This is a genomic window from Shewanella sp. cp20, from assembly GCF_000832025.1.
Classification (GTDB): domain Bacteria; phylum Pseudomonadota; class Gammaproteobacteria; order Enterobacterales; family Shewanellaceae; genus Shewanella.
Genome location: NZ_JPII01000029.1, coordinates 1 through 115,343, shown reverse-complemented (window position 1 = coordinate 115,343; position 115,343 = coordinate 1). Strand labels below are relative to the sequence as shown.

Sequence of the window (115,343 nt, the reverse complement as noted above, 5' to 3'; positions counted from 1 at the left end):
AAGGTGGAGGGATCGATCTCAAACAGCAGCGCACCCGCCTCGATATCGTCACCCTCGACAAAATTACGCTTTAACAGCTGGCCCTGGATCTGCGACTTGATCACCACATCTTCCGATGCCCGGGTACGGCCGACGATCTCCGTCTTGGCGCGGATCTCCTTTACCTGAGCGGTATTAACCACGACGCTGGGCATTATGGCTGGCCCGGGAGCCGGCGCCTTGCCACAGGCCAGCAGCATCAAGGCCGCGCTAAATAGGGTGAGTCGAGAGAGAATTGAGGTGTTTCTACCAAGCATTTGGGCCTCCATAGCGCCAAGCGACAATTCATGGATAACTTTGATCAGACGGCAGACAGATGTGAATGACGGCAGCGTCATTTACAACTGCTTATCATGTTAGTAACAAGCTAATACTTTCACCAGGAATAGCAAGGGCAATTATCTGACTCATTTGGCATTTTCTATATTTTTCAACTTGCGTTATCGCCAGGGTGCAGTGAGATTTGCTCAGGGTAAATGTTAACTAGCCCCACCTGAACGTCCGCAACTTGTCTATTAGCTGATGCTTTATTAAGCAGATGGCAAAATGGGCGTAAAAATGAGACACAGCACAAGGTTATGGCCGTTCTTATCGTGCTACAACAGGTCAAGGGTCTTCTCCCATGGCCGGCTAAATCGGTACAAACTAGGCGAATAGTTGTTGACCCTAAAGAAATGCAGTGCCTATGATGGCCCTTGTATCCATAATCAGGAAGGTAATTTATGACAGCCATTTCTCATGTCTATAACTATACAGTCAGATGCCCGCATATTAAGGATCCCGCCCACCCAACCACCTGGCAAAACCATATCGAATTCAATCAGTCATGCGAAATTGGCCTGAATCGCATCACCAAGTGGCACGACAGATCCGGCCACCGCATCTTCGAACATGACGGCTTTATCGTCAGGGAAGCCGATGGCGAGAGCGCCTACTTCTCGATGCAGAGTGACCGACTGAAAAATGATGGCCATATCTTGGTCACCTTTAAGATCTTTATGGACGATGCCACCAAAGACAGCTCGGTGCAGGAGATCATGACGCACCTGATCGATGACTATCGTCAGCGACTCGCCAAACTCGCCTAGTCGCCGACTCAACCAAAGCTAAAGGAGCCAGATCGCCACCCGATCTGGCTCACACTTTTCTGCTCACAAAACAATCCAGATCACATTTACGACGCGCAAAAATGTGATGCACGCCGACTTAAACCGCAAAAAGCAAAATCACAATAAACTACAAAACAAATAGTTAAAGGCAAAAACTACCTATTTCACCCACTTAATCTCGCCAACTTAGGCTAATTGTCAAAATATCGGCTCAAGCTTACACTTTTCTCCAACCGAGACAATTCTGCTGGCAGAACAATGCCAGCCAATCATCAACTTAAGCAGAATATAGGAGCAATAGCCTCATGGGTGCAGTGGCCAATATCGTCATCGTCGGCGGTGGTGCGGGTGGAATGGAGATAGCGACTAAGTTAGGTCGTAAACTGGGACGTAAGGGCAAGGCCAAGATCACCCTTATCGACTGCGCCGACAGCCACATCTGGAAACCCCTGCTCCATGAGGTCGCCACCGGGGCACTGGATATCGGCATAGACGCCATCAGCTACCGCAGCCATGCCGCCGCCCACGGCTACCATTTTCAGCAGGGGGCGATGACAGATATCGACCGAGAACATAAGCAGGTGATCCTGGCGCCCATCTTAGACGACAAGGACAACGAACTCCTGCCCGCCCGCCGCATAGACTACGACTATCTGGTGCTGGCCATCGGCAGTATCGCCAACGACTTTAACATCCCCGGCGTCAGGGAGCACTGCGTGTTTCTCGATAACACCCAGCAGGCGATGCAGATCCGTACCATGCTGCTGAACAAGTTCATGCGCTATGCCAGCCACCACCAGCTGGACGACAAGATCAAGATAGCCGTCGTTGGCGCGGGCGCGACCGGCGTCGAGATGTCGGCCGAGATGCACCACGCGGTCGAGCAGCTCAGTGGCTTCGGCTACAAGATAGACACCAGCCTGCTGGAGGTGACCCTGATCGAGGCCGACTCACGCATTTTACCTAAGGTGGAGAAGCAGGAGATCTCCCAGGCGGTGACGACCCAGCTCAATCAGATAGGCGTCAGGGTGATGACAGGCACCCGCATCGATAGGGTCGATGAGAATGCCCTGCACACCACAGATGGGCAGATCATCGCCAGCGACATGACCATCTGGTCGACCGGCGTAAAAGCCCCCGACTTTATGCGTGAGATTGGCGGGTTAGAGAGCAATCAGATCAACCAAGTGATGGTTAAGCCCAACATGCAGACCACCCGGGATCCCCACATCTTCGCCATCGGCGACTGCGCCGCCTGCCCGCAACCCGATGGTTCCTGGGTGCCGCCCAGGGGGCAGTCGGCGCGGCAGATGGCACTGATGACGGCCGACAACATAGGTCTGATGTTAGCCGGCCAGGCGCCCAGCAAGGAGTATCTCTACAAAGATCTCGGCTCCCTGGTGAACCTGTCCAAGTTCCATACCGTGGGTAACCTGATGTCCTTCATCGGTGGCGGCGTCCTGGTCGAGGGCAAGATAGCCAGGTTCGTCTATACCTCACTCTACCGGCGCCATCTGATTGAACTTCATGGGATCTTTAAGGGCAGCCTACTGATGTTCGCCAAGGGGATCAGCCGTATCATCCACCCTCACCTCAAGCTGCACTAGAGGCTAGAAGGCCTCCAAGGGTGGAGGCTTTCGCTTACCGGGCTAACGGGTTAAAATGTGACAACTTTCGTCAACATGAGATCATTATGAAAAAAATTATTAGCGCGGTTATGATCCTTGGCGCCCTCAGCGCCTGCGCCGATCTTAAAGAAGCCGGTCGCACCATAGGTAGCACCACCAAGGAAGTGACCACAGATATCGGCCACGCCACCCGAGACACCACCAAGGCAATTGGTCACGCATCGCGCGACGCGGTTAAATCGGTTAAAGAAGATCTCAGCAAAGAAAATTAAATCGGCATGGGCCTTAGTGGCCCCTTTAGCTAAAGATAAAGAGGGCATGTCCGCCCTCTTTTTTATTCTCTAGCTCAGCCAGCAGCACTATTAAGCAGCATTAGCCCTCATCCCATGGGGCTTAGGCAGACCGTTTTCATCCACGTTAACGAAGATCATCTTGTCTATGGTCACCACGGGTAGCCGGGTCACCTTGTTGCGCACCTCACAGCAGACTGTGATGGAACTGACCCCGGCGCTGATCAGCGCTAGGCCAAATTCGATCACATCCCCCTGACGCGCCGGCGTCATGAAGTTGATTTCCGAGATGATCTTGGTGACTATGCTTTGGCTGTTCATCTGACAGGCCGCGAAGATGGCCGCCTCCTCATCTATCCAACTTAAAAGCTGTCCGCCAAACAATGCATTAGCCGGATTTAAATGTTCGGGTTTAATAAAGCGTCGACTGTAATATTTCATTTGTGCTCTCCCTGATAGACTCAGACGAAAGCGTTACAAGAAACAGACCAACAAACTAAATCTATATAAAACAGACAATTAAAAACAAGCCATCGACACAAGACTCACTAATTTAGTGCCCCGTGCACCAAGTTAACTCAGACATAAAAAGGGTTTCGACTTCTTAGCTTCATATAACTGCAATCTTAATTCACCAATTCTGTCATCTGGATACCTGACAATCAGGCCGCTTTATCTCAAATAGCGAACAATTTACTTCAACCCAATACGGATGATGAAAGTGATGATGATAAAAAGATTAGCTGCGTTGATCTCTTGCAGCCTAGTAACCATGGCCGCCAACAGCGCCGTGTTACCCAGCGTTCAGACAGACAGCCATTGGTATAAGGAAAGTGCCGAGCGGGTGTCAAACAAGGCCACACTAGAAACCAAAGCAAAGGCCAAAAACGTCATTCTATTTGTGGGCGATGGCATGGGGATCTCTACCCTGACCGCCGCGCGTATCTACCAGGGCCAGCAGCTGGCCGGTAACCAGGGTGGTGAAGAGAACTTCCTAAGCTTCGAGAAGTTCGATCATACCGCCCTAGTCAAGACCTACAACACTAACCAACAGACCCCAGATAGCGCCGGCACCATGACAGCCATCGCCACAGGTGTTAAGTCTAAGGCCGGTGTACTCTCAGTCTCTGAGCAATCACTGCGTGGCAACTGCCTGTCATCTAAAGGCAATGAGCTGGTCACCCTAGTGGATCTGGCCAATGCCAAAGGCCTGTCTACCGGTGTGGTCTCTACCGCCCGTATCACCCACGCCACGCCGGCGGCTACCTATGCCAACAGCCCTGAGCGTAACTGGGAAGCAGACAGCAACCTGCCAGCCGAGGCGGTTGCCAACGAGTGTAAAGATATCGCCTATCAGATGGTGATGCGTGACAAGGACAACGCCCTAACGGTCGCCCTGGGTGGCGGTCGCCGCGCCTTCATCCCTGAAACCGTGACCGATGGTGAGAACAAGAAGGGTAAGCGTAAGGATGGCCTGGATCTGACCAAGGCCTGGGTCGAGAACTTCGACAACGCCGCCTATGTGTGGAACAGCGAAGAGTTCGACGCTATCGATGTTGCCGCCACAGACCACCTGCTGGGCCTGTTTAACTCATCTCACATGGAATATGAGGCCGATCGCGCCGATGATGTGGGCGGCGAGCCTTCGCTGACCGAGATGACAGCGAAATCTATCGAGATGTTGAAGAAGAACGACAATGGCTACCTGCTGATCGTCGAGTCGGGTCGTATCGACCACGGTCACCACGCGGGCAACGCCAAGCGCGCCCTGGCTGATGCCGTCGAGCTGTCTAACGCCGTCAAGGCCGCGGTAGAAAACACCGACCCGGAAGAGACACTTATCCTGGTTACCGCCGACCACAGCCACGTGTTCACCATCGCGGGTTATCCAAAGCGTGGTAACCCAATCCTTGGTCTGGTACATGGCGTAGACGGCAGCGTTTCGACCGCATTGGATGGTAAGCCATACACCACCCTAGGTTACACCAATGGTCCTGGCGCCGTTGTGGGTAATCGTGACGACCTATCTTCAGTCGATACCCAAGACAAAGACTTCATGCAGCAGTCTCTTATCCCTATGGGTAGCGAGACACACGCAGGTGAAGATATCAGCCTGCACGCCACGGGCCCAGGCGCAAACCTGGTACAGGGCGTGATGGAACAGAACGTCATTTTCCACATCATCAACCAAGCCCAAGCGCTTGGCGGTACTAAGTATTAATTGGGAGCAGCAAAATGAATAAGAAACTACTTGTACTGTCAGTAGCAGCCATTCTCGGCCTAGCGGCTTGTGGTAGCGACGGTGACAACGGCAAAGATGGCGCAGCCGGCACGCCAGGTACCGACGGTAGCAACGGCACTAACGGTAAAGACTGGACTGGCGTCAACCAGTGGTATATCGACGGTCAGAACCGCGTCACTAAGGCCGCGGGCATGAGCAAGAACAACGAGGCGGGCGCCGCCAAGAACATCATACTGTTCGTCGGCGACGGCATGGGCGTATCCACGGTAACGGCGGCGCGCATCTTAGACGGTCAGCTCAAGGGCCAAACTGGTGAAGAGAACTCACTCGCTTTCGAGACCCTGCCGCATCTTGGCCTGGCTAAGACCTATAACGTCGATGGTCAAACCCCAGACTCTGCCGGCACCATGACCGCCATGGTCACAGGTGTGAAGACAGACGTTGGCGTGATCTCACAGGCCGAGGGCGTCGAGCGCGGCGTGTGTTCATCGACCACAGGCCAGGATCTGGTGACATCATTGGAACTGGCCGCGATGGCGGGCATGTCTACCGGCGTAGTCTCGACCGCCCGTATTACCCACGCCACACCTGCGGCAACCTATGCCCATGTGCCAGAGCGTAACTGGGAAGCAGACAGCAACCTGCCGGCCGAAGCCGTTGCCAACGGCTGTAAAGATATCGCCGCTCAGATGCTGGACTTCAACGACGGTAAGGGGATCAACGTGGTCATGGGTGGCGGTCGCCGCGCCTTCATCCCTAACACCACAGTGGATCCTGAGGGTAAATCGGGTAAGCGTGCAGATGGTCGCGACCTGACCGCCGAATGGATGGCGCAGTATCCTAACGCCGCCTATGTCACCGACCGTGACGGCTTCCTGGCCATGGACACCAACACCACAGAGCACGCTCTGGGTCTATTCAACTCGTCTCACATGGAATATGACTATGACAGAGTCGAAGATGGCGTCGAAGGCGAGCCTTCACTGGCCGAGATGACGGCTAAGAGTATCGACATCCTGAGCAAGAACGACAAAGGCTTCGTGCTGATCGTCGAAGCGGGTCGTATCGACCACGCTCACCATGCCGGTAACGCGGCCCGTGCCCTGCACGACACTATCGCCCTGTCTGAGGCGGTGCGTGTGGCCATGGAGAAGACCTCGGCTAACGATACCCTGCTCATGGTCACGGCCGATCACAGCCATGTGTTCACCATCGCAGGCTATCCAACCCGTGGTAACCCAATCCTGGGGCTAGTGAAGAGCAACGACTCAAACGGTCAGCCCTCAGTGACCAACTCTACCGATGCCAACGGCATGCCATACACCACTGTTGGCTATGCCAACGGTCTGGGCTTTGGCTCGCTGGAAACCGGCGGCGATGAGCGTTACAACTACGCCGCCGAGCCTGGCCGTGTCGACCTGAACTACATCGACACCCAGAGCGCCGGTTTCCACCAGGAAGCCCTGGTACCACTGGGAAGCGAAACCCACGCCGGTGAAGACGTTGCCATCTTCGCCCGTGGCCCGGGTGCCAGCCTGATTGAAGGTACGGTCGAGCAGAATCACATCTTCCATGTGATGAACTTTGCCGGTGACCTAGTCAGCAAGGCAGAAGCGGCCGCGGCGCAATAAGGCGCAGCGACCCGCAGCCTGATACCCTTGTCTGCCTCCTAGCTTCAGGCAGGGTGTCAGGCTGCTTATTTAGTTTTAAGAGAAATATCGGTAGGTCTATTATGTCTCGCTCAACACTCAAGTCAGTCTCACTCCTTCTCGGCGTCACCGGCACCCTGCTTGGCTCCCTGTTGCAGGGAAATTTAGCCATGGCCAACGCCCAGGCAAACGTCCAGGCAAACGCCCTGTCAGGCAGCAAGGGCCATCAGCATGCTGCCAAAGGCACACTGGTCTGCGATAGCACCGCTCAGCCGAGTCGTTTTCAAGCCAGCTACCAGGTAACGGCTGGCACAGAGGATAAGACTCAAGCCCACCAGCTCATCCTTACCCGCTTCGATGACACCATCATCTACCAGCGCGGCCCGGTCAGCTATGAGGCCTGGCAGAAAAATGGCGAGTATATCCGTTACTTCCCCGAGCAGAAGCGCTCGATAAGCTATCGCCGCAGCGATCTGCTGGCGCTCAATATCCATACGGATATCGACAAACAGTTTCACCTGATCTCTCCAGCCGCCTTGAGCCAATTCGACAAGGGCGAGCAACATCAGGAGGCCTGTTTTACCCAGCAGCAATACTCACATACGAGTAAGAGCCAGCAGCAATCTTTGGCACTCGACTGGATAAGCGAGCTAGCGCTACCCGCCTGCCTGACCATTACCCAGGGCGGCCAGCAGCTTAACTACCGACTCACTAAGCTCACCCCTGTCAGTCAGCAAGAGTTCAACCTGCTAACCTCAGGCTATCAGGACCTCGACTTTGCCGACGTGGGCGACAGCGAGTCAGACCCTTTTATCGCCAAGATGATCACCCAGGGCTTTATTCAACACGGCAGCTCGGGCTTCTACTCGGCAGACGGTAAGCAGCTTGAAGGCGGCCATGACCACCATCACTAGGCCGTTTACCTGATAACAAAAAAGCCATCCTGAGGATGGCTTTTTGCTTTCACTGTGTTGCTTTCACTGTGGCTGTCTCGCCAGGCTAATCGCTCAGAGCAGCGCCTTGAGCTTATCAATGAAGAGGTCGATATCTTCGCGGCTGATATCCGCATGGGTCACCAGCCTCAGCGTCTTACCCGGACTGATGAGGATACCAGAGGCCTTTAACTCCCTGGCAAGCTTGTCTATCGCCACACCGTCGGCCACGCGAGCAAATAACATGTTGGTCTGCACCTCGCCAAGGTCTACCTCAAACTCATCCAGGCTGCTTAACTGCTCGGCCAGATAACGGGCGTTTTCATGGTCGATTTCCAGGCGGGCAACTTGATCGTTCAGGGCTATTTCACCGGCCACGGCTAATATCCCGGCCTGACGCATGCCGCCGCCTAGCATCTTACGCCAGCGACGCGCCTTGTTGATCAGCCGCTCATCACCGAGCAGCAGCGAGCCCACGGGCGCACACAGGCCCTTTGAGAGGCAGATGGAGACCGAGTCGAAGTATTGGGTGATATCGGCTATGTCCAGATTCTGCGCCACCGCCGCATTGGCAACCCTGGCGCCATCGAGGTGGATCTTGAGCCGCTTGTTGAAGGCGAGCGCCTGTGCCTCGGCCAGATAGGACTGAGGCAACACCTTGCCACCTATGGTGTTTTCCAGACTCAGGAGGCGGGTACGGGCGAAATGAAAATCGTCCGGCTTGATGGCCGCCTCGATATCTGACAGCAAGATGCTACCGTCAGCCTGATTGGTCAGCGGCTGAGGCTGAATGCTGCCCAGCACGGCTGCCCCGCCCCCCTCGAACTTATAGTTGTGAGCCTGTTGACCACAGAGATACTCATCGCCACGGTCACAATGAGACATGAGCGCCAGCAGGTTGGCTTGGGTGCCCGACGAGGTAAACAGGGCACTGTCGAAGCCAAAACGCTCTGCCGCCATCGCCTCCAGCCGGTTAACACTGGGATCGTCTCCATACACATCATCGCCAACCTGGGCATCAGCCATGGCACGGCGCATCGCCGCCGTGGGCTGGGTCACTGTGTCACTGCGAAAATCAATCATCTTCCCCGTCCTACTCATCTTAAAATGGTACACCGAGCGCAAATATTACTCCTCGCCGCCCGCCCTCGCTAGCACCCGCCGATAAAATTATCATTCGGCGCCACTCGCAACCCAGCTTAACCTGAAGAAACTAATGCCATGCAAAACTAGGAACACCATGCTAAAGGCAACAAACTGCTAACAAGCCTGATTTCGACCCGCTGATCAATTAAAAAATCTAATCCGAATTTTTCAAAAAATCTCGCTGTCATTTATTGCTTTAGGCTGGCAATATGCGCTCTCTTTTTTCCCGACTGAATCGACAATGCAAGAAGCTGAATTTATCACCCTCCTCTGGCTCATCGGCATACTGGCCGAGGCCATGACAGGCGCGCTGTGCGCCGGCAGAAAACAGATGGATCTGTTCGGCGTGGTCATCATAGGTTGTGCCACCGCCATCGGTGGCGGCACCCTGCGCGATATTCTCCTGGGCAACTATCCCCTTATCTGGGTCGAGAACATCCACTACCTGTTGGCCATCGCCTTCGCCTCCCTGCTGACCGTTCTCATCTCCCCTGTGATGCGCTATCTCTCCAAGCTGTTTCTGACCATAGACGCGCTTGGGCTGGCGGTATTCTCCATTGTCGGCGCCCAGAAGACCTTGCTCTTGGGTTTTAGCCCGGCTCTGGCCATCGTCATGGGCGTGGTAACCGGCGTCTTCGGCGGGGTGATCCGCGACATCCTCTGTAATCAGGTGCCGCTGATCTTCAAGAAGGAGCTCTACGCCCTGGTCTCTCTGACCACCGCCAGCCTCTACATGCTGCTGCGCAGTTATGAGATCACCGAGTGGGTCAACCTAGCCATCAGCCTGAGCGTCGGCTTTAGCTTCCGCATGCTGGCTATTCGCTACCACTGGGGCATGCCCAAGTTTGACTATCAACACGGGGATCAGGGTAATCAGGACAGTCAGGTACACTAGGACAACCCCAGCTCTTTGAAAACATCGCCTTCATCCAGGCACAAAAAAGGTCGGCAATTGCCGACCTTTTTGCTGTCAATCAACCTAAGGCTTAAGCCGCCGGGGTCTCTTTGACATAGATATCCATCTGTGGATATGGAATACCGATATTGTTCTCATCCAGCGCCAGCTTGATCTGCTCTAGGATCTCGAAACGGGCTGGCCAGTAGTCGCTCCCCTTGACCCATGGACGTACCACGAAGTTAACCGAAGAATCCCCCAGCTCGGTCAACGCCACTGTGTAGCCTGGATCTTTCAGGATATGGGCGTTGTTGTCCAATACCTGCTTAAGCACGTCTTTAGTCTGCTTAAGGTCGGCATCGTAAGAGACACCGATCACCAGGTCGATACGACGGGTTTCCATGGCCGAGTAGTTGGTGATGGTGCCGTTCATGATTGACGAGTTAGGCGCCACAATCACCTTGTTGTCCGGGGTGCGAAGCTTAGTCGAGAAGATGGTGATCTCATCGACCGTACCCGCGATACCGGCGGCCTCGATATAGTCACCCACGCGGCATGGACGGAACAGTACCATCAAGACACCAGAAGCGAAGTTAGACAGCGAGCCCTGCAGAGCCAGACCCACGGCCAAACCGGCGGCACCGATAACGGCAACCAGAGAAGCGGTCTGCACACCGATCTGACCTAGGGTCGCGATAACGGTGAAGACAAACACCAGGGCCCAGGCCATGTTGGCCACAAAAGAGACCACAGTCTTGTCGATCTTGCGTTTATTCATCAACTTAGTGGTAAGGTTCTTAGCCACCTTGGCAAAGTACTTACCGATAAAGAAGATGACGATGGCAAAGATCACCTGAAGACCATAGGTCACGATCAGCTCAGGTGCTTGCTCGATATATTTATCCAAATTTTCCATGTAACGCTCCCTAATAAAATGGACCAGGACTATCTGGCCTCAACTATAAACTCGACTCTGCGGTTTAAGGCTCGCCCGTCAGGACCATCATTGCTGGTCACGGGCTGGCTGGCACCCTTGGCGACTATCGATAGCCTCTGTGCCTTAACGCCATAATCTTGTACAAAAATCTGTTTTACTCGCTCGGCGCGCTGGCGCGACAGGTTCATATTGACCGCCTCGCTGCCGATGTTATCCGTGTGCCCGACTAGCGTTAACTTGGCATCGCTCGCCTTTAGAAAGCCATGCACCTTTGCCAGCGGCGGCCATTGGTCGATACCCACCTCGGCGCTGCCGAAGGCGAAATAGACGCTAAGGACATCAGGCTCACTCGCACCTTGCTTAGCCGTGCTAGTCTGCTTAGCCGGCTCGACGCTTTTACCGGGCTCAGCCCCCTCACAAGCGATCAGTTGCGACGCCGCCCCCTTAGGGGCAATGCATGCCATCTCTTCTGATCTTATCTCACAGCCCATAGCATCGACGGCGACATTGGGGCGCGAGTGTGGGCAGGCATCTTTACTGTCTGGCACCCCGTCTCGATCCCTATCGACCCAGCCCTGCGCCAGCACGGCGCCGGCAAGCCAGACGCTACAAAGCGCGCCTAACAGGCCCTGACTCACCTTTAACACAAAGGCGCTGCCCATTTCACGGCAAGTGGGCTTTACGCGACCACCCGCCATTAGCTTGCTTAGTTCAGTCATAGGAGTCACTCATGCCAATCACTCAAACAGAGCTGTCTCAAAACGCATGAAAAACAATCAAATATAAAGATGCAGACAGGGATACATTTTATATCCTTCTGCCTGCATCTCCAATATAAGAATATCTATCTAGTGAAATTAATTCTCATTCTGGCCTTCACCTGGCCGCCGAGCCCAGTCTAGCCATTAAGAGCCCACACGCTGCCCATAAAACTTAGATCTTGCCCAGTCAAAAAGCCAGTTAAAGATAATGGCATAGAAGAAAAACACCACCAGGAAAACCGCTTCCAGCATCAGCGCCTGCCAGATGGAAATGGCTAAAAACCAGGCCACCACGGGCACGGTTACAAACACTAGCCCCCCTTCGAAGCCCAGGGCATGAAGCACACGCAGCTTAAGCGTGCGCCTGGTGCGATCTTCACCGAAATACTTATCGAACTGCAGGTTGTAGAAGTAATTCCAGGTGACTGTGTAGAGACTAAGACCGATGCCCACGGCGGCCATCTCCGCCACCCCATGGCCGGTAAACCAGATGGCGATGGGCACCACCAGCACCAGGGCAAATATTTCAAACAGCACAGAGTGCAGGATTCTCTCTGCTGTAGACATGCTGGCTGTAGGCACATTCTTTGTAGGCACAATCTTGGTAGACACAATCTTGGTAGACATGAGCGTCGCTCCGCAAAATTAACTTGCGGCCATTTTCATCCACAAATATGATACTTAAAAGTTAGATACCATCTCATTTTACGATATGCCGACACTCGAACAGCTACAACTCTTTCTGGCAACGGTGGAAACCGGCTCCTTCTCGGCGGCGGCCAGGCGCCTCAACAAGGTGCAGTCTGCGGTAAGTCAGCAGATCATCAACATGGAGATAGATTGCGATACGCAGCTGTTCGACCGTAGCGGTCGCTACCCAGTGCTGACCCAGGCAGGCCAGACCCTATTACCCCAAGCCAGGGCCGTGATTGCTCAGCACCTGAGGCTGCAATCTCTCATCGACTCGCTGGACGCCGGACTGCCGCAGCAGTTTCGTGTGGCCGTAGACGAAGGGGTTCCCTTCGCCGAGTTCAGCCAGCACCTGAGCCTGTTTGCCGACCGCTATCCCCTGATGCAGCTCGAACTGCGTACCCTGCCCAGCAAGGAGATTATCGAGCAGGTCAGGCAACAGAGCGTGGACATGGGGGTGGTCTTTAGCGAGGAGATCTATCCCCAGCAGATAGACTTTGAATCCCTGGGTTCGGTGAAGTTTGAACCTGTGGTCAGCCCCAAGCATCCGCTGGCCAAGGCGCCCATGAACAATCTCGATCAATTGAAACTCCATCGCCAACTCACCATAGGCAGCAAACAGGGACCGCAGTGGAGTTTTCAGGCGGAGCACTCGCCCCAGCTCTGGCTCGCCGACAACTACTATGCCCTGCTGGATCTGGCTAAGTCTGGCTTTGGCTGGGCCCTGCTGCCCGAGCATCTGGTACAGGACGCCTTAGAGCAGGGGCAGCTATGCCATATTCCACTCACCATGGAGCAGATGGGCTGGATTGCCAATGTGGATCTGATCCAGCACAGCAGCGTCAATCAAGAGGTAAGCGGGGTATTCCGTCAGATCTTAACCGCAGCCATCGCGTAAGGAACGCCACCTAAATAGTTAGTGGCCGACGACAGGATAGATGATGAGCGCGGCAAGCCAGCAGGCTCGCCGCAAATAGACTCGGTTTGGTCTAATTACTGAGGGAGGCCTGCTGATACCAATGGCTCCAGGCGGGTCTGGCGGTGGTGGCCATGTGGGACTGCATCCCTTCCAGCAAGCGAACCAGCAATGCCCTGTCTTCACTCTTGCTGGAATAGAACAAGGGATCGTAGAAGCAGCGACGCTGCAGGGGTTCAAGCTGGGTATCGAAGCCGCGATCGACCCCCGATACACAGAGATCCCGCGCCTTGAGCTGCAGGGTCAAGGCCGCCTCGTCTTCCAGCAGATGTGCCACAGGCCCCATGAGAAGAATAAGTGCCAGACGTCCCGGCGGATTCTTCTGCCAGTGCTCCAGCTCACCCGACTTGGCACCCACCAGCAGTTGCTGCCAATGACTCAAGGTCTCCTGGCTCAGCTCCTTGGCCTCGACACCTTCGCCCTTCTCATAGTGGTGAAACCACTGCTGTAAAAACTGTTCCACGCTGCCCCCTAGATACGATTAAAGATACGATTAAATCATGAGTTTAAAAAATCTTGGTCGAGGCAGGATAACACCAGGCCTGCGGTCGGATAACTTGGACTTTGGTCGAAGGAAGTCGTAAATAGGGGTGACGCGGCGTCGAGCGGCTCACACTTTTGCTTAAACACTAAAATAACAGAGGCAAATAGCAAAGGTACTAAATAGGGGAAACAAAATAGGGAAAACAAAACGACAGGCATAAAAAAGCGGCCAAGGGGCCGCTTTAATGACAAACTGAAAGGCTATTTCGCCGCTTTCTGTGGTGGGTAGTTAAGCATCATGGCCGCTACCGCCTTATTAACCACCTCGACGCGCTCCTCTGGCGTACTCTTATCTCGGATGGTATCGGCAACCGAGCCGCGCCAGATGAGGTTACCCGTCTCTCTGTTGATCATATCCAGCACTAAGGTTCCCACCTCATACTCGCGCACCGTGGTTTGAGTATGCACACTGCCGCTCCACCCCCAGCCCGGACGATAGTAGTAGGGGTCATAACCAAAGTTGGTATTAAAAGTATCGACATTGATCTTCTTGTCGACCTTAGTGAAGTAGTTCACCAGCACGTCGGCACTGTCTGCCTCGACCTTACTGATTCCCTTCATCTGCAGTTCACGGTCTACCGCCTCGCGAACACGCTGATCCATCAAGCCGTCTAAGTTATAGGTAGTATCCTCTGTCTTCTTAACCACCCAGGCATAGGTCTTCACCTCATCGAAGTTGACCTTGGGATCATAATCGGAGCTGGTTTTCAGTGTGCTACAGGCCGAAAGGGCAAGTGCAGCGGCCAAGATAATCACCTTTTTCATAGACTCTCCAACATGTTTCAGACATGGCTTAAACAGGAATTTATCCTAAAGCTTACCTAGCAAACCTCTGTTCTACAACTCTTCTTTATTGTAAATGGCGTTTCATTCAGCTTGACTTCAGTAAAAACCTAAATGATAATGATTATCAATTAAGGTTAATTGAGATTCGTATCATGACTTGGTTTATCACAGCATTTGTTATCGCCAGCGCCATCTTTATGTTTGCCCCAAAATCCCTGGCCACGCCCATGGCGGACAGCACTAAGATCAAGGCCTCCCAGTGGGTGCTCTTTACCCTGCCTATGCTGGCACTGCTTGTCATGATGTTCGCCCTGGCAAAGGGTTATAGCTCGAGCCACGCCAGCATAGCCATCGGCTTCGCCCTCACCGCCTGTAGCGTGGCCATCAGCCGCTTTCATCGTTTCATCCTTCCCTGCGCCGCCTACACAGGCCTGTCACTGCTGATGTTGGCGCTGCAGTACCTTTAATTTTTGCAAGAGGAGTTTTGCACAACCAGTTTTGCTCACTGATTGCGACAGCTCACCTGTCGCCTTGGGATACTACAAGACCGATATCTCCCTGCATTTGGTATCGGTCCTTATCCATGACCACCCTAGGGTGGTCTTTTTTTTGTATCTAGGGATTACTCCTCCCACAAGGGAGTTTCAATTTGATAGACTCAGGGTATCTTAGTTAAGTGTGTGACAGATGATGAGAATCGATCCCAATATTGCCCTGGTGTACAGCACAGATGGCGGCAAAATCGACCAACCCAAGGAAACCAAGGCTATCCCGGAAGGCGATGGCATAGTACGCATTCATAAAGACAGCAAGGGCCGTAAAGGCAAAGGCGTCTCGGTGATCAAGGGACTGGGCCTGGACGAGAAAGCACTCAAAGCCTTGGCGCAGAAACTCAAAAAACAGTGTGGTTGCGGCGGTACGGTAAAAGAGTTCAACATAGAGATCCAAACCGACAACCGTGAACAACTGAAAACCCTGTTGGAAAAGCTTAATTATCAGGTGAAACTGGCGGGTGGTTAACCCATTGGAGCGCTAGATGGAAAGTTTGCAAAATCATTTACTCATTGCCATGCCCTCGCTCAAGGATACCTTTTTCGAGCGCAGCGTGATCTACCTGTGCGAGCACAACGAACAAGGTGCCATGGGGCTGATGATCAACCGCCCCATAGGGGTCGATGTCAATGAGCTGCTCAGACAGATGGAGCTGGATGATTTTCATACCATAGAGAGCATCAACAGCAAGGTCCTGGTGGGCGGCCCGGTTGGGCAGGAGAAGGGCTTCGTGCTGCATACGCCGCAGTCACAGTGGAGCAACAGCCAGCAGATCAGTGATGATCTCATGCTCACCACCTCCCGCGACGTACTCACCTCCCTGGGCGGCAAAGAGGCGCCCGAACAGTTTATCGTCGCCCTCGGCTATGCAGGCTGGGGGCGTCACCAGCTAGAACAGGAGCTGGCCGACAACACCTGGCTCTCCATCCCCGCCAATATGGAGCTGATGTTCAACACAGCTCATGAGCAGCGCTGGCAGAAGGCCACAGAGTCATTAGGTTTCGACATCTGGCAGCTCTCCTCCCAGGCCGGTCACGCCTAACAGTAAAGGATAAAATTCACTATGAGTTCAGCAAGTGTCTTGGGCTTCGACTTCGGCACCAAGAGCATAGGCGTCGCCATCGGCCAGCAGATCACAGGTAGCGCCACCCCCCTCACCTCCCTCAAGGCCAACGACGGCATCCCTAGGTGGGAAGAGATAGAGGCGCTCATCAAGGAGTGGAAACCCGACCTTATCGTCGTCGGCCTGCCCCTCAACATGGATGGCACAGAGCAGGAGATGACCCAGCGAGCCCGCAAGTTTGCTAACCGCATCAGCGGCCGCTTCGGCGTCAAGACCGCCACCCAGGATGAACGCCTCACCACAGCAGACGCCAAGGCCAGGCTGTTCGAGATGGGGGGCTACAAGGCCCTCTCCAAGGGCCAAGTCGACTCCATGTCGGCGGTACTCATCATCGAGAGTTATTTCGAGAATCTCTATTAAAATTTGAACGTTAGATGGCGGCCAAACAAGGCCGCTTTTTTTTGCGCGGAAACTCGCTCTCTGAGTTTTTCTCTGATTGTAGCCCGTACCTTCCTGACAGTTTCGATGTCATTTGATGACCAACCGTTACTGTTTTGAATTGCTTGGCAGCAGGCTTTATGTGCAGGTACAGCTGCGGCACGCTGTAAACCCTTCCCTGGGCGCTCTACGATTTCATCCCTGAAATCGAAGGCCTCAGCCGTACCTACACCCTGTTATCCATCTCTTCGATTTAGCGTTATAGGAAAGTTCTAGACAAAAAGCCGTTAGGCTTACAGATCTAAAATTTGGCTTTCGAGCAAAACTTCTATGGGATAACGCCATGTTAAGGTGTAAGCAACGCAATACCGATGCTTCCGCATACCACCTAACCACTAAACACAACGCATAGTAAAAATGCCACGCGTTGCGAATCACTCTTAAACAGTTTGTTAGAATTATCTTTCACCGTTATATGATACTTCAGACTTGTCGATACCAATGTCTTTGCGCATTGCGTTGGTCAGATTGAGAGCCTTAGACCTAATAACTTCCCAACTAACAGACTTACCGTCAAATACAACGGCTAATAACTGATCTATGAACACATCATTTGCATCCATCACCTCTTGTGGTGCTATCATTGCTAGATACCCATAAATCTTTAAGCGCTCTGTCTCGAATTGCTCCGCTTCCTGTGCTGTTAGTTGCTGCTTGTTTCTAAGAACGATCATTTCCACTTTTGCCAGCATTGTAGCCACCAAATCAATCGTAGCTCTATAGATCAATAACTTATCATTGTGCTCTCTGAGTTGGGTTTGCTTATAAACTTCAATCTCACTATTGAGTTTGGCTAAATTTTGCTGGCTCTCCTGATGTAACTCAGTTCTCAGCTTCTCCAGCTCTCGATCATGTTCGGCTTTTTCTTTTACCATTAATCGGTTTGCCCAAATTTTTCCTAAGTAATTTGCCAACCCAAGAATAATGGCGCCACTTCCGCCAAGAGCAGCAATGATAGTTGCCCCAATTTTTAGATATTCGTCCATAGTCACCCGATAATTTCTAACGCTTTAAACAGCGGAAAGTCCGAGCGCTTAGGCTGTTGTTTGGCCTGCGAGGGATTTTCCGATGGTTTAACTTGTTATATGTGAATTTCAAAGCTTAATACTCCACCAGTGATCATTACCTCACCAAAGTCACCGACAACATTGAAACCATTTTCAGTTATGTCTAATGAATCAATATTTCCGTAGTCAATTGAACCGTCTGGGTCACTAGAATAACGGGATGATTCAATAGAAATTAAGCCAACAACACTTTTGATTTCCGAAAATGACAGGGTAGCTTTCCGGTAGCAAGTATATTCGTTTGCTTTCGGGGCTTCATAAAATATTGATTCTGGCCAAATGCTCGCTTCAAGCTCAAACGACAGCTCATTAAGCGATTGCTTCCAACCAAGAACAAATGAGTCGTTTAGGTCGATGCCTTTGAATTCTTCCAGTTGACGCCAATCCATTTCATTCACATATAACAGCTTATTAATGCTCATGCGCGTTTATCATGTTAGACCAGTGAAAACGCGCATTGTTAACTGATTGTATTGTAAAGAAGTTATCACCTTTACTTCAAATAAACCATCCGGAAAAACGCGCATGCGCGTTTTCCAAACCTATTATCTACTCAACCAAAAAACATAAGAGTTTAATTTTAAAGACTTTTATTTTGATAGCAATGGAAAAGCGCTCACGGATTTCGACCTGAAATCACCCAAAAGTCACACAATTTAAATACGACTGTATGCCAGTCCAGTTTCAACTACTCGTTATGAGTTGCTTCAAATAAGCAAAGATGCGCTAAGTCTTTCCCCTTTATCGGCAACAAATGAAGTCAAGTCGAAGAGATAAATAACCCGGTGTAGATGCATCTGCGGACGTCGATGGCAGGGATGCCATCGTCGAGCCTCCACGGACGGATGCACGGCGTGTAGCAGATGTATCTGCACATAAGCCTGCGGCAAGCATTAATTAAAGTGAAGGTACGACCTTCAATACACTCAGCAAATGAGCAGGCAACCAAACGCTACTCAAGCAAACTTTATGGCAAAACATCCCAACCATTGCTTCTCAACTCATACCGAGTCCACCAAATCAAAAAGTCTAAAACTAGCCTCCCCCAGAACAAGAAGAAACCTTGAAGATTCAATCTTCAAAAACAAAAATGCCGAGCCCTTCTAAAGACTCGGCATTTTCACCAATGGCCACCTTGAAGCAACCAAGAATCCCCCCTTTAACCTAACTCAGCTAAAGATACGGCTTCACCAAATTCGCCATCATCTCGATATGATCATCCCTGTCATTGAGGCAGGCAATATAACGATACTTCTTACCACCAGCCTGGGTAAAGACGGCGCGGTTTTCATGCTCTATCTCCTCTAGAGTCTCCAGACAATCGGCACTAAAGGCGGGGCAGACGATGGCGACATCATCGACGCCCTGTTTCCCCAGGGCTTCCAGGGTGGCATCCGTGTAGGGGCCGAGCCACTTGGCCTTACCGAAGCGCGACTGGAAGGTGGTGACATACTCCTCTTCAGCGAGCCCTAGGCGTTCCACCACCAGGCGGGTGGTCTTCTGACACAGGCAGTAGTAGGGATCGCCAAGATGCAGGTTACGCTCGGGCATGCCGTGGTAAGAAAGCACTAACTTCTTAGGCTTGCCATGCTTTGCAAAATCCTCGGCGATAGACTCGGCCAGCGCGGCAATATAGTCAGGGTGGTCGTGGTAGCTATTGATAAAATGCAGCGACGGCAGGTAGCGCCAGTTGGTCAGCTCTTTAGCCATAGCATCGAATGCCGAAGCCGTGGTAGGCGCGGCGTACTGAGGATAAAGAGGCAAGACGATAAGCTTGTCGCTGCCCTCTGCATGCAGCTTTTTCAGCGTCTCCTTAACACTCGGCTGACCGTAACGCATGCAAAAATCCACATTGACCGCCATGCCCGCGTCACTCAGGCTTTGCTGCAGCTTGTCGCGCTGGGCCTTAGTGATGGCCATCAGGGGTGAGCCCTGCTCGGTCCAGATAGACTGATACAGGGCCGCCGACTTGGCCGGGCGGACTCTCAGTATTATGCCATGGAGGATCAGCATCCACAGCAACTTAGGGATCTCGACCACGCGAGGGTCAGACAGAAACTCCGCCAGATAACGCCGCACGGCGCCCGTGGTTGGCGCGTCCGGTGTGCCCAGATTCATCAGCAGCACTGTGGTCTTGCCACGACCACCATGGCCCTGCTGTTTATTTAATCCAAAGTATTTTGCCAAAGTGATTCCTTGTTTTATCTGTGTTGCCCAAGGCGCTTGCTTTTTCTTTGCGCCTGGGTGCCTAGGTGCCTGGCTAGCCGAGGCTAATGATGCATGGGCTTCAGTACGCGGCTGGGCCCCTTAGAGATCAATCGCCACACATAAAAAAACCGATAACGGCATTATCGGTTTTTCAAAGTGCTTTAAGAAGCTAGTCAAGATCCAGCGTCACGCCTTCCATGAAGCCTGAACTGGCCGACTCTGAGCTTTGCAGCTTGATCATCAGACGCAGATCGTTTGGCGAGTCGGCGTGGTGCAGCGCATCCGAGTAGCTGATCTCACCTTCCACATAGAGCTTAAGCAGCGCCTGGTCGAAGGTCTGCATCCCCTGCTCGTTGGATTTCGCCATGGTTTCCTTAAGCAGGTGCAGCTCGTTCTTCTGGATAATACTGGCAACCCTTGGGGTGTTGATCAACACCTCGATGGCCGCCCGGCGCCCCGTACCGTCGCTCTTAGGCACAAGTTGCTGCGCCACGATGCCGCGAAGGTTAAGCGACAAATCGAACAACAGCTGTTGGTGTTTACTCTCGGGCACCAGGTGCATGATGCGGTCCAGCGCCTGGTTAGCGTTGTTGGCGTGCAGGGTAGCCATACAGAGGTGACCGGTTTCGGCGAACGACAGGGCAAACTCCATGGTCTCCTGGGTACGGATCTCACCGATGAGAATCACGTCTGGCGCCTGACGCAGCGAGCTCTTGAGCGCGGCATCGAAAGAGTCGGTATCTATGCCCACCTCACGCTGGGTGATGATGCTCTTGCGATGGTCGTGCACGAATTCCACCGGATCTTCGATGGTCAGAATATGGCCACGGGCGTTGGCGTTACGATAACCCACCAGGGCCGCCAGCGAGGTCGACTTACCCGTACCCGTACCACCCACCATGATAATAAGGCCACGCTTACTCATCACCAGGTCTTTCAAGATAGGCGGCAGTTTCAGATCTTCAACCAGCGGGATCTTGGTCTCGATGCGACGCATCACACAGCCCGGCGACTCACGCTGCCAGAAGGCACTGACACGAAAACGCCCCAGGCCTTTCTCGCCATAGGCGAAGTTGCACTCGCGGGTCTCGTGAAACTCTTTACGCTGGGCCTCAGTCATCAAGGATTCGACAAACTCCAGCGCCTGAGCCGGGGTAAAGGGGTTCTCGGCAAGGGGACGCACCTCACCATCGACCTTAGCACTGGGGGGAAAGCCGGCGGTGATAAACAGATCCGACGCCTTACGCTCTACCATCACCTTTAAAAATGGACGAACTTCCATACTCAAACCTTATTAGAAACTAGCGTTTTTATTAGAACTCTTGGCCATCGCATCTTCACGGGTGATCAGGCCACGACTGACCAGATTCTGCAGACACTGATCTAGGGTCTGCATGCCGTGAGCCATACCCGTCTGAATAGCCGAGTACATCTGCGCCACCTTATCTTCACGGATAAGGTTACGAATCGCCGGGGTACCCATCATTATCTCATGCGCCGCCACACGGCCACCGCCCACCTTCTTAATAAGGGTCTGGGAGATAACCGCCTGTAGCGACTCTGACAACATGGTTCGCACCATACTCTTCTCACCCTCAGGGAATACGTCGACCACACGGTCGATAGTCTTCGCCGCCGAGGTGGTGTGCAGGGTGCCAAATACTAGGTGACCGGTTTCCGCCGCCGTCATGGCCAGGCGAATGGTTTCGAGGTCACGCATCTCACCCACCAGGATCACGTCCGGGTCTTCACGCAGTGCACTTCGAAGCGCGGCGTTGAAGCTGTGGGTGTGTCTGTGCACTTCACGCTGGTTGATTAGACATTGCTTGTTCTGGTGCACGAATTCGATAGGGTCTTCGATGGTCAGGATATGGTCGTGACGGTTTTCGTTCACATAATCTATCATGCCGGCCAGGGTGGTACTCTTACCCGAACCGGTCGGGCCTGTGACCAACACCAGACCACGGGGAAAGCTGGCAATCTTCTTGAAAATCTCAGGGGCGCCCAGTTTCTCCAGGCTTAAGATCTCGCTGGGAATGGTACGGAACACGGCCGCGGCGCCGCGCGACTGGTTAAAGGCGTTCACACGGAAACGGGCTAAGTTGGGCACTTCGAACGAGAAATCTATCTCTAAATGCTCTTCATAATCTTTACGCTGTTTGTCGTTCATGATGTCATAAACGAGGCTGTGTACGCCTTGATGATCCAGGGCAGGCAGATTGATCTTTCTGACCTCACCATCAACACGTATCATGGGAGATACTCCCGCAGAAAGGTGTAGATCCGACGCGTTGTGTTTTACACTAAAGGCAAGTAACTCTGTGATTTCCATAGTATGGGATATCCATTCAACCAAAAACTTACAACATGACAACAATAGCAGACAGACTGGCCCACGCCCACCAAAGAATCGCTCAAGCGGCGCAAAATTCATCACGTGATAGCAAGGAGATTCAGCTGCTGGCGGTCAGTAAAACTAAGCCCATAGATCAGATAGTAGCGGCATATGATGCCGGGCAGCGACTTTTTGGTGAAAACTATGTCCAGGAGGGTGAAGAGAAGATAAATGCCCTGCGCGAAAGCCATGACGACATCGAATGGCACTTCATCGGCCCGCTGCAGTCAAACAAGACACGCACCATCGCCGAGCACTTCGACTGGATGCACACACTGAGCCGGGAGAAGATTGCCAGACGCCTAAGCGAGCAGCGCCCCGATCACCTTGCGCCGCTGCAGGTCTGCATCCAGGTGAATGTCAGCCAGGAGGAGAGCAAGTCGGGCGTCAAGCTCGACGAAGTAGCGCCCCTGGCTGAGGTCATCGCTTCCCTGCCCAATCTGACCCTGAGAGGCCTGATGGCGATTCCCACCGCCACAGACGACCAGGCCGTGCAGCGCGCCGAGTTTAGTCAGATGCAGACCTTATTTAACACGCTGAAACAGCGGCACCCAGAGCTTGATACCCTCTCCATGGGGATGAGCCAGGACCTGGAGCAGGCGATTGCCGCAGGCTCCACCATGGTGCGGATCGGCAGCGCCATCTTCGGCGCCCGGGATTATGCCAAAGCCTAGAATATCGCGCCTAAGGCTGAGCCCTTGTAATTAGCCTAAGCGCCCAAATATAGATAGTTAGACGAATAAATAGAGACCCTTATGACACAGAAGAAGATTTGCTTTATCGGCGCGGGCAACATGACCCGCAGCATCACCAGCGGCTTGGTCAAGGGCGGCTATGCACCGCAGCTTATTCATGCCACCAACCCAAGCGAAGGCAAACTCATCGCCCTGAAACAGGATTTAGGCATCCAGGTCTCCCACGACAACCTGAAGGCCGCCGATGAGGCCGACGTTATCGTGCTGGCGGTCAAGCCACAGCTGATGCAGCAGGTGTGCGAGGCGATGAGCGAGTTAAACCTTAAAGACAAGCTTATCGTCACCATCGCCGCGGGGGTCAGTGCCGAGCGTTACCACGCCTTCTTCAAGCAGCCCATTCAGCTTATCCGCACCATGCCAAATACTCCGACTCAGATAGGCCTCGGCATGACAGGCCTCTACGCCGAGCCAGGCGTGGGCGAGCAGGACCGTCAGCTGTGTGAGCAGCTGATGCAGACGGGCGGCGAAACCGTTTGGGTCGACAAGGAAGAAGATCTCAATCAGGTGATCGCCCTGGCGGGCAGCTCGCCGGCCTATTTTTTCCTTATGATGGAGGCTATGATTGACAGTGCCAAACGCGATGGCGTCGACGAGCAACTCGCCAGAAAGATGGTGCAGCAGGCCGCCCTAGGCGCCGCCTCTATGGTGAAGCAGAATCCACAGCTTTCACCGGCGCAACTAAGGGAGAATGTTACCTCTAAGGGAGGCACCACGGCGCAGGCGCTGGCGGCGTTCGAGCGCGCAGGCCTGAGGGAGATAGTGCGCACCGCCATGCATGACTGCATGGACAGGGCCCAGGAGATGGCGAAGCAGTTTTAGGGCTGGCCTTATATAGGCTTAACCCTAGTTTTATTCGATACAAACAAGTAGAGAAACACAATGGATGCATTAAGTTTTTTAGTGAACACCCTGTTTGACCTGTACCTCATGGTGGTCATCATTCGTATCTGGTTACAGCTGGCCCGCGCCGATTTTTACAACCCCTTCAGCCAGTTTGTGGTCAAGGCGACTCATCCTATCGTCGGCCCTATGCGCCGCTTCCTGCCACCACTGGGCGGCCTGGATACCGCCTCGGTGGTGCTAGCCCTGGCGGTCGTTGTGATTAAGTTTGTGATCCTTAGCCTGATGGCGGGCGCCGCCATCAACCTGCCTATCATACTCCTGGTCGCCCTGGTCTCAGTGCTGAAACAGGCGGGCGTGCTGCTATTCTGGATGCTGATCCTACGAGCCATCCTCAGCTGGGTCAGCCAGGGACATAACCCGATTGAGATGGTGATGGCGCAGCTGACCGAGCCGCTCGTGGCGCCTATCCGCCGGATAATCCCGCCAATGGGCGGCCTGGATTTTTCGGTGATGATCTTTATGTTCGGCCTGATCTTCATCAACAAGCTGTTGTCGCAATACGTTCCCTTCTGGGCCAACGTCTAGATGGCGCTAGTGACACGAGAGCAGGATGACCTCGTCATCAGGCTCTATATTCAGCCTAAGGCCAGCCGGGACCAGATTGTTGGTCCCCATGGCGACGAGCTTAAGGTGGCCATTACCGCCCCACCTATCGACGGCAAGGCCAATGCCCACCTGTGTAAGTTTCTGTCGAAACAGTTTAAGACGGCTAAGGGCAATATCCTTATCGAGAAGGGAGAACTTGGGCGCCACAAGCAGATCCGCGTGGTGATGCCCAAGGAGATCCCCGCAGAGATCTTGGCCTTAATCCCATGAAATGTGTAAGCAAATAAGCCAGGGCACCGCAGCCTAAGACTTTAATAGCTATACTAGAATCAATTATCCCGTGACAGGAGTTCACCATGATACGTACCCTTTTTTGTGCCCTGGCGCTGACACTGCTTAGCATGGGCAATGCCGCGGCGGAGCAGAAACAGAGCGTCGGCACTTTTGATATCCACTATGTTGCCCTGGGCAGCACCTTCATCACCCCCTCCATCGCCAAGACCTACGGCATCAAACGCAGTAGCTATACCGGCCTAATCAACATCTCGGTGCTAGATACCAGCGCCGAGGGGAATCCGGCGATACCGGTTGAGATCTCGGGGATCGCCAACAACCTGCTCGATGCCAGGGTGGAGCTGACCTTCAAGGAGATCCGCGAGGGTGAGGCTATCTACTACATCGCCGAGGTGCCCTACCGGGACGATCAGGAGATCAACTTTCAGATTGCCATCAAATATGGCAACAAGCTCAACACCCAGCTGAAGTTTAAGCAGAAGTTTTACGTCGACTAGGCTCACCAGTCTCTACACTTCGAGCCGCGCCTAGCGCGGCTTGTTGCTATTTGCCCCTGTGACTCTATCGTTTCCCCGCCAGCTTGGGTATCATGGCGGCCATCGAGAAAGCAGTCACAACGAGTCACATCACATGAATCAAATCGTATTAGCCAGCGGCAACAAGGGTAAGCTGAAAGAGTTTGCTGAGATCCTTGCCGAGTTTGGCATCGAGGTCCTGCCACAGAGCCAATTTAAGGTCGAAGAAGTCCCGGAAACCGGCACCACCTTCGTCGAGAACGCCATCATCAAGGCGCGTCATGCCGCCCAGGTAACGGGCCTTGCAGCCATCGCCGACGACTCCGGCCTGGAGGTTGACGCCTTAGAGGGGGCGCCAGGGATCTACTCGGCCCGCTACGGCGGCGAAGGCGCCAGTGACAGCGATAACTACAACAAGTTACTGGGCGCGCTGGCTAACAGCGACAAGCGCAGCGCCCGCTTCCAGTGCATCCTGGTCTATATGCGCCACGCCAAAGACCCGACGCCCATCATCTGCCAGGCATCCTGGGAAGGGACTATCGGCTTCGAGCCAAGGGGCGACAACGGCCATGGCTATGACCCTATCTTTATTCCCGCCGAGCATGAGTGCAGCGCCGCCGAGCTAAGCAGCGACGAGAAGAATGCCCTCAGCCACAGAGGCAAGGCGATGCAGCTGCTACTGGCCGAGCTCAAGGCCAAGGGTGTTCTCGGCTAATGCTTAAGCTTCCTCCGCTCAGCCTCTATATCCATATCCCCTGGTGCGTGCAGAAATGCCCCTACTGCGACTTCAACTCCCATGGTCAACATGGTGAGCTGCCGCAACAGGCCTATGTGGACGACCTGCTCGCCGATCTGGCAAACGATGCCGCCTATGTTCAGGGGCGCAGCCTGCACTCCATCTTTATCGGTGGCGGCACGCCGTCGCTGTTCGATGCCGCTCAGATAAGGCGTCTGCTCGAAGGCGTCGAGGCGCAGATCCCCTTTGCAGAGGATATAGAGATCACCATGGAGGCCAACCCGGGCACCCTGGAGCACGATGACTTTAGCGCCTATCGCGCCGCTGGGGTGACTCGCCTCTCTATCGGGGTGCAGAGTTTTTCCAGCGACAAGCTGAATCTGCTCGGCAGAATTCACGACAAGCATGAGGCTGAGGTCGCGGCCACCAAGGCCGCCCAGGCCGGTTACCAGAGCTTTAACCTGGATCTCATGCATGGCCTGCCCAATCAGAGCTTCGAGGAGGCGATGCACGATATCGATAAGGCGGCGGGCCTCAATCCGCCTCACCTCTCCTGGTATCAACTCACCATAGAGCCCAATACCCTGTTCCACTCTAAGCCACCACAGTTGCCTGACGACGAGGCGCTTTGGCAGATCTATGAGCAGGGCCAGCAACGCCTCGCCGCGCTCGGCTATGAACAGTATGAGATCTCCGCCTACGCCAAACCCGGTTATCGTTGTCGTCACAACCTTAACTACTGGCAGTTTGGTGACTACTTAGGGATAGGCTGCGGTGCCCACGGCAAGATAACCCTAGTGAATGAGCAGCGCATCTACCGCACGGTGAAGATAAAACATCCCAAGGGCTATCTGGGCGCCAGTGATTATCTATTCGATAGGAGCGAGGTGTTAGCAGAAGACAGGGCGCTGGAATACCTGATGAACCGCCTCAGGTTGATGTCGCCTATCCCTAGGCGCGAGTTTGAGGAACGCACCGGCCTCTGTGCAGATGTACTGGATGACGGCATGGCGCGGGCGGCGGCAAAGGGTCTGGTGATCATAGAAACCGAGCACTGGCAGCTTACGCCCAAGGGACAGATGTTTGTCAACGAGCTACTGGGACTATTTTGCGAATAATCTTTCCCCTCAGACGAGGGGAACAGAAACATTTTCTAACACTTAGTTTGCATATTTAATCGTCAGCTTTATTAGGATAACAGGCACTAGTCAATCTAAGCCAAGTTAAACTGATAAAGTTATGCCAATAAAAACAAAAACAACTCTGCTCGCCATCACCTTGGCGACACTCCTTTCAGGCGCTGTACACGCCGCGCCAGTTTCACTCCCCTTACTTAGCGCCAGCGAACCCGCACAAAAGATTAGCGCGCAGGAATCGGAAAAGGCCAACCAACTCTTCGAAACCATTTTCATGGAAAATGTGATGGCCAGCCCCATGAGTCAGACCCAGCTTGGGATCAAGACAGATTACGGCAAATGGGATGAGCGAGGCGAAGCCGCCGATAAGGAGAGCCTGGCTAGAGATAAGCGACATCTCGCGCAGCTCAAACAGATAGATAAGAGTAAGTTAGATGCCCAGACGCTGCTGAGTTATGACCTGCTGACCCAGAAACTTGAAGAGAGCATCAAGGACTATAAGTGGCGCCTTTACAACTACCCGGTTAACCAGATGTATGGCGGCCATGCGATGGTGCCCTCTTTCCTGATTAACCAACATCAGATAGACAGCGTCGCCGACGCCGAGGCCTATATCAGCCGTCTCAACGGCGTGCCTCACTATATGCACCAACTGGAAGATGCCCTAGAGGAGCGCGCCAAGGCCGGCATCATAGCGCCTAAGTTTGTGTTTGCCTATGTGCTGTCCGACAGCCGCAACATCATCAGCGGCGCCCCCTTCGACCAGGCGGATGACAGCGCCATCTGGGCCGATTTTCAGCGCAAGGTGGCCAAGCTTGCGATAGCGGATAATCAACGCAATAAGCTGCTCGATGAGGCCAAGCAGGCGCTGACCACCAAGGTCAAGCCCGCCTATGACAAGCTTATCGCCTACATAGAAACCCTAGAGAAGCGCGCCGATACCAAAGATGGCGTGTGGAAGTTTAGAGATGGTGAGGCGTTTTACAACAACGCCCTGGCACGCACCACGACCACCCAGATGACTGCCGATGAGATCCACCAGCTGGGCCTCGCCGAGGTCGACCGCATCCATCAGGAGATGCGCGCCATCATGAAGAAGGTCGGCTTCAAGGGTGATCTCAAGGCCTTCTTCAAGTTTATGCGTGAAGACAAGCAGTTCTACTATCCAGACACGGAAGAGGGCCGCACCGCCTATCTCAAAGATGCCAAGGCGCTGATAGATAACATCTCCTCGCGTCTCGATGAGGTGTTCTATGTCAAACCCAAGGCCCCAATGATAGTCAAACGGGTCGAGGCGTTTAGAGAAAAGTCTGCCGGTAAGGCGTTTTATAATCAGCCGACGCCCGATGGCAGTCGCCCTGGCACCTACTACGCCAACCTGTATGATATGGACGCCATGCCTAAATACCAGATGGAGGCGCTCGCCTACCATGAGGGCACACCGGGCCATCACATGCAGATAGCCATCGCCCAGGAACTAGAGGGGATCCCTAAATTCAGGAAGTTCGGTGGCTATACCGCCTATATCGAAGGCTGGGGACTGTACAGTGAGTTCTTCCCTAAGGAGATGGGCCTGTATAAAGACCCCTACTCTGACTTTGGCCGCCTCTCCATGGAGCTATGGCGCTCATGCCGCCTAGTGGTGGATACCGGGATCCATGCTAAGCATTGGACCCGCGAGCAGGGGATCCAATACTATGTCAACAACACTCCGAATGCCGAGTCAGATGCGATCAAGATGGTTGAACGTCATATCGTGATGCCATCTCAGGCGACCGCCTACAAGATAGGCATGCTCAAGATTGTCGATATTCGCGAGAAGGCCAAGGCCATCATGGGGGATAAGTTCGATATTCGTGAGTTCCACACCCTGGTACTCAAGAACGGGCCGCTGCCGCTGGATGTGTTGGAATCTAAGGTGATGAACTGGGCCCACAAGGCCTAACCGCTGACCTTATATTCAAGATTGTCCATAAGAAAGGCCGCTCTTAAACGAGAGCGGCCTTTTTACATTTACCAGCCAATAGCCATTAACTCAGGCTCATGCGCATTAGTGCTGCTCGCTAAAGCCCGATGGCGTCACCTTAATAAGCTTAGTCACCTGCTTAGCAGGCGCCTCGGCCATACTCTGCTCGTCGCCATGGGTGAGGTAACTCAGCAACACACTCGAGGTCTCATCGAGTGGCTCTTCAACCTGTAAGCCACGGATCTCGACTCTGTCTCCAATAAAAACACTGCCTAACTGCGCGATATCGCCGCGTTTATGATTGAGATTAAACAGGCCCAGGTAGGCGAACACGCCACTGCCCTGATTGGAGACAAAGAAAGGCGCCACAAACAGCATCTGGTCAGCGTCACCGGCATAGTTGAGGGTCAACATCTTCATATAGTCGAGGCGCACGCTGCCACGCTCTGGGCCATCCTGATAATCGCCACTGGCAAAGCGTCTGTCGCCACTGAGATCGACACGGGTCAGTCTCGCCTCGGCCTGGGGCTGCGACTGGGATTCAGGCAGCTTGATAGACCAGCCCTCATGAGTCTTTATGCTAAAGAGGGTCAGCATGACCCTGTCGATATCTTCATCTAATGGGACGACACTGCCATCCTCCTGCACCACATAGAGGTCATCATGGGTAAAGTTAAAACGGTAGATGCCCGCCAAGATGACTAAGCTAACCAGGGCGAGAATTGAAAACAGTAGTTTACGAGCCATAAATATCCCTTTACTCATTAGAGGCCGATTCGATTGAACTGTGCAGCACAATAACCTGCTCTGCATATAGGTGCCATCGACAACAGATTAAATTCTCTTTATCGAGCGGTCAAAAAAGGCTAGGGCCTGTTGACCTTTTGAGAACGATTTTTGTTCTAATGAAGCACGTTCAAATCGCCGCAGGAGGCTAGGAGTATAGTTATTCTATATAAAAGCCGAGTAACAAAGAGTTGAACGTGCTCAAGACGAACCCTACGGGCAGCGTCTGTATCATTTTTCTACTGCGTTATCGCTCATTGCTGTAGCACACTAGATTACAATCGCTCTACCTTGTATAAAATCGATACAGAATGCTGCAAAAATGAACGCGAAAGATAAACAGGCCCTAGGGGGATTGAAGGATAAAAGCAAGGTGATGAAAAGATAAGGGGCTAAAAGAAAAATACCCCAGCAGTCTTTGCTGGGGTAAACCAAAACTAGGATGATGGTTTTAAGGCTAGCATTGTTTTAGTTCTTAAACCGCTGCCAGCATTGATTCAAGATTGCAGTAACGCCGACCTGTGTAACCAAACGAGAGAGGGGTCATTCTCTGGCTCGGTTAACTGAATCAGGTCATCCCGATATCAACTGCCACCATTGTATTAAATTAAGAACGGACTGCAACGCGAATTACATTCAAGCTTTAGTTTAAGCTAAATAAGCCATCACGAAACAGAGTGGTAATACCAGTACAACTATATGATTATAAAAGAATAACCCCCGACACAAAAAATACCGGGGGTTATCGTCTTGTTATCAGAACAATGTTTTTAAGTTATTGATAACTGAAAGTAGCAAAAACCTTAACAACAACATGGATAAAATGCTGTTTTTTCAGCCACATCCTGCTATTTACGCTGCGCATACAGGGCGGCGTATGGCTCATCCCAATAGGGTGGCGAACCGATATGATCCTTAATGAAGTCGATAAAGGCGCTAACCTTAGGTGCTAGGTGTTTACGTCTTGGATAAACGGCCTGCAGTGGCAGATGGTGAGTCAACTGCCATTCTGGCAATAGTGGCACCAGTGTGCCCTTCTCTATCTCATCTTCCAGCAGGTAACTGGCAAGATAGACGACCCCCAGGCCACTTACCGCGGCAGACTTGAGCGCAGGGGCGTTATCGACCCTGAAATTACCCGATACACCTATCTCGCAGTAATCATCACCCTTCTTAAACTGCCAGACGCTATGCTCGTGCCACTCACCGTGGTACACCAGACAGTTATGATCCACCAGCTGCTCGGGACGCTCAGGGTAGCCGTGCTTGGCAACATACTCAGGCGATGCCGCCAGCAGGAACTGACACTTCATCAGCGGCCTGGCCACCATGCCGAGTGGCAACTGCTCAGACATGGTCAATAGCAGATCCAAACCTTCGCTGACCACATCGACCTTATGATCCAACAGGCTTACCTGTAGCTCCAGCTCGGGATGTCTGGCCATAAAATCGGGCAAGGCAGGAATGATGTGCATGGTACCGAAAGATTGGGAGATCCCCACCTTGAGCACACCGCGTGTGGCATCGTTAAGATTGTGCACGCTGGCAACCGCCTGGTCAGCATCGCGCAGCAACTCTTCACCCTGGGCATAAAGTAGCTGTCCGGCTTCGGTTAAACTCAGACTCCGAGTGGTACGCTGTATCAGCTGAACACCTAATTTATGCTCAAGATCGGCAACTTGAGTACTGACCTTTGATTTAGAAATCCCCAATTTTCGCGCAGCAGAGCTAAAACTCCCGGCACGAGCAACATGAGTAAAAATTGCAATAGGTTCTAAAAGTTCTAACATTTAAATAGCCTTAAGGTGTATGCGACCCTATAAATACCAATTATAAATCATAGAGATACCTCCTGACTTCGAAGTTATCCCCTTGACTATGCAGATTATTTTAAGAGTAGAGTCAGACTGTTAGCCATTTCGTTATCGAAATTTCGCCAGCATTGTTATTATTTTTTACAAGTATACCAAAGATTTGCTCTTTGATTCTAATACCTATTTTCTAGCCACTATACACCCAGTTAGGAGTGGAGGAAAAGTCATAAGAATAGCGGGCCCAGAATAAAAAAAGCCCTGCACCCAAGGTAAGTGCAGGGAAATGTGGATGTTGCTTTGCCAGAGGAAATTGTTTGCGACTTATTCGCGCAGGGTTTGCTGCTTAGCACTAACCAGTGGATAGTCGCGCAGCGCCGGGACTTCACTACGCATCTGAGACTCTAAGGCAACCAGTTGCTGGAAGTTGTCACACAGCTTGTCGGCGCGCGCTTCAAGATCCGTTGCCTGCTGTTCAATCTGGGCTTCGATATCGTCGCCCACCTTGTCCATCTTGGCCGAGAAGGCGTTCATCTTCTCTTCGAAGCTCTCACCGTCACCCTTCATCATCTCGCTACCCAGGGTCATCATCATGCTACCGATAGAGCTCTGCACCAACTGCTCCATCTCCTGCTCAAACTCTTTACCGAAGGTATCTTCGATAGAAGATTCGGTCGCACCCAGGTAAAACTTGTCGCCATTCTGATAGGCAACCGTGTCGATACGCTGAGACAGGCCGTCCATCATCTCGTCAATTTTAGCGCCAGCGGCGTCGCCTAACAGAGGGGTGAGCGCCATGCTGACCGCGGTAGAGGCGATATCGACGGCGTCATGCACCACGTCGATCACCTCGGGCAGCTGCTTAGACACCTCACCTGCATATTGGTTAACTAAGGCCTGCTGCTTATCGTTAAGCTCAACCTTGTCACCGTTAACGTAAAGACGACCAAGTTCGATGCGATACACCTCTTTCTTGGCTTCACTGACCACCAGCTTGCTCGGCTCTACCGAGACATCATAGTTAAGGCTGACCTCGCACTGCTTGTCATCTCTGCCGAACGAGATGTGGTTGTCCTTATCCTCACCGGCCCAGGCGGCACTGGTGGTGGCAAGTACGAAAGCGGTCAGTCCAAGAGATGCAGTCAATTTCTTCATATTCTTAATCCTTAAGTCATTGAAAATCACATGATGTGAAGCTTAAGGTGCACCATGTGTCATTGAGAGCAAACAATACAGGTATCGTGCCAATTTTAACTAATTAAATATAATCAATAGATTAGGTAAACTTTGCGTTATAAGATAAAACCTGCCAGTCGGCAAGGAACTCAGAAAAGTAAAGCCTTCTGCCAGTTTTTAGTAAATTTCACCATCGATGGAATGGCGGCTAATAGAAGACGGGAAAGGGAAAAAAGAAAAGGGAAAAAAAGAACCTGCCGAAGAGTGAAAAGCTTGAATCAAAAGAGCGCCTCGGATAGGCGCTCTATTAGAAGATAGAGCGGCCCAGGGCTTGGGAGAGTCGCTCCAGCGCGGCAGTGCCCGCCAGGGAGTTACCGTTCTTATCGAGTTCGGGCGACCAGACACAGATGCTCATGTCCCCAGGAATCACGGCGATGATACCGCCGCCCACACCACTCTTGCCCGGCATGCCCACACGATAGGCAAATTCACCTGCACCATCGTACAGCCCAGATGTCGCCAGCAGCGCGTTAAGCTTACGTGTCTGTGTCGGGGAGACCACCTGCTGCCCAGAAAGGCTCTGGCCCCGATTGGCCAGATAGAGCATGGCCCTTGAGAGATCGGCGCAGCTCATCTTAAGCGCGCAGTAGTGAAAGTAGTTTTTCAGTACCTTATCGACATCGTTGTTAAAGTTGCCGAACGACTTCATCAAATAGGCTATCGCCGCATTGCGGGCACTATGCTCATATTCCGAGGCCGCGACACGCTTGTCATAAATCACATGGGGATCGGCGCTCAGCTTTCTGACCACCTCGAGCATATGATGCTTGGGCGCACCGAGACGACTCTGCAGCAGGTCGGCGATGATCAGGGCACCGGCGTTGATAAAGGGGTTTCTCGGCACCCCGCGCTCGAGCTCAATCTGCACCAGGGAGTTAAATGACTGCCCCGATGGCTCCTTGCCGACACGCGACCAGATCTCAGCCTCCTCATACAGAGTCAGGGCGACTGTGAGGCTAAAGACCTTGGAGATACTCTGGATCGAAAAGGGCTCGAGATAGTCTCCAGCCCCTATGGTTTGACCGTCTACTGTGGTCACGGCGATCCCAAGCTTAGTGGAATCGACCTCCGCCAGGGCAGGAATATAGTCGGCGACCTTGCCCTTTCCCAGCAGAGGACGCACCTGCTCGATAATGGTCTCGAGCAGGTCCTTATGTGGCTTTAGTTCCACCAGATGTCGTACAGCTCGCTAACCACAACATCTTTAGCCGGCTGCTTCTTCCAGAAGTCACTCACGGCTTGTCGGTCTTCTTCGGTGCACTTGCCAATGGTTTGAGTGGCAATGATGCCCTCCCACTCTTTATGACCGCCACCGTGGAAGCCCAGCTTTCGCTCTTCGATCACCTGGTCGATAAACTGGTCGACGATAGCATCGATCTGCTCTTCGGTTACCGAATCATCGAAGGTCCAATTCACATCGAAGCCGAACTCTTGAAACTCATCAATGCGTAACTTTTTACGTAAACGACGACTACGTGTTGCCATGTGTATTCCCTCTTTTATATAGAAATAAAGCTTACTCGGTACGCTCGAACATCAGATCCCAGACGCCATGTCCCAGACGATGACCCCTGGCCTCAAACTTGGTCAGTGGGCGATGATCCGGACGGGGCACAAAATCCCCCTCTTGTGCCTGGTTCTTATAACCGGGCGCGGCGCTCATCACCTCTAACATATGCTCGCTATAGTTTTCCCAATCTGTCGCCAGATGGAATACACCACCAACCTTCAGGCAACGACGGATAAGCTGGGCAAACTCGGGCTGCACGATACGGCGCTTATGATGACGCTTCTTATGCCAAGGATCAGGAAAGAATAGCTGTACTCTGGCTAGGCTGCCGCTTTGAATGCTGTTTTCCAATACCTCGATGGCGTCATGGTGAAATACGCGCAGGTTAGTGACACCGGCCTCTGCCGCATCCGCCAGGCAGGCACCGACACCTGGCTTGTGCACTTCGATACCAATGAAGTTAAGCTCCGGCGCGGCCTTGGCCATCTCGACGAGTGAAGCGCCCATACCAAAACCAATTTCCAATACGGTATCGGCCTCGCGGCCAAACACCTTGACCAGATCCAGTGGCTCGGGCGAATAGTCCAGCCCCATGATAGGCCATTGTTGCTCCATGGCCTGTGCCTGGCCCTTGGTCAAACGTCCTTCACGTAAAACAAAGCTTCTCACTTTGCGAAGGTATTTACCCTCTTCGTTAAACTCTGCGGTGGTCACTTCGCTCATTATCTTTCAGCCTCAGATCTGCCTGTGGTTGGCCATATAGCGCCGAGAAAAAGTCAGCGTCAAGCGGCTCAAGGCTCGACTGACCAACTCATATGATCCCATGGGATCCTGACACTTATATGATTGGAAAATTATAAAAAGAAGGGCATTATCCAAAGTTACTGCGCTAAGGCAAGCCCTATGTTGCCAAAGTATACCAATTATCCCATGGCGCGCGAGTCATGCCGGCTTAGCAATGCCATTTGCCTTGAGAAAAACCTTGCCCCTCTATAGACTGAGCGCCATGAAAACAGAGCAATTTCACCAGCGCATAGTCTCCTGGTACGATAAACACGGACGCAAGCATCTCCCCTGGCAACAAGATAAGACCCCCTATAAGGTTTGGGTGTCCGAGATCATGCTGCAGCAGACGCAGGTGGCGACCGTTATCCCCTACTTCGAAGCCTTTATGGCACGTTTCCCCACTATATTAGATCTGGCAAACGCCGATCAGGATGAGGTGCTGCACCACTGGACGGGTCTAGGCTATTACGCCCGGGCGCGTAACCTACATAAATGCGCGCAGATAATTGCCAGCGAATATGATGGAGCCTTCCCCACAGAGTTCGAGCAGGTACTCGCCCTGCCCGGCATAGGCCGCTCGACCGCGGGGGCTGTACTCTCACTGTCACTTGGGCAGCATCACCCTATCTTAGATGGTAACGTCAAGCGGGTGCTCGCCAGACATGGCGCCATCGCCGGCTGGCCGGGTAAGCGGGAGGTGGAGGAGCAGCTGTGGCAACTCACTCAAACCCTGACCCCAAAAGCGGGCATCACCCAATATAACCAGGCGATGATGGACATCGGTGCCAGCATCTGTACCCGCTCTAAGCCTAAGTGTGAACTCTGCCCCGTCGCCATCGACTGCAAGGCGCAGCTGATGGGGCGTCAGACAGAGTTTCCCGGCAAGAAGCCCAAGAAAAAGATCCCCGAAAAGCTTGCATTTATGCTGGTGATTAGAGAGGAAGATCGCGTGCTGATGAGCAAACGCCCACCGGCTGGGATCTGGGGCGGGCTCTGGTGCTTCCCTCAGTTTGACAGCCAGCAAGCACTCGAGACCTTTGCCGAAGATAAAGGCCTGACACTGGCCAGCAAGGAGCCAATTGATAGCTTTCGTCATACCTTCAGCCATTTCCATCTGGATATCAGCGCATTTGTCGCCCGCAAGGCCACAAGCGCACATGAGATCATGGAAGAGAGCGGCTCTCTCTGGTATAACATAGCCAAGCCACCCAAGGTTGGACTTGCCGCCGCCACCGAGCGGATCCTCTCCAGCTTAGGTTCAGTATCAAATAAGGAGTAATCATGGCGCGTACAGTGAACTGCCAGTATCTGAAGAAAGAGGCAGACGGCCTAGCCTTCCAGCTCTACCCGGGTGAACTCGGTAAGCGAATTTTTGACAACATCAGCCAGGAAGCCTGGTCGCTCTGGCAGGCCAAGCAGACCATGCTGATCAATGAGAAGAAACTCAACATGATGAATGTTGACGATCGCAAGTTCCTCGAAGAGCAGATGGTAAACTTCCTGTTTGAGGGCAAAGAGGTCGAGATCGAAGGCTATGTGCCGCAAAAAGACGACGAATAGTTTTTGAGTTGTTCTTAAAAAATAAAAAGCGCCCGAGGGCGCTTTTTGTGTAAGGGGCGAATATAAAAAGCTGGCCTACTGACGAATACCTTCGACCACAAGATCTAGGGTCACATGGCTCGAAGCCGGGCCGAGATCCATCTTGATATCATAGTCTTTCAGCGCAAACTCGGTTTGCCCCACGAAACCAGCGCGATAGCCACCCCAAGGGTCTTGCCCCTCACCGATAAATTTAGCATCGATTGCCACAGGCTTAGTCACGCCGTTGAGTGTCAAGTTGCCCTCGAGTACAAACTTGCCGTTACCCAGTTCTTTGACCGAGGTCGATGTAAAGCTTGCCTCTGGATGCTTAGCGACATTCAGGAAATCCGCGCTTCTCAAGTGCTTATCACGCTCTGCGTGGTTAGAATCCAGGCTCGCGGTATTTATCGTTACATTCACCTTAGCATCATTAATATGCTTGCTGTCGAAGCTAAAGTCTCCGGCGAACTCATTAAAGCGCCCCACCACGAAGCTGTAACCTAAGTGGCTAACCTTAAACTGTATTGACGCATGGGCGCCCTGGGTATCTATCACATAATCGGCGGCATTTGCCCCCATAGGCAGCATGAGGGAAGCCGATATCAAGGCTGTGGCTAACGTCTTTTTCATTGTATCTCCTTAATGTTTAACATTCGTTTTAATGTGGCATCTCTGTCTAGAAGGTGGTGTTTAATGGCGCCTAAGGCGTGCAGGACCACCAAGGCGATAAATCCATAGGCCAAATACTTGTGTATCCAGCCGGCGATGTCGGCCTGATCCTCAAACAGCAGCCCTAGACTCGGCAGCTCGATAAGAGAAAAGACGACTATGGGTCTGCCGTCGGCTGTGGAGATCAGGTAGCCCGAGACCAACATGCCGAGCAACATCAGATAAAGCAGGCGGTGCATCAGGCCGGCGGCCAACTTCTCCCACCTTTTATGCTCTGGCAGAGCCTTGGGGGAAGGATTTAACCAGCGCCACAGCAGACGGCACAGGGTCACCACCATGAGCAAGACGCCTATACTCTTATGGATATCCGGCGCTCGCTTATACCAGGGGCTGTAATAGGTCAGCTCGACCATCCACACACCTAAGGCGAAAAGCCCTAATACGGCTAACGCCGATAGCCAGTGCAGGCCTATGCTCACCACGCCGTAGCGGCTCTGGGTATTTTTAAACACGATTAATCCTCATTTATGACTTGGTGCCATATTAGTTTCGATTTAGTTCCGTGAATATCGCGTAATTTCGCCAAAAAACATCTAAATTTTAGAAAGGATATAGAAAGACAAGCAAGTTGAGCGGGTATCAAGGAAATCTGAGGCGGTAAAATGCCGCCTGAACGACAAACCAATAGCCAAAACCCAGGTTTTAGTGGTGAACATCGACCTAAAAATCGGCATAAATGCCAAAAAGCCAGCACTTTGCACATTAACTAGCCATGCAGTTAAATTTCTCCAAAAAAGCGCTTGCAGGATAAATATCAGCGCTATATTATACGCGCACTCCAAACGGCAAGGGTCACAGAGACCTGGTTTGTAGTAGTTAACTAGACACTTAGTTTAGTTGCCCGAATAGCTCAGTCGGTAGAGCAGAGGATTGAAAATCCTCGTGTCCCTGGTTCGATTCCGGGTTCGGGCACCACAATTTAGCCGGCATAGCTCAGTTGGTAGAGCAACTGACTTGTAATCAGTAGGTCCCGAGTTCGACTCTTGGTGCCGGCACCATATAAAACAGCCTCGACAATGTCGGGGCTTTTTTATATCTGTATTATTTCAACTCTTTGCTTCAATTCTTTATATTCAGCTCTCTCCTCTTGCATTTAGCCGCCCTCCTATAGCAACGATTATCCAGCTCCCCCTGTTAACACCTATGCTGTTAACGCCTTCATGGCATAAGCTGGAAAGCGAACTGTGCTAGAAAGTAAAAAAGGAGCACTAGGCTCCTTTTTGATTTGATGAAATAACTAATACCAATCGTAATAAATAATTGATCATTCTAGCTTGTTAAAACGCTCGATAACTGTATTAGTATTTTTAATTGTAGAATAACTACTTATCTAAAAATCCTGCTTTGTTCTCAAGCGTTTTTCCTGCGCTATTTCTGATCACATACTTATTGTGATTGGTATAAGGCTACTTCCAGCTACGCATCTTATAACCTTTTACCGCGTAGAAGAGGATAAACAGGTAGCAAGGCAACATCACCATATAGCCCCCCTGCTGACCGAGCGAGGTAGCAGAGCTGGTTAGCCCCCAAAACAGCGGTCCGAAGGCCCCGCCTGCTATGCCCATCACCAAGAGCGCCGAACCTGTGCTGGTCAGTTTGCCCATACCCGATAGCGCCAGCGGCCATACCGCGGGCCAAACGATGGCGTTGGCCAAGCCTAAGAAGGCGATCATCAACAGAGTGTCCGGCAGCATGGCACCACCGAATGGAACCAGTAAGGCATTGGCAATCGCATAGGACTCGTTGTCACCAAACAAGATCCCAAGCGTCAGTAACAAGCCCAATATCGCCGAGATCATCAAGGCCTTGGGCTGAGAGATGAAACGTGGAATGGCCAGGATACCTAGCGAGTAGCCGATAACCATACAGATCATGGTATATGAGGTCATCACACCATAGTTCTCGACCCCAAGAGAGAGGGCGAAGGTACCTATGGTATCGCCGGCAATCACTTCCACCGCCACATAGAAAAACAGTGCTACCACGCCCAATGCCAGATTGGGATGAGACAGTGCCTCTCTGGTATGCCCCTTAGAGCCTTCTGCCTGATCGTCTTCAGTTTCAAGCTCGGGCAATGGCGACTTCTTCACCAGCAAGGCCAGCACGCCGATAAAGACTGCCATGCCAAGATAAGGGAATACCAGACCGTTAGCCATCTCATCGATCTGCGCCTGAGTCAGCTCCATGCCGACTCTGTCCTTAAAGCTATCCAAAATAAGGGCGGTAAACACCAAAGGTGCGATAACGCCCGCGCCCTTGTTCAGGATCCCCATGACACTCACACGAGCCGCCGCCGACTCCTCAGGACCGATTCTGACTACATAGGGATTCACCGCCGTCTGCAGCAGGGTCTGCCCCGTGCCCATCACCAGCTGGGCAAATAGAAACAGCGCAAATATCTGTGTCTTGGCCGCAGGAATAAATAGCAGACCGGCAATCATCATGATCCCCATGCCCATCGCCATCCCTGTTTTATAGCCCACCTTACGGATCACCCAGGCCGAGGGTAATGCGGTAAAGGTCACGGCGATATAGAAGGAGAAGAGAATGAGGGAGGCTTGAAGTGGGGTAAGTTGCAGGATCTGCTTGAGGTAGGGCATCAAAGACCCATTTAGCCAGGTCGCAAAACCCAGAATAAAGAAGAGCCCGGCAACGATCGCCATGGGGATCACGCTGCTGCGCTTACTTTCACTATTTAATGTCATTTCCATAAGCCTGTTTTCTTATAGTAATTAATCTTTGGATATCAGCATTGTGATATCGGCTTGGTACATTTACAGCTTCGGCGACAAGTAAAGCCATGGCGAATAAGGCGCCAGGTTGCTCCCTTGTTTCACCGATGTTAAATCATAAAACAAAAAAAGACAACGCTGTCATTTTGGCTTTTTAGCCTTTATAGCCTAACTCGGCGTTTTCCTTGTTAAATTATCTAGGGCCTGTTTATCTTTCGCGTTCATTTTTGCAGCATTCTGTATCGCTTTTATACAAGGCAGAGCGATTGTAATGTGGTGTGCTACATCAATGAGCGATAACGCAGTAGAAAAATGATACAGACGCTGCCCGCAGGGTTCGTCTTGAGCACGTTCAACGCTTTGTTACTCGGCTTTTATATAGAATAACTATACCTCAAGCCTCATGCCGCGATTTGAACGTGCTCAATTAGAACAAAAATTGTTCTCAAAAGGTCAACAGGCCCTAGAAGGCTTAAACCTTGATGAAGATACCGCGCTTATACATCCAGTAGAGGAGTAACCACTGCACCAGCAGCAAGGCGCAGGCAGATGCCAGCGGCTGCATGTCAGTGGGAAGTGCCCGCATCACACCGCCGAAGAGGCTAGTGGCGAGATACTCCCATTTGACCAGGCTCGACGCCAGATAGATGATGATGGCATTGCAGCCGATGACCACAAACCCGAAGGCCAATCGGTGCAGCTTGATGACATCCACCAGCGCATAGAAGATGGCTAACAAGATAAGGCTCCAGCCCAGGGTGACCATAACGAAGCTGCTGGTCCAGAGATCTTTGTTTACCGGAATATAAGGGTTCATCAGCCAGCCAAGTCCCAGACTCACTAAGCCGGCAATTAACAAGATGCCGACCTTAGCCCACTCGCCCTTTGCCCCTGCCCACTTGGGATGAGACTTAACGATGAAGCGACCGGTAAAGACGCCGGCCAAGGCATTGACTATGGCTGGCATGGTCGAGAGGATCCCCTCGGGGTCAGTCGCCCTGCCCTGATAGGTGATCCCAGGCAGAAACAGGCTATCCACATAGGCGTTGATGGAACCCGAGATGGAGAACTCCCCCGCTACGCCACCGGGAACCGGCAGCCAGAGCTGCATAGCGGCATATCCAATCAATATCCCGATTGCGATGATGACCTGCGTCTTCAGGTCGGTATGCCAAACCAATAAGGCGGCAAAAAACCAGGCAAAGGCGATACGCCCAAGCACACTGGCATACCTTATCTCATCCGCCGCCATGGGCATGCCCGTGCCCCAGCCGTGGTTATAGAGCACACCAAACAGAAGCAACAAGAACAGACGCTTTATCGCATGACGATAAAGCGGCAGGCGCTCGGGCCATGGCAGTGAATCTAAGCGCTTTGGTGACAGGCCTAAGGCAACGCCTGAGAGAAAGATGAATAGGGGAAAAATAAGATCATAGAAGGTAAACCCATGCCACTGGCTGTGATGCATCTGAGCATCGGCGATACGCCATCCCTGCCAGCCGGTCCATACAAGCAGCGCCGCAAACAAGGCCTCGCCACCTAAGATCCAAAACATGTCGAAGCCCCTTAGGGCATCGAGTGACTTCAGCCTGGGCTTAGAGGCAGGCTTAGTGGCTGGCTTAGTTACTGGCTTAAGATGGCTATCTAACTTCGGCTCCATCGGGGCGTCTCTCTTATGGTTATTATTATAATTAAGGCCCTAAGGTATAACCTAAGGGGCTAATAGCAATAGAATTTTAAGCACAGAACACAAACGGCCATGCACACAGAAGACTCGCTAGGCCTGATAAATCAGCTGGCCATCAATATAGGTTCGTGCAACGCGGTTGTCTTGATCCAGCAGCACCATATCCGCCTTGGCGCCTATGGTGAATATGCCACGCTGACGCTGACCGATAAACTCGGCGGGATATTTCGATGCCATGCGCAGTGCCTCTTCACGAGCCACACCAAGCATATCAACACTATTATTGACCGCACCATTCATGTCCAGCACACAACCGGCAAGCTCACCCGTCACGGCGTTCAGCCTGTCACCCTGACGCACAACTTGCGTGCCAAATAGCTCGAAGCTGGCATCATCATCCATGCCGACCGGCGGCATGGCGTCCGTCACCAGCATCACCTTGCCTCTAGGCTTAGCCGCTATGGCCACCTTGGCCGACGCCGGGTGAACATGGTGGCCATCGACAATCAGGCCGCACCAGGCAGCTTGGCTCTCAAGCGCGGCGCCCACCATGCCCGGCGCCCTCGAATCCATGGGCGACATGGCATTAAACAGATGGGTAAAACCTGTTGCGCCGGCATTGAGCGCCTTAACTGCAGTGTCGTAATCGGCATTAGAGTGACCGAGACAGACTCTGACGCCACACTCGACTAAGGCACGGATCACCTCAGGTGCCACATTCTCCGGCGCCAGTGTCACCACCTTTGTGCCGAGATCATTACGGGCAAATATCGCGAGTTCTTCATCTGAGATACGACGAATGAAATCGGCCGGATGCACTCCCTTCTTAGGCACACTAAGATGCGGCCCCTCGAAATGGATCCCCAGCACGCCCGGCGTTTTCAGGGCGATCGCCTCAGCCACCGCATCGGCGGCGTCATGCATCACCTGAATATCATCTGTGATCAGGGTCGGCAAGAAGCCCGTTGTACCAAACTTGGCGTGAGCCAGGCCTATGGTCTCTATCTTCTCTATACTGGGCGCGTCGTTGAACAGGGCGCCGCCGCCGCCATTGACCTGTACATCGATAAAGCCGGGTACCAGGGTGCCGGCAAGCACAGTGGGCTCGACGTCACTCGCCTTGTCAAAGGAGACGATACGCCCATCCTCTATGGTGATGGCCTGGTTGTGGTGGAAGTGTTCACCGTCGAATACCCGCTCGGCAATGAGTGTCTGTTTCATTTATTCTCCTGGCAAAACATCATCTGCGACTCGCTATTTGCGACTAGCTATGTGCGACTGGCTATGTGACACAGGCTATGCCTGGCTCAAGCCTAACTGCTGACGCGCATAATAGGCGGCGCCTAACTCTGGCGGGGCAAGTATTGGCGAGATCTTGTCCACCACTCGCTTATCCAGCCAAGGCGCTAAAGGTTCGGCGAGACCACCTATCATGGAAAAACGCGGCGGCTGGATCTCAAACAACTTGTGAGCCAGGGCGCTGATATACTCTGCGCCTTCGACCACTATCGCCTTGGCCACTTCATCCTGTGCCTGCGCACAAGATAACACCGTGCGCGCCATGGTGGCATAACAACCGGATGATTTCCCCGCCAGATGCTCGACTATGCCCATGGCATCGCTGACCTTAAAGTGATCCAATAAATGCTCGGTGAGCAGAGTCGCCGGGCCAAAGCCATCGAGATCTAACAGCACCTGCTGGGCGGCCTGCAGGCCTAACCAGGCGCCACTACCTTTATCACCCAGGGCAAATCCGTGCCCCCCCAGGCTCAGGGACTGCTCGCCCACGTGGGCATAACCGCAGGAGCCAGTGCCTGTAATAATCACAGCCCCATCGCCCCCTTTATGGGCGCCGATACAGGCTGTGTGTAGATCTGTGGTGACATACATCTGTGCGAAGGGATGCTGCCATTCTTTGATCGCCTGATAGAGGTGCTCAACATTGACCCCGGCCAGGCCCACCCCGGCCACCAGGCGCTTACTATCGGCAACTTGTAGTCCCGCGTCTAGCAAGGCCAGTTCGGTTGCACGCGAAATAGAATCGAAGGTATGTGTCAGGCCGTAAAGCGGATTTGCACGCCCGGCAACACCAGTGCCTATCACACTGTCATCTCCGGCATAGATAGTCGCACGGCACTTGCTACCGCCACCATCTATGCCTATGACGAGGGCCTGTTCCTCTGTCTGGTTAAATCCCATTACCAACCTCATTCACAGTTTTATTATCCAGGGCATCTTGCTTCGCCCGCCCTGCCCACTGACTAAGTTAATGTCATGTTACAACAAAAATGACAACGTTGTCATTTAAAATTTCAGCTAAATTTATGACAGCTAATCCTCGATATAGCTGTCCGCTTAACGCCTGTTAGGCCCTCTGTTTGCTTTAGCTAGGCGACATGAAGAAAAGCGGTTATCGACTCATAGATAACCGCCCTGATTTAAGCGTTTTATTTGTGAAATGCTAATTGACCCTGAGTATGCGTCCCTTGCGCATACCGTCGGCGGCGACGCCCCTCACCTCGACTCTGCCCGAGACTTTAGCCGCCTCGGTATATTGCCGCCACTGGCCGCCATCGATGCGATACTCGATGCCGAGCCCAGGGTAGATGCTATTTGCCTGCAGGTAGCCATCCTTAATCTTGGCCCCTACTGTTGGCACACGATAGGCGATCCCCGCCTTATCCAATTTGGCCAGCTCCTTGTAACCTAAGGTGTTGGCAAAGGTCTGCCATTGAATTCTCTGCTTCTCACGCATCTCGGGGGTGAAGTAGTTGGTCTCGGCGTTGTATTTAGCCCCCTGATACTGATAAGGCACTTCCCAGTCGGCCTTATGCCAGGCCCTTTCCGCCAGGACTAACAGGCGTGGAAACACCATATATTCAACCACTTGGTCTGAGCGAATCGTCTCGCTCCACAGCTGCCCCTGGATCCCTTTGAAGCGGACACCTTGATTAAGTGGGCCGCTGATTCGCTTGCCCGCGTCATCGAGCTTAAGGGTATCGTCGGCCTCAAATGACTTGCCTTCGATATCTGTCCACTGCTCGGCGTTGGCTGGCAGGTTGTCAGGCATAAAGCTAAACAGCTTGCGCTCGTTAGTGCTGCGACTCGCCCAATAGTAGCCATGCTCTTTCGGATCGGCCTCATAGGGGAAATCGAAATAGAGAACTTCAGGGTTACTCAGCACTGTATCCCAGCCCAGGTTAGCCTGTGCGTGGGCACGTTTATGACCGCCATGAGCAACGACGTCCCAGATGTTGGACTGATTCTTTGCCGGCATACTATCGGAACGGGTATGGCTCATGCCATCACTCCAACCCGCAGTTTTAATCCCTTTGTCAGCCAACATATTCGCCAGCCGCTCGATGAAATAAGCACCAAAATGTGCTTCGCTCTCAAGGCCGCTGTCTTTGTCTGCTAGCAGTGCCTGACAGACAGGCGACTCCACCCAGGCACCGGCGGTTTCATCGGCGCCGATATGGTAAAGATCCAGGCGTTGGCCTGCAGCCTGATGCAACTTGGCAATTTCGCTCACCACCTTGTCGACGAAGTGATAGCTGGACTCCATACAGACGTTGATCGTGTTGTCATCATAATACTGAATCGAGGCATACTGCGTCTTATCGAGCGGGTCGATAAGCCGGTACTCGTTGGCTCCGGCCTCATTACCTTCGGCCTTCAGGCGACGATACCTGGCCTCCATCGACTTGATGGCGGCGCGGGAATGCCCCGGCATGTCCATAGAGGGAATCACCTGAATTTGGCGGGCGGCTGCATACTTGAGGATCTCGATATAATCAGCCTTGGAGTAATAGCCGTTAACCTTGCTGTCACCATCAGGGCCGCTGCCCAGCTGAGGCAATAGACAGGTGTCTTCCTGCAGATCGTGGCAGCGACGACTGCCCACCTGAGTCAGCTCGGGCAGCCCATCTATCTCAAGGCGCCAGCCTTCATCATCGGCCATATGCAGGTGTAACTTGTTGAGCTTATAGGCCGCCATCTGATCAAGTAGGTCTAAGATAAACTGCTTGCTGTGAAAATTACGCGCCACGTCGACATGCATGCCGCGAAAACCATATCTTGGTTCATCTTGGATCTGCATGGCATTAAGCGACAGGTTGTCGAGCGAGATGAGACTCGTCAGCGACGCCAAACCATAGGAAAAACCAGCATCGTCGCTCGCAGCGATGGTGATCCCATCTGCAGTAATATTGAGTCGATACCCCCCCTCGGGGAGTCTAGTGGCCAGCGTCTCTAGTTTAAGTGCTACTCCCTGATGCGATGGCTTCACGCCCAGACGCGCCAAGCGAGACAGCGCCGCCTCGACAGCGGTTTTAGATACACTGCCTGTATCCAGATGATAACCAGAGGCAAGCGATAATACCGGACTTTGACTCTCTATGATTTGTCGCTTCGGCGTTGGGATAATCGCGTTGACGGCTAGCGCGGGGCGACTCTCGATATCTTGGTTCGCGTCAAACAATACCTTAGGGGTCGCCCATGCTAACTTGTCTGTATCGCTGCGCTTATATTGGCTTTCGGCACTGACGTATGCCTCAACATAGGGTCGCTGCTCCATGCCTGTGCTGGCATCCACGGTGAGCTGAGTGCTGGTGATAACCTCAGGTTTAAGGCCGGGAACGACAATATAGTAGTTGGGCATGGCATCGGTTTCCGACAGCTGCCATAGATCCCCAAGAAAGGCGATATCGACCGGCTGGCCCTTGTAAAAACCCTTGAACTTGTCAGTAGGTGTAATGCGGTGCAGGTCCCCTTTCACCTGGGTTAGCTCAAAGGCATCGCTTAGCACCTGCTTCACCGGTCGCATCTGGCTGAAATAGATGGCCCAATCCTTACGGTTAAAATCGACGCCCGGGGTTAGCTCAATCTGGGCGGCAAAACATCGACCATCGACGCCGCTAGAAGTGCACTGCTGAGGATAATTGGTGAGTGTGTGATAGTTGACCGCCAGGCTAGTGGCAAATTGATGCAGCGCCTGTTGCGGCTCGCTGTCAACAACTTGCTGCGCCGCGGCGCCTTCATCCTTGGGAACTTGAGTAGTGGTTGGCTGACTGCAGGCAATCAGACCCAGGCTCATGAGTAATGTTATTGGTATGAGCTTATTATTCATTGTTATCCTCACTTTTCTCAACTTGAACGTTCAAGTCTCATTGCAGCCACCCTTCCCCTTCAGCATCGGCAATAAGCTTCCTGCTATTGCGATATCTGAGACAGCCACCACTAAATTTGCCGCCACACCTTAGCCGCTAGAAAAGATGCCACCGCGAAAATCAAAACGAAAACACCACCAGACCGTCTATAAGTCGAACGCCTACCACTTCAAACCAAAGGCTTTCCCGCAACAAACCTGGCAGTGAAAAAATCTTGCTTATTTAAATTAAGTCTCTGCAAAACTTGTAAGACTTATCAGTTTTTCCTAACGGCCACGAATCAAGTGTTAAGCCAGCCCAAGAAAAAAGTGCTAGATGTGCCAGGTATGCTAGGCGCCTAAAAAGCACACCTTACTACCCGAACACATCTAGCCATCTCTAGTATCTGGGGAGAGACTATAGGAAAAAACAAACACAATAACCATTGCGACAAACTTAATGGCTACTGCCAATGCAAACGTTAGGAGACCTCTTCCTAACAATGCAAACCTTACAAAACAAACGTGCCACACAAGCAAATGACAACGCTGTCATTGATTAATCTACCTAAGAAAGAACAGAATTTCTACATTTTTTTGACATTGTGAGGCAATTTTTTATCACACTGATGAAAACCATCAATCACAGACGCAGCCATAGAGGTCGAACAAAGCCTTCTTCACCACACAAATATGACAACGCTGTCAACTATTGATAACATTCAGAGAGGCTAACAGCACTCAGAGTCGAAAAAACACTAAACAATGAGTGTTAAGTGTCCATATAGGACAGGAACAGAACAAGGATGTGCAAGGCGAGAGATAACCAGAGTGGTGCTCCCTAACACAGAAAAGTATTTAGCCCCCCAAAGGGTAGAGATGAGACAGGCTGAACGTCTTTTCGCTCCAATTTGGGGGCTTGTTTAGGGCCAGCTCGAAACATTAATACTTGCGCTTTTGCCCCCACTAGCGGTAAAAGATTAACCCAGCGTTTCTCAGGTTAGGCAATTAACGCTTGAGACAGACACCACAAACTAAAATTAACTAAGGTAAGAATATGGCGAAGATAGTCCCCCTTTCAACGGAAAAACATCTCAACATCAAGCTGACCCATTCAAATGATTTCAGCCGTTTCAGCAAAGAGCACCTGATCCCGGTATTGGCCAGAGAAATCCCCAACCTGGCGGCCGAATTCCCTATCGTCTTCGTGAAGAATGGTGAGACGGGCCAGTTCATCCCAGTGGCTATCATGGGGATCGAACCCGAAGTCAACCTGTATTGCCAAAGCAACCAATGGGATGCCCCTATCAGCCCAATTGGCTTTAGCAATGCGCCCCTGTCGATCGCCAGAACCTCGGAGGAAGGCGACAACGTGATCGTCTGCATCGATGAGGAGAGCCCAATGGTGTCTGAGGCAGAAGGTAACCGCCTGTTTACCGATGAAGGGGAGCGTAGCGAGTACCTGACGGCAAGAACCAATGCCCTACTGGATGTCGCCGCTATGCATCAACAGACCCAGGCGGTTTGCCAATTCCTGGCAGACAAAAACCTACTGGTGTCACAGCAACTGACCATTAAGCTGGAAAGATCTGAGCAGAAGATCAACATCAATGGCGTCTACCTGATCGATGACAAGGCACTGAACAAACTAAGCGATGAAGATTTCCTCGAGCTAAGAAAGAAAGGTTTGCTGCCGATTGTTTATGCCCACAGAGCCTCGCTCAATCAGATGTCGCGCCTCATCGCCAAGCAAAATCAGTTTGATAAGTTGTAATAACTTTTAAGTAGCAGAGCCGATAATATGAGAGTACATAAATATCGGCCCTGCTTTTTTGAGCCCTGATTCCCCTCGTCTGGCTAGCACCTAGGCCAAGCCCAAGTTAACATCTCTGCATACCATATTTGGCAATCTTCTCGAGCAAGTCTCGATGAGCTGGTAGCTCATTCACCAGATGCTCAGCCAAGTTGGCTATCTGTTTTCCCTGTACTTGCCAGGCTTCTCTTTGCTGCTCACTCGCCACCTGTGTGTTCGTTGGGTAGTGCATGCCATAGAGTACATAGAGGTAGTTTTCTAAATCAAACACCTCAAACTTACTGAAGAAGTCCTGCCTTATGGGGGCGTGATCTCGCCACAGCTTTAGCCGACTATTAAGCTCACTCGGAATCGTCGCCGGATCGCGATTATCGACCCAGAACGCCGAGTCACTCCTGTCTGACAGGCAATAGTGCATCTTGATAAATTCGACAACACGCTCCCAGGCATAGTTCATCACCCGATTAAACTGTTCAGCCAGCAAAGCCAGCGCTTCACTATCTTTTGGTAAACGATTGGCGATGTAGCCTGCAGCAAAATCGGTCAGCAAGATAGAGGTTGCCTCCAGGGGTTCGAGAAAGCCTTGCGCTAATCCCAGAGACAGGCAATTTTTGTGCAAGAACTCCTTGCGATAGCCAAGTTTCATCGGCAAAACCCGATATTGATACTGAGCAACATCCTGACCGAGATAATGTGACAGCTTTTTAAGTGCCGTGGCATCATCCATATACTTAGAGGAGTAGACAAAACCACACCACGCCTATGAGTCAAGGCGATATCCCATATCCAACCGGCCTGATGGGCCGTCGCCAGGGTATAAGGCGGAATCGCTTCTTCTTCACCTATGGGCACCTGAACGGCAATCGCCTTGTCGGCAAATAGCTGATGGGACTTATCGACAAAGGGCACCTTGAGTGTCTTATCGATAAGCAAAGATTCAAAACCACTGCAGTCTATGTAAAAATCTGCGCTGATGCTGCCCCGGTTATCGGTTTCCAGGGAGGCTATCTCGCCATTATCCTTGAGCATAACCTCACAGACATTGGCCTTAATATGCTCGACATTGAAACGCCTGATGGCATTATCCGCTAACAGCTTGGCAAACTTGGCAGCGTTAAGGTGATAGGCATAGCCCAATGCCCCTTCATATTCGCTGTGGGTGATACGTTTAGGCGCCCTACCCGCTTCACACACCTTGTGTTGGGGCGAAACCTGGTCACCATAGGCTTGTTGGCGATTCGCTAGCCAATGCTGGGTAAGATCTTCACCCAGAGGGCTCGGCATGTCGAATAGGTGATGATAGAAGTTCTCTGCTCCATGCCTGTCCTTATCCATCCAGTTGACGAACTTGATCGACTGCTTAAAGGTGACATCGCATTGACGGATAAACTCAGACTCGCTGATGCCGAAGCGTTTCAGACTCTGACGAATGGCAGGCACTGTCCCCTCTCCGACACCTATGATGGGGATATCTGGTGACTCCACCAGCATAACGCTAACGTCCTGCCTATGCTCAAGCGCCTTACCCAAATGATTGGCAGCCAACCAGCCTGCGGTGCCGCCACCCAGTATAAGAATACGTTTAATGTCCATGACTCCACCTCTACCCAAGTCTCTGTGCTAATAAAAAGCCCAGCTTATGCCGGGCTTTGTACACTCATGTGTCGATTAAAAACGCAGTGCGACACCGACCTTGTATCTTGCTTCGCCTTCGAAGCTCCATACCGGGTAGTTATCTTTAAACTCGGCAATCACATTTTCGTTGTCGACTGGTGAGACGCCTATCTGAATGCTGTCTTCCTCTGTGAGGTTAACGGCTTCGAAGGTCAAATCCATCCAATCGGTAACGCTGTAGTTCATGCTCAGATCCAGCGAACCATAGTCTTGGTGCTGACGGTTACCATAGAAGCCTGGCAATTCACGGATCATATATTCGCTACGCCAGTTGTAGGCAAGACGGGCAGAGAAGCTATCCATCTCATAGTAGCCCACTAGGTTAACCGTGTGCTTCGACGAGTCAGAGAATACTCCCACCTCATCAGGATAGTTCTCTGCAGGTGAACCTGCATCGGCGAAGGTATAGTTAACCGAGTAGCCTAAGCCATTTTCGAACGAGTCTTGCAGCTGCAGCTCAACCCCTTCGATACGACCACCGTTTGCATTGTATTTCTCACTGACGGTCCAGCAATCGTACACGCCAACACCACAAGCGCTGCCGCCTTGCTCCTTAAGGTTGTTATCCTCGATGCCTATCTGCTGGTTAAGCTTCTGACGTGTGGTGATGAACGAACTCACGTCTTTGATGAAGTAGGTCAAAGAAGCGAGGCCTTCGCCACCGAAGTACCACTCTAAGCTGACATCGGCTTGGGTCGCCTTAAATGGATCAAGCGCTACAGAACCGCGGTTTAACTTTTCGTTACCCGGCGTACCATCGTTCAAACCAGGCAGCGTCGATGTGGCAAACAGCTCGGCATAGTTAGGACGAGATATCACCTGAGCCGCGGTAGTACGCAACAAGAGATCCGGTGCTAAGTCAAACGTCACGTTGATGCTTGGCAATACGTCGCTGTAGCTAGACTTATCTGTGCTTAGCTCGTCGGCAAACTGACCGCTTGAGCTCAGGGCATAGTAGTCAGACTCGATGTCGGTAGAGATGAAACGTAGACCGAAGTTACCGCGGATCCCTTCAGCTTCGAAGTTAGCCATGGCATAAGCGGCCAGGTTTTTCTCATTCAGGGTACCGTAACCAGACTTGTCACGAGTAAAGCCGTCAACAGAAGCCTTGGCGTCACGGATCATGGCATCAAAATTAGGCTTAGGCAGGGTAAAGCCTGCGCCAGAAGAGATAGTACCTGAATAGTATTCAGAGGCATCTTTAGCCACTATGTCACCCACGATAGCCGCATCAGTCTGCTGCGTCACGTCATGGTCGGCATAGCGCACACCCGCCTTGATAGAGGTGATGGCACCAAGATCAACCGGGAAAGTCAGGTCAAACTGAGCGTAGGTCTCTTCGTCAGTGTTAGGCTGCTTCTTCAGCGCCCAGCCAGCGGTTTCTAGCTGACCGTTAAAGTCGCCCGCACCGAAAGACTTATTTGCGATGTCGATCAAAATCTTCTCGCCTGTCGCGTCATAATGACCGGCAAAGTCGCCCGGCTGACCAATTGAGTTACCATAGTTAGAGGTCAGGCTGGTACCGCCATCAGCCTTGGTGTTACCTACGCGACCTTCAAGGGTGAAGTTTTCTGCTTCATATTTGAAGTCCAAATCATAGGTATCAGACGACATCTCGGCTTCACGAGCCCAAGTCTGCGCCCAGGCAAATCCACCCTCACCGGTATGGGTGATATCGGTACAGACACCTGCGGCATTGGTCTGATTACAGGTACTAACGCCTTGCTGTGTCGGGAAGAGAAAGATAGAGGTGTTGGCGTTATTTGCCTTAAGATCTAGGCTAGTCACCGTTAGGCCGAACTCTAGGTTGTCGGTCGGACGATACTGAGCTGCGATGTTGTAGGCAGTGCGCTCGCGATCTTGCTGGAAAGTTGTAGGTACTATCTCACCCCAACCTAGCAAGGTTTCGATACCGTTACGTTGATAATCGGTTTGAGAGCCTGCGGCAGAGACTAAGATACCAAAGGTCTCGTCGTCGTTGGCCCAGCTATACAGGCCTGAAACGGCAGGATCTGTCGCCTCAGAGACAGTACCGTAATCACCCTTGGCACTTAGAAATAGCGTGTTAGCATCTAAATCCAATGGCTTACGAGTCTTAACGATCACCGTACCACCGATACCACCTTCTGTGATGTCGGCCTGAGAAGACTTATAGACTTCGATGCCACTTACCATCTCGGGTGGCAGTAGAGAGTAGTTAAAGCTACGGTCGATGGCCTGTTGGTCAAACCAACCCGTTGAGGCAACTGAGTGGCCATTTAACAGGGTACGGGTTAACTGAGCAGAGGCACCGCGAATCGACACCTGTTGGCCTTGGCCAAACTGGCGGTTTACGGTAACACCTGGAATACGCCCTAAAGACTCACCAACGTCGCCATCAGGGAACTTACCAATGTCTTCGGCCGTTACGGCATCGACAACGGCATCAGAAAATCGTTTGGCGTTAATAGACGCCTTCATCGAAGCACGTAGACCACGTACTTCAATTTTTTCAATATTGTCAGTATTAACCGCTTCTGCTTCGGCTTCAGCCGCAAACGCAGAAACAGACACTGCACCGCTCATCAGCAGGGCAATGTTTGTAGCTAGTACACTTTTCTTAAAAGTAGATGGTCGCATCTCGTTTCCCTTCCATAACTTTATTATCTTTTTTCGTATTCATAACCATTCCCGCAGGAATGACAACGCTGTCATGTGAGTACAAAGATTACACAACAATTAACAGATGCGCCACAACAAAATAACCAAAAGCGGGAATTTCTTTGGATTTATACATTTATTAAACAAAATGCACTCTCCAGACTCCAACACAATTAGTTGATAATAAAGAGAAAAAACAACTCAAGCCTGTAATAAGACAAAAGTAATTCGGGATAGAAATCAATTTGATGATTGCTTAATAGTGGAAAACTTAGCAATATTGTCGCCAGGGGAAGTGAGATCTGCTGTGTAACCATACAGTACATTGTTTAAGACATATTTGAATTCTGATGCAGCTAGACTCTGCGCAGACACAAAGAGTATCCGCTAGATGAAAGTCACCATTAATGATGTCGCAAAATATGCCGGCGTCTCCATAAAAACGGTTTCACGGGTTACGAATAACGAACCTTCGGTTCGTCAGGCGACAATAGATAAAGTCAATCAGGCCATTGCCGCACTTAACTATCAACCCAATGTGGCAGCCCGTAATCTAGCCGGCACAAAATCCTATGTGATCGCCTTTGTCTACGACAACCCCAATGCCTACTATGTCATTGATATGCAAAATGGTATTTTGTCTTCCTGTAAGCAAAGAGGCTATGAGCTACTCATTCACCCCTGCGATGCCAAGTCCGACAATATCTGCCAGGAGCTGGTCGATATGGTGCGCCAGGCCAGGCTGTCGGGCTTAGTTCTCACTCCGCCGCTGTCGGAAGATCCAAAAGTCTTGGCGGCCCTAGATCAGATTAACGCCAATTATGTCCGCATTATTGCAGGTGAAGAGGTGAGCCCGACCGACGGTTTATCAATCCTGGTCAATGACAAACATGGCGCGGTATCCATCACTCAGCATCTTATCGATCTCGGCCATAAAAATATCGCCTTCCTGAGCGGTGACCACCAGCACGAATCCACCAAGGAACGTCTGGCGGGGTTTAAGGCGGCCCTGCAAAGCAACAACCTAACACTGGATGAGTCAAACATCATTAACGGCCAGTATTCTTTTGAATCGGGCGTTGAAGGGGCAAAAACACTGCTGGCTAAGTCGAATCGCCCTACCGCCATTGTGGCCTGTAACGATGAAATTGCCGCGGGAGCACTCTTTGCGGCAAGGTTAGCAGGGGTCGCGATACCCGAGGAACTCTCTATCGTCGGCTTCGAGGATAGTCCCTTCTCAAGGCAAACCTGGCCTAAGTTAACCACAGTCCATCAACCTAATAAGTTGATTGCCCAGACGGCGACCGAGTTACTCATCGAAAATCAAGGCAACAAGCAAAGTGAGACGACTCACCAGGTCTTTATCCCTGAGCCCGTGCTAAGAGACTCTTCGGCAGAGCCGAGAGCCAGCTAATATAGTTGGGCTCGAGAAGCAGATATAAAAAAACCGCTGACTTATCATCAGCGGTTTTCTTTTGGCGAATTTAAACCGCCTCTTCGTTCTCTTCACCGGTACGAATGCGGATCACGCGTTCGACTTCGGTAACAAATATCTTACCGTCACCTATCTTACCCGTTCTGGCGGTATCGACGATGACCTCAAGTGCTTGGTCCAGTTGCTCATCCTGAATAACCAACTCAATTTTCACCTTAGGTAAGAAATCCACCATGTACTCGGCACCGCGATAGAGCTCTGTATGCCCTTTCTGGCGCCCAAAACCTTTGACTTCAGAAACCGTCATGCCGGTAATACCGATCTCCGCCAGAGATTCACGCACATCATCTAACTTAAACGGCTTAATAATGGCCTCGACCTTCTTCATCAAACGCTCCCTAAAATTCTACTGACCAAATTCAACAAAACCTAAGCTTATTAGGCACTAGCTTATCACGTCCATCCAAACCACCAAAGATGATTATATCGAGAGATAAAATGATTCAATATTCATAGAGCAGAACAATATATGCCAGTCGCCTAAACCTGAACCAACTCTTCTATACTCAATGAACTCGCCCAAAAAACGAGCTCAGGTCATTGCAGGAAGCATAGACTAAATACAGCAAGGAATAGCCATGAAACATCGTAATGGATTTACGCTTATTGAATTAATGGTCACTATCGCCGTATCGACCATCCTACTTTCTATAGCCATACCCAATTTGTCGGACTTACATAGAGCTTATCGAGCCGATGCCGCCATAAAAATCATCCAGCAAACACTGCAGTTTGCGAGAAATAACGCCATCAACTACGGTGTGCGGGTTACTGTATGTCCGCTCAAAGACAATCAATGCAGCAATGACTGGCATCTAGGGCTGAGCGTTTTCACCGACTCAGGAACCAGTAATCAAATCGACGGCGCAGATAAGTTGCTAATGCAAACCACTACATTCGATAGCAGTGACATTGTCTACTACAACCGAGCCGCCGCTCGTTTTCAACCTGATGGGCTCGCATCGGGCAGCAACGGCACACTTAGGTACTGTCCAGATTCAGCAAACAGCCCTTATTCCAAAGCCGTCATCGTCAATCAGGCCGGTAGAGTAAGATTTTCGAAGGAGAAGAATATCAGCTGCAACCAATAACAAGCTCACAGTAATACTTCACGCCAATTTTAATCAAGCCGACAAATTATTGGCATTAAAAAGAATAGCTTATATATACTGAAATCCTAAAACTTCTCGCTTATACTTTGTATCAGTATCAGCGAGGAACTTTAGATGTGTAACAATAATAAAGGCTTTACCTTAGTAGAATTGATGGTCACCATTGCCGTTGCCGCAATACTCTTGACTATCGGCGTTCCCTCTTTAACCTCTGTATATGAACAAGTTAGGGTAAACAATAACGTTGAAAAAATTCACGATCTCTTCGCTTTTGCCCGCAACCAAGCCGTTAGTTATGGTGCAACGGTAAATGTATGCTCTTTCGCTACGGCAACGTCATGCGGAACAACTACAGACTGGAGTGGTGGCATCAGAGTTTACATAACTGATGCGACAAATACAGACCATGAACTAAGAGCCATCGATAGTTTCAATAGCCAAGACAAAGTTAAAGCATCGGCCATCTCAATGACTTTTTCCGCTGATGGGCTTTCTTCCGGCGGGACTGTAATCTATTGTCCAAACGGTAGAGCCAGTGATTCGAAGAGCGTTTCTCTAAGCACCAGCGGTATAGTCTCTTATGGGACCGATGGTAACGCCTGCTAACACTAGAATGTAAAAAGGCCCTACATTTCGTTGGGGCCTTTTTATATTTGGCTAAATAAAAATATCTAACACTCTATCTTAGTGTTTGGCCATCAATCTTCCTGGCCTTACCACTCGAAAACTCTTCATTTAATGGCACGCATTCCTCAACACTCTTAATGAAATATTTCTTTCCACTGCTATCGCTTAGCCGCTTCCCCACCAAACTATTAGCTCGTATTTTAGCGTCTTTAATATCCCATCGATAAAAAACTACTTGCTCACCTTTCTTAGAGCTTTGAATGAAACACTTATAATCCTGTTTAGCAGCAAATACTGAAGAGGTTACACCTAGCGCAACAACGCAAGATAAAGTTGCAATTAACTTATTCATTTCCAACACTCCGCTGAAGGCCCCTTAACACCTGCCGATGTCATAGTAATAGTGCCACAGGTTGAGTCCCTGCTTGCCTGTGCCCCTTTCGCCGTTGCGGTAATAGTAAAAGAACCAGTTCCTGCCGAGGCCAAGCTATAATGACCATGCTCGGTAACAAACGGATTTGCACTTAGCCCTAACTTGGTCATATCCGTCGCATAAGCACGATTATCTAAATAATACTGCTCCTGTAAATTAGCTACTCTCATCACCGCTGCGACGCCCTCAGAACGTGCGCTCTTGGTGATGTAATTTACGTATGACGGATAAGCTATTGCGGCCAAAATACCAATAATAGCAACAACAATCATCAACTCAATCAGTGTAAAACCAACTAAACGACTCTTCTTCATTAAAACACTACTCATCTATGTGGTAATAAATTTTATTAGTAGTCAGGCCAGACTCTAATCCTACTGTTCCTGTACAGTTTTCCCCATCTTCATCACACTTGCCCTTACCAATAATAAGAACTGGTTCGGACTCACTTCCTGGATTATCAGGATCTACAGGCGGCGTAATAATCTTAGGAGGTTGAGGGATACAGTTATCACAGACATCTATAACATACTCCTCCGTGAACCGTCCCCCTTTATGTAAATCCAGCGTATATAAACGCCCAACCGAAGATACACTACAAACGTTTTGGTCTGCCGCAGGTTGAGTTGGAATGAAGGAAGTAAAATATACTTTACCCTTGATGACCACAGATGGAGAAAGGCTCTTCTCACCGGTTACAGCAAAGTTAAAATACCAGCCTTTCTTCGTACCAAACTCAATGTTTTCAGTCTCTGTTGAAGGTGACGCCGCAGTAACATCATAAAGATTAGCAAGTGTTATCGGTGTGGGCACTGCTGTACCACCATCTCCAAACTGCTGTGAAATCACATATCGATCCTGTAAGACAAAAAACATATCATCTGTATTTAAATTCAAAGGATCGGCTCTATTACCTGAGCCCAAAGTCACAGCATCATAGGGAACATTTTGATAGGCGACGGTTGTCGTGGTTCCAGAACCATCCGTCACAGTAACTTTCGTTGTATTTGTAAAATAAGTTTGTGCGACCGTAGGTTCATAAAAGAAACGTCTATCGCTCGATGCAACACTCCCCCCTAACTCGGCAAACTTAAATCCACTCCAAGTGCTCTTGTCAGCAGACGGCAAATCCATACGCCAAATGTTTCCGCCTAAATCAGCAGCATAGAGTCTATCTGTGTAACCATCACTATTACTATCTAAGGTCGCGATTGCCCCGACGATTGAGTCCTCAATGCCTGCAAGCGATGTATTACCATTGACACCAAAACTATGAATCAAGTTCCCCGATTCAGCATCTACAAGATAAACCAAACGGCCAACAGAATTAGATCCTACACCGGAATCATACCCCTGATTATATCCACCACCAAAAACAACTACAGGTTTATCTGAACCTGGTATTTTGGTAACCACAGGGGTAGACCAAGTCTGTCCCATATCAGTAAAACCATTGGTATTATTAGTTATCTGCCACATCAATGATGGAGAATCTGGATTTGTAATATTAATAGCATAATAAGATTGGCCGCCTCTGCGCATCCCAACAAACAACCAAGCTTTGGTTATCGCTCCAGAAGCATTACGCTCAATATGAGCTACAGGAGAGCCATCCATACCGTAGACACTATGTCCCGCTAAATAGCTGTCACGACGTATGGTAGCTAGATTCGGAAGAAGCTGATACGGCATAAATGCCCAACTCTCATTCACTGATGGGCCATAATCCCTAAAAGCATGTAGCGCTCCATGGTTTGTACCTACAAAAATACGAACATTGGATCCATCACCGCCGTAATCAATAGCTAAAGGTTGAGAATGCAGCGGATCTCCCATAATATCCCCTCTAACACCGGAGAAATCCTCAGAGGTCAAAACGCCTTCTGAATCTCTATCGACATTTTTCCCCTTGATCCAATCAAATGTAGCAGTCAATTCCGCATCAACATCTAATTTAGCTAGTCCAAGATAAGTCGCTAGAGCATCATCCCCCCCCGCATAACTTGAAGCATTTGTTCGGGTAAGTTTGGCAAACTTTCCTGCACCACCAATATCGCTCCAAATCGTTCGGCTATCAGGATCTATCGTTCGCGCAGCGCCACCTAAAACAACATCATTACCGTCATTGCCACCTGTACAGGAACTCCACAAACTACATGAGCTTTCGGCAATACCGCCAGAACTGTCAATAGCAGGCTTCCCGGTAGAATCAACTAAGGTACCAGAGGAATTAACTTTCAATTTCTTCAGATTTCCTGCCCACTTGGGACTCTGTTCTGGACGAAAGAGCGCATAGTAAGCTGAGTCTAATGTTCTCGTCGGATCCGCGTTACTAAATGCGACACCGGGGGCAGAAAAACGCTGTCCAGTCTGTGGAATCGAATCAATAATATTACTAATAGCAGCTTGTAATCCTGCGACGTCATCTGCACTTCTATAGGTTCCAAAAACCTTCTTACCTTCAGAAGTCATCAAATAAGATCGAGCGGCTGTTTCAACCAACAAAGGTTCTGCCTCAGAATCTTCACCAAGACTAAAACCTATGGTATGAGTCACTACACGCTGCTTATTTTCTACATCTGGCAATAAATCATTGGCAAACATATATTCTGCTAATGCTGGCAGGTAACTTACTTTAGCAGGTTGGTCACCGCTAGCTGCCTTATAGATATATGGGTCATCATTTAAAGCTTTAATAAAATCATTAGCACTATCATCTAACACTGGAGCGCCATCAGTAATATAAATAACATGCGCAACTTTATTACATTCAGATAAAGGCGTTTTATAATTCACACCATCTTCTATGCTGGTATCGTACATAGGACGATTGGCAGTGTACTTAATATCCTTGCCATTGTAATCGGAATCAGCATGTCCATAAGTTATTGGACCGCCTGAGAAGTACCGATACGCTTCAAATAAAGTTTCACATAGAGGCGTGTTTGTTTGAGCAGGCAAATTATTAATTGTACTAAGTAAAGCATCTTTTTCTGCAGCAGTCCTCGAGCGGATACCGGCAACGATTCGACCGCCATCGCTATCACCTTCATCGGGGAAATTGAGGTTATAAACCGCTAGGCCAAAATCCACCGAAGGTATGGAGCTAATAACACCAGATATTGCCTTTTTGGCGATTTCTAAACGCGTAAATCCCTCACCATCAGGGGGAACTGGCAATAAATCATTCTTATATAGGGTATACCAGCGCAAATAATTATCGGTATAGAGAGTTACCAACTCTCCATTATTCCAACCTAATTCTTTTGCTCTCTCTTGTGCATTTGTTGAATTATCCCAGGGTGAATTTACATCTCCATCTTTGGGGAACCCAGGGGTAAAGCCAGTTTTATAAGCACTGCCATCATCATTGTTACTGTTGTAACCTAATTCAATATCTTCCCAGCAATCTATAGGGTTATTCGTCTCGGCACCACTATTCTCTTTGATTGGCTGCCAGGTCCCCTTACCTTTACCTTTTTTAATAAACTCTCTGATATATCCGGTGAAACGTCCATACTGATTCAACGCATCCCTAGCAGCTTTACAGCCATTTAAGAAATCATTAAAGCGTCTGGATTCTGAGGGGCTATCGGGTACGGGCAGCGATGATTCATCCATCCCTGTACCGACGGTAAAATAGATCATCCTTCCTTGATAAGAGTTCGAACTCCCCACCGCATCATAGACAGTTTCGGGTTCATACCCACCAGGGATACCATCCAAAATGGTATCCATACTTCCTGAGTTATCAAAAATAATCAGTACTTGTGGACGAACATTATTCTGTGCTGGATTTAAATAAAGATCTGTATCATCAGCAAAAGACTGAACTGGCAACGCCAATGCTGTAACTAGGCTTGCAAATAAAATTTTATTAAACTTCATGACCCGCTCCCACTGAGCACTTCCTGCTCAATACCTGTTACAACTAAAACTTGTCCCAAATTATCTCGACCAAAACTAACCTGGCTCGAGATTTCAATTCTGCGACATTTAAATAAATCTGTACCACTAGCCGCCGCACTTCTCTGACAAGACACGTTTTTCGGCTGAACAATTAAATTTCCCGCACCGTCATCCACCAATGGCAAAGGCGTTAATACCTGCTTTCCACCAGAAAAAGAGTTCTGATCGTCAATTGTTGTCATGGTAGCCAAAAAAGCCTGTGTTTTATTTAATAGCACGGCAGCAACACCACCATCGGCCAAGGCTTTTGCTTCAATACGTTCGGCTCCAGCCCCCGCCATTCTTAAAGACTGAGTAGAATTGACCGCCAATGCAACGCCAATAACCGTCATAAGAATCAAAACGATTAAGGCAAAAAAGAGTACAACGCCTTTCTGTTTGTTCATTTGCAACCTCATTAATTCCTAATCAGCACTGGATTCTCAAGCATGACAGTGGTCGACATTACCTTGCGCCTAAAATGATCCTGAGGAGCTAATATCGTTTTATCACCTAACTGATATTGAGTCTCATTAGTATAGCTAGGATCCTGATCCACAGAGCGAACAAGCAAAAACACTTTTAGTGCCACGATCCGTTGAAATGATTGATTGTCCCACATTACGGTATTCACGTTACCAACGGGCACATAGCGATTAGGAATATCATCACCATCATCATCGACGCCGTACAAAACCCTTAAGTTTTCTATCCCTTCAACGAGTTGTTCCTCATTATTCATTCCATTTGCGACGGTAAGCGTCCTTCTTCTTAAAACAGGAATCGTTCCATCATTTCTTATGAAATAGATATGATGTTGATACTCCCAAAATCGACTATTTGTGAGTACCGGGGTCACTTGATTGCCCGTAAAAAAAATCGCTTGGCTAGAAGTGGTTGCAACATAGTGACTAGACGCATTATTTGGAGCCAAGGTATTGGGCCCAACCAAACGCTTAATTTGCAATACATCTGTATTAGCATTCACCCCAGTAAGACAATTAAAGGTTACGCCACTAACGCCAGCCTCATAACCCCAAATCCGCCTAAAATGCGAAGGTGTACCATTAGGTAAGGTCGCATTATTAACCCCGCCTCCGATACAGTCATTAGGGACAGCAGCAGAGGATATTGTTGTATTATTTCCCACAATAAAGTCAGTGCCGGTCATATCCCCCATGAAGGCAAGCTGACTTATGTCTCGTTCCATAATGGCTAAGGCTATACGGCCATTTTCTTGCAGTTGATTAAACTGACTTGTTGTCGTGACATTAGAAGCAGACATGCTAAACATAGTGAAGATGCCTGCCGATAAAAACAGACTAATAACAAGTGCTACCATCAGCTCAACGAGAGACATCCCTGACTGAGTACGCATAATTAAAATCTTCATCCCGTTTAAATCACCGTTTGAACTGAATAGAGTCGTCGATTTACAGTAGTAGATCCACAATCAGAAGTCGCTGAGGCAATTGAAGTCTCACGAATACCTTTCCAAGCCATGGTAACCAATACACTATTGCCATTAATCACAATACAAGCCGTTGGCGTATCTAACCCTCCAACATTCTGAGTACCTACCTGCTCAGCGGTACCATTGAACAATGTTTGCCACTCATACAGATCCCAAGCAACCATCTCCGAGGACGAACATATTGTAGCTCCTTGACATTGCTTGCTTACTGAACTTGGCACACCACTATAGGTGCCCGCATAGTTTGCTAACTGGGTAGGATTTAACTTCATCCGATTGATAATATCGTTGGCGTAGTATGAAGCTTGGGTCTGCTGAAAAGACTCGAAGCTGCCGCGCTTGGAAACAACATGCAGATTAAATATGCCGATCAGGCCAATAACAAGAATGACGAGCGATACCATCACCTCTATCAGGGAAAACCCTTTCCCACGTTTTACCATGATGTCAAATCTCCGATATTAGCCATACTTTTGACAGTCGCCCCAGCCGTTTAGTCTTTTAAAATCTGAAAGTTAGCATAACTTTAAACTATACTAGTTAATCATAGATTAGTCGAATGTTACTCGCTAGTAATATTAGGTCTAAAAATAAAATTCAATATGCCGAGTGTGATTTTTAGACAATAAAAAAGGAGGCAAGGCCTCCTTTTCTCATCAAAACAGCAAGATACCTATCGCAATTCCGCCGGTACGGCAAACACAGTATCTTCTTTACGCCCTTCGACCTCTGTAATGACACTCGGGGCCAGCTTGGCTATTGCATCGATAACCTGCTGAACGAGGACCTCTGGCGCAGACGCGCCAGCAGTTACGGCGACCTTAGAGATATTGTTAAACCACTCTAATTTTATGTCATCGGCATTGTCGACAAGATAAGACTGGGTGCCCTTCTTGATGGCAAGTTCCATCAAACGGTTCGAATTTGAGCTGTTCTTAGAGCCCACAACAATAAAGAGATCAACATCATCGGCAACATTACGCACCGCATCCTGTCGATTTTGGGTGGCATAGCAGATATCGTCCTTACGCGGCCCTTGGATTGAAGGGAAACGCTTTTGCAGGGCGGCTATCACGTCTGCGGTATCATCCATAGACAAGGTGGTCTGTGTGACGAAGCAGAGGTTATCTGGATCTTTAACCACTAAGGCCTCAACATCGGCGGGGGACTCCACCAACAACACGCCCCCTTCAGGGTTATCGTATTGTCCCATGGTTCCCTCAACCTCAGGATGGCCCGCATGACCGATAAGGATGCACTCAATTCCCTTACGGCTGGCCCTAGTCACCTGAAGGTGTACCTTAGTCACCAAGGGGCATGTCGCATCGAATACTCTCAGACCACGCTTTTTCGCCTCGGCGCGAACCGCCTGAGATACGCCGTGGGCACTGAAGATCACTATGCTGTCGTCTGGCACTTGATCTAGTTCGTCGACAAACACGGCGCCCCTGTCTTTCAAATTCTCCACCACATATCTGTTATGTACCACTTCATGGCGCACATAAATAGGCGGCGAAAACAGCTCGAGCGCTCTTTCGACTATGCTGATGGCCCTGTCAACACCGGCACAAAATCCACGCGGATTAGCCAGTTTGATCTGCAAGCCTTGAGGAGGTTGTGTCATGATTAAAGCTCCTGAACCACTTCCAGTTCGAATGTCACCGAGCGCCCCGCCAACGGATGATTAAGATCGACGGTTACCGAGTCGCCAATCACCTCACGCACTATGCCAGGGATCTCGCTGCCACCAGGACCGGCGAAACTCACGATAACCCCGGTTTCGAGCGTCATATCGGCAGGAAACTTACTTCTGTCGATATGATGAATGGCATCTGGATTTGACTCACCAAAAGCATCGGCGGCGGCCAGGGTAAAGCTATGCTTATCCCCTTGCTTTAGACCCGTGATCTCGGCCTCAAACGCAGGGCTCAGGCTCTGGTCGCCAATGTTTAATTTAGCCGGTTTTCCAGAGGCTTTAGTGCTATCGGCGGTCGAACCGTCCTCCAGCACGATATTCATATGACACAATAATGAACGAGTAACAGTCACGACTTACCCCTTTGCAACGTCTTCGCCGTTTGGCTTACGCTCCGAAATAAACGAATCTAAGATGATGAGCCCTGCGCCAACACAGATCGCCGAATCGGCAATGTTAAAGGCGGGGAAGTGGCTCGTCTTCCAATAAAAATCGAGAAAATCGACCACAAAGCCATGCTGCAATCTGTCGATTAAGTTCCCCAGCGCTCCACCTATCACTAATGTATAGGCCAGATTCAATCTCCACATCCCTTTGGATTGCTTACGTAACCAGACGGTCAGCAAGGTACTAAAACCGACGGCAACCAGGGTAAACAGCCAACGCTGCCACCCTCCGGCATCACTTAAAAAGCTAAAAGCCGCACCATAATTTCTCACATAGGTGAAATTAAAAAATGGCAGCAGGTTAATTGACTCTCTCAGGTCAAAATTGGCTAATACCCATTGTTTGGATAGTTGATCGGCAATAAACACCAATACAACTACCCAATACCAACGTAAGCCACTCTCTTTCCAGCTAGATGGCATTCGACTCCCTTATGCGAACTGACGCTGTTCGCCATCACCTTCGATGTTGGTCACACAGCGGGTACACAGCAGTGGATGCGCTTCGACCTGACCCACATCTTCTCTGTGATGCCAGCAGCGATCGCACTTAGCAGCTTCTGTCTTAGCCACTAATAGCTTCAACCCGGCCAGCTCAGTTTCAACTGCATCGGCACCGGCACCGGCACTAGCCAGTGGTGCAATCTGAGTATTAGAGGTCAGCAGAACGAAACGCAATTCATCGCCAAGCAGCACCAAAGACTCGGTGAGCGCCTCATCGGCGTAGAGAGTCACTTCGGCTTCTAAGGAACCACCGACACGCTGCTCGCGGCGTGCCTGCTCGATGGCCTTGTTCACCTCATCACGAACCGTGATAAGGTTTGCCCAGTAATCATCGCTCAGGTCGCTGTCGAGGGTCACAGAGGCCAGGCCTTCGAACCAGGTCTGAGTAAAGACAAACTCTTCACGCTCACCCGGTAGCGATTGCCATACTTCATCGGCGGTGAAGCTCAGGATAGGCGCAATCCAGCGCACCATGGCTTCGGCGATCAGGAACAGCGCACTTTGACAGCTGCGGCGAGCCAGGCTGTCACGTTTAGCCGTATATTGTCTGTCTTTGATGATATCCAGGTAGAAGCTGCCAAGCTCGACAGAGCAGAACTGCATCAGTTTCTGAGTCACCAAATGGAAGTTGTATTGCTCGTAAGCTTCCAGGATCTCGGTTTGCAAGGCCGCAGCACGACGCACCACCCAGCGATCTAACGCCACCATATCTTCGACGGCAACGGTATCTTTAACCGGGTCAAATCCGTTCAGGTTAGCCAGCAGGAAGCGGGCAGTATTACGGATACGACGATATGCATCGGCGCTGCGCTTGAGGATCTCGTCAGATACCGTCATCTCACCGCTGTAATCGGTCGCCGCCACCCAAAGACGTAGAATGTCTGCGCCAAGCTTGTTGGTGACTTGCAGCGGCGCGATCACGTTACCGATAGACTTAGACATCTTACGGCCCTGGCCATCTACGGTGAAACCGTGAGTCAGCACCTGCTTGTATGGCGCCTTACCACTCATGGCGGTAGAGATCATCAGTGACGACATGAACCAGCCGCGGTGCTGATCGCTACCTTCGAGGTAAAGGTCGACAGGATGACCGTTGTACTCGGGACGTGCGGCAACCACCGACGAGAAAGTTGAACCTGAGTCATACCACACATCTAAGGTATCTGTGACCTTACGATATTGGTCAGCCTCTTCACCCAACAGTTCTGCAGCATCGAGATCCCACCAAGCCTGAATACCTTCTTGCTCGATTCTATGGGCAACACGCTCCATCAGGGCGACGCTATCAGGGTGCAACTCTTCGGTATCACGGTGCACAAACAGGGTAATAGGCACGCCCCAGGTACGCTGGCGAGAGATACACCAATCAGGACGGTTCTCAACCATCTTTTCGATTCGGCTCTGACCCCAGTCAGGGATCCATTGGGTCTTCTCAATTTCACTTAGAGACTGGCTACGAAGCCCTTTTTGATCCATGGAGATGAACCACTGCGGCGTCGCACGGAAGATGATAGGTGTCTTATGGCGCCAGCAGTGTGGGTAGCTGTGACGATAGGCCACATGATTCAGCAGTGCGCCCTTCTCTTCAAGCAGTGCAACTACATTATCGTTAGCCTTAAACACGTGTTGGCCGGCAAAGAACTCGGTGTCTGGCTTATAGACGCCGTTGTCTCCAACAGGGTTAGCCACTTCCAGGCCATATTTTTGACCAATCACAAAGTCGTCCTGACCATGGCCAGGCGCCGTATGAACCACCCCCGTACCTGAGTCGACCGTGACATGGTCACCTATGATGACAGGCACATCGAAATCATAGAAAGGATGCTTAAAGCGCAGCAGTTCAAGGGCCTGCCCTTTCACCGTACCCAGCACGCGGTGTGACTCGGCGCCATAACGCTCAACGCAAGACTCTGCAAGTTCCTGCGCCACGATGATCGCGCGCTTGTTACCTTCTTTAGTGTACTCAACCAGATCGTAATCGATATCGCCCGCCATAGAGAGGCCACGGTTGGCAGGCAGTGTCCAAGGGGTCGTGGTCCAGATAACGGTCGCGACATCGGCTTCACACTGCTCTACACCAAATTTAGCCAGCACAGCCGCTTTGTCGACGGCTAGGAAGGCGACATCTACTGCTGGCGAGGTCTTATCTTCATACTCTACCTCGGCTTCAGCCAGGGCCGAGCCACAATCGGTACACCAATGCACCGGCTTAACACCTTTGTGCAGGTGGCCGTTATCGATAACCTTAGCCAAAGAGCGAACGATGTTGGCCTCGGTGTCGAAGTTCATGGTGAGATAAGGATTCTGCCAGTCGCCCAACACGCCAAGACGGATAAAGTCTTCACGCTGACCATCTACCTGGGCGCTAGCGTACTCACGACACTTTTGACGAAACTCGGCCGCAGACACCTTCTGGCCTGGCTTACCCACTTTCTGCTCGACCTTAAGCTCGATAGGCAGACCGTGACAATCCCAACCAGGAATATAAGGTGCGTCGAAACCCGACAGGGTCTTCGACTTGATAATAATGTCTTTAAGGATCTTATTTACTGAGTGACCAATATGAATACTACCGTTAGCGTACGGTGGGCCATCGTGCAGAATGAATGGCTTGGCACCTGTGCGGCTTTCACGAATCTTTTGGTACAGCTTCTTTTCTGTCCAAGATTTCAACATCTCTGGCTCGCGTTTCGCCAGATTACCACGCATCGGAAACTCAGTTTCCGGCAAGTTTAAAGTAGATTTATAGTCGCTCATTGATCCTATACCGTTAATTTAGCTGATCGCTCTCAGCCTGCATCGCAGCCAAGCAGGGCCTTGGCCCTGTCAGCATCATCTTTAATTTGTAGCTTCAGCGCATCTAATGACTTAAATGGCTGTTCATCCCTAATCTTTGCCACCAGTTCGACTTCGACGGTGCGACCATAGAGGTCTCCATCAAAATCAAACAGATGGACTTCTAACTGACAATTTTGTCCATTGACCGTAGGCCTAAAGCCCACGTTGGCCACCCCTTCATAGATGTCACTGCCATCCCAAAATAGCCTGACGGCAAAGACGCCCCGTACCGGAGACACCTTGCGTTTCAAGGCGATGTTGGCAGTGGGAAAACCTATGGTGCGGCCTATTTTCTCGCCGTGGGCAACTTTGCCGCTCAGCGCATAGGGGTGTCCCAGCAGACGTCTTGCCTGCTCTAGGTTACCTTTAGCGAGCAGCCCCCGAATCTCGGTGGAACTCACCCGCTTATCCCCCAAGATAAAGCTGTGGGTATTGACCACGGCGAAACCATATTTTTCACCGGCGGCCTTCAGCATCTCAAAATTACCGCGGCGCTGCTTGCCAAAACAGAAGTCGTCGCCGACCACCAGATATTTCACCCCCAGCTGCTTCACCAGGAGATCCTCGATAAAGGCTTCGGCGGGCATGGCGGCAAACTTCTGATTAAAATTGACGCAAAGCAGGCGATCGATGCCCAGCTCATCGAGCAAGACAATCTTATCGCGAAGCAGACTCAGCCTGGCCGGGGCATTATCGCCCTTAAATAGCTCTTGCGGCTGAGGCTCGAATGTCATGAGTGTCGCAGGAACCCCATGTTGCTTGGCTTTTTTTACAAGTGCAGCAATGACTTCGGCATGCCCACGATGCACGCCATCAAAGTTACCAATAGTCAGCACGCAGCCCTGGTGTCGGGGTAAAATATTATGTATACCGCGGATCAGTTCCATTACATTCAATAACTAGCAAGCATAAGTTCGCGGATTATATACCAGCTCAAGATGATTATCAGCAATCAAAAGCCAGCTTTCATCCTCCAGGGGCGAATTCCTAACAATAACATAGCCAGCAGATAGACCACAGCCCCCGCACCAATCAAATATGCAAGCTGAGTTGCCCTGCCCACAAAAGAGAGTGTCAGCCAGATATCCATACTAGGTAATAGCTGATATAACACGGTGATCATCAGCGCGGCAGCTACCAAGGTTTTCCCCATAAACACAAAAGTTTGCCTTGAGATTTGGTAAACGCCAGCACGATGTAGGCCGCGATAAAGCAGGCTGGCATTGAGCAGCGCCGATAGCGAGGTCGCTATTGCCAACCCCACATAGCCGAAAGGAAACACAAAAATCAGGTTGAACACCATGTTACTGACCATGGCGACGATACCGTAGCGCACCGGCGTCTTGGTATCCTGACGAGAATAATACCCAGGGGCCAACACCTTGATTAGCATGAAACTCAGCAGCCCCGAACCATAAGCCATCAAACTGTAGGAGGCCATATCGACATCATCTATCGTGAAGGCACCGCGCATAAACAGCACCATCAACATAGGCTTGGCCAACACGATCAGCCCACACATGGCCGGAACCCCCATCAGCAGAATCGCCTTGATCCCCCAATCCATCGTCTTGGCAAAACCATCACCTTCTGCGTTGACATGTTTCTTCGACAGGGCCGGCAAGATAACGGTGGCGATGGCGATCCCAAACAGGCCCAGGGGAAATTCCAGCAGGCGATCTGAGTAATAGAGCCAGCTAATGGATCCCGTCACCAAGAAACTGGCGATAAAGGTATCGAGCAGCAGATTTATCTGCGACACAGAAACGCCAAACAGCGCGGGCAACATCAGGCTGCGAATCTTAACAACCCCCGGATGATGCCAACCCCAGGATGGCTTAACCAAAGCCCTTTCTCTGAGCAAGAAGGGAATTTGAAATAGGAACTGGATAACGCCACCAGCAAAGACGCCCCAGGCCAAACCGATTTCCGGCTGCTCTAGTTTGGGCGCCAAAAATAGTGCGGCGCTGATGATGGCGACATTCAAAAACACAGGCGTAAAGGCTGACACCGCGAAACGGCCTCGGGTATTGAGTATCGAGCCCGCCAAGGCGGTAAAGGTAATAAACCAGAGATAGGGAAAGGTTATCTTCAACATCAATGAGGCCAGCTCAAACTTCTGGCCATTAGGCTCATCGTTTAACCAAGCCAAAAACCAGCCGCCGCCAAACAGGGCCGTTAATAGTGGCGAGGCAATAACACCGACCAAGGTTACCAGAGTCACCACGAGACCGAGTGTGCCGGCCACCTTTGCCAGCAGCTCTCTCACCGCCAGGTCGTCATGTTTCTCTTGATATTCGGTCAATACCGGCACAAAGGCCTGGGCGAAGGCGCCTTCGGCAAATAATCGGCGTAAAAAATTTGGGATCTTATTGGCAAAAAAGAAGACGTCGGCGCTACTCCCTGCTCCCATCAAATTGGCGATAACCACGTCTCGCACTAAACCTAAAACACGAGAAATCAGCGTCATAGCACTCACGATCATGCCTGACTTAAAAAGTTTCTTGCTCAAAGCTCCCCCTGAAACGAGCATCACAGGTGTATCGAGCAAGTTAAAAAGTCGACTTACCCCCTGTCACCAAGCAGCAAATACTGCTAGAATTGCGCCCCATATTACACGAGTTAGGTTGAAGAAGGCCAAGTCTGCTCTGATTAATTTATCTTTAAGATAAAGATCCGATCATTGTCATTGACAAACTGACGAAAAAAAGGCATATTCCTCGACCTTTAAAAATATCTAACCCTTTTAGGAGTTGCACCTTGGCTAATAGCAAGTCTGCAAAGAAGCGCGCGCTTCAATCTGAAAAACGTCGTCAGCACAACGCTAGCCGTCGTTCTATGCTACGTTCTTACGTTAAGAAAGTTATCGCTGCGATCAACACTGGCGATCACAAAGCGGCAACTGAAGCATTCAATGCTGCACAACCAATTGTTGACCGTATGGCGACTAAAGGTCTTATTCACAAGAATAAAGCTGCCCGTCATAAGGCTCGTCTAAACGCTAAGATCAAAGCACTGGCTGCTTAATCTTTTAGCGATATAAAAAAACCGGCTCAGGCCGGTTTTTTTGTACCTGTCGCCCGAGTACTAGGTCAACTTCCTCTCGGTATTACAGGCATAGGCCTAAGCTAAAAAACAAAAAAGCTGATGGCCTACAGCCCATCAGCTTTCTATCTGCGCTATTCTCAAGCCGTTTAATGGCAATAGATAGTGTTAAGTAACTTAATAATTTCAGATACTTCCTTGCTTTTTAGCGAATAAAATACCGTTTGCGCTTCTTTTCGCGTTTCGACCAAATTGTCTTTACGAAGCCATGCTAAGTGTTGCGACAGCGCAGATTGGCTAAGCCCCAGCTTTTTATTCATCTCACCGACGCACATCTCACCTTCGCTCAACAAGTAGCATAAGATGAACAGCCGGCGTTCATTTGCTAAAGCCTTTAGCAATACAACAGCATTATCCGCTCGTTGCTGCATCAATTCTATATTCATTACGAGCAATTTCTCCTAAAACAAACCCCGGCACTAATATAGCGTTGACTTAAAGATATAGTCGGGACATGAAGCACACTTTTTGCTAGATTGTTTTCAAAAATGGGACATACGTAATAAAAATAAAGGAAACTCATGAAAAGCTCCCCTATCACCCTCCTTTCCACGCTCTTTTTTACCGGGTTATTAGCATGCCAAAACGCGTTAGCAACAGACACAAATCAAAGTGTTAGCCAAAAGCTTCAGCAAGAGGCACTCGCATCCAGCCTGGCATTCGATATTGTCGAATCGCTAACTGTCGAGGTAGGCCCAAGACTCGCGGGCAGCGAGAAAGATCTGATCGCCGTTCAGTGGGCAGAGAAAAAACTCACCTCACTTGGGTTCGACAAAGTCTATAAGGAAGCGGTACAGGTGCCCGTATGGCAACGAGGCGAGGCCAAAGCCAATATTGTCTCTCCCTATGCACAGCCGCTGGTGATCACCGCCCTTGGCGGCAGTATCGGCACGCCGGAAGACGGTATCAGCGCGCCAATCGTCCGTTTCGAGACCCTGGATGCCCTTAAACAAGCCGATCCAAGCCAGGTCACAGGAAAAATCGTCTTTATCGATCACATCACCCCAAGGTTCAAGACAGGCAAAGGCTATGGCATGACGGTGGGCGGACGCTCGCGCGGCGCGATTGCGGCGGCAGAGAAAGGCGCGCTAGCCATAGTGATCCGCTCTATCGGCACAGACCATGACAGAATGGCTCATACCGGCATGATGCGCTATCAGGAAGGCGTAGATAAGATCCCAGCAGCGGCCATGTCCAACCCAGATGCGGACTTGATCACCCTGATGCTAAAGCGCGATCCCAATGTCGTGATGCACCTAGAGATGAGCCCCAAGAACCTGGGCTATGCCACATCCTACAACGTGATTGCCGAGGTTACCGGCAGTAGCAAGCCCGACGAGATAGTGCTCATCGGTGCCCATCTAGATTCTTGGGACGAAGGCACCGGTGCCATCGACGACGGCGCAGGTGTAGCCATTGTCACCGCCGCAGGCCACTATATTGCTCAATTACCCACAAAACCAGCTCGCACGGTACGTGTCGTCCTCTACGCAGCCGAAGAGCTAGGGTTAATTGGCGGCAAGAGCTACGCCAAAGAGCATCAAGCGGAACTGGCCAAGCACTATATAGCCGCCGAATCCGACTTTGGTGCAGGACGTATCTATCAAATCGACTTTAACGTCGCCGACAAGGCCTTCGCCGCCGTACAGGCCCATACAAGCTCAATGCAGGATAACGGCGTCGCTCCCGGCAACAACAAGGCCTCTGGTGGCCCCGATGTCTCCATGTTGCCCGGCTACGGAGTCCCGGTTGCATCACTGAGACAAGATGGCAGCGACTATTTCGACTATCACCACACGCCAAACGATACCTTGGATAAAATCGATCCCAAGGCTTTGGCGCAAAATGCCGCCGCCTATGCCCAGTTTGCTTACCTAATGGCCCAGTCTGAAATTGAGCTAAGGCCACTTACCCCTAAGGCAAAATAAATTGTAAGAATCAGCGGCCGCCAGCACCTTAACGCCGGCGACAGACAAAAAAAGCAGCCTATGGCTGCTTTTTTTGTCGCGCTTGCTGAGCCATTAACTGGCTTAGCTTGAGAGTAGACTTTCGCTTCGATTCAATTCTTACCTGACATTAAGCCTGCTCTTCCCTAAGGAATACCGGCTCATTGACGCTCGAGTCTGCCTCGCTGTAGTAATAGCCGGCTGTGTCGAACTTAATCAGCTCATCATAGCGACTCACCTGATTATCCAGCATATAACGCACCATCATGCCGCGGGCCTTCTTGGCGAAGAAGCTAATCACCTTATACTGGCCATTCTTCTTATCCTTAAAGACTGGCGTGATCACCTGTCCCTGGATCTGCTTTGGCTTCACCGCCTTGAAATATTCATTCGACGCCAGATTCACCAGGATATCATCCCCCTGCTCAGCCAGCGCCTTATTAACTTCCTGGGTAACAATATCGCCCCAAAACTGATACAGATTAGCTCCTCGGCCGTTAGCCAGCTTAGTGCCCATCTCCAATCGATAAGCCTGCATCAGATCTAGGGGGCGCAGTAGGCCGTAGAGTCCGGATAAGATGCGCAGATGCTGCTGCGCGCGTTCAAGGCTCGCCTCAGACAGACTATCGGCATCCAGCCCCGTATAGACATCGCCGCGAAAGGCAAACAGCGCCTGCTTCGCATTATCCAAGTTAAAGTCTCTGTTCCACTGGGCGAAGCGCGCGGCGTTGAGACCGGCAATCTTGTCGCTAACCTTCATCAAAGACGCAATATCTGCTGGTGTTAGCTCTCGACACACCTTGATCAACTCTTCACTGTGTTCGAGCAGTGCAGGCATTGTAAAGGTTTGGGTACTTGCTGGCGTTTCATAATCCAGGGTTTTAGCCGGAGAGACTAAGATCAGCATAAATTATCCTTTATTTCTAACATTAAGCGAGGTGACTATCATACTGACGCAGACAATAAAAAACCACGCCCAAAGGACGTGGTTTTTTAGATAGAACTAATAGAAAGCCACGATTAACCCAATATCCCTATACCTCTGGGACGGCAACCGACTCATCTTCTTCTTTAGCCAGTACCCCCGCACTCGGCTTACCCTTCCAGATCTTCTCATCCAGACCATTAAGCTCGGGGAAATGCGCCGCATCGAAGGTTGGCACCTTGCCCGCCTTTAGCTGCAGCTCATAATCTTTGATCACCGCAAAAGCCACCTTAGAAAGCATGACGATGGCGGCAATATTCACCAGCGCCATCATACCCATGGAGACATCGGCGAAATTCCACACCAGCTGCAACGAGGCAACCGACCCCGCCATGACCATGGCCAACACCAAGGCACGGAAGGTATACAGTACCTTCTTACTCTTGCTCAGGAACAGGATGTTGCTCTCCGCATAGCTGTAGTTAGCTATGATAGAAGAGAAACAGAAGAGTATGATGGCAAAGGCAACAAAATAGGCTGCCCATCCACCCACCTCGTTGGTGAGCGCCAACTGCAGCAGGCCGATCCCCTTCTGCTCGCCCGGCGCATCAAGGACGCCTGACAGCAAAATGATGGCGGCAGTCGCGCTACAGATGACTATGGTGTCGACGAATACGCCGATCATCTGCACGAAGCCCTGAGAGGCTGGATGGTTAGGGTTTGGTGATGCTGACGCCGCGATATTGGCCGCACTGCCCATACCCGCTTCGTTAGAAAAGAGTCCCCTGGCGATCCCCGCCATCATGGCGCCCATGGCACCACCGGCGGCCTCTTCCCAACCGAAGGCACTCTTCACGATATAGGCCAGCGCCGCAGGCACCTGATCTAGGTTCATCACCAGCACAACCAAGGCGATAGCCAAATAAGCCACCGCCATCACAGGCACGATAAGCTCAGAAGCCTTAGCCACTTTCTTCAGACCACCGCTGATGATATAGGCCGCAACTGCGACAATCACCAGACCCACCATAGTCTTATCTAACCCAAAGGCATTGTTGAGTGCATCAGTCATGGTGTTGGCCTGGGCGGCGTTGAACGCAAAACCGAAGGCGATGATCAGCAATATCGAGAACAGCGAGCCCATCCAGCGCTTGCCCAAGCCCTGCTCCATATAATAGGCCGGGCCACCGCGATACTGACCGTCGCTGTCTTTTACCTTATAGACTTGAGCCAGAGTCGACTCGATAAAGGCAGTCGCCATCCCAAGCAGGGCGATGAGCCACATCCAGAACACGGCGCCGGCGCCACCGACTGTGATTGCCACCGCGACGCCAGCCATGTTGCCCGTTCCCACACGCGCCGCCATAGAGGTACAAAACACCTGGAACGAGGAAATGCCATTGGTTTTCTCACGGCCTTGCAGCACAAGCTTGCTGCCATGACCAAACATACGTAATTGGATAAAGCCCAATCTCAATGTAAACAACACGCCCGCAGCGACCAGCACGTAAATCAACACACTGCCCCACAGCATGCCGTTTACCGCGTTGATAGTCGAATCGACTAAATTTAATACAGATTCAAACATAGAACTTCTATCACCTTTAGGACGTTTATGGCGGCATAGCCAAACAAGCCGCCATCTTTGTTAAATTTCCTTCCCAATTTGATCGAATAATTTCGGCAGGATTTTCTTTTCGAATTATCCTTTCATGATGCCAAAACAACATGCCTGCCGAATTCGACACGCCAAAATAGCATACCATCAAAAAAGCACCATGTGATACAGATCACACTTACCCATTTACATGACATTGGCATCACGCAATCAGACATAAATAAGCTACTGTATTAACGTAACTAACATGGTGTTTACCACCAAAAATTTAACAATCAGTAAATTTAACGACTTTTCAAAAATAAGATATTGAACACATTTTTGTAATAAAATTACAAATATAGTGCCTCACATGAGCTTTGATTAACTTATTGCTTACTATAAATGGGGTTATTTATGTCACAACAGCAAGAGATCACCGCACTAAAGAAATTTGTAAGAGCGACCAACTTCCTGGCCACCTCGCAAATCTATCTAAAGCAGAACGTACTGCACAAGCGTCCGCTAGAACATAGCGACATCAAACCCAGACTGCTAGGGCACTGGGGTACTTGTCCAGGTATCAACTTCGTCTACGCTAACGTCAACCGTCTCATCAAGAAAACCAACCGTCCTTTCCTCTACCTTGTCGGCCCAGGCCACGGCTTCCCAGCAGTACAAGCTAACCTGTTTATGGAAGGATCGCTGAGTCACTTCTACCCAGAGACGATTCCGTACAACGAGACTGGTATCGAAGATATCTGTAAGAAATTTTCAGCTGCCTATGGCTATCCTTCTCACGCTAACCCAGAAGCACCGGGTCAGATCCTAGAAGGTGGTGAGCTAGGTTACTCGCTCTCTGTTGCCTGGGGTGCCGTACTGGATAACCCTAACCTCATCGCTACCGTACTTATCGGTGACGGTGAATCTGAAACAGGCCCACTAGCAGCTTCTTGGTACGCTAACCGTCTGGTTTCTCCGGCAAACAACGGTGCCGTACTGCCTATCGTTCACATCAACGGCTACAAGATCTCTGGCCCAACCCGTATGGGACGCATGAGTCACGAAGAACTTGAGCTGGAATTTAAAGGTCTCGGCTATCACCCAATCATCGTCGACAGCGACCTTGAAGAAGATGTCTACCTACAGATGACCAAGGCAATGGATGAAGCCTATGCCATGATCGACGCGATTCAGACTAAAGCGCGTAGCGGCGAAGATATCGTTAAGCCATGTTGGCCAGTGATTCTGATGCGCACCGCAAAAGGCTGGACTGGTGTAGCCGAAGACAATGGTAAGAAGCTGGAAGGTAACTGTGACTCTCACCAGGTTATCGTCAACAAGTGTGCTAAAGATAAGCAACACCTTGAGGCCTTAGACCAATGGCTTGCCAGCTACAAGTTCAGCGAACTTTATAGCATCAATGAGCAAAACCAAATCGTCTTCGATAAAGATATCCAATCTTTGCTCCCTCCAAAAGAGCTTTGCTGTGGTCGTCAGCACCTTAGCTATGGTGGCGAAGTGGTGCGTTCACTGAACAACCCTAAACTTGAAGACCTGGCCTACGGTGCGGAAACACCAAGAGGACAGCGTGGTTACTCTATGTTGAAGATGGGTCAATGGATGCGTGATGCGTTCAAGCTCAACAGAGATCAGCGTAACCTACGTATCTTCAGCCCTGACGAAACCTACTCTAACCAGCTACAGGCTGTATTTGAAGAGACAGATCGTGCATGGCAATGGCCTATCGAGAGCTGGGACGAAGATATGTCTCGCGATGGTCGTGTACTCGAGCTGCTATCTGAAAACCTGCTGTTCGGTATGCTACACGGCTACACAGTAACGGGTCGTCACGGCATGTTCCCAACTTATGAGTCTTTCTCACAAGTAGTGTCCTCTATGGCCGACCAATACTGTAAGTATGTCTATGCCAGCCAGGGCGTACACTTCCGTAAGCCTGTGCCTTCTTGTAACGTCGTGCTCTCTTCACTGCTAGAGCGTCAAGACCACAACGGTTATTCTCACCAGAACCCTTCTTTCCTTGGGGCTATGCTTGAGAAACACCCAGAGATCATCTCGGCTTATCTGCCAGCAGATGCCAACTCGACACTGGTTTACACCGAGCGTGCCTTCGCCGACCGCGATAAGCTAAACATCATCGCTGCCGGTAAGAAAGAGCTGCCACAATGGCTGACACTGGACGAAGCACGTCAACAGGCTAAAGATGGCGTCATGGTGTGGGATTTCGCCTCTGACGACAACCCAGACGTCGTTCTGGCAGGCTGTGGTGACTATGTGACCCAGGAATGTATGGCTTCTCTGGTCATCCTGCGTGAACTACTACCAAGAGTCCGCGTGCGCTTCGTGAGCGTAACCGAGCTAACCAGCAGCGGTCTGGGTAGCCGTAAGTTCCAAAGCAAGCCTTGGATGATGGATGAGATCTTCACCGCCGATAAAGGCGTGGTCTTCAACTACCATGGTTATCCAAACACTATCAAGAAGCTGGTGTTCGATTACAAGGGTAGCCACAGATTCCGTATCAAGGGTTATGAAGAGGAAGGTTCAACCACAACACCATTCGATATGGGCGTGCGTAACGGTACTTCTCGCTACCACCTGGTTATCGATATGGCTTACAAGCTATTCCAACAGGGTGTGATCGACGAGACACAACACGTCGCCATCACCACTGACATGCTTCAGCGTCTGGTTGACCACCGTAACTACATCAAGGCCAACGGTGTAGACCCTGAAAGCATCGAAAACTGGGTCTGGACACGTTAAGAATAGATTAACGCTAAGTTAATTATTCTACTAGAAAAAAGGCGATTCCTAGCGGAAACGCCTTTTTTATTACCTATCGACCAATAATCCTAAAAAATTTGCCCGTTATTCATGGCAATTTCTATATTCGCGTAAGATAATACAAAGGCTAGCGATAATACCAAAGGAATCCCCCCACAAAGTGCTGGCATGTTTTTACAGGATAAAAACAGCATGGGGGAAAGATAGTAAAACAAAGGAATTGGAAAATGATGAACAATACATTGAAAGCTATTCTGCTTACATCAATGCTCCCATTTGCAGCCAATGCAGCACAAGAACTCACCCCTTGGTACGTCGGTGGCGGTTTAGGCGTAAACAATTACGAGCCTAACTGCGATCAGAAGACCATGAAGCAATGTGGTGAAGACGATCCTTATGCTTGGGATGTATTTGGTGGTTACCTCTTTAACGACTATTTTGGTGTCGAACTGGGCTATCGTGACCTGGGCCGCGCCGAATGGGTCGACTATGCCAACAAACTTAACGACGTCGGTGCTCGCGGTATGACACTCGGCCTAGTAGGTTTCTGGCCATTTGCCGACCGTTGGAGCCTGTCAGCCGAAGCCGGTGCAATGAACTACCTACTGTCTAACAACAAACAGTGGGGTAGCGAGTACTACAGCGACAGCGGTGTTGCACCATACTTCGGTGCAGGTATCGGCTACAACTTTACCGACAACCTCAAGCTGCAAGCTAAGTATCGTCGTTATGAAAATCTCGACGAAGACAAGTGGAACACCCTTGAGATGGAAAGCAACTACTGGGGCCTTGAGCTAAGCTACCGCTTCGGTCGCACCGCACCGGCACCTGTTGCAGCACCTGTGGTTGTTGAACCAAAAGATTCAGACAACGACGGCGTGACCGACGATAAAGACCAATGTGCCAACACGCCGAGCAATCATAAGGTTGATGCCAGCGGTTGTACCCTTTACCGCGAAGTCACCGAGAAGCATGAACTGGGTTCAATTCGCTTTGCCAATAACTCTGCCGTGGTGAACTCTGCGTCTTATGGCCAAATCGAAAAGCTGGCCAATTATATGAACCAAAAACCACGCGCAACCGTGTTGATCGGTGGTCACGCCTCTAACGTAGGTAACCCTGACTACAACATGGATCTGTCTGAGCGTCGTGCCAACGCCGTTGCCGAGCTACTGGTCAGCAAGTACGGTATCAGCCAAGATCGCGTCAGCGCTAAGGGCTATGGTATCACTCAGCCACTGATCGAAGGCAGCAGCGCAGAAGCCAACAAGGCTAACCGTCGCATCGAAGCCCACGTTACGGGTGTACGTAAAGAGGCGATTCTAAAGTAAGTCTTTACGATTAACTTAATGATCGACCTCAATAAAAATCGCTGCTTAGGCAGCGATTTTTTTTCCTGTCATAATTTAATGGTTATACTCTAAGTCCGTTTAGCCCAAACATCAGCCCGGCTATACGGCAATGGCTAAAATGCCTTTTACTGATATTTAGCAACTTTTCTGTAATTTTTTTTCATTCATGGTTGGAAATATCGGCAAAATCGCGTCTAATAGCCGTTAGTAAACCACACACTTAAGCTGCTTCTTAAGAAGGATGTAATTTTCATGGCTAATACACTCGAGCAATTCAAATCTATCACCACCATAGTCGCCGATACCGGTGACATCGAAGCCATCAAGCGTTATCAACCACAAGACGCTACCACCAACCCCTCTCTTATCCTGAAAGCAGCCCAAATTCCTGAATACAAGCACCTGATTGCCAATGCCATCGAATGGGCTAAGTCTCAGAGCGACGATCTGGCGCAGCAGGTTGAAGATGCCGGCGACAAACTGGCGGTCAACATCGGCCTCGAAATCCTAAAAATTGTTCCAGGCCGCATCTCGACAGAGGTGGACGCTCGTCTTTCATTCGACAAGGCTGGCTCTATCGAGAAGGCGCACAAGCTGATCAAGCTTTATGAAGAGGCAGGCATCGACAAGTCTCGCATCCTGATCAAACTGGCCTCAACCTGGGAAGGGATCTGCGCCGCCAAAGAGCTGGAAAAAGAAGGCATCAACTGTAACCTGACACTTTTATTCTGTTTCGCCCAGGCCAGAGCCTGTGCCGAAGCCGGTGTTTACCTGATCTCGCCTTTCGTCGGCCGTATTCTCGACTGGTACAAGAAGGATACCGGCCTGGACTACAGCGCCGAGGAAGATCCAGGCGTTGTCTCGGTCACTAACATCTACAACTACTACAAGCGTCATGGCTACAACACGGTTGTGATGGGCGCCAGCTTCCGCAACACGGGTGAGATCATCGAACTTGCTGGCTGCGATCGCCTGACAATTGGCCCTGCACTACTTGAAGAGATGGCAAACAGTGACACGCCTGTCGTTCAAAAGCTGAAACCAGCAGGCGAAGTCGTTGCTCCGGGTGCCGCCCTCAGCGAAGCCGAGTTCCGTTGGGAGTTCAACCAAGATCCTATGGCCGTTGAGAAGCTTGCCGAAGGTATCCGCAACTTTGCCATCGACCAGGGCAAACTTGAAACCATGCTAAAAGCCGAACTCGAAGCCTAAGGGAATAGACGTCATGACTAAGCTTACTCAGCAAGATGCGTGGGCCCAGCTTGAAGCACAAACCGCCAAGCTGCCCCACATGCGCGAGCTCTTTGAAGCCGATCCACAGCGCTTTGACAAGATGTCACTGTCGGCATGTGGACTGTTGCTGGACTACTCCAAGAACCGAGCCGATGAGCAGACACTGGCACAACTGTTTGAATTGGCTAAGTCTGCCAGGTTAAGCGATAAGATCCGCGCCATGTTTAATGGCGAGATCATCAACAACACAGAGAAGCGCGCCGTACTGCACACCGCCCTCAGAGCCGAGGCCGACGAGGTGATCCTGGTAGACGGCCAAAATATCGTCCCCGAGGTAAAACTGACTCAGGCCAAGATGGCCAAGTTTGTCACAGACGTGACCTCGGGCGAGTGGAAAGGCTATACGGGCAAGGCAATCACAGATATCGTTAGCATAGGTATCGGCGGCTCATTCCTTGGCCCTAAAATCGTCACTCAGGCGCTGCGCCCCTACTGGAATCCGGCGCTGAAGTGCCACTTCGTTGCCAACGTCGATGCCACCTCACTGTGTGAGAAGCTGCGTCTGGTGGATCCGGAAACCACTCTGTTCGTGATGTCGTCCAAGTCTTTCGGCACCCAGGAGACGCTGACCAATACCCTGAGTGCCAAGGCCTGGTTCTTGGAAAATGGCGGCACTCAAGCGGATATCGCCAAGCATTTCGTCGCCGTGACCTCAAATGTGGCTAAGGCGACCGAATTTGGCATGGATGCGGATAACATCTTCCCTATGTGGGATTGGGTCGGCGGCCGCTATTCACTCTGGTCGGCGATTGGCCTGCCTATCGCCCTGCTCATAGGCATGGACAACTTCTACCAGCTGCTGGCCGGTGCCAAGTCGATGGACAAGCATTTTGTCGAGGCGCCTCTCGAGCAGAATATGCCGGTGATCATGGGGCTGTTTTCCCTGCTCTATGGCAACTTCTATCAGGCACAGTCCCATGTGGTACTGACCTATGATCATTACCTCAGAGGCCTGCCAGCCTACTTCCAGCAACTGGACATGGAGAGTAATGGTAAATCTGTCACCCTCAACGGCGACAGCGTCGACCATGCAACCGGCCCGGTGATCTGGGGTGGCGAAGGCACTAATGGTCAACACGCCTATCACCAGTTGTTACACCAAGGCACGGCACTGATCCCGGCAGACTTTATTCTGCCGCTGCAGAGCCATAACCCCCTCGGTGAACACCATGTTCAGCTGGCCTCAAACTGTTTTGGGCAGACCCAGGCCCTGATGCAAGGCAGAACCTTCGATGAGGCACTTGCCGAACTCGACGGTAGCTCGTTGAGCCAAGAAGAGAAGGCATTGATCGCTAAGCACAAGGTGATGGATGGCAACAAGCCAAGCAACACCCTACTGATGGACAAGCTGACGCCGGAAACACTGGGTGCCCTGATTGCCCTGTACGAACATAGAACATTTGTTCAGGGTGCACTGTGGGACATCAACTCCTTCGACCAATGGGGCGTCGAGTTAGGCAAGACCCTGGGCAATGATGTACTCGCTCGTCTTCAGAGCAATGAAGAGGCTAAGGCACTAGATGCCTCTAGCAACGCTCTCATCAATCTTTTTAGACGCGGCCACATTTAAGCTCGCCAAAAGTTAGCCAACAAGAAAGCCAGTTTCACTGGCTTTTTTGTTATTTGCAGTAACATCCACCAGCAAGCCTCACCTTTTGCCCATCCCACGGGCAAAAAAAACAGCTGTCACGCCACAAATGATTCATCCCAACTTAACATTATTGAAACATTTTTCTTGCACCATAAATTGGAAGTGTGATATTTAATTGTTGAGAAAAAATACAACAACAGGAGGTTGCCATGAATCGCTTAGATTATGGTAGTGCGCTAGATGATACCGTCATTGAAAGACCCAACAGTCGTTCGCGAAGCTCCAACAAGAAGCGAAAATGGCGCGAAATAGAGGCTATCAAAGAGAAACAGCGTTTGATTAAAGAGCTTCAGGATATCGACAGCAGTTTCGAATACGACTTAGATAACCTTCTGATGTAAAAATGATAAGAAAATAGCGCCTTAGGCGCTATTTTTATGTCTGTTACTCTTCGGCCTTGGCCAGATATTCTTTTAACTCCTCGAAGAGCAGGTTGTCATCGTCGCTGAATAATGGGTCGCTAATTAACTTCTCCTGACATCTGTCGGCCACCTGCTGCCACTGCGCCTCGGTCATCCCCGCCTCCCAGATGGGGAACAACTTACTCTCTTCATACATCATGTGATTTCGCTGCGCCTCTACATACTCCTTCAGCGCCTGACTCAGGGTTTCGTTCTGTACCGGGACGTCACTCAAGATAAGATTTAGGGTAGTCATCAGATTGGTCGAGCTTTCGATGAGGCCATGATGCTCTTCCCCCAGATTCTCTTCCAGGGCCTCTTCAGGGTGTGTCTGAATATAGAATTCGTTGATCAGATCCTCTACCGGGTGATGGCTGTGCTCGGCATAGCTCTGCATATATTCTACGATATCTCGGATCAGATTAAAGTTGACGGCCTCACCATTTTGCAGCCGCTGCTGCTTATTTTTGAGAATATTTAACAGTATCGCGATATGTTTATGGTCATTATGAAGTCTCGCTAACATCGTCACCTCCAACCTTCTAGACGCCTTTAGTTACTATAGTCAATTGTTGAACTTTTACTCACACTAATATGTAACCCGCCATGATGACGTGACTCAGATCAAGAAAAATGAACATAAAATAATCACTTAAGGTACGCTTGCCCCCAGTACATCCATCACCTTGCCCAGCGCGGACTGTAGGCGGGTAAAGGCCTGCGAGGCCGACTTCACCTCCTTCAAATTACGCTCGATGAGCGCGGTAAAATAATCTTCCTGCTCTATGGTCATGTCCAGCACATGAAAGCTGCCGCGGATCTCAGTGGTCATGTTAATGAGGGCGGCACTGAATCTTTCATCATGCTCAAGGGTCGCGGCATTGATGTCACCGATAAGTGCTTCGATATCGACAAAAACCTGTTTCAGTGTCTGCTGACGACCGATATCCATGACGCGCGCCTCGAGACCTTCGACCACCACGGCGATAATATCCCGCAACCTGCCGTAGAGCACTTCGTCGTTTATCGGCATATTTTTGATCAGGAAGGAGACATGCTTGTCGTTGCAGATGGTACGGCAGCCAAAGTCATACAGGCGCCCATGTTTGTCCAGCAGCTCGAGAATGTTCGACTCTATGGGGCTGATCGCAGCGTGCTTAGGCGCAAAATACTCCACGCTATCACCGCGTATCTCCAAGCAGGTATTGAGATTAAGCTGGTGCATCAGGTCAAAGAAGGCATCGGCCAGAGTCTGGTGATCGTGACAGAGAAAACACTGGCGAAAGAACTGCAATACGCAGCCATACTGAGACGACTCGGTCATCGACTGAAAGGCCATGTTGCGGGAGACTGACTCCGCCTGAATCAGCTCTCTCTGCTTCATCACATAGTGGGCGACGCTATGGACCTTGGCCAGTAACTCTTTTAACTCAAAGGGTTTAGCGATAAAGTCCACCGCATTCACCTCATAGGCCTTGAGCCGCTCCTCTAAGGTATTCATCCCAGAGACAAACAGCACGGCCACCTCCTGGTTTGTTTCCTGCAGCTCTTTGCAGAGGGTGATGCCATCGGTATCGGGCAGGTTGATATCCATCAACAACAGGTCGGGTTGTCTGTTTTGCAGGGCAATACGAAAATCGGCCGCGCCATAGAAGGGAGTCACCTTAAATTCATCTTGCAACATCTCGACGATCAGCTCGCAGTAATCCCTGTCATCGTCGACAACCCAAATATCCATGTTGTTCATCGCAATTCTCCTTGTACAAACTCAATCCCTATCTCTTCGAGCCCACGCACGAAGGCGCTAATATCAAAGGGTTTCTGCAGCACCTTAAAGGGCAGATCTTCCCGGCTACTGATGCCGACATCACCGACATAACCTGAGATCAAGAGCACGGGGATAGCCGTGTGCCGACTCAAATCTGTCACCAGCTCATAGCCGTTTATGCCGCCTGGCATCAAGAGATCTGAGATGATGAGATCTATATTATCTATGCCGCCGCTAAACTGCTCCCTGACCAGCAGAGGGTCTGTATAGGCCAGCACCTCCATCCCCATCATCTGACAGTGATCGCAGAGCACCTCCAGCAGGTCGGGTTCATCATCGACGATAAGTACCCTGATGGGCCGCGCGACCTTGGGATACTCGAGCGGCTTGTGATGTCGCTCGCTCTGTCGCTCGACCGGCTTGATGGCCGGAAACCACAGGCGTATCTCAGTGCCCTCTGCGCCTGTGTGCATGATACTCATGTAACCGTTAGAGCGTTTTACGAAGCCGTACACCATGGAGAGGCCGAGCCCGGTCCCCTTGCTCTTATCCTTGGTGGTAAAGAATGGCTCGAAAATCTTATCCAACAGGTGATCGGCTATCCCCCGGCCCTGATCGATCACGGATATCCACACATAGTCGCGGTTATCCGTGCTAACTGTATTACCCACCCCGGGAAGATAGCCCGACAGATACTGCTCACCTGTCGCTATGGTGATCTGCCCTTCCCCATGCATGGCATCCTTGGCGTTCAATACCAGGTTAATCAGGGCATCTTCCAGGTCGCCGCGATCGACGCAGATATCCCGCATCGACGCTTGGGGCAAAATATTGAGGCTCACCTGAGTGGTTAACGACTTCTCCAGCAACTCCTCTAAGCCCAGAAGCACCTCATTGACCTGCAGCGGCTGGGCGCTAAATTGCTCCTGGCGGGAAAACTGCAGCAGGCGCCGGGTGAGATCTGTTCCCCTTTGGCAGGCCTTGAGCGCCGTGGCCAGGTAACGTGCTATGGTATCGTCCTTGCCCTTGAGCTCCATTAGCTCCAGATTGCCCTTGAGCACACCCAAGATATTGTTGAAATCATGGGCCACACCGCCCACCAGCTGTCCCATGGCCTGCATCTTTTGCGTGCGGGCCATGGTATTTTGCATCAGCTTCTGCTCTGTGATGTCCCTCCCCACCAGGGTAAACAAGCTGCCGTCTTCATACTGCTCGTTTAAGGCAATCAGATGGGTATGCAGGATCACCTTCTCCCCCGTAGCGGTCGAACAAACCAGCTCGCCGGTAAATTCCAGGCGCAGCTCTATCGCCTCCAGCAGTTCCTGTGCCTTGTCATCCTGATCCCCGAAGAAGAGCTCAATCGACTTGCCGATAAGCTGACTGCGGGGATATTGGCTGATGGCGGTTGCCGCCGCGTTGGCATACATGATCACGGGCGCCATCCCCTTCTGACGCGAGGCGACCACTATCATATCCTCGCTGTTACTGACGATAGACTGATACATTTGGGTGTCGATCGACTTGATGATCTGGGCATTACGGCTCTGCTGCCAGTCCAGACTCTGCTGCTGCAACATGCCGCTGATACTGTCGGCAATAAAGGTCTGATAGGAGGTGAGAAACGACAGCCAGCCCTTGACCGGGCGATAGAAGAAGATATTGACGTCTAGCCCCTCGATGGGCCAGACCACAAACCGCTGCCACAGATGTGCGCCGCGTTGACCATCCAACAGCGGCCAGTCCTTTACCTGGCGCCACAGGGTGATATATCGCATAGAATCCCGGCACCAGCAGGTGACATCGGCGGGCATCTCATCACAGGCCAGCAGGCGACGAGACAAGATCATCACAGACTCGGCGCCGCTGCTATCGGCCAGAACACGACACAGGGGCAAGAGTACATCGTCACCACGAATAAACTGTCCCTGTAACTTACCCAGCTGGGCGATCAAGGCTGGGCCGAAGTCCATAAATTCAGATTGAGAGAGATCCTTAAACACGCTAGAGTCCATTCCACTATCGAAAAATAAACAATTAAGGCTAAATACCTTTCATTGAGCATAGTCCAGCCTAGAAAAATCGCTCAAAATACCGTGATAATTTATAAGCTTGTTGAAAGTTAGTGAGGAAGAATGTCAGACACTCATTGGGTTGGTGCCCATGTCAGCGCCGCCGGCGGTATCGCCAATGCGCCGCTAAACGCACAAAAGATTGGCGCCAACGCCTTTGCGCTATTTACCAAGAATCAGAGACGTTGGCAGGCGGCGCCGCTCTGTCCTAAGCAGATAGCCGACTTCAAGGCTAACTGCGAACAGGCCAATATCTCCCCCGATGCCATACTGCCCCACGACAGCTATCTGATTAATCTGGGCCATCCGGATACCGAGCAGCTCACGCGCTCGCGTGAGGCCTTTCTCGATGAGATGCAGCGCTGTGAGCAGATGGGGTTAACCCTGCTGAACTTTCATCCCGGCAGTCATCTCAACAAGATAGGCATAGACGAGTGCTTGGCCCGCATCAGCGAGTCGATCAACCTGGCGCTGGATAAGACCCAGGGGGTCAGCGCCATCATAGAAAACACCGCGGGTCAGGGGTCAAACCTGGGCCATAGCTTCGAGCAGCTTGCCCAGATCATCGACAAGGTAGAAGATAAGAGCCGCGTAGGTGTCTGTATCGATACCTGCCACATGTTTGCCGCCGGCTATGATTTAACGACCCATGAGGCCTGCGAAGCGAGCTTCGGACAATTCGATACCATAGTGGGCAACCACTACCTCAAGGCGATGCACCTTAACGACAGCAAGACGCCCCTCAACAGCCGTGTCGACAGGCACCACTCCCTCGGCGCCGGTTATATCGGCATGGATGCGTTTAGCTATATCATGAAACACCCGGCGACTAAGCAGATCCCACTCATCCTGGAGACGATAGAACCTGAGATCTGGCCACAAGAGATCAACTGGCTAAGGAGTCAGGCTCGCTAAAACAGGCACTTATAGACCACGGCAATCACCTTAACCTGGCTATCCCCGTCGAAGTGATCCTCCTGTAACCAAACGATGTGGGTACCACCTAGGGCCTCCCCCTGATGCTTGGCATTTTCCCGCGCCGCCCTCAGCGGCGCATCCCCTCGACCTAAGCCTGTTACCATGGCGAAACTATCACAATGGGTCACCTCGAAATCATAGGCTTCATTGATTCGCGAATAGAGCTGCGGCTCATTAGATGTGCAGGCGCTCAAGAGACAAAGGCCCAAAAAAATCACTCTTATATGCAAAACCACAGGTCTCGATAAAGTAAAAAGTCCTTAAAGATAAATAATTTAAATTTAGCCTGATGTGATGATAATCACGACTAACTCAACGAAGGCGATACACTTGGCAACCTAAGTAGCGAACACTCTGTGAAGTAGACGCCTTGTGATCATGACAAGTAAACGGTAAACCAAATGTTATCGCGCGCACGCAAATGACAACCTCGACGAAACACCTAACATCCAATACCTAGAGAGAAGAGAAAGAGAAAGAAAAAGCAGAGAAGAGAGAAAATCACAGTCCGCAAACAACAAATGACAAACTGCGACTGAAAGACGCACCCGGCGAGAAAGAATAGCTAGCCGCCAAGACATTTCGACTTGACGGCGATAAGGAGGCCTAGGCCAGCACCTCAAACAGATGAGCCTTGAGGCGGGCAAAGTCTGCGGGCAATTCGGCAGATAGAATCGGCTTATCCTGCACAGCTTGCAGCTCGGGCGGCAGCTCAAGCTGGATATTGAGTGCCTCTTCCACCACCTCTTTAAACTTGGCAGGATGCGCCGTACCGAGGAATATCCCCTGCTCATCGGCCGACATGGTTAACGACAGTGCCTTAGCTGCGATGGCCGCATGGGGCTCAGACAAGTAACCGCCGCGATAGAGCTCAGCCAAAGCCTCCACCGTATCTTGCTCCGAGAGGCCGACACCCACCAACTCGCTCAGCGGCCAGCTCATCACCTCCATGATGGTCTCAACCCTAGGCCAGTTGCTCGGTTCGGCCACATCCATGGCATTGGAGAGGGTCGCGACGGTCGCCTTGGGCGACCACTGCCCATCGGCCAGATAGCGGGGCACGGTATCATTACTGTTGGTTGCCGCCACGAAACGCTTCACTGGCAGCCCCATCGCCTTGGCAAACAATCCCGCCGTCAGGTTGCCGAAGTTACCGCTGGGCACGGCAATCACAGGATCGCCTTGATTAGCTCGCTTAAACTGGGCCACCGCCTCGAAGTAGTAACAGATCTGCGCAAGTAAACGGCTGATGTTGATAGAGTTCGCCGAGTTAAGGTGCAGACCGTCACGCACGTCGCTGTCTTCGAAGGCGGCCTTGACCATCTCCTGACAGGCATCGAAATCGCTCTCCACCGACACCGTATGTATATTGTCACCCAGGGTAGTAAACATCTTCTCCTGTAGCAGGCTGATCTTGCCCTTAGGATAGAGCACCACCACCTGTACCTTATCCAGCCCATAGAAGGCATCGGCGACCGCTGCGCCGGTATCCCCCGAGGTAGCGGTCAATATGGTCAACTTGTCTTCCTGTGCCAGGCTATTGAGGCACTGCGCCATGAAGCGTGCGCCAAAGTCTTTAAAGGCCAGGGTTGGACCGTGGAACAGCTCGAGGCAATAGCGCTTGTCATCGGCCTTGCTCAGCGGCAGCTCAAAATTAAAGGCGCGCTCAACCAGGCTATCCACCAGCTCCTGGCCAAGCTCATCGGCCAACCAGGCGCCCAATATCGCCTTTGAGCGCTCGACGAAGTCCATCGCCAGCAGCGCATCCACATCGTCCAGCCTTGGGATAGTGACAGGGAAAAACAGGCCGCGATCCCGCCCTAGGCCCAATTTAACCGCCTGAGTGAAACTAACCTTCTGTGAGGGGTGTTTTAAGTTATAGAGTTCCATCTTACATCCGCCTATTAATCTAAAAGTGGTGCATCTACACGGCGCGTGCCGAGCATATCAATTTGACATATATGGGAAAAACCAGCGCCAGAGGTGACATAATTCGCATCTAACCAGGCCTTGGCCTGCTTTGCCATCTCCAGGTTATCGGTCACGGTAAACAGTGTCGGGCCGCTCCCTGAGATCCCCGTGGTGGCCATGCCGAGTTCGGCCAAGGCGGCGCGCGCCTGCTCATAACCGGGAATTTCTGCGGCGCGATAAGGTTCCGCCAGCACATCCTTTAACACCTCTATGGCGAGCTTGGCATCTTGGCGATAACTGGCATGCACGAAAGCACTCAGATAACGACCGAAATCTATGGTTACTGACTTATCGTATTGCGCTGGCAGCAAGGCACGCATCTTGGCCGTTGAAAGGGAGATGCCAGGATAAGCCACCACCCAATACCAGTCTTTAAAGACGGGCAGGTCCTGACACACGGCGCTCGGGGTATCCAGCATCAGCTGCATGCCACCTAGATAACAGGGCGCAACATTGTCATAGTGCACAGAGCCGCTGATTTTGCCTTCAAATTCACCCATCAACCTCAGCAGCGCATCGCTGTCATAGGGCCTGTCGAAATGCTCGTTCAGGGCATAAAGCGCGGCAACGACCGAGCTGGCACTGGAGCCAAGTCCGCTCCCTACCGGCAGGTTCTTCTCCAGTGTCATGGCAACGCCAGCCTCGCTACCGAGCTGCTCTAGGAAGAAGTGGGCGCACTGGTAGACGATATTCTCCTCGCAGGCGGCAGGCAACTTGTCGGCCCAGTGACCGGCCAATTTAAGCGAAACGCCATGCGGCGCCGGCGCTACGGACACGCGATCCCCCAGCAGGCTGCCATCAACCGGCGCCAAGGCGGCGCCCAGCAGATCGAATCCCACGCCGACATTGCCCATGGAGGCTGGCGCGTAAACCGTTAAACTCATACGCCCATCTCCCGTGTCCAGTTAAGGGTTCTCAGCAAGTCGGCAAACACACCGGCCGCCGTCACCTCGGTACCCGCGCCGTAGCCGCGAAGCACGAAGGGGATCGGCTGATAATAGCGGCTGTAGAAGGCCAGCGCATTCTCGCCGCCCTTGACGCTGTAGAGGGGATCCTTGGCATCTACCTCGGCGATTTTCACCCGGCAGCCCTGCTCGTCGATCTGTCCCACATAACGCAGCACCTTACCCTCGGCCTTGGCGCTATTTACCCTTTGGGCGAGTTCGCTGTCGAGTGAAGTCAGATTCGCCATAAAGGTCTCGACATCGCCAGAGGCGTCGAAATGACTCGGCAGTACAGATTCAACCTGAATGTCACTCAGCTCTATCTGCATACCCACCTCGCGGGCAAGGATAAGCACCTTCCTAGCCACGTCCATACCGCTGAGATCGTCTCTTGGGTCGGGCTCGGTAAAGCATTTCTCCCGCGCGATACGCGTCGCCTCCGACAGGCTCATCCCCTCATCCAGCATGCCGAAGATATAGGAGAGTGAACCCGAGAGTATGCCGTTGAATTTCTGCAGCTTATCGCCAGCGAACAACAGTTTCTTCAGGTTATCGATAACCGGCAGGCCCGCGCCAACAGTGGTCTCATAGAGAAACTGACGACGCTGATGCAGCGCAGTCTGCCTCAGGGCACGGTAATAGTCATAATCACGAGTGTTGGCCTTCTTGTTAGGGGTTACTACATGCAGACCGGCGTTCATTACCGCGACATATTGATCGGATACGGCTTCGTTTGAGGTACAGTCCACCAGCACAGGGTTGAGTAGCTGCTGATCTTTGGCCCAGGCAAGCATCTTCTCCAGATCGCAAGCCTGCTGGCTGTCGGCAAGCAGTCCCTGCCAATGATTGAGATCTATCCCCTTGGCATCGAGCAACATCTGGCGGGAGTTCGCCACGCCGCACACGCGCACAGTGATATGCTGAGCCTTTAACATCTCCGTCTGTTGCTTGATCTGTTCGAGCAAACCGGCGCCCACATTGCCACAGCCCACCAGGAAGACATCCAGATAGTGCTGCACATCGAAGAAGCTCTGATGACAGGCGGCGATGGCATGCTTGGTCTTACGCAGCTCAATAACCGCCGAGATGGAGCGCTCGGAGGAGCCCTGGGCGATAGCCACTATGTTGACGTTGGCCTGGGCCAAGGCCTGGAAGAACTTACCGGCAACCCCCTTATGGGTGCGCATACCGTCACCTATCAGGGATACGATGGCCAGGTTGTGGCGCATGCTAATCTGCTCGAGGATCTCGCTCTTAAGCTCAAGCTCAAACTCCAGCTCCAGCGCCAGGCGCACCCGCTCGGCATCGGCGGTGGCTACACAGAAGCTGATGCTGTACTCGGACGAGCTTTGCGTAATGAGAGAGACTGACACCCCGGAGCGGGAGATGGCCCCCAGAGTCCGGCTCGCCATGCCTACCATGCCCTTCATGCCGGGCCCGGCGATGTCGAACATGGTCTGCTCGTCGAGATTAGAGATAGCCTTGACGTTCAGGCCCGTCTCGTCCGCCTGATTAGATACCAAGGTACCTGGAGCCTGTGGGTTGAAGCTGTTACGTATATAGCAAGGGATGTGATACTGAGCGATAGGCGCAATCGTCTTAGGGTGTAGTACCTTGGCGCCGAAATAGGACAGCTCCATCGCCTCCTGGTAACTGAGCTGAGTCAGCAGCTTGGCATCGGCGACGACACGCGGGTCGGTATTATAGACGCCATCCACATCTGTCCAGATCTCGCAGCAGCTGGCATCGATACAGGCAGACAGCACCGCCGCCGAATAGTCCGAGCCGTTGCGGCCAAGGGTCACCACTCGGCCATCCTTGTCTCCGGCGGTAAAGCCTGGCATCACCCACACCTGATGGGCATCGAGAGAAAGCTCGGCAAAACGCTGTTTGCTCACGGCGATATCAACAACCGATTCCAGCGCCGGTCCATGGGCCACAAACAGCTGTTGTGGTACAAGCTGGTTGGCCGAGACGCCGGCGGCCAACATCAACTGCTCCATCAGCGCCGCAGAGAGTCGCTCGCCACCGACCACTATCTCGGCGCGAACAAAGTCGGGGCACTCACCCAATAAGACCACGCCTTGCAGCTTGTCTTGCCAGTGCTTGAGCTGCGCGGCCAGGACACCTTCGAGGCCTGCTGATTGCTCGCTCCCCAAGACCTCGCTGGCGGCCTTTGCATAGAGGGTCTTAAAGACCTCATGTACCTGACTCAAGACGGGAGAGAAATCATCCCCGGCGACAGCGAGATCCACCATCTCCAACAAGCCGTTTGTCACGGTTGCCGGCGCGCTTAACACCACTGCTGTCGGCTGTTCCTCGGCCGATGCCAAGACGATCTGCGCCGCACTATTAAACCTCTGCCAGTTGGCCAGCGAGGTACCACCGAACTTCATTACCTTCATCTTCTCTCCTTAGTACCGCGCCCCAGAAACAAAAAACCCGCTCCTTGATGGGGAGCGGGCTTAGTCATTTCAAATCATTTCTTTCGAGTATGCTTAGCCGGCCCCCACGCTGGTAATCGTGGTGGTTGTAATAATGGTGGTTACTACGAGGTTAAGGCTAAACATTTAAATTCTATTCTGTCGTATCAAAACATAATCACTGAATGTCTCTACAGAATTGCCTTTTTTGCCCCAAGGTGTCAACCCCCAAAATAAAACTTTATAAAAATACACTTTCAGCATCTTCGACGCTGCAAACGCTAAAATGAAATAACAAGGCGTAGATTTAAGTGAATAAAGGGAATGATAGGCTAAATATCCCATCTGTATCCCGCCCATCAAAATTATTAAATAAACACTTAATAAACATCGCCATATACTTAAATGATGAACTTTCACAAGGTATAAGACCAGGCTTTACCAGTGCTAACAAGCAGACAGGGAAAAGAGACCAGAAATCGACGATTAACATGCAAATTAAGACCCCAACAACACAAAATATCTTTCCAGAAATAGTGAATAAACAATCAAAGAGAAACAATTCCCCTTACCTGACCTCTCACTGTACCTGGCCTGATGAAAAAAAATTTACCCATTTTCCCTCAAGAAGCTGCGCTAGGTCATCGCCAAGGCCAACAAAGCGAGCTAAAATGCCGCCACATTCTGAATTGGAGGCGATATGATAATCACCCAACACAAAGCTGTTAGCATCCATTACCGCTTAACTAACCAGCAAGGCGAGTTGATCGAGAGTTCATTTGAAGGTGAGCCAATGCTATACCTTCATGGTGCAGAAAACATGATCCCAGGCCTTGAGCAGGCACTCGAAGGCAAAAGTGTTGGCGACAAGCTTGAAGTTACCGTAGAAGCCGAGCAGGCTTACGGTCCTTACCACGATGGTTTACGTCAAGATGTCCCATTAGCAGCCTTCGGCGATATCGAAGATATCGTACCTGGCATGCGTTTCATCGCCGAAACAGAGATGGGCCAGCGTCCGGTACAAGTGACCGAAGTGAAAGACGATGTCGTCGTGGTTGACGGTAACCACCCACTAGCGGGTCAGACCCTTAACTTCACCGTCGAAGTGATTTCGGTTCGTGATGCCAGCGCCGAAGAGATCGCCCATGGTCATATCCATGCGGCTGGCGGCTGTGGCAGCCACGAGCATAGCCATGAAGGTGGTTGCTGTGGTGGCGAAGGTCATGAGCATCAAGGCGGATGCTGTAGCGAAAATCCTGAGAAGCCAGCAAAAGAAGGTTGTGACGGCAACGGCGGTTGCGGCTGCCAGCACTAAGCTAAAGCAGCTCAACCTAAAGCCTTAATTTGACGCTTAGGCGTCAATCTCAGGTAGGATTCTGAATCGAGTCGGCCACCTTTTACTAGGTGATGCCGACTTTTTTATTTTATGCTCAAGACAACCTTAGCTAGCTGCGTACAATACCAATCACAGTAAGTATTTGCTCAGAAATAGCGCAGGAAAAACGCTTGAGAACAAAGCAGGATTTTTAGATAAGTAGTTATTCTACAATTAAAAATACTAATACAGTTATCGAGCGTTTTAACAAGCTAGCATGATCAATTATTTATTACGATTGGTATAAACGATAAGGATATCGAAATGGTTGCTCAGCCCATCTATGAAAAACTGCCTGCCATCTACCTGCTCATCGCGGCAACGACCATACTGATAAGTCCGACGCCCCTTCCAGTGCTCTTAGGCGTGATTATCTTCCTGCTCGGCGCGCGTATCTTCAACATGCGCTCACAGAATCGACGCAGCGATAAACCGAGTCGTCGTAAGCAAGGCATCTGGCCTGATGCGCTCTACGACCTGCTTCCCTATGCCTATCTATTGGGCGCCCTGTTTGTCTTTCGCCACAGCGACTCCAGCTATCTTTCGTTTGCAGGCACCGGGCTAGTCTGTTTCGCGCTGTTTCGTCTGGCCCAGCGCCGCAGCTATCGTAAGCACCAGCTACCGCAGCCAATACGGGTGATCTAACTAGAGAATGAGCGCCTTGATACGCTCGCGCTGAGCCGTGGGCATATGCTTGAGGTAGTTGGAACAACGTGTGATGGTGGCAATACTGATCTCGAATTCGGCGGCGATCTGTCGCTGACTCATCTCTCCCAAGAGCAGGGCTTGAAACACCTTCAGCCGCCCGGCGATGGCGCTACGCTCCTCCTCGGTGAGCAGTAAATCGAACAGATCCATCAAGGCATCGGTGTCTTGATGATTGACCACTTTTTCCAAAACCAGATCCCAGTTTGCGCGCATTTTAGCTCCTAAGCTGTCATAGCCTACCAGTACATCGAAGTGTACCAAGAAATCTGCCGCGCTGGCTATCGAACCAGTAGATGCGATAAGTCAGGCGTTTAAGAGTTAGACACATTCGGCAACATTTTGGCCGTCGTTTTAAAGAAAAATCTATAGTATCTGATAGTTAATTACGATTAGAATGTTTGCGTTAGATCACATAAATCCACAAAGTAGTGAGAATGATTGCCATGAAAAAACAGTTTAAATTAAGCCTGCTCGCCCTAGCCGGCAGTGCCTTACTGGCCACAGCGGTACAAGCCAATAACTTCAAAGAGTCAGACGATGCCATTCATTATCGTCAATCTGCTTTTGGCCTGATCGCTCACAACTTTGGCGACATGGGCGCCATGCTTAAGGGCAAGAAGCCATTCGACGCCGAAGTCTTTGCCATGCGCGCGCAAAACGTTGCCGCACTGAGCAAGCTGCCAGCAGAAGGTTTCGTTGCCGGTTCTGACAAGGGCGACACAGGCGCACTGGCGAAGATCTGGAGCGACAAAGCCGATTTCGACGCTAAGATGAGCACTTTCCAAGACAACGCCGCCAAACTTGCCGTTGCCGCGCAATCAGACGATAAAAATGCGATTAAGCAAGCCTTCATGAATACAGGTAAAAGCTGTAAAGGCTGTCACGACGTCTACAAGAAAGACTAATAACAAGACGTATATTGACGACCAATATCGAAAGCCAATAAAAAAGGGGAGCCAATTAAGCTCCCCTTTTCTTATCCTGTTTCTCTAGCCTAACCTTTACCGTTAGCCATCGCCCTACAGCATGGCCGCAATGGGCCAAATCAGATAGTTCACTACTAGGCCTGCTAGCACGCCCACCAGTGTCAGGGCCATTAAGCCCGAGCGAAACTTAAACTCGGTAACGCTCTCGCTGCTGACGTTCTTATAGCCGGTTATCATGGCTCCAACCAGTTTATCGCCTTTAATGCCGTGCCAGATCACTGCAAGAATATGCAAAACCGCCAGTAGAAGGAGTAAATTGAAATTTTGCTTATGCAGCCAGGTCAAGGTTCCGGCCGTGTCACTGCTTACATAAGCGTATAGCGGCCCTTCGGTAAAGACCTCATCTGTGGCAAATAGTCCTGTGGTGAGCTGCGCCACCAATACCAAGATCATCGCCACCACCATATAGCCCCCCAGAGGATTATGGCCAATGCTGCGGCGCTGGGGCTGCCTTACATAGGCAAGTACCTGAGTCGGCGATTTCACAAAATGGCTAAAGCGCGACGTCTCACTGCCAACGATTCCCCAAAGAATTCGAAAACCGATCAAGATCATTAGCCCGTAGGCAAACACCTGATGCCATTGCATCTCCCCCACCTCGGCGCTCCACCACAAACCGCCGAGCAGCGCTATCATGGTCCAATGAAACAGGCGCGTAGGCAGATCCCATACCTTAATTTTTACCTGGGCAGACTGAGGGTTTTCTACTGAGGACATCTTATAACTCATCACTTTAGAAAATAATGAAATTGATGATATTTGAAGCGATGGGGAGAGGCAAATAGATTTATGTAAGCAGTGTTATCCAGTCAAATATGCAGCCTAAATTTGATAAAAACAAGCCATTCCTAATGTTTATTTTACAATTTTGTCTAAGGGCTCAAATAACCAACGAACGGAAAATAATGGCAGCAAAAAGTTGATCTGGATCACGTTTTCTGGGGGCTGAATTGGTAATCTGAAGTCAAGGAAACAACGAAAGGTTCGACATATGATAAAGATTACAAGTAAAGATTTCGAAGTCACCACTCCTATCCGTGAACGTATCGAGAGCCGTTTAGAAAAACTAAGTAGACACGATGTACAGCTCATTAATCCACATGTAATCATAGGTCAAGAGAAGCAAGGATTTAAGATAGAAGCTTCAGTCGGTATACCAAGCAACACCTTATTTGCTCAGGCGAAAGACAAAGATCTCTATGCAGCAATCAATGCAATGGGTCAAAAATTGGAGAAACAGCTCAATCGCCTCAGCCACAAACCGGAAGGAGCTCGCTACACGGCTCCAGCGATGAGCCCAACGCCAGAAAGCGCCGATATCGACGACGAGTATGACGAAACATTAGATGAGGAATACGCGGCGTAACAGATTAACGGTAAGTGGCGAATCATCGCCTCAGGCATAGGCCGAGGAACGAACGCTAACGAACAGGCACAAAAGCCACTTACCCAAACTTGGTGGAAAGTTAAACCGCCACCTAAATCGAGGTACAGCGACAGGCAAGAGACGAGGACGGACAGCCACATCAGCCACAGGCATTCAATGAGAAGCCGTGGAGCTCAGCTAACGAACTAGCTATGTTGTCCGCCCTTGTTATACTTACTATTAAGCGCCGTCTCTGATGTCGAAAGCAAGCCAACGAAGGAGTAAGAGGTAACATTCACCAGACGCAAGACGTTAACTTTCACGTTTGATTTATTGAAGGCGACTCACACAACCTCAGGCTTAAGATTAGCCCAAATAGGAAACAGGCATAGCGCCAAACAAGTCGTCCCCAGCAGGCCATAGGGTTGCCGCTAAGATAATCTCGAAGCCTAGCACCCTAACGAGTGAGAAAGGAGCGCAGTCCCATTTTAATATTGAGTGCTTTTTCCATAACTGAGGCAGCCAGATAGCCAATTAAGGCAAACCAACGTAATAGACGTTAACAGGCCATTGGATCACCGCTAGTCGATTAGCCCGCTGCCTCTCCCTTATCACCTGCTGCAGTCTTTTCATCTGCAGGCGACAAGCAAAGGAGGATGCCCCATCTTAAATTCTGATCTTTTACTCTCCCGGCGCACCCAAAGAGGTGCGCTTTCTATTTATGGCAAGTCAATTCGCTGACGCGGGGCTCTTATTTACCACAGAGATAAATTCTCACTTTATCCCTTTTTTGATTGACAGGGTTTAGAGCAAGGCTTAATTTGAAGGCTATGAAAACCAACACCAACACCAACGCTTTTTTTACTTTCTTTTTTATTCCACCCTTCTAGGGAGGCGGAATTTCAGTGTAAAAACGAAAGTAAGAATTCCAGAGCCTCCCATTTATGGGGGGCTTTTTTATTTGCATGATTAATCGAGAAGCGTTCAACGACAGAGGACAGCATGACCAAACCACATCCCCTTAACCATACCCGGGAACAGATCACCGCGCTCGACAATGAACTGCTGGCACTGCTGGCCAAACGACGGTCACTGAGCTTAGATGTCGCCCGCAGCAAAGAGGTCGATATTCGCCCAATTCGCGATACCCAGAGAGAGAAAGAACTGCTGGCCAGACTGGTTAAGCAGGGACGCGAGCAGGGACTCGACGCTCACTATGTCCTCTCCCTCTATCAAAGCATCATCGAAGACTCGGTATTAAACCAACAAGCCTACCTTCAGGGCCGCGCCAACCCTGACCTGCAGAAACAGCAATACAACATCGCGTACTTAGGCGCGCGTGGCTCCTACTCTTATCTCGCTGCCACTCGCTACTGCGAGCGCCGTCAGGTTGGCATGCAGGATCTGGGTTGTAAGAGTTTCGATGAGATAGTACAGGCGGTGGAGTCGGGTCACGCCGACTACGGCTTCCTGCCGATCGAAAACACCTCCTCAGGCTCGATCAACGAGGTCTATGATGTGCTGCAACACACCAGCCTGGCTATCGTTGGTGAAACCACCATAGAGGTGGGCCATTGCCTGCTCGCCAAGCCTGGCACTCAGGTTAAGCAGATCAAAACCATCTACGCCCATCCTCAGCCTATCAGCCAGTGCAGTCGCTATCTGAGTCAACATGGCGAGTTCAAACTGGAATATTGCTCCAGCAGCGCCGAGGCCATGGAGCGTGTGCTTGAGGCCGATGATAACAGCGTCGCCGCTATCGGCAGCGTCGAAGGCGGTGCCCTGTACCAACTCGAGGCCATCGAGCGCGAACTGGCCAACCAGAAGATCAACCAGAGCCGTTTTATCGTCGTCGCCAGAAAGGCCATTGCGGTGCCCGAACAGCTGCCGGCCAAGACCACGCTTATCATGGCCACGGGGCAGAAACCCGGCGCCCTGGTAGAAGCCTTGCTGATCTTAAAGGCCCATGATCTCAACATGAGCAAGCTGGAATCCCGCCCTATCCCTGGTACTCCTTGGGAGGAGATGTTCTACCTGGACCTTGACGCCAACCTCGCCAGCGACCAGATGCAGCAGGCGTTAAAGGAGCTGGAACGTATTACCCGCTTCATCAAGGTACTTGGCTGTTACCCCTGCGAAACCGTCAACCCGACCCAGCTGAGCAACAGTCAGCTGATGATAGAGCCCACCACCAGCCGCGAAGCCGACCAACAGGCAAAAGAGAAACAGGACGCCAAACATCTGCGTCATAGCCTGGCCGAACATCCACAGATCACCAGCGTCGTCACAAGACAGCTACAGATAGGCGATGGTCAGTTTGGCGCCATGGCACAGCTGAGTCTGACTCAAGAGCCTGGCCACTACAGCCAGCTGGCCAAGCAGATAAAAGAGGCGGGTTTCCAGGCCGTGATCGTTAGTGAGTTAAATGCCAACCCCATGGCGAACCGCCAGCTGAGCGAGATGCGCAGAGCCCTGAGCCAGTTTGATCTGGCCTGTATCGTCGCCATCGAACATGAGAGCGAACTCCCGCTGGCCGTTGATCATGCCGACATGCTGCAGATCAGTGGCAAGCAGATGCACAATCGCGATCTGCTCGAACAGGTCGGTGCGCTGCACATGCCGGTTATCTTAGAGCGCAACACTATGGCCAGCCTAGATGAATGGCTGGGCGGTGCAGAGACCATATTGGCCGCAGGTAATCAGCAGGTGATCTTGAGTGAAGCCGGAATCAGAACCTTCAATGAGCAGCAGCGACCGACCTTAGATCTGTCCGGGCTCATCAGCCTGAAAGAGAAGAGCCACCTGCCGGTGATCATCAATACCCGCTATGCCTGTCAGCAAGATGAACTCGCTAGCCAGGCCAGTGCCGCAAGGGCCCTCAAGGCTGACGGCCTGGTGCTGGGCCTGAGCGATCCCCAGCAGCTTAATGCCCATAGCGACATCTTGGCTCGTCTCTACCGCGACTAGCAGCTGGCTTATTAACAGACACCAGAGCGCATCTATAAACAAAAAAGAGGACCATAGGTCCTCTTTTTATTTACCCATAGATTTAAATCGCCAGGCCATCGACCAGGTTCATCCAGCCTTTGATGGTTCGATGACAAAACCACAGCAGAGCCAGCAGTGACAGGCTGACGGCCAACCAGGCTTGAGGTATTAAGTAGGCCAGCAGCAGAAGCGAAAACAGCGAGATAATCGACCAACGCTGCCAACGAATATGGGAATAGAGCAGACTACTCATCTTGTCGCCCTTCTGCCCAAGGCTAATAAGCAAGGCAAACAGAGGCGGCAATAACAAAAGCGGAAAGGCCGACATCAGGGCATAAAGGAGATGGCCAAGGCTATGGTCGTCTATAACGACAGGCTGTGACGTAGTCGATACCATGAGGGCGCTCCACACAAAGGGTCTAAGAATTGGGCTAAGCCAGCGTGATGCCATTCGCCTAACCCTCACATTAACCATACTGTGTCATCGCCCATAGCGCAAATCTTACGACTGTATCCCCTTCTTAAAAAGCCCCCTTATCACTAAGCCAAACCTAACGCGCTTAGCCTTTCAACCTTAACCCAGGGCGAGCGTCACGTCGGATCTTATTCGCGTCGAGCAGGCGAGAATAAAGCCCTGCTCTACCTCGGCTGGCGTCAGTGTCATCTCGCTGCTGGACTCTGTCTCGCCGCTTAACACCTGGCACTTACAGGCGCCGCAGACGCCCGAGCGACAGGCGGCGATAATGGGCAGGCCTTTGGCCTCTATCCCTTCGAGTACCGTCTGTGCTTCGTTTAGCGGCGTGGATACATCGCCAATTTGCAGCATGAAGGCGGCGTCATCCCCTAGCCCTTCGACTTGCGATGCAGGCGATGAAGTGGGCGCGCCGAAGCTCTCCTGATGATAACGACTCATGTCGAAACCTGCGTCCTGCAGCATAGTCTTAGCCGCCTGCATATAAGGCTCCGGGCCACAGACGAACACGGTTCGCTCGAGAAAATCAGGCACTGCCTCGGCGAGCATGACTAAGCTTAGCCTTCCTGCGAAGCTTGAGCAGGCCTCGAGCGCCTCGCCCGATTCCAGACTATAGTGCAATGCCATATTTGGATGATGCTGCGCCATCTTAAGCAGGGCGTCGTGGAAGATCAGATCTTCCTTCGCCTTGGCACTGTGCACGAAGGCGATATCGCTGCCAACCTGGGTGTCGGTCAGCCAGCGCGACATGGAGTACATGGGCGTAATACCACTGCCGGCACTCAAGAAAAGATACTTATCGGCGGCAATATCGATCAGGTTAAAGGCACCAGCCGGGCCGCTCACATTGACACTATGCCCCGCCTGTAAGTTATCGACCAGATAGTTTGACACGCGACCGCCAGGAATACGCTTAATGGTCACCACCAAGGAGTAAGGACGGGAGGGCGACGAGGAGATGGTATAGCTGCGTGCAAGGCGCTCGCCAGCGATATCCAGCAGGAAGGTGATAAACTGCCCGGGCTTAAAATGAAATTTAACGGGCTGGGCGCCTTGAAAGCGAAAGCTGGTCACATCATGGGTTTCCTGCCAGCGCTCGACACAGACTAGCCTTATCTCGCCAGCCTGCCAGTTGGGTGATTGATAATCTTGTTGATTCATGGGCGACTCACCAAAAAATAAAAAACGCCCACGACACTGCCGTGGGCGTTGGGGACATTTTAAGCGACGTTTAAAATGGCATTCAGATCTTGCTCTACCGTGGTGGTATTACGCAGACCAAACTTATCTTCCAGCACCTTAAGCAGGTTTGGCGTTAAGAAGGCCGGCGCACTTGGGCCCGTACGTATATTCTTCACGCCCAGTGATAACAGGGTCAGCAAGATAACGATCGCCTTCTGTTCGAACCAGGAGAGCACCAGACTCAGCGGCAGCTCGTTGATCTCACACTCGAACACTTCTGACAGCGCGATGGCTAGCTGAATCGCCGAGTAGGCATCGTTACACTGACCAATATCCAGCAGGCGTGGAATACCATTGATATCACCGAAGCTGAGCTTGTTGAACTTATACTTACCACAACCTAAGGTCATGATAATGGAGTCCTTAGGTGCCGCCTTGGCGATATCGGTAAAGTAGCTACGCTCGGCCTTATCACCGTCACAACCACCCACCAGGAAGAAGTGCTTGATCGCACCATTCTTGACGTTCTCCACCACGGCAGGCGCGGCGGCCATTAACGCGTTGCGGGCAAAACCTATGGTGATGTGATGGGGGATCTCATCATAGGCAAAGCCCTCAAGCGCCAAGGCCTTATCGATCACCGCGGAGAAGTCATCCCCTACGATATGGGTCACGCCGGGCCAACCCACTATGCTGCGGGTAAAGATACGGTCGGCATAGTCGCCCACGTTAGGATCGATAATACAGTTAGAGGTCATCACCACCGCACCAGGGAAGTTAGCGAACTCTTTCTGCTGGTTTTGCCACGCACTGCCGTAGTTACCGACTAGGTGGGGATACTTCTTCAACTCGGGATAAGCCAGCGCCGGTAGCATCTCACCATGGGTAAAGACGTTGATGCCCTTACCTTGGGTCTGCTGCAGGATAAGCTCGAGATCTTTCATGTCGTGGCCCGACACCAGAATCGCCTTGCCCTTCACCGCAACCGTGTTGACCTGAGTCGGCTCAGGGTGACCGAAGGCCTCGGTTTCCCCTTTATCCAACATGGCCATCACGCTGTAGTTTAGCTGGCCAATCTCCATGGCGGTGGCAAACAACTTGTCGGCATCGACAGAGTCTGAGCCCAAGAATGCCATGATCTGATGAAACTTAGCTGCCACCTCAACGTCAGTCTGATCCAACACGCGCGCGTGCTCCATGTAAGCCGCCGCGCCCTTCAGGCCGTACAGACACAACAGACGCAGCCCCATGATGTCCTCATCGACCGCATCTTTTCCGCGATTCGGGATCGCCTGAGCGGCCTGGGCCAACATCTCTTCTTTCACGCTGGCCAGCACCAGGCTGGCGGCAGGGATCAGTGTCTCAACTGGTTGCCCCTGCTTCTTACATGCCGCCTCGTAGGCCGCCTGTAGCTGAGTACGGTAGGCGTAGGCCTGCTTGGTATATTCTATGATGCGCTCATCGTCGAAGTTCACATTGGTCAGGGTGGCGAAGAACGCCTTAGGCACGAAGGTGTCGATGGCCGGGTCTATGATACCAAACGCGCGCGCCTTCTCGGCGTAGGCCGACACGCCTTGTAAGATGTAGATCAATAGATCTTGTAGATCTGAGGTCGCAGCTAACTTGCCGCACATACCTTGAGAATAGCTACAGCCGTTACCGGCCGGGGTACGAATGGTTTGCTCACACTGAATACAAAACACAACACTGCTCCTTTATTTAATCATGCTTTTTCTTTGCATGTTTTGACGCAGTCTACTGTGCTAATGACACTCACAGAAGATAAAATTGACAGTAATGTGAGAAATTATGAAGCGGATCAAATTAGCAATTGCGAAACTAACTTGTTAAAAATTATGGTAAAGATATTTTAAAACAAGCTATTAGCCGGTTTGGGCTGCCAAATAAAAAGCGGCGCCCTGAGTGTCAGACACTCGGGCGCCGCCAGGGAGCTTTAATCAGTAATATCGATTAGCTGGTCTTCATATCATTGACCGATTGCAACATGGCGCGGCTCTCACGCTGGAACTGAGGCGCGAAATCTCCAAACCAGGCCGCCACGGCCTCGAACTCACGAATGAAGCCTTGCCTATCGCCGCGTTTAAGCAATTCGAGAGCCTGGGCATAGTTATCCAGATAATCCCCTATTGCCGTCAGGCTCTCCTGCTGGGCGAAGATGATGTCAGCATAGAGCTCAGGACTCTGGGCAAACAGACGCCCGACCATGGCCAGCTCGAGACGGTAGATGGGCGAGCTGAACTGCAGTAGATTGTCGATATCGGCAGCCTCGCGATAGAGATTCAGGCCATAGACGAACGATGAGAAGTGGCGCATCGCCTGCACCAGCTGCATCGCCTTGTCGTGTTGCTGAGCATCGGCCTCGACGAGGCGCGCGCCCCATATGCCAATCTGCTCGAGCAGCCATTCATATTGCTCGCGACCTCGACCATGACACACCACCACCACCTGCTTAGCCAGGCTGCCGACATCCGGGCCGAACATGGGGTGCAGCCCCACCACTGGGCCTTGATGACTGCTTAACATAGCATCGAGTGGCTTCTCCTTAATAGAGGTGAGATCCGCCAGAATGCAATTTGCTGGCAGGCTGGTAAGCTTGTCGCGAATAAGCTCACAGGTAATGCTAATAGGTACAGTGACGATCACCAGCCCTGCCCCATCGAATATCGCCTCGGCTTGCTGCCAGTCATCTTTATCCAGAGACTTCACCTGATAGCCGGACAGACTCAGCATCTGGGCAAACAGGCCGCCCAACTTGCCCTGACCACCGACGATCACCACATGGCCCAGATCTGTCTTCACCTGCTTGAAACCAACATCCTTCTCGTTGAGATAAGACTCGCGCATCAGGCGACGCAGAATATCTTCGATCAGCTGAGGCGAGACATTCATCTTAGCCGCCTCCTCCCGGCGCTTAGCCAGCATGGAGGCCTCACGCTGAGGCGCATAGATGGGCACCCCGGCCGCATGCTTGACGCCACCCACCTGGGCCACCAGATCCAGGCGCTTACGCAGCAGATGCAACAGCTGTTGATCGACGCTGTCGATATGTTCTCTTAATTTTTCAAGCTCTTTGGTGGTTTTCTCACTCATTTGCGCACTTTCCATCAAGCATTAACCGCCTTGAGCATAGCAAATCTGCTGGGTAAAACCGATGCCAATTGTGCGGCCCCCTGACGCAGGAGTTCCTCTGTGGTCTGCCAGTCGATGCAGGCATCGGTAACCGACACCCCGTAGGCCAGCTCACTCATCGGCTTATCGCTGCTCTGGTTGCCCTCATTGAGGTGGCTCTCCAGCATGACACCTATGATCGACTTGTTGCCGTTAGCGATCTGCTCGAATACATCCTGGCAGACACTCGGCTGCCGAGTATGATCTTTACTCGAGTTACCATGACTGCAATCCACTATCAGTCTGGCGTTGAGCTTGGCCGCATGCAGCTGCTGCTCACACTCGGCTACGCTCGCCGCATCATAGTTAGGCGTCTTACCGCCACGCAGGATCACATGACCATCCGGGTTACCCGCGGTTTGCAGCAAGGCGACCTGCCCCGCCTGGTTGATCCCCATGAATCTGTGGCTACTGGCCGCCGACTGCAACGCGTTGATCGCCACCCCTAGCTTGCCGTCTGTGCCGTTCTTGAAGCCAACCGGCATAGAGAGCCCCGAGGCCATCTCCCTGTGGGTCTGAGACTCTGTGGTGCGCGCGCCGATGGCCGACCAGGTGACCAACTCAGAAATATATTGCGGACTGATGGGATCCAGCGCCTCGGTGGCCACCGGCAAACCCAGTTCCGCCAACCAGATCATCAATTCTCTCGCCTGGCGTAAGCCTTTCTCGACATCGAAGGACTCATCCATGTCGGGATCGTTAATCATTCCCTTCCAGCCCACCGTGGTACGAGGCTTCTCGAAGTAGACGCGCATCAGGATGAAGAACTCGTCTTTGAGCTCATCGTGCAGCGTCTTGAGGCGCAGCGCATACTCCTTGGCCGAGGCGATATCGTGGATAGAGCAAGGCCCGCTGACCACGAGTACGCGATTATCACGCTTGTGTACTATATCCGCCACAGTGCGGCGTGCATTGAGTACGTAGTGATAGGCGGCAGTCGACAGGGGCAGTTGTTGTTTTAACTCTTCCGGGGTCACCAGCACCTTCTCCGAGCTGATGTGAACGTTATTAATCGTATCTTGCTGCATACCTGTCACCAACCTAGTGTGTCTTCTCTAAACCGCAATATCGTAATAGTACACCATTACACCTGTGAGCTAACTATGCCTGCTGCATAAATTTAGATCAAGTAGAAATTTACTTTTCAAACAGAATTCACGATGAAAGCCGAAAACGTGAAGAGAAGAGAGCTTTAATAGCAGCTAAAGAGAGAGGATTGATCGCTACGAGGGTGAAAGGATGACGCAATTAAAAGGGACAAGGCGAGAGGAATGATACCAATCACGGTAAACATGTGATCAGAAATAGCACAGGAAAAACGCTTGAGAACAAAGCAGGATTTTTAGATAAGTAGTTATTCTACAATTAAAAATACTAATACAGTTATCGAGCATTTTAACAAGCTAGAATGATCAATTGTTTATTACGATTGGTATTACTGTGCCGCTAAAAACAAAAACCCGCCATAAGGCGGGTCATTGTGCGAACACTGCATCTTGTTTTACGTTTTAGCGATAGCTTACTTAGCAAGCTTCTCGCGGATACGTGCAGACTTACCTGAACGCTCACGTAGGTAGTAAAGCTTAGCACGACGAACACGGCCGCGACGCTTAACTTCGATGCTAGAGATGAGCGGGCTGTGAGTTTGGAACGCACGCTCAACACCTTCACCATTAGAGATCTTACGAACTGTGAATGCAGAGTGTAAACCACGGTTACGCTTAGCGATAACAACGCCTTCAAACGCCTGTAGACGCTCTTTACCGCCTTCTACAACACGTACTTTAACAACTACTGTGTCACCTGCACCAAATTCTGGTACGTCTTGCTTCATTTGCTCATCGTTGAGCATTTTAATGATGTTATTCATGAATAAACTCCATACTAGTAATAACTGACCACTTTTACTCGCCAGCTTGGGCGGCATTAACAAACTCGGCTAATAGCTTGGTTTGTTCGTCAGTCAGAGCTAGATTTTCAAATAATTCTGGTCGCCGCAGTAAAGTTCTTCCGAGACTCTGCTGCAATCGCCAGCGTCTAATATTTTCGTGGTTGCCACTAAGCAATACCGCCGGTACATCGATACCATCTAGGCTTTCTGGGCGAGTATAGTGGGGACAATCCAGTAATCCGTCAGAGAAGGAATCCTGCTCTGCCGACGCCTGCTTTCCAAGAACACCTGGAACCAAACGTGAAACCGAATCGATCAGCGTCATCGCTGGGAGTTCACCGCCCGAGAGCACGTAATCTCCAATCGACCACTCTTCATCCACTTCCGTCTGAATAATGCGCTCATCGATACCTTCGTAGCGACCACACACTAAAATCAAACGCTCCGATTTAGCTAACTCTTCGACGCCCTGCTGAGTCAGCTTGCGTCCCTGAGGAGAAAGATAAATCACCTTAGCCTCATCACCCGCAGCGGCTTTCGCTGCATGGATGGCATCACGTAGAGGCTGCACCATCATCAACATGCCAGGTCCGCCGCCATAAGGCCTGTCGTCCACTGTTCTATGTCTATCATGGGTGAAATCGCGAGGATTCCACGTTTGCAACTCTAACAAACCGTTACTTACGGCCCGACCCGTTACACCAAAGTCTGTTACGGCACGAAACATCTCTGGAAACAGGGTGACTACCCCTAACCACATCTGTTGCCCCTCGACTTAGAAGTCCGGATCCCAATCCACTAAAATTTGTTTTTCCGCCAGATTCACCTCGAGGATGAACTGCTCGGTAACAAAAGGAATCATACGTTCCGTTTTGCCAAAGCCATCTTTCGCGTTGGCCTTCACAAGTAGCACGTCGTTCGATCCTGTTTCCACGATCTGGTCGACCTTGCCCATGTTATAGCCTTTAGTATTCACCACCTCACAGCCGATAAGATCACGCCAGTAGAATTCATCTTCCGGCAGCTCCTTCATCGCCTCGGCGGGAATGGCAATCTCACAGTTAGTGAGCATTTGCGCTTGGTCTCGAGTGGTTACGCCTTCCAGGGCGGCGATAATCGCCTTACCTTGGTAACGCCACTGTGCAACCTTGACTTCGCGCCATTCGCCTTGCTCTTTAATCAACCAAGGTGAATAGTCAAAAATATCTTCGACAGAATCGGTATAGCTAGTGATCTTCAACCAACCTTTAATGCCGTGACTAGCGCCTAATTTGCCCAGTACGACAGGTTCTTGGTGACTACTCATCAATCTATACCTAAACGCTATTAAGCAGCAGCTTTACGAGCGTCTTTGATCAGTTTCGCTACGCGATCTGTAGTAGCTGCACCGTTAGCAACCCAGTGATCTACACGATCAAGATCTAAGCGAAGAGCTTCTTCTTGACCACGAGCAACAGGGTTGAAGAAGCCAACACGTTCGATGAAACGACCGTCACGAGCGTTACGGCTGTCAGCAACAACGATGTTATAAAATGGACGCTTTTTTGCGCCGCCTCGAGCTAAACGAATGGTAACCATGCGTCTTTTATCCTCTAATGATTTGCTTCGTTCTGAAGCAAAAATAAAAACTGGAACCCCGTGTTCGCGAAGAGTCCCAGATAGAAAGCCGCACGATTCTACCTGAACCGGCGACAAATGCAACGTTTTTCACGCAAAAATAGCAAGCCCACCAAGGGTCGAAAACCCTTAATGGACTTAGCTAAATCTATACAAAGTCAGACGATTAACGTCCGGGCATTTTCATCCCGGGAGGCAGCATACCACTCATGCCGCGCATCATCTTCTTCATGCCACCTTTACCCGACATCTTCTTCATCATCTTCTGCATCTGAGTAAACTGCTTTAGCAGACGATTGACGTCCTGGATCTGGGTGCCTGAACCCATGGCGATACGACGCTTACGAGATCCCTTGATGATCTCTGGACGCTTACGCTCGCCTGGCGTCATGGAGTTAATAATAGCCTCCATTTGTCCGGTTAGCTTGCCGTCCTGCACCTGAGCCAGGGCCTCTGGAGGGAGTTGACCTACACCGGGCAGCTTCTCGAGCATGTTCATCATGCCGCCCATGTTCTTCATCTGTTGCAGCTGCTCACGGAAGTCTTCCAAATCGAAGCTGCCGCCTTGCTTGACCTTAGAGGCCAGCTTCATCGCCTTCTCTTTGTCGACGCCGCGCTCGACTTCTTCGATCAAGGAGAGCACGTCTCCCATGCCCAGAATACGCGAGGCGACGCGATCGGGATGGAAAGGCTCGAGCGCATCTGTCTTCTCGCCCACACCGAGGAACTTAATCGGCTTACCTGTGATGTGACGAATCGACAGCGCCGCACCACCGCGGGCATCACCGTCGACCTTGGTCAGTACCACACCGGTTAGCGGCAGGGCTTCGTTAAAGGCCTTGGCGGTATTGGCCGCATCCTGACCCGTCATGGCATCGACCACAAACAGGGTTTCTACGGGATTGACCGCCGCATGCAGCGCCTTGATCTCCTCCATCATGCTCTCATCGACATGCAGGCGACCCGCGGTATCGACGATCACCACGTCGATAAATTTGAGCTTGGCGTGAGCCATGGCCGCATCGACGATATCGATAGGCTTTTGTGATACATCCGATGGGAAGAACTCGACCTCGACCTCATTGGCCAAGGTTTCCAGCTGCTTGATCGCCGCCGGACGATAGACGTCGGCACTGACCACCAGCACAGATTTTTTCTGTCTCTCGCGCAGGAACTTAGACAGCTTGGCGACACTGGTCGTCTTACCCGCACCTTGCAGGCCGGCCATCATGATCACCGCAGGTGGCTGCGCCGAGAGGTTCAACGCCTCGTTGGCTTCGCCCATGGCGCTTTCGAGCTCACTCTGGACGATCTTGATGAAGGCCTGGCCTGGACTCAGGCTCTTGGTGACCTCTTGGCCTACGGCACGCTCTTTAACGCTGTTAACGAAGGCGCGTACAACGGGCAAGGCGACGTCGGCTTCCAGCAGCGCCATGCGCACTTCGCGTAACGTTTCTTTAATATTGTCTTCTGTTAAGCGACCACGACCGCTAATATTTTTCAGGGTGCGTGATAATCTGTCGGTGAGGTTCTCAAACATTATCGCGTTCTTTACCGTTTAGAATTTACATGATTGGGCCAGTATTATAGCGATGCACAGATATTATGCTACCGCACAGCGTAAGTTATGGCTTTGGCAAGTTAACTGCCATAGGATAAAAATGTCAAAACTTAGGAGTAACGCTCAGAAAGTGCTAATTTTTGTGTGTAAAGCCTCTGCCCAAAATAGCATCCATCGTGTTATTCTAACGATCAACTAAGGATAAAAACTCGACCGCCTCACGCGCGTCGATAACCACAAGAAAGCTCACATAACGATAGGTTAATTTTCGATGGTGATTTTTTCGGCTTCAGCCATTTTTTTCTACAGTATCGCGCTCGTCTTGGTCATCAGTCGACTGTTTCATGCCGATGGCCCTAACCGTAAAGCCGTTGCCGCCTTCGCCGCCGTGGCCGTGATGCTCCATGCCGCCGCCCTGTCTCAGGCCATCTTCACCGGCGACGGTCAAAACTTTAGCCTGACCAATGTGATCTCTATGGTGAACTGGATCATCGCCTTCACCTTTACCATCTTGATGTTCCGCCTCAAGGTGATAGTGGTTGTGCCTGTGGTCTACGCCTGCTCGGTCATCTCGGTGGCTCTGCTGTGGCTATTACCACCTAAATATATCATCCACTTCGAGCTCTACCCCGAGGTGTTGGCGCACGTGGTACTGTCGCTAATGGCCTACAGCGCCCTGATGATAGCGGCCCTCTATGCCATCCAACTGGCCATGATTCAGAATAAGCTGAAGAAGAAGCAGCTGATGCTGAGTCCGGCGATTCCACCGCTGATGACGGTAGAGAAGCAGCTCTATCATCTGGTGATCATCGGCGTGGTGCTCTTGAGCCTTTCGCTGGCAACCGGCTTCATCTTCCTCGACGATATGTTTGCCGACGGCCAGGGCCACAAGGCGATACTCTCTATCATGGCCTGGTTTACCTATATTGCCATGCTGGCACAGCAGTACTGGGTGGGTTGTAAGATCCGCACCGCCGTGGCCTATACCCTGACAGGCGCCACCCTGCTATCGCTAGCCTACTTCGGCGCCCGCATCGTCAAAGAGTTGATCCTGCAATAGGCCAAACACGCTAATCACAGCTTGCTTCACCTAGGTCAAGATGGACTAAAGTGCGACCTAGGTGAACTTGACTCACAGCCCAAATCGCTGTATTTACTAAATCTTAACGCTTTTCTTACTCATCAACGCCAAAGTGGGGCCACTGATTGGAAGCTATATCCACCAGCGTACTTGTCATCATCCTGTTCGTACTCATTGTCATCTCCGCCTATTTCTCCGGCTCTGAAACCGCCATGATGTCGCTCAACCGCTATCGCTTGCGTCATCTTGCCAACAATGGCCACAAGGGCGCCAAACGTGCCATCAGATTGCTAGAGCGCCCGGACAGGCTGATCGGCTTGATCCTGATCGGCAACAACCTGGTAAACATCCTCGCCTCGGCGATTGCTACCATACTGGGGATTCGCCTATTTGGTGACGTGGGGGTTGCCATCGCCACGGGTGTGCTCACCCTGGTGGTACTAGTGTTTGCCGAGGTGACACCCAAAACCGTGGCCGCCCTACATCCTGAACGTATCGCCTTCCCCTCGAGCATATTACTCAAGGCCTTATTGGTGGTACTTTCTCCCCTGGTGAAGATAGTTAACTTTATCACCTCCACCTTCCTGCGACTGCTGGGGATCCGCTCAGTGAAGGCCGATGATGCCCTGAGTCAGGAAGAGCTGCGCACCGTGGTACATGAGGCAGGCGCCCTGATCCCTCAGCGCCACCAAGAGATGCTGCTCTCTATCATGGATCTTGAAAAGGTCACTGTGGAGGACATCATGATCCCCCGCTCGGACCTCTATGCCATCAACGTCAACGATGACTTTAGCCGCATCAACAAGCAGGTGATTCAGAGCCCACACACTAGGGTGCTGCTCTACCGCGACAATATCGACGATGCCGTCGGCTTCGTTCACCTAAGAGACGCCCTGCGCCTGCAATCCAAGCAGCAGTTTAGTAAGTCATCGCTGCTACGCGCGGTCAAGGAGATCTACTTCATCCCTGAGGGCACGCCCCTTAACGTGCAGCTGGCCAACTTCCAGCAGAATAAGGAGCGCATCGGCCTGGTGGTGGACGAGTATGGGGATATTCAGGGACTGGTGACCCTCGAAGATATTCTCGAGGAGATCGTCGGCGACTTTACCACCTCAATGATCACCACGCCCAGCGAGGATATCAACAAGCAGCAAGATGGCAGTTTCCTCATCGACGCCACCATCAACATCCGCGATCTCAACAAGGAGATGGACTGGCACTTCCCTATCGACGGCCCCAAGACACTCAACGGCCTGATATTGGAATATCTCGAGGAGATCCCCGAGCCTAACACCTCAATGCGCCTGTGTGGCTATCCGCTCGAGGTGGTCGAGGTGGCCGACAACATGGTGAAAACGGTGCGGGTGATGCCCCAGCACTACAAGGCGCCCAAGGGCAGTCGAAGCTGATCATCATTTCACAAGAAAGGCGCCCTGAGGCGCCTTTTTAATTAGCCGAAACGATTATTGCCCGCTCTTCTGCGCCTGAGTCAACGCCCGGCGTTTGTCTCTTGCCAGAGGTGTTATCGCCTCATCCAAGTCCCGCTCCAGCCCCAGCATGAAGTAGAGCTCTGCCATCAGGAAGAAAGGGCCAATCAGTAGCTGGTTAAGATCATCGATAAAGGCCGGCTTCGCCTTCTCATACTTGTGGCCGATCAGCTGAAAAACCCAGCCAATGACGAAGACGCTGATGGCGATAGGCCAGGCCTGCTCCATTCGTGATACAAACGAAGAGGTGTAGAGCACGGGCAGGATAAATAGCACCAGTCCCAGTGCCAGCTTGGCATGCAGGGCAAAATAATAGAGTAATACGCCGCAGGCAAACAGCACAGCCACGTTCAGCTCAAGCCCTGTGGAGTCGAAACTGTATAGGCTGAAGGGGATGGTATTTAACATCACAAAGGCCGCCCAGATGATCAGCGGTATGCCGACAAAGTGCGTCTTTATGTTGGTGGGGTTGAGGTGAACACTCTTATAGGTGGATAGCTGCTCGATCGCAGATTTCATGACTCGGCTCCATCGTCTTTTCATATTGCGAGACGAAAGCCTGCCCGATTGCGCTAGCCGCTATGATTGGCCGACAGGCTAAATGTGACGTTCGTCTCAGTTAGCCTAACCTAAAACATTTTATTAACACTTGCCAGCGCAAAACCGGAGAGAAATCGACGGCAACGACACTCGCCTGGAACCTTAAAACGGCAGGCTCCGGCGAGACTCAATCACAATGGGAAACACAGACGGGGAGTTAAACGGCGATGCGCGCAACATCAATTAGACAGTTTCTATAATAACCGTGGCCGTCGCGTAGTGCTTCTCGTCGGCAATAGAGATGTGGGCGCGGCTTGCCCCGAGCAGGGCTAATCGCTCGGCCGCACCATCGCGAAAGCTGATAAGCGGCGCACCATTGGCATCGTTGCTTACCTCGATATGCTGAAAGGAGACGCCGCGGCCAATTCCCGTGCCCAGCGCCTTAGCGGCCGCCTCTTTGGCGGCAAACCGCTTTGCCAAATAGCGACCGGGCTGAGAGGAAGCGAGAAATATCGCCATCTCAACCTGGGTCAGCACACGCTTAGCCAGCGGACACTTAGCCAATGCCGCCTCATCACCGGCCTCAGGCACCTTGTTGGCGATACGCGCTATCTCGACAATGTCCGTACCTAGGCCGACTAACATAAGTGCTCCCTCTTCATCTGCCCAACCAATTGCTCGTCTTACAGACCCTTAGCTTACTGACCGCTACGGCCTTCGATCATCAGCTGCTTCATGTCGCGCACCGCCTTATCCAGACCGTCGATAGCGGCGCGGGCGATGATGGCATGGCCGATATTAAGCTCATATAGTTCGGGAATCGCCGCTATGGGCTTAACATTGTGATAGTGAAGACCATGACCCGCGTTAACCACCAGTCCCTTACCGTGTGCGTAGCTAGCCATCTCTGTGATGCGCGCCAGCTCCTTGGCCTGCTCGGCATCTGTCTCGGCGTCGGCATAACAGCCTGTGTGCAGTTCGATGACGGGGGCGCCCACGGCGACGGTTGCATCGATCTGCGTCTGATCGGCATCGATAAACAGCGACACCTTGATACCTAGCGCAGTTAAACGCTCGACCGCGGCGCGGATCTTCTCCTGCTGCCCCGCCACATCCAGGCCACCTTCCGTGGTCAGCTCTTCGCGCTTCTCCGGTACCAGGCAGACATAGGCAGGCTTCACCTCGCAGGCAATATCCAGCATCTCATCTGTCACCGCCATCTCGAAGTTCATGCGCGTCTTGATGGTCTTGGCCAACAGATAGATGTCTCTGTCGCAGATGTGACGTCTATCTTCACGCAGGTGCACGGTAATGCCTTCGGCGCCGGCATGCTCGGCGACCGCCGCGGCGTGCACAGGATCCGGGTAGCTGGTCCCACGGGCCTGACGTAAGGTGGCAATGTGATCGATATTAACGCCTAGATGAATACGGCTCATGGAAAGTCCTTAAGTGTAGAGTGTCGCGATTGGAGTTTTCGCCTATTTTACTCAAGGTTAAGGGAAGGCCACAAGGAAAACACCAGATGAAATTGCTAAAGTGTCAGCCCTAGGGCCTGTTTATCTTTCGCGTTCATTTTTGCAGCATTCTGTATCGATTTTATACAAGGCAGAGCGATTGCAATGTGGTGTGCTACATCAATGAGCGATAACGCAGTAGAAAAATGATACAGACGCTGCCCACAGGGTTCGTCTTGAGCACGTTCAACGCTTTGTTT

Annotated in this window: 107 protein-coding genes, 2 tRNA genes, 1 pseudogene and 1 other annotated feature (1 of these 111 running past the window's edge); of the genes and pseudogenes, 43 read left to right on the top strand and 67 right to left on the bottom strand. The window is 51.3% G+C overall.

Annotated elements, in window-relative coordinates; genetic code table 11:
- Positions 1-296: the 5' end (the start) of an efflux RND transporter periplasmic adaptor subunit gene (locus tag DB48_RS11680; RefSeq protein ID WP_041510453.1), read on the bottom strand. It extends 862 nt beyond the left edge of the window; the window shows 296 of its 1,158 coding nt (coding positions 1-296); it begins with the start codon at positions 294-296; its stop codon lies off the left edge, out of view.
- 465 nt (positions 297-761) lie between these two features.
- Here DB48_RS11680 and DB48_RS11675 point away from each other — a divergent pair, with 465 nt between their 5' ends.
- From DB48_RS11675 to DB48_RS11665, 3 genes are all read left to right on the top strand, one after another.
- Complete coding sequence (locus tag DB48_RS11675; RefSeq protein WP_041510452.1) at positions 762-1,127, top strand: hypothetical protein; 366 nt, start codon at positions 762-764, stop codon at positions 1,125-1,127.
- A 326-nt stretch (positions 1,128-1,453) separates the two neighbouring features.
- A complete protein-coding gene (locus DB48_RS11670; protein ID WP_041510451.1) occupies positions 1,454-2,755 on the top strand; it encodes an NAD(P)/FAD-dependent oxidoreductase in 1,302 nt (433 codons plus the stop codon).
- Between the two features lie 86 nt (positions 2,756-2,841).
- Positions 2,842-3,048, top strand: coding sequence for a hypothetical protein (locus tag DB48_RS11665; RefSeq protein WP_041510450.1), 207 nt, complete (start codon positions 2,842-2,844; stop codon positions 3,046-3,048).
- Positions 3,049-3,138: 90 nt separating this feature from the next.
- Here DB48_RS11665 and DB48_RS11660 read toward each other — a convergent pair whose 3' ends face one another.
- Entirely contained in the window at positions 3,139-3,507 is a 369-nt protein-coding gene (locus DB48_RS11660; RefSeq protein WP_041510449.1) for an acyl-CoA thioesterase, read from the bottom strand.
- A 283-nt stretch (positions 3,508-3,790) separates the two neighbouring features.
- Here DB48_RS11660 and DB48_RS11655 point away from each other — a divergent pair, with 283 nt between their 5' ends.
- The 3 genes from DB48_RS11655 to DB48_RS11645 all read left to right on the top strand — a co-directional run bounded on the left by DB48_RS11655 (position 3,791) and on the right by DB48_RS11645 (position 7,871).
- Entirely contained in the window at positions 3,791-5,287 is a 1,497-nt protein-coding gene (locus DB48_RS11655) for an alkaline phosphatase (RefSeq protein ID WP_041510558.1), read from the top strand.
- A 14-nt stretch (positions 5,288-5,301) separates the two neighbouring features.
- On the top strand, positions 5,302-6,939 hold the full coding sequence (locus DB48_RS11650; RefSeq protein WP_041510448.1) for an alkaline phosphatase: 1,638 nt from the start codon (positions 5,302-5,304) through the stop codon (positions 6,937-6,939).
- A 101-nt stretch (positions 6,940-7,040) separates the two neighbouring features.
- On the top strand, positions 7,041-7,871 hold the full coding sequence (locus DB48_RS11645; RefSeq protein WP_041510447.1) for a hypothetical protein: 831 nt from the start codon (positions 7,041-7,043) through the stop codon (positions 7,869-7,871).
- A gap of 93 nt (positions 7,872-7,964) precedes the next feature.
- Here DB48_RS11645 and ltaE read toward each other — a convergent pair whose 3' ends face one another.
- Positions 7,965-8,972, bottom strand: a complete 1,008-nt coding sequence (gene ltaE, locus DB48_RS11640; RefSeq protein ID WP_041510446.1) for a low-specificity L-threonine aldolase — start codon at positions 8,970-8,972, stop codon at positions 7,965-7,967.
- A 304-nt stretch (positions 8,973-9,276) separates the two neighbouring features.
- On the opposite strand from ltaE, the gene DB48_RS11635 reads away from it, so the two are divergent.
- Entirely contained in the window at positions 9,277-9,930 is a 654-nt protein-coding gene (locus DB48_RS11635; RefSeq protein ID WP_041510445.1) for a trimeric intracellular cation channel family protein, read from the top strand.
- A 91-nt stretch (positions 9,931-10,021) separates the two neighbouring features.
- Here DB48_RS11635 and DB48_RS11630 read toward each other — a convergent pair whose 3' ends face one another.
- The 3 genes from DB48_RS11630 to DB48_RS11620 all read right to left on the bottom strand — a co-directional run bounded on the left by DB48_RS11630 (position 10,022) and on the right by DB48_RS11620 (position 12,195).
- A complete protein-coding gene (locus tag DB48_RS11630; RefSeq protein WP_041510444.1) occupies positions 10,022-10,846 on the bottom strand; it encodes a mechanosensitive ion channel family protein in 825 nt (274 codons plus the stop codon).
- A 29-nt stretch (positions 10,847-10,875) separates the two neighbouring features.
- Positions 10,876-11,586: an OmpA family protein gene (locus tag DB48_RS11625; protein WP_082035631.1), complete on the bottom strand. Its 711-nt coding sequence runs from the start codon at positions 11,584-11,586 to the stop codon at positions 10,876-10,878.
- Between the two features lie 186 nt (positions 11,587-11,772).
- A complete protein-coding gene (locus DB48_RS11620) occupies positions 11,773-12,195 on the bottom strand; it encodes a PACE efflux transporter (RefSeq protein ID WP_041510557.1) in 423 nt (140 codons plus the stop codon).
- A 145-nt stretch (positions 12,196-12,340) separates the two neighbouring features.
- Here DB48_RS11620 and DB48_RS11615 point away from each other — a divergent pair, with 145 nt between their 5' ends.
- Positions 12,341-13,216, top strand: coding sequence for a LysR family transcriptional regulator (locus tag DB48_RS11615; protein ID WP_041510442.1), 876 nt, complete (start codon positions 12,341-12,343; stop codon positions 13,214-13,216).
- Positions 13,217-13,307: 91 nt separating this feature from the next.
- Here the strand turns inward: DB48_RS11615 and DB48_RS11610 are convergent, their stop codons facing one another.
- Complete coding sequence (locus DB48_RS11610; protein ID WP_041510441.1) at positions 13,308-13,757, bottom strand: DUF924 family protein; 450 nt, start codon at positions 13,755-13,757, stop codon at positions 13,308-13,310.
- Positions 13,758-14,038: 281 nt separating this feature from the next.
- A complete protein-coding gene (locus tag DB48_RS11605; RefSeq protein WP_041510440.1) occupies positions 14,039-14,602 on the bottom strand; it encodes a DUF4136 domain-containing protein in 564 nt (187 codons plus the stop codon).
- 173 nt (positions 14,603-14,775) lie between these two features.
- On the opposite strand from DB48_RS11605, the gene DB48_RS11600 reads away from it, so the two are divergent.
- The 4 genes from DB48_RS11600 (at position 14,776) to ruvX (ending at position 16,658) form a co-directional block, all read left to right on the top strand.
- Positions 14,776-15,090 (top strand): hypothetical protein, encoded by a 315-nt coding sequence (locus DB48_RS11600; protein WP_041510439.1) that lies wholly within the window; start codon positions 14,776-14,778, stop codon positions 15,088-15,090.
- A gap of 223 nt (positions 15,091-15,313) precedes the next feature.
- A complete protein-coding gene (gene yciH / locus DB48_RS11595; RefSeq protein ID WP_041510556.1) occupies positions 15,314-15,643 on the top strand; it encodes a stress response translation initiation inhibitor YciH in 330 nt (109 codons plus the stop codon).
- Positions 15,644-15,659: 16 nt separating this feature from the next.
- Positions 15,660-16,217: a YqgE/AlgH family protein gene (locus tag DB48_RS11590; protein WP_041510438.1), complete on the top strand. Its 558-nt coding sequence runs from the start codon at positions 15,660-15,662 to the stop codon at positions 16,215-16,217.
- A 21-nt stretch (positions 16,218-16,238) separates the two neighbouring features.
- Positions 16,239-16,658, top strand: a complete 420-nt coding sequence (gene ruvX / locus DB48_RS11585; RefSeq protein ID WP_041510437.1) for a Holliday junction resolvase RuvX — start codon at positions 16,239-16,241, stop codon at positions 16,656-16,658.
- Between the two features lie 476 nt (positions 16,659-17,134).
- On the opposite strand, the gene DB48_RS11580 is transcribed toward ruvX, so the two are convergent.
- The 5 genes from DB48_RS11580 to DB48_RS11560 form a co-directional block, all read right to left on the bottom strand.
- Positions 17,135-17,722 (bottom strand): hypothetical protein, encoded by a 588-nt coding sequence (locus tag DB48_RS11580; RefSeq protein ID WP_052813760.1) that lies wholly within the window; start codon positions 17,720-17,722, stop codon positions 17,135-17,137.
- 95 nt (positions 17,723-17,817) lie between these two features.
- Positions 17,818-18,225: a hypothetical protein gene (locus DB48_RS11575; RefSeq protein ID WP_052813759.1), complete on the bottom strand. Its 408-nt coding sequence runs from the start codon at positions 18,223-18,225 to the stop codon at positions 17,818-17,820.
- A gap of 751 nt (positions 18,226-18,976) precedes the next feature.
- Positions 18,977-19,990: a ferrochelatase gene (gene hemH, locus DB48_RS11570; RefSeq protein WP_041510436.1), complete on the bottom strand. Its 1,014-nt coding sequence runs from the start codon at positions 19,988-19,990 to the stop codon at positions 18,977-18,979.
- A 190-nt stretch (positions 19,991-20,180) separates the two neighbouring features.
- Positions 20,181-21,293 (bottom strand): PilT/PilU family type 4a pilus ATPase, encoded by a 1,113-nt coding sequence (locus tag DB48_RS11565; protein WP_041510435.1) that lies wholly within the window; start codon positions 21,291-21,293, stop codon positions 20,181-20,183.
- A gap of 12 nt (positions 21,294-21,305) precedes the next feature.
- On the bottom strand, positions 21,306-22,343 hold the full coding sequence (locus DB48_RS11560) for a type IV pilus twitching motility protein PilT (protein ID WP_041510434.1): 1,038 nt from the start codon (positions 22,341-22,343) through the stop codon (positions 21,306-21,308).
- 35 nt (positions 22,344-22,378) lie between these two features.
- Between DB48_RS11560 and DB48_RS11555 the strand changes: the two genes are divergently transcribed.
- From DB48_RS11555 to DB48_RS11520, 8 genes are all read left to right on the top strand, one after another.
- Positions 22,379-23,080: a YggS family pyridoxal phosphate-dependent enzyme gene (locus DB48_RS11555; RefSeq protein WP_041510433.1), complete on the top strand. Its 702-nt coding sequence runs from the start codon at positions 22,379-22,381 to the stop codon at positions 23,078-23,080.
- Between the two features lie 81 nt (positions 23,081-23,161).
- On the top strand, positions 23,162-23,980 hold the full coding sequence (gene proC, locus DB48_RS11550) for a pyrroline-5-carboxylate reductase (RefSeq protein ID WP_041510432.1): 819 nt from the start codon (positions 23,162-23,164) through the stop codon (positions 23,978-23,980).
- Positions 23,981-24,040: 60 nt separating this feature from the next.
- Positions 24,041-24,589, top strand: coding sequence for a YggT family protein (locus tag DB48_RS11545; RefSeq protein ID WP_041510431.1), 549 nt, complete (start codon positions 24,041-24,043; stop codon positions 24,587-24,589).
- Complete coding sequence (yggU, locus tag DB48_RS11540; protein WP_041510430.1) at positions 24,590-24,880, top strand: DUF167 family protein YggU; 291 nt, start codon at positions 24,590-24,592, stop codon at positions 24,878-24,880.
- 86 nt (positions 24,881-24,966) lie between these two features.
- Positions 24,967-25,401, top strand: coding sequence for a DUF4426 domain-containing protein (locus DB48_RS11535; protein WP_041510429.1), 435 nt, complete (start codon positions 24,967-24,969; stop codon positions 25,399-25,401).
- Positions 25,402-25,534: 133 nt separating this feature from the next.
- A complete protein-coding gene (gene rdgB, locus DB48_RS11530; RefSeq protein WP_041510428.1) occupies positions 25,535-26,134 on the top strand; it encodes an RdgB/HAM1 family non-canonical purine NTP pyrophosphatase in 600 nt (199 codons plus the stop codon).
- Positions 26,134-27,273, top strand: coding sequence for a radical SAM family heme chaperone HemW (gene hemW / locus DB48_RS11525; RefSeq protein ID WP_041510427.1), 1,140 nt, complete (start codon positions 26,134-26,136; stop codon positions 27,271-27,273). Before rdgB ends, hemW begins: the two co-directional genes overlap by 1 nt.
- A 121-nt stretch (positions 27,274-27,394) precedes the next feature.
- Positions 27,395-29,236, top strand: a complete 1,842-nt coding sequence (locus DB48_RS11520) for a DUF885 domain-containing protein (RefSeq protein ID WP_041510426.1) — start codon at positions 27,395-27,397, stop codon at positions 29,234-29,236.
- Positions 29,237-29,341: 105 nt separating this feature from the next.
- On the opposite strand, the gene DB48_RS11515 is transcribed toward DB48_RS11520, so the two are convergent.
- The 6 genes from DB48_RS11515 to trmB all read right to left on the bottom strand — a co-directional run bounded on the left by DB48_RS11515 (position 29,342) and on the right by trmB (position 35,323).
- Entirely contained in the window at positions 29,342-30,004 is a 663-nt protein-coding gene (locus DB48_RS11515) for a hypothetical protein (protein WP_041510425.1), read from the bottom strand.
- Between the two features lie 887 nt (positions 30,005-30,891).
- Complete coding sequence (locus DB48_RS11510) at positions 30,892-31,833, bottom strand: LysR family transcriptional regulator (RefSeq protein WP_041510424.1); 942 nt, start codon at positions 31,831-31,833, stop codon at positions 30,892-30,894.
- 345 nt (positions 31,834-32,178) lie between these two features.
- Positions 32,179-33,009: a YggN family protein gene (locus DB48_RS11505; protein ID WP_041510423.1), complete on the bottom strand. Its 831-nt coding sequence runs from the start codon at positions 33,007-33,009 to the stop codon at positions 32,179-32,181.
- Between the two features lie 328 nt (positions 33,010-33,337).
- The gene (glsB, locus tag DB48_RS11500; protein ID WP_041510422.1) at positions 33,338-34,261 is read right to left on the bottom strand and encodes a glutaminase B; all 924 of its coding nucleotides are present in this window, start codon (positions 34,259-34,261) and stop codon (positions 33,338-33,340) included.
- Entirely contained in the window at positions 34,252-34,575 is a 324-nt protein-coding gene (locus tag DB48_RS11495) for a YggL family protein (RefSeq protein WP_041510421.1), read from the bottom strand. The genes glsB and DB48_RS11495 overlap by 10 nt, the downstream gene beginning before the upstream one ends.
- A gap of 31 nt (positions 34,576-34,606) precedes the next feature.
- Complete coding sequence (trmB, locus tag DB48_RS11490; protein ID WP_041510420.1) at positions 34,607-35,323, bottom strand: tRNA (guanosine(46)-N7)-methyltransferase TrmB; 717 nt, start codon at positions 35,321-35,323, stop codon at positions 34,607-34,609.
- 283 nt (positions 35,324-35,606) lie between these two features.
- Between trmB and mutY the strand changes: the two genes are divergently transcribed.
- Both mutY and DB48_RS11480 read left to right on the top strand, forming a co-directional pair.
- Complete coding sequence (gene mutY / locus DB48_RS11485) at positions 35,607-36,665, top strand: A/G-specific adenine glycosylase (RefSeq protein ID WP_041510553.1); 1,059 nt, start codon at positions 35,607-35,609, stop codon at positions 36,663-36,665.
- Positions 36,666-36,667: 2 nt separating this feature from the next.
- Positions 36,668-36,946, top strand: coding sequence for an oxidative damage protection protein (locus tag DB48_RS11480; protein ID WP_011864926.1), 279 nt, complete (start codon positions 36,668-36,670; stop codon positions 36,944-36,946).
- A 75-nt stretch (positions 36,947-37,021) separates the two neighbouring features.
- Here the strand turns inward: DB48_RS11480 and DB48_RS11475 are convergent, their stop codons facing one another.
- A complete protein-coding gene (locus DB48_RS11475) occupies positions 37,022-37,597 on the bottom strand; it encodes a YceI family protein (RefSeq protein WP_041510419.1) in 576 nt (191 codons plus the stop codon).
- Positions 37,594-38,148, bottom strand: coding sequence for a cytochrome b (locus DB48_RS11470; RefSeq protein WP_041510418.1), 555 nt, complete (start codon positions 38,146-38,148; stop codon positions 37,594-37,596). The genes DB48_RS11475 and DB48_RS11470 overlap by 4 nt, the downstream gene beginning before the upstream one ends.
- A 387-nt stretch (positions 38,149-38,535) precedes the next feature.
- On the opposite strand from DB48_RS11470, the gene DB48_RS11465 reads away from it, so the two are divergent.
- A tRNA-Phe gene (locus tag DB48_RS11465) sits at positions 38,536-38,611 on the top strand.
- Positions 38,612-38,618: 7 nt separating this feature from the next.
- Positions 38,619-38,694, top strand: a tRNA-Thr gene (locus DB48_RS11460).
- Between the two features lie 408 nt (positions 38,695-39,102).
- On the opposite strand, the gene nagP is transcribed toward DB48_RS11460, so the two are convergent.
- The 5 genes from nagP to DB48_RS11435 form a co-directional block, all read right to left on the bottom strand.
- Positions 39,103-40,407, bottom strand: coding sequence for an N-acetylglucosamine MFS transporter NagP (gene nagP / locus DB48_RS11455; RefSeq protein ID WP_443018642.1), 1,305 nt, complete (start codon positions 40,405-40,407; stop codon positions 39,103-39,105).
- Positions 40,408-40,900: 493 nt separating this feature from the next.
- The gene (gene nagX / locus DB48_RS11450) at positions 40,901-42,088 is read right to left on the bottom strand and encodes a transmembrane glucosamine N-acetyltransferase NagX (protein ID WP_041510417.1); all 1,188 of its coding nucleotides are present in this window, start codon (positions 42,086-42,088) and stop codon (positions 40,901-40,903) included.
- Between the two features lie 117 nt (positions 42,089-42,205).
- Positions 42,206-43,336, bottom strand: a complete 1,131-nt coding sequence (gene nagA, locus DB48_RS11445; protein WP_041510416.1) for an N-acetylglucosamine-6-phosphate deacetylase — start codon at positions 43,334-43,336, stop codon at positions 42,206-42,208.
- A 75-nt stretch (positions 43,337-43,411) separates the two neighbouring features.
- Positions 43,412-44,314 carry an N-acetylglucosamine kinase gene (gene nagK / locus DB48_RS11440; protein ID WP_041510415.1) on the bottom strand — a complete coding sequence of 301 codons (903 nt, stop codon included), beginning with the start codon at positions 44,312-44,314 and terminating at the stop codon, positions 43,412-43,414.
- A 262-nt stretch (positions 44,315-44,576) separates the two neighbouring features.
- A complete protein-coding gene (locus DB48_RS11435) occupies positions 44,577-47,243 on the bottom strand; it encodes a family 20 glycosylhydrolase (protein ID WP_041510414.1) in 2,667 nt (888 codons plus the stop codon).
- A gap of 1,075 nt (positions 47,244-48,318) precedes the next feature.
- Here DB48_RS11435 and DB48_RS11430 point away from each other — a divergent pair.
- Positions 48,319-49,035, top strand: coding sequence for a SapC family protein (locus tag DB48_RS11430; protein WP_041510413.1), 717 nt, complete (start codon positions 48,319-48,321; stop codon positions 49,033-49,035).
- 106 nt (positions 49,036-49,141) lie between these two features.
- On the opposite strand, the pseudogene DB48_RS11425 reads toward DB48_RS11430, so the two are convergent.
- Both DB48_RS11425 and DB48_RS11420 read right to left on the bottom strand, forming a co-directional pair.
- Positions 49,142-50,667 (bottom strand): annotated as a pseudogene (locus DB48_RS11425) (tryptophan halogenase family protein).
- A gap of 75 nt (positions 50,668-50,742) precedes the next feature.
- Complete coding sequence (locus DB48_RS11420; RefSeq protein WP_041510412.1) at positions 50,743-53,367, bottom strand: TonB-dependent receptor; 2,625 nt, start codon at positions 53,365-53,367, stop codon at positions 50,743-50,745.
- 412 nt (positions 53,368-53,779) lie between these two features.
- Between DB48_RS11420 and DB48_RS11415 the strand changes: the two genes are divergently transcribed.
- Entirely contained in the window at positions 53,780-54,802 is a 1,023-nt protein-coding gene (locus tag DB48_RS11415) for a LacI family DNA-binding transcriptional regulator (protein ID WP_041510411.1), read from the top strand.
- A 70-nt stretch (positions 54,803-54,872) separates the two neighbouring features.
- Here the strand turns inward: DB48_RS11415 and DB48_RS11410 are convergent, their stop codons facing one another.
- On the bottom strand, positions 54,873-55,211 hold the full coding sequence (locus tag DB48_RS11410) for a P-II family nitrogen regulator (protein WP_011864914.1): 339 nt from the start codon (positions 55,209-55,211) through the stop codon (positions 54,873-54,875).
- 250 nt (positions 55,212-55,461) lie between these two features.
- Here DB48_RS11410 and DB48_RS11405 point away from each other — a divergent pair, with 250 nt between their 5' ends.
- Positions 55,462-55,974, top strand: coding sequence for a GspH/FimT family pseudopilin (locus tag DB48_RS11405; protein WP_041510410.1), 513 nt, complete (start codon positions 55,462-55,464; stop codon positions 55,972-55,974).
- A 135-nt stretch (positions 55,975-56,109) separates the two neighbouring features.
- Positions 56,110-56,601: a GspH/FimT family pseudopilin gene (locus DB48_RS19915; protein WP_082035630.1), complete on the top strand. Its 492-nt coding sequence runs from the start codon at positions 56,110-56,112 to the stop codon at positions 56,599-56,601.
- A 73-nt stretch (positions 56,602-56,674) separates the two neighbouring features.
- On the opposite strand, the gene DB48_RS11400 is transcribed toward DB48_RS19915, so the two are convergent.
- The 12 genes from DB48_RS11400 to murJ all read right to left on the bottom strand — a co-directional run bounded on the left by DB48_RS11400 (position 56,675) and on the right by murJ (position 70,473).
- The gene (locus tag DB48_RS11400; protein ID WP_041510409.1) at positions 56,675-56,974 is read right to left on the bottom strand and encodes a TapY2 family type IVa secretion system protein; all 300 of its coding nucleotides are present in this window, start codon (positions 56,972-56,974) and stop codon (positions 56,675-56,677) included.
- A complete protein-coding gene (locus DB48_RS11395; protein WP_041510408.1) occupies positions 56,971-57,369 on the bottom strand; it encodes a type IV pilin protein in 399 nt (132 codons plus the stop codon). The genes DB48_RS11400 and DB48_RS11395 overlap by 4 nt, the downstream gene beginning before the upstream one ends.
- Positions 57,370-57,376: 7 nt before the next feature.
- Complete coding sequence (locus DB48_RS11390) at positions 57,377-60,943, bottom strand: pilus assembly protein (protein ID WP_041510407.1); 3,567 nt, start codon at positions 60,941-60,943, stop codon at positions 57,377-57,379.
- A complete protein-coding gene (locus DB48_RS11385; RefSeq protein ID WP_041510551.1) occupies positions 60,940-61,410 on the bottom strand; it encodes a pilus assembly PilX family protein in 471 nt (156 codons plus the stop codon). Before DB48_RS11385 ends, DB48_RS11390 begins: the two co-directional genes overlap by 4 nt.
- An 11-nt stretch (positions 61,411-61,421) precedes the next feature.
- Positions 61,422-62,396 carry a PilW family protein gene (locus tag DB48_RS11380; protein WP_041510406.1) on the bottom strand — a complete coding sequence of 325 codons (975 nt, stop codon included), beginning with the start codon at positions 62,394-62,396 and terminating at the stop codon, positions 61,422-61,424.
- A gap of 5 nt (positions 62,397-62,401) precedes the next feature.
- Entirely contained in the window at positions 62,402-62,920 is a 519-nt protein-coding gene (gene pilV, locus DB48_RS11375; RefSeq protein ID WP_041510405.1) for a type IV pilus modification protein PilV, read from the bottom strand.
- 230 nt (positions 62,921-63,150) lie between these two features.
- Complete coding sequence (gene ispH, locus DB48_RS11370) at positions 63,151-64,080, bottom strand: 4-hydroxy-3-methylbut-2-enyl diphosphate reductase (RefSeq protein WP_200890553.1); 930 nt, start codon at positions 64,078-64,080, stop codon at positions 63,151-63,153.
- Positions 64,081-64,103: 23 nt separating this feature from the next.
- Entirely contained in the window at positions 64,104-64,526 is a 423-nt protein-coding gene (gene fkpB / locus DB48_RS11365; RefSeq protein WP_041510403.1) for an FKBP-type peptidyl-prolyl cis-trans isomerase, read from the bottom strand.
- A 3-nt stretch (positions 64,527-64,529) separates the two neighbouring features.
- Positions 64,530-65,042, bottom strand: a complete 513-nt coding sequence (gene lspA, locus DB48_RS11360; RefSeq protein WP_041510402.1) for a signal peptidase II — start codon at positions 65,040-65,042, stop codon at positions 64,530-64,532.
- Between the two features lie 9 nt (positions 65,043-65,051).
- Positions 65,052-67,880 (bottom strand): isoleucine--tRNA ligase, encoded by a 2,829-nt coding sequence (gene ileS / locus DB48_RS11355; RefSeq protein ID WP_041510401.1) that lies wholly within the window; start codon positions 67,878-67,880, stop codon positions 65,052-65,054.
- A gap of 32 nt (positions 67,881-67,912) precedes the next feature.
- On the bottom strand, positions 67,913-68,848 hold the full coding sequence (gene ribF, locus DB48_RS11350) for a bifunctional riboflavin kinase/FAD synthetase (protein WP_041510400.1): 936 nt from the start codon (positions 68,846-68,848) through the stop codon (positions 67,913-67,915).
- A gap of 65 nt (positions 68,849-68,913) precedes the next feature.
- Positions 68,914-70,473, bottom strand: a complete 1,560-nt coding sequence (gene murJ, locus DB48_RS11345) for a murein biosynthesis integral membrane protein MurJ (protein ID WP_041510399.1) — start codon at positions 70,471-70,473, stop codon at positions 68,914-68,916.
- 248 nt (positions 70,474-70,721) lie between these two features.
- Here murJ and rpsT point away from each other — a divergent pair, with 248 nt between their 5' ends.
- Positions 70,722-70,988, top strand: a complete 267-nt coding sequence (gene rpsT, locus DB48_RS11340; protein WP_011864900.1) for a 30S ribosomal protein S20 — start codon at positions 70,722-70,724, stop codon at positions 70,986-70,988.
- Positions 70,989-71,155: 167 nt separating this feature from the next.
- On the opposite strand, the gene DB48_RS11335 is transcribed toward rpsT, so the two are convergent.
- Complete coding sequence (locus DB48_RS11335) at positions 71,156-71,452, bottom strand: ArsR/SmtB family transcription factor (RefSeq protein ID WP_011864899.1); 297 nt, start codon at positions 71,450-71,452, stop codon at positions 71,156-71,158.
- 135 nt (positions 71,453-71,587) lie between these two features.
- Between DB48_RS11335 and DB48_RS11330 the strand changes: the two genes are divergently transcribed.
- Positions 71,588-72,994 (top strand): M28 family peptidase, encoded by a 1,407-nt coding sequence (locus DB48_RS11330; protein ID WP_041510398.1) that lies wholly within the window; start codon positions 71,588-71,590, stop codon positions 72,992-72,994.
- A gap of 148 nt (positions 72,995-73,142) precedes the next feature.
- On the opposite strand, the gene yaaA is transcribed toward DB48_RS11330, so the two are convergent.
- Both yaaA and DB48_RS11320 read right to left on the bottom strand, forming a co-directional pair.
- Positions 73,143-73,919: a peroxide stress protein YaaA gene (gene yaaA / locus DB48_RS11325; protein WP_041510397.1), complete on the bottom strand. Its 777-nt coding sequence runs from the start codon at positions 73,917-73,919 to the stop codon at positions 73,143-73,145.
- A 127-nt stretch (positions 73,920-74,046) separates the two neighbouring features.
- Entirely contained in the window at positions 74,047-75,525 is a 1,479-nt protein-coding gene (locus tag DB48_RS11320; protein WP_041510396.1) for an alanine/glycine:cation symporter family protein, read from the bottom strand.
- A 426-nt stretch (positions 75,526-75,951) separates the two neighbouring features.
- On the opposite strand from DB48_RS11320, the gene DB48_RS11315 reads away from it, so the two are divergent.
- The 5 genes from DB48_RS11315 to DB48_RS11295 all read left to right on the top strand — a co-directional run bounded on the left by DB48_RS11315 (position 75,952) and on the right by DB48_RS11295 (position 82,973).
- Positions 75,952-78,318 carry a phosphoketolase family protein gene (locus DB48_RS11315; protein WP_041510395.1) on the top strand — a complete coding sequence of 789 codons (2,367 nt, stop codon included), beginning with the start codon at positions 75,952-75,954 and terminating at the stop codon, positions 78,316-78,318.
- 248 nt (positions 78,319-78,566) lie between these two features.
- The gene (locus DB48_RS11310) at positions 78,567-79,670 is read left to right on the top strand and encodes an OmpA family protein (protein ID WP_041510394.1); all 1,104 of its coding nucleotides are present in this window, start codon (positions 78,567-78,569) and stop codon (positions 79,668-79,670) included.
- Between the two features lie 273 nt (positions 79,671-79,943).
- The gene (tal, locus tag DB48_RS11305; protein WP_041510393.1) at positions 79,944-80,900 is read left to right on the top strand and encodes a transaldolase; all 957 of its coding nucleotides are present in this window, start codon (positions 79,944-79,946) and stop codon (positions 80,898-80,900) included.
- A gap of 13 nt (positions 80,901-80,913) precedes the next feature.
- The gene (gene pgi / locus DB48_RS11300) at positions 80,914-82,551 is read left to right on the top strand and encodes a glucose-6-phosphate isomerase (RefSeq protein WP_041510392.1); all 1,638 of its coding nucleotides are present in this window, start codon (positions 80,914-80,916) and stop codon (positions 82,549-82,551) included.
- Positions 82,552-82,781: 230 nt separating this feature from the next.
- A complete protein-coding gene (locus DB48_RS11295) occupies positions 82,782-82,973 on the top strand; it encodes a DUF3545 family protein (RefSeq protein WP_011864891.1) in 192 nt (63 codons plus the stop codon).
- 43 nt (positions 82,974-83,016) lie between these two features.
- Here DB48_RS11295 and DB48_RS11290 read toward each other — a convergent pair whose 3' ends face one another.
- The 3 genes from DB48_RS11290 to DB48_RS11280 all read right to left on the bottom strand — a co-directional run bounded on the left by DB48_RS11290 (position 83,017) and on the right by DB48_RS11280 (position 86,801).
- On the bottom strand, positions 83,017-83,559 hold the full coding sequence (locus DB48_RS11290) for a hemerythrin domain-containing protein (RefSeq protein ID WP_041510391.1): 543 nt from the start codon (positions 83,557-83,559) through the stop codon (positions 83,017-83,019).
- 126 nt (positions 83,560-83,685) lie between these two features.
- Positions 83,686-84,780: a response regulator transcription factor gene (locus tag DB48_RS11285; RefSeq protein WP_041510390.1), complete on the bottom strand. Its 1,095-nt coding sequence runs from the start codon at positions 84,778-84,780 to the stop codon at positions 83,686-83,688.
- Positions 84,777-86,801 (bottom strand): hybrid sensor histidine kinase/response regulator, encoded by a 2,025-nt coding sequence (locus tag DB48_RS11280; RefSeq protein ID WP_235375388.1) that lies wholly within the window; start codon positions 86,799-86,801, stop codon positions 84,777-84,779. The genes DB48_RS11285 and DB48_RS11280 overlap by 4 nt, the downstream gene beginning before the upstream one ends.
- 132 nt (positions 86,802-86,933) lie before the next feature.
- On the opposite strand from DB48_RS11280, the gene nfo reads away from it, so the two are divergent.
- Positions 86,934-87,785, top strand: a complete 852-nt coding sequence (nfo, locus tag DB48_RS11275; RefSeq protein ID WP_041510388.1) for a deoxyribonuclease IV — start codon at positions 86,934-86,936, stop codon at positions 87,783-87,785.
- Here nfo and DB48_RS11270 read toward each other — a convergent pair.
- The 4 genes from DB48_RS11270 to thrA all read right to left on the bottom strand — a co-directional run bounded on the left by DB48_RS11270 (position 87,782) and on the right by thrA (position 93,168).
- A complete protein-coding gene (locus tag DB48_RS11270; protein ID WP_082035629.1) occupies positions 87,782-88,078 on the bottom strand; it encodes a hypothetical protein in 297 nt (98 codons plus the stop codon). The two genes, nfo and DB48_RS11270, sit on opposite strands and share 4 nt — an antisense overlap.
- Before the next feature lie 376 nt (positions 88,079-88,454).
- Positions 88,455-89,738: a threonine synthase gene (gene thrC, locus DB48_RS11265; protein ID WP_041510387.1), complete on the bottom strand. Its 1,284-nt coding sequence runs from the start codon at positions 89,736-89,738 to the stop codon at positions 88,455-88,457.
- A 14-nt stretch (positions 89,739-89,752) separates the two neighbouring features.
- Entirely contained in the window at positions 89,753-90,703 is a 951-nt protein-coding gene (gene thrB / locus DB48_RS11260) for a homoserine kinase (RefSeq protein WP_041510386.1), read from the bottom strand.
- Entirely contained in the window at positions 90,700-93,168 is a 2,469-nt protein-coding gene (thrA, locus tag DB48_RS11255; protein ID WP_041510385.1) for a bifunctional aspartate kinase/homoserine dehydrogenase I, read from the bottom strand. Before thrA ends, thrB begins: the two co-directional genes overlap by 4 nt.
- Positions 93,169-93,886: 718 nt before the next feature.
- Here thrA and slyD point away from each other — a divergent pair.
- Both slyD and DB48_RS11245 read left to right on the top strand, forming a co-directional pair.
- Positions 93,887-94,501 carry a peptidylprolyl isomerase gene (gene slyD, locus DB48_RS11250; RefSeq protein WP_041510384.1) on the top strand — a complete coding sequence of 205 codons (615 nt, stop codon included), beginning with the start codon at positions 93,887-93,889 and terminating at the stop codon, positions 94,499-94,501.
- Between the two features lie 324 nt (positions 94,502-94,825).
- Positions 94,826-95,206 carry a hypothetical protein gene (locus DB48_RS11245; RefSeq protein WP_041510383.1) on the top strand — a complete coding sequence of 127 codons (381 nt, stop codon included), beginning with the start codon at positions 94,826-94,828 and terminating at the stop codon, positions 95,204-95,206.
- Here DB48_RS11245 and trpR read toward each other — a convergent pair whose 3' ends face one another.
- Positions 95,207-95,482, bottom strand: coding sequence for a trp operon repressor (trpR, locus tag DB48_RS11240; RefSeq protein WP_041510382.1), 276 nt, complete (start codon positions 95,480-95,482; stop codon positions 95,207-95,209).
- A 230-nt stretch (positions 95,483-95,712) separates the two neighbouring features.
- On the opposite strand from trpR, the gene DB48_RS11235 reads away from it, so the two are divergent.
- Complete coding sequence (locus tag DB48_RS11235; protein ID WP_041510549.1) at positions 95,713-96,174, top strand: c-type cytochrome; 462 nt, start codon at positions 95,713-95,715, stop codon at positions 96,172-96,174.
- A gap of 114 nt (positions 96,175-96,288) precedes the next feature.
- Here the strand turns inward: DB48_RS11235 and DB48_RS11230 are convergent, their stop codons facing one another.
- Positions 96,289-96,972: a cytochrome b/b6 domain-containing protein gene (locus tag DB48_RS11230; protein ID WP_041510381.1), complete on the bottom strand. Its 684-nt coding sequence runs from the start codon at positions 96,970-96,972 to the stop codon at positions 96,289-96,291.
- Positions 96,973-97,246: 274 nt separating this feature from the next.
- Between DB48_RS11230 and hpf the strand changes: the two genes are divergently transcribed.
- Together hpf and DB48_RS11220 are read left to right on the top strand one after the other, a co-directional pair.
- Positions 97,247-97,621 carry a ribosome hibernation-promoting factor, HPF/YfiA family gene (gene hpf / locus DB48_RS11225; protein WP_041510380.1) on the top strand — a complete coding sequence of 125 codons (375 nt, stop codon included), beginning with the start codon at positions 97,247-97,249 and terminating at the stop codon, positions 97,619-97,621.
- Between the two features lie 841 nt (positions 97,622-98,462).
- Positions 98,463-98,583: a sequence feature (Phe leader region), on the top strand.
- Positions 98,584-98,623: 40 nt separating this feature from the next.
- Positions 98,624-100,588 (top strand): chorismate mutase, encoded by a 1,965-nt coding sequence (locus DB48_RS11220; protein WP_041510379.1) that lies wholly within the window; start codon positions 98,624-98,626, stop codon positions 100,586-100,588.
- Positions 100,589-100,670: 82 nt separating this feature from the next.
- Here DB48_RS11220 and DB48_RS11215 read toward each other — a convergent pair whose 3' ends face one another.
- From DB48_RS11215 to ffh, 10 genes are all read right to left on the bottom strand, one after another.
- Positions 100,671-101,006, bottom strand: a complete 336-nt coding sequence (locus tag DB48_RS11215) for a hypothetical protein (RefSeq protein ID WP_041510378.1) — start codon at positions 101,004-101,006, stop codon at positions 100,671-100,673.
- Positions 101,007-101,183: 177 nt separating this feature from the next.
- Positions 101,184-102,242, bottom strand: coding sequence for a hybrid-cluster NAD(P)-dependent oxidoreductase (locus DB48_RS11210; RefSeq protein WP_041510377.1), 1,059 nt, complete (start codon positions 102,240-102,242; stop codon positions 101,184-101,186).
- 59 nt (positions 102,243-102,301) lie between these two features.
- Positions 102,302-103,966, bottom strand: coding sequence for a hydroxylamine reductase (gene hcp / locus DB48_RS11205; RefSeq protein ID WP_041510376.1), 1,665 nt, complete (start codon positions 103,964-103,966; stop codon positions 102,302-102,304).
- Between the two features lie 268 nt (positions 103,967-104,234).
- Entirely contained in the window at positions 104,235-105,374 is a 1,140-nt protein-coding gene (gene tyrA, locus DB48_RS11200) for a bifunctional chorismate mutase/prephenate dehydrogenase (protein ID WP_041510548.1), read from the bottom strand.
- 14 nt (positions 105,375-105,388) lie between these two features.
- On the bottom strand, positions 105,389-106,480 hold the full coding sequence (locus DB48_RS11195) for a 3-deoxy-7-phosphoheptulonate synthase (RefSeq protein ID WP_041510375.1): 1,092 nt from the start codon (positions 106,478-106,480) through the stop codon (positions 105,389-105,391).
- A 491-nt stretch (positions 106,481-106,971) separates the two neighbouring features.
- Positions 106,972-107,322 carry a 50S ribosomal protein L19 gene (rplS, locus tag DB48_RS11190; RefSeq protein ID WP_011864870.1) on the bottom strand — a complete coding sequence of 117 codons (351 nt, stop codon included), beginning with the start codon at positions 107,320-107,322 and terminating at the stop codon, positions 106,972-106,974.
- Between the two features lie 34 nt (positions 107,323-107,356).
- The gene (trmD, locus tag DB48_RS11185; RefSeq protein WP_041510374.1) at positions 107,357-108,103 is read right to left on the bottom strand and encodes a tRNA (guanosine(37)-N1)-methyltransferase TrmD; all 747 of its coding nucleotides are present in this window, start codon (positions 108,101-108,103) and stop codon (positions 107,357-107,359) included.
- A 15-nt stretch (positions 108,104-108,118) separates the two neighbouring features.
- Entirely contained in the window at positions 108,119-108,649 is a 531-nt protein-coding gene (gene rimM / locus DB48_RS11180) for a ribosome maturation factor RimM (protein WP_041510373.1), read from the bottom strand.
- A 20-nt stretch (positions 108,650-108,669) separates the two neighbouring features.
- On the bottom strand, positions 108,670-108,921 hold the full coding sequence (gene rpsP / locus DB48_RS11175; RefSeq protein WP_011864867.1) for a 30S ribosomal protein S16: 252 nt from the start codon (positions 108,919-108,921) through the stop codon (positions 108,670-108,672).
- Between the two features lie 205 nt (positions 108,922-109,126).
- Positions 109,127-110,500, bottom strand: a complete 1,374-nt coding sequence (ffh, locus tag DB48_RS11170) for a signal recognition particle protein (RefSeq protein ID WP_041510372.1) — start codon at positions 110,498-110,500, stop codon at positions 109,127-109,129.
- Positions 110,501-110,792: 292 nt separating this feature from the next.
- On the opposite strand from ffh, the gene DB48_RS11165 reads away from it, so the two are divergent.
- Together DB48_RS11165 and DB48_RS11160 are read left to right on the top strand one after the other, a co-directional pair.
- Positions 110,793-111,581 carry a cytochrome C assembly family protein gene (locus tag DB48_RS11165; protein WP_041510371.1) on the top strand — a complete coding sequence of 263 codons (789 nt, stop codon included), beginning with the start codon at positions 110,793-110,795 and terminating at the stop codon, positions 111,579-111,581.
- Between the two features lie 146 nt (positions 111,582-111,727).
- Positions 111,728-113,011: an HlyC/CorC family transporter gene (locus DB48_RS11160; protein ID WP_041510370.1), complete on the top strand. Its 1,284-nt coding sequence runs from the start codon at positions 111,728-111,730 to the stop codon at positions 113,009-113,011.
- A 54-nt stretch (positions 113,012-113,065) separates the two neighbouring features.
- Here DB48_RS11160 and DB48_RS11155 read toward each other — a convergent pair whose 3' ends face one another.
- The 4 genes from DB48_RS11155 to DB48_RS20465 all read right to left on the bottom strand — a co-directional run.
- Entirely contained in the window at positions 113,066-113,608 is a 543-nt protein-coding gene (locus tag DB48_RS11155) for an Mpo1 family 2-hydroxy fatty acid dioxygenase (RefSeq protein WP_041510369.1), read from the bottom strand.
- A 264-nt stretch (positions 113,609-113,872) separates the two neighbouring features.
- A complete protein-coding gene (acpS, locus tag DB48_RS11150) occupies positions 113,873-114,274 on the bottom strand; it encodes a holo-ACP synthase (RefSeq protein WP_041510368.1) in 402 nt (133 codons plus the stop codon).
- Positions 114,275-114,327: 53 nt separating this feature from the next.
- Positions 114,328-115,065, bottom strand: coding sequence for a pyridoxine 5'-phosphate synthase (gene pdxJ, locus DB48_RS11145; RefSeq protein ID WP_041510367.1), 738 nt, complete (start codon positions 115,063-115,065; stop codon positions 114,328-114,330).
- A 95-nt stretch (positions 115,066-115,160) separates the two neighbouring features.
- Positions 115,161-115,343 (bottom strand): hypothetical protein (locus tag DB48_RS20465; RefSeq protein WP_041510366.1); only part of this gene is annotated, 183 nt, incomplete at its 5' end.

Coding starts and splice junctions, on each gene's coding strand:
- DB48_RS11675 (WP_041510452.1), top strand. CDS start 762: ATGACAGCCATTTCTCATGTCTATAACTATACAGTCAGATGCCCGCAT.
- DB48_RS11670 (WP_041510451.1), top strand. CDS start 1,454: ATGGGTGCAGTGGCCAATATCGTCATCGTCGGCGGTGGTGCGGGTGGA.
- DB48_RS11665 (WP_041510450.1), top strand. CDS start 2,842: ATGAAAAAAATTATTAGCGCGGTTATGATCCTTGGCGCCCTCAGCGCC.
- DB48_RS11660 (WP_041510449.1), bottom strand. CDS start 3,507: ATGAAATATTACAGTCGACGCTTTATTAAACCCGAACATTTAAATCCG.
- DB48_RS11655 (WP_041510558.1), top strand. CDS start 3,791: ATGATGATAAAAAGATTAGCTGCGTTGATCTCTTGCAGCCTAGTAACC.
- DB48_RS11650 (WP_041510448.1), top strand. CDS start 5,302: ATGAATAAGAAACTACTTGTACTGTCAGTAGCAGCCATTCTCGGCCTA.
- DB48_RS11645 (WP_041510447.1), top strand. CDS start 7,041: ATGTCTCGCTCAACACTCAAGTCAGTCTCACTCCTTCTCGGCGTCACC.
- ltaE (WP_041510446.1), bottom strand. CDS start 8,972: ATGATTGATTTTCGCAGTGACACAGTGACCCAGCCCACGGCGGCGATG.
- DB48_RS11635 (WP_041510445.1), top strand. CDS start 9,277: ATGCAAGAAGCTGAATTTATCACCCTCCTCTGGCTCATCGGCATACTG.
- DB48_RS11630 (WP_041510444.1), bottom strand. CDS start 10,846: ATGGAAAATTTGGATAAATATATCGAGCAAGCACCTGAGCTGATCGTG.
- DB48_RS11625 (WP_082035631.1), bottom strand. CDS start 11,586: ATGACTGAACTAAGCAAGCTAATGGCGGGTGGTCGCGTAAAGCCCACT.
- DB48_RS11620 (WP_041510557.1), bottom strand. CDS start 12,195: ATGTCTACAGCAGAGAGAATCCTGCACTCTGTGCTGTTTGAAATATTT.
- DB48_RS11615 (WP_041510442.1), top strand. CDS start 12,341: ATGCCGACACTCGAACAGCTACAACTCTTTCTGGCAACGGTGGAAACC.
- DB48_RS11605 (WP_041510440.1), bottom strand. CDS start 14,602: ATGAAAAAGGTGATTATCTTGGCCGCTGCACTTGCCCTTTCGGCCTGT.
- DB48_RS11600 (WP_041510439.1), top strand. CDS start 14,776: ATGACTTGGTTTATCACAGCATTTGTTATCGCCAGCGCCATCTTTATG.
- yciH (WP_041510556.1), top strand. CDS start 15,314: ATGAGAATCGATCCCAATATTGCCCTGGTGTACAGCACAGATGGCGGC.
- DB48_RS11590 (WP_041510438.1), top strand. CDS start 15,660: ATGGAAAGTTTGCAAAATCATTTACTCATTGCCATGCCCTCGCTCAAG.
- ruvX (WP_041510437.1), top strand. CDS start 16,239: ATGAGTTCAGCAAGTGTCTTGGGCTTCGACTTCGGCACCAAGAGCATA.
- DB48_RS11580 (WP_052813760.1), bottom strand. CDS start 17,722: ATGGACGAATATCTAAAAATTGGGGCAACTATCATTGCTGCTCTTGGC.
- DB48_RS11575 (WP_052813759.1), bottom strand. CDS start 18,225: ATGAGCATTAATAAGCTGTTATATGTGAATGAAATGGATTGGCGTCAA.
- DB48_RS11565 (WP_041510435.1), bottom strand. CDS start 21,293: ATGGAAGTTCGTCCATTTTTAAAGGTGATGGTAGAGCGTAAGGCGTCG.
- DB48_RS11560 (WP_041510434.1), bottom strand. CDS start 22,343: ATGGAAATCACAGAGTTACTTGCCTTTAGTGTAAAACACAACGCGTCG.
- DB48_RS11555 (WP_041510433.1), top strand. CDS start 22,379: ATGACAACAATAGCAGACAGACTGGCCCACGCCCACCAAAGAATCGCT.
- proC (WP_041510432.1), top strand. CDS start 23,162: ATGACACAGAAGAAGATTTGCTTTATCGGCGCGGGCAACATGACCCGC.
- DB48_RS11545 (WP_041510431.1), top strand. CDS start 24,041: ATGGATGCATTAAGTTTTTTAGTGAACACCCTGTTTGACCTGTACCTC.
- yggU (WP_041510430.1), top strand. CDS start 24,590: ATGGCGCTAGTGACACGAGAGCAGGATGACCTCGTCATCAGGCTCTAT.
- DB48_RS11535 (WP_041510429.1), top strand. CDS start 24,967: ATGATACGTACCCTTTTTTGTGCCCTGGCGCTGACACTGCTTAGCATG.
- rdgB (WP_041510428.1), top strand. CDS start 25,535: ATGAATCAAATCGTATTAGCCAGCGGCAACAAGGGTAAGCTGAAAGAG.
- hemW (WP_041510427.1), top strand. CDS start 26,134: ATGCTTAAGCTTCCTCCGCTCAGCCTCTATATCCATATCCCCTGGTGC.
- DB48_RS11520 (WP_041510426.1), top strand. CDS start 27,395: ATGCCAATAAAAACAAAAACAACTCTGCTCGCCATCACCTTGGCGACA.
- DB48_RS11515 (WP_041510425.1), bottom strand. CDS start 30,004: ATGGCTCGTAAACTACTGTTTTCAATTCTCGCCCTGGTTAGCTTAGTC.
- DB48_RS11510 (WP_041510424.1), bottom strand. CDS start 31,833: ATGTTAGAACTTTTAGAACCTATTGCAATTTTTACTCATGTTGCTCGT.
- DB48_RS11505 (WP_041510423.1), bottom strand. CDS start 33,009: ATGAAGAAATTGACTGCATCTCTTGGACTGACCGCTTTCGTACTTGCC.
- DB48_RS11495 (WP_041510421.1), bottom strand. CDS start 34,575: ATGGCAACACGTAGTCGTCGTTTACGTAAAAAGTTACGCATTGATGAG.
- trmB (WP_041510420.1), bottom strand. CDS start 35,323: ATGAGCGAAGTGACCACCGCAGAGTTTAACGAAGAGGGTAAATACCTT.
- mutY (WP_041510553.1), top strand. CDS start 35,607: ATGAAAACAGAGCAATTTCACCAGCGCATAGTCTCCTGGTACGATAAA.
- DB48_RS11480 (WP_011864926.1), top strand. CDS start 36,668: ATGGCGCGTACAGTGAACTGCCAGTATCTGAAGAAAGAGGCAGACGGC.
- DB48_RS11475 (WP_041510419.1), bottom strand. CDS start 37,597: ATGAAAAAGACGTTAGCCACAGCCTTGATATCGGCTTCCCTCATGCTG.
- nagP (WP_443018642.1), bottom strand. CDS start 40,407: ATGGAAATGACATTAAATAGTGAAAGTAAGCGCAGCAGCGTGATCCCC.
- nagX (WP_041510417.1), bottom strand. CDS start 42,088: ATGGAGCCGAAGTTAGATAGCCATCTTAAGCCAGTAACTAAGCCAGCC.
- nagA (WP_041510416.1), bottom strand. CDS start 43,336: ATGAAACAGACACTCATTGCCGAGCGGGTATTCGACGGTGAACACTTC.
- nagK (WP_041510415.1), bottom strand. CDS start 44,314: ATGGGATTTAACCAGACAGAGGAACAGGCCCTCGTCATAGGCATAGAT.
- DB48_RS11435 (WP_041510414.1), bottom strand. CDS start 47,243: ATGAATAATAAGCTCATACCAATAACATTACTCATGAGCCTGGGTCTG.
- DB48_RS11430 (WP_041510413.1), top strand. CDS start 48,319: ATGGCGAAGATAGTCCCCCTTTCAACGGAAAAACATCTCAACATCAAG.
- DB48_RS11420 (WP_041510412.1), bottom strand. CDS start 53,367: ATGCGACCATCTACTTTTAAGAAAAGTGTACTAGCTACAAACATTGCC.
- DB48_RS11415 (WP_041510411.1), top strand. CDS start 53,780: ATGAAAGTCACCATTAATGATGTCGCAAAATATGCCGGCGTCTCCATA.
- DB48_RS11410 (WP_011864914.1), bottom strand. CDS start 55,211: ATGAAGAAGGTCGAGGCCATTATTAAGCCGTTTAAGTTAGATGATGTG.
- DB48_RS11405 (WP_041510410.1), top strand. CDS start 55,462: ATGAAACATCGTAATGGATTTACGCTTATTGAATTAATGGTCACTATC.
- DB48_RS19915 (WP_082035630.1), top strand. CDS start 56,110: ATGTGTAACAATAATAAAGGCTTTACCTTAGTAGAATTGATGGTCACC.
- DB48_RS11400 (WP_041510409.1), bottom strand. CDS start 56,974: ATGAATAAGTTAATTGCAACTTTATCTTGCGTTGTTGCGCTAGGTGTA.
- DB48_RS11395 (WP_041510408.1), bottom strand. CDS start 57,369: ATGAAGAAGAGTCGTTTAGTTGGTTTTACACTGATTGAGTTGATGATT.
- DB48_RS11390 (WP_041510407.1), bottom strand. CDS start 60,943: ATGAAGTTTAATAAAATTTTATTTGCAAGCCTAGTTACAGCATTGGCG.
- DB48_RS11385 (WP_041510551.1), bottom strand. CDS start 61,410: ATGAACAAACAGAAAGGCGTTGTACTCTTTTTTGCCTTAATCGTTTTG.
- DB48_RS11380 (WP_041510406.1), bottom strand. CDS start 62,396: ATGAAGATTTTAATTATGCGTACTCAGTCAGGGATGTCTCTCGTTGAG.
- pilV (WP_041510405.1), bottom strand. CDS start 62,920: ATGGTAAAACGTGGGAAAGGGTTTTCCCTGATAGAGGTGATGGTATCG.
- lspA (WP_041510402.1), bottom strand. CDS start 65,042: ATGCCATCTAGCTGGAAAGAGAGTGGCTTACGTTGGTATTGGGTAGTT.
- ileS (WP_041510401.1), bottom strand. CDS start 67,880: ATGAGCGACTATAAATCTACTTTAAACTTGCCGGAAACTGAGTTTCCG.
- ribF (WP_041510400.1), bottom strand. CDS start 68,848: ATGGAACTGATCCGCGGTATACATAATATTTTACCCCGACACCAGGGC.
- DB48_RS11335 (WP_011864899.1), bottom strand. CDS start 71,452: ATGAATATAGAATTGATGCAGCAACGAGCGGATAATGCTGTTGTATTG.
- DB48_RS11330 (WP_041510398.1), top strand. CDS start 71,588: ATGAAAAGCTCCCCTATCACCCTCCTTTCCACGCTCTTTTTTACCGGG.
- yaaA (WP_041510397.1), bottom strand. CDS start 73,919: ATGCTGATCTTAGTCTCTCCGGCTAAAACCCTGGATTATGAAACGCCA.
- DB48_RS11320 (WP_041510396.1), bottom strand. CDS start 75,525: ATGTTTGAATCTGTATTAAATTTAGTCGATTCGACTATCAACGCGGTA.
- DB48_RS11315 (WP_041510395.1), top strand. CDS start 75,952: ATGTCACAACAGCAAGAGATCACCGCACTAAAGAAATTTGTAAGAGCG.
- DB48_RS11310 (WP_041510394.1), top strand. CDS start 78,567: ATGATGAACAATACATTGAAAGCTATTCTGCTTACATCAATGCTCCCA.
- tal (WP_041510393.1), top strand. CDS start 79,944: ATGGCTAATACACTCGAGCAATTCAAATCTATCACCACCATAGTCGCC.
- pgi (WP_041510392.1), top strand. CDS start 80,914: ATGACTAAGCTTACTCAGCAAGATGCGTGGGCCCAGCTTGAAGCACAA.
- DB48_RS11295 (WP_011864891.1), top strand. CDS start 82,782: ATGAATCGCTTAGATTATGGTAGTGCGCTAGATGATACCGTCATTGAA.
- DB48_RS11290 (WP_041510391.1), bottom strand. CDS start 83,559: ATGTTAGCGAGACTTCATAATGACCATAAACATATCGCGATACTGTTA.
- DB48_RS11285 (WP_041510390.1), bottom strand. CDS start 84,780: ATGAACAACATGGATATTTGGGTTGTCGACGATGACAGGGATTACTGC.
- nfo (WP_041510388.1), top strand. CDS start 86,934: ATGTCAGACACTCATTGGGTTGGTGCCCATGTCAGCGCCGCCGGCGGT.
- thrC (WP_041510387.1), bottom strand. CDS start 89,738: ATGGAACTCTATAACTTAAAACACCCCTCACAGAAGGTTAGTTTCACT.
- thrB (WP_041510386.1), bottom strand. CDS start 90,703: ATGAGTTTAACGGTTTACGCGCCAGCCTCCATGGGCAATGTCGGCGTG.
- thrA (WP_041510385.1), bottom strand. CDS start 93,168: ATGAAGGTAATGAAGTTCGGTGGTACCTCGCTGGCCAACTGGCAGAGG.
- slyD (WP_041510384.1), top strand. CDS start 93,887: ATGATAATCACCCAACACAAAGCTGTTAGCATCCATTACCGCTTAACT.
- DB48_RS11245 (WP_041510383.1), top strand. CDS start 94,826: ATGGTTGCTCAGCCCATCTATGAAAAACTGCCTGCCATCTACCTGCTC.
- trpR (WP_041510382.1), bottom strand. CDS start 95,482: ATGCGCGCAAACTGGGATCTGGTTTTGGAAAAAGTGGTCAATCATCAA.
- DB48_RS11235 (WP_041510549.1), top strand. CDS start 95,713: ATGAAAAAACAGTTTAAATTAAGCCTGCTCGCCCTAGCCGGCAGTGCC.
- DB48_RS11230 (WP_041510381.1), bottom strand. CDS start 96,972: ATGTCCTCAGTAGAAAACCCTCAGTCTGCCCAGGTAAAAATTAAGGTA.
- hpf (WP_041510380.1), top strand. CDS start 97,247: ATGATAAAGATTACAAGTAAAGATTTCGAAGTCACCACTCCTATCCGT.
- DB48_RS11220 (WP_041510379.1), top strand. CDS start 98,624: ATGACCAAACCACATCCCCTTAACCATACCCGGGAACAGATCACCGCG.
- DB48_RS11215 (WP_041510378.1), bottom strand. CDS start 101,006: ATGGTATCGACTACGTCACAGCCTGTCGTTATAGACGACCATAGCCTT.
- DB48_RS11210 (WP_041510377.1), bottom strand. CDS start 102,242: ATGAATCAACAAGATTATCAATCACCCAACTGGCAGGCTGGCGAGATA.
- tyrA (WP_041510548.1), bottom strand. CDS start 105,374: ATGAGTGAGAAAACCACCAAAGAGCTTGAAAAATTAAGAGAACATATC.
- DB48_RS11195 (WP_041510375.1), bottom strand. CDS start 106,480: ATGCAGCAAGATACGATTAATAACGTTCACATCAGCTCGGAGAAGGTG.
- rplS (WP_011864870.1), bottom strand. CDS start 107,322: ATGAATAACATCATTAAAATGCTCAACGATGAGCAAATGAAGCAAGAC.
- trmD (WP_041510374.1), bottom strand. CDS start 108,103: ATGTGGTTAGGGGTAGTCACCCTGTTTCCAGAGATGTTTCGTGCCGTA.
- rimM (WP_041510373.1), bottom strand. CDS start 108,649: ATGAGTAGTCACCAAGAACCTGTCGTACTGGGCAAATTAGGCGCTAGT.
- rpsP (WP_011864867.1), bottom strand. CDS start 108,921: ATGGTTACCATTCGTTTAGCTCGAGGCGGCGCAAAAAAGCGTCCATTT.
- ffh (WP_041510372.1), bottom strand. CDS start 110,500: ATGTTTGAGAACCTCACCGACAGATTATCACGCACCCTGAAAAATATT.
- DB48_RS11165 (WP_041510371.1), top strand. CDS start 110,793: ATGGTGATTTTTTCGGCTTCAGCCATTTTTTTCTACAGTATCGCGCTC.
- DB48_RS11155 (WP_041510369.1), bottom strand. CDS start 113,608: ATGAAATCTGCGATCGAGCAGCTATCCACCTATAAGAGTGTTCACCTC.
- acpS (WP_041510368.1), bottom strand. CDS start 114,274: ATGTTAGTCGGCCTAGGTACGGACATTGTCGAGATAGCGCGTATCGCC.
- pdxJ (WP_041510367.1), bottom strand. CDS start 115,065: ATGAGCCGTATTCATCTAGGCGTTAATATCGATCACATTGCCACCTTA.